Genomic DNA, 112,906 nt, shown 5'->3' with positions numbered 1-112,906 from the left:
GCCTTGGAGGGTATCGTCACCGGATCCGCCGTGCAGATCGTCATGACCATTGTTGCCGGACAGATCGTCGTTGCCGGACCGGCCGTGCAACTCATCAGAGCCATCACCACCGACAAGAATGTCGTTGTCAGACCGTTCGATTTCGGCAACGGGATTGCCAACACCCTCATGGCTTGGGTCCGGATCGGTGCCGCTGTCGTCCTGCTGATAATGCGCATTGAGGACCAGAGCGTTTTGCACCCCGATATCGACGGTGAAGACACTGTCGTCAAAGTCCCGGTCGCCGCCGTTGTAAAGGTCTTCAAACCCGAGCGTGATTGTTCCAGCATCGGCTTTCAGGACGCCAGTGGTGTGCAGTATGCCATCCGGGTTCAGATCAACGGTCTCGCCGAAGGCTGCCGTATGGTAGGGGTTTGTGCGGATCATCGTCTCCGTGCCGTCCGCCGCGATGTGATACAGGCGCGGACCGTCGCTGTGGATGGTGGCCTGGTTGCCGTTGGAGTCTTTGAACATCAGCTGCGGGGCGTTTTCGCCCTCCTGCCGAACGTCAAGATCCAGGCCTTGATAGCCACCGTTGAGGCTGTAGCCATTGGAAATGATGAAGAAGCCAATCGTATCGCCGGCTTCAACATCGAGATATTCCCGGCTCTCGCCCTGAATGAGATTTCCGCCACTCCCTTGCAACGACGCATTTGGCCAGAGAATCTCAACGTCTGTAATCAGCCCGTCGTCCTGGACTTTGTAGTCTCCAAAAGTGTTTCGGTAACCAGCGGTTTCACCTTCAAACACAACTGACACTGGATGATCGTCAACGATCTCTATCCCTGCGACTTCCACGAGGTCAGGGCCGCCAGAGCCGTAGAGAATATCGTTGCCGTTGTTGCCGTAAAGAATATCGTCCCCGGTGCCACCCCAGACTTCGTCATTTCCGTTGTTGCCGGACATCACGTCATCCCCAAAGCGACCGGACATGACGTCCGAATGCCGGGTGCCGACAAGTGTATCGTCTTCATCCGTCCCGATCATGGGACGTGTTGCGGGCAAACTTGCCATTTCCTGTCTCCTTATTTCTTACGAAGGACGCAATCGAAGGAGGCAGTTGCAGGGAATGGGCCACTAACCTTACAGAATGTTCATGTAAGAAATTAGTAATTTCAATGAGATAGCGGAAGTATAGATTTGGATGCGAGCGATGTTACAGTTTTGCATGACCCCGTTTTCGATTTTGAGAAAGCCGCTCCGGAAAATGCAAAACTTGGATTTTGTGCCAATAAGCACTTCAGCTTATGAATAGCGGTGGGGATTATTGACCGCCCTAGAGACCCAGCCGGTCGCGGATCCGGTAGACCATGACCGAGGGTGCCAGAAACCAGGGATTACCGGTGTAGAACGGGCGTGTCGGGTTGGGGATCATCTCAAAGGCCGACGGTGTAGTCTCCCGCCCGGCTGCCTTGCGGCCAATGCGCATGCCCAGATAACTCGCCATGCCGACACCCGACCCACAGTAGCCGTTTGCGTAGAACAGGCCCTTGTCTTCGCCGCAATGGGCGAGCGTGTCGAACGTATAGCCGACAAACCCCATCCAGCCGTGACTGACCTTGAAAGGCCGCAATTCCGGGAAGAGGGCGCACATGTCCTGGTGAAGCTTGATCGCGCTGCTGCGGGGATCGGTCTCGCTCAAGGAGACGCGGCCGCCAAACAGAACGCGCTTCCGGTCCGGCGACAGCCGGTAATAGTAGACCAGCTTCCGCGTATCAGAGAGGATCCTGTCCGTTGGAAACAGACGATTCACGAGCTCTGTTGGCAGCTCTTCGGTCGCAATGACATAAGACCCGATCGGAATGACCCGGCGCTGATGCCATGGCGACAGGGGGCCGGAGTAGCCGTTTGTGGCCAGAATGACCTTCCCGGCGCGGATCTCGCCGCGTTCGGTCAGTATCTTGAAACCAGATCCGGTCCGATCCAAAGACAAAGCCCGGCAATTGCCAATGACATGAGCGCCGGTTTCCAGGACCCGGTTCAGCAGCGCCGGATGATATTTTGAGACATCAACACTGCAGTGATGCGGGAAGACGATGCCGCCGTGATAGGTCTCCGTGCGAAGCTCGGAGGCCATGTCTTCCTTTGAAACCATGAAGGCGTCCGGCTTCCAAACCGGATGCCCCGTTTCAGCTTCCTTTGCGAGCTTGTCATAAAGATGCGGCTTGTGGGCCCCGTGAAACCGGCCGACCTCCTTCAACCCCATGTCCAGACCGTCCGCTGAAAGCTGGTGCATGTAATCGAGAGACGCTTGGCCTTCCTGACAGAGCGCAGTTGCCAGCTCGTCACCATAACGTCTCGCCAAAGCGCCAAACGAGGGCTTCAGGCTGGTTGAAAGCTGGCCGCCGTTTCTGAGGCTACAGCCCCAGCCGGGATGTTCGGCATCGATCACCAGCGTGCCCAACCCCTCGGAGGCGGTCTGAAGTGCTGCATTCAAGCCGGTGTAGCCAGCCCCGATAATCAGGACATCGATTTCATCTGGAAGTTCCAGCTCGGGCAGAGAAACCTTGGGTGCAATGTCTTGCCAATAGGGCGTTGTCTTGTAGTCCGCCACAAACACATCGCTTCCCATGGTAGTCGTTCCTTATGCTGATCTGGCGTCTTCCAGAATAAGATCTGCGCCTCTTTCGCCGACCATAACTGCCGGGGCATTTGTGTTGCCGGATGTAACCGTCGGAAAAATCGAAGCATCGACGACACGCAAGCCCTCGACACCGTAAACCCTCAACCGCGGATCTACGACGTTGTCCGACCTGTCCGGCCCCATCCGGCACGTGCTGACTGGGTGGAAAACTGTCGAGCAGCGGTTGCGGACATCATCCAGCATCTGTTCGTCTGTTTGAACCTCCGGGCCGGGTGTCATTTCCGTCTCGATGACTTCCTGAAGTGCCGGGCTCGCCGCGATCTTCCGCAGCAGCCGGCATCCCTCGATCATCTCCTTGCAATCATGATTTGTGCTCAAGGAGTTCGGATGGATGGCCAATCCCTCGTAAGGGTCTGAAGACTTCAGCTCAACATGCCCGCGGCTGGTTGGCCGGGTCGGCTGCATTCCGAACAGGAAACCAGCGAAAGGATCCGGGTTCATCAGAGGCCGCTGTCCCTTCGGTGCCTTGGTGTAGCTGACCGGTGAGAAGTAGAGCTGCATATTCGGCCGGTCGCACTCCGGGTTGCTCTTCACAAACCCGCCGCCCTGATTGAGGCTGATGGAGAGCGGACCGCCGCGGGTCAGAACATACCGGATGCCCTGGGCCAGCTTTCCCCACCACGGGTAGAGCTGCTGGTTCAGGGTTGGAACCTTGGACTTGTAGAGATAATCAAGGCCGAGGTGGTCCTGCATGTTCTTGCCGACGGCAGCGCTCTGGACTTTGGGCTCTACACCCTTCGCCCGAAGCTCTGCGCCGTCTCCTATACCCGAAAGCATCAGGATCTGCGGTGAGTTGATGGCTCCCGCGCTCAAGATCACCTCACGGCGCGCAGTGACTGTCATCTCGCGGCCATCCTTGTCATAGATGACGCCAGTTGCCCGGTTGCCGTCCAGTATAACGCGTTTGGTGTGGGCTTTTGTCAGGATGGTAACGTTTGGCCGTTTTTTTGCCCGGGACAGATACGCCCGGGCCGTCGACATGCGAAAACCGCCTTTGGTCGTGATCTGGTAGTGACCGACACCGTCCTGGTCCGCGCCATTGAAATCCGGATTGAACTTGAAACCGGCCTGTTCGCTGGCCCGGAAAAAATTCTGACACAGAGGGTGTGCGTGCTTGTCCACGCTGGAAACATGCAGCGGGCCGTCACCGCCGCGGAACTCATCCGCGCCGGCATCGTTGGTTTCGGAACGCTTGAAGTAGGGCAGAACATCGTCCCAACCCCAGCCCGGATTGCCCATGGCTTTCCAGTCTTCGAAATCCGCGTGCTGGCCGCGGATATAGACCATGGCGTTGATCGAGCTGGATCCGCCAAGCACCTTGCCGCGTGGCCAATAGCCTGCGCGGTTGTTCAAGCCCGGATCCGGCTGGGTGTAGTACATCCAGTTGATGTGCTTGTTGTAGAACGCCTTGCCGTAGCCGACTGGCACCCAGATCCAGAAGTTCAGATCCGAGCCGCCAGCCTCCAGCACGCAGACCGAATACTTGCCGCTTTCAGACAAGCGGTCTGCGACGGCGGCACCGGCAGAACCGGCGCCGACGATGACAAAGTCAAACTCAGCCATGGTGTCTCCGCTCTAAGCGTTCTTGTCACGCTGGACGAGGATGGACAGCAATGCCAGCAGGCCGGAGCCCACCATCAGGAAGAACGAGACCGCGTTCAGAACCGGTGTCGAACCAACCTTGGCCATGCGGTCATACATGGTGATGGTGAGCGGAGCCTCGGAGCCGACCAGGAACAGCGTCGTGTTGAAGTTTTCAAACGACACCAGGAAGGCAACGATGCCTGCAGCAATCATTGCCGGCCGCAGAAAGGGCAGGGTGACCGTGCGAAGGACGCGCGCACGGCTGGCACCGAGATTGAATGCAGCCTCTTCCATGGTTTCGTCGAACTTTTTCAAACGTGCGGTGATCACCAGTGAGGTGATGGTCGCAATGAAGGAGAACTGGCCCAAGACCACCAGAAGCATGCCCGGCCGCAGGAACTCCAGTTCCAGGTCGAACTGGTTCTCCATGTAGTTCGCCGTGTCGCTGGCAAGAACCAGGATCGAGATACCGAGGATAACACCCGGGATGACTAGCGGAACGACCATGAGAATGTAAAAGAAGTTTTTGGCTGGAAAATCTCCGCGAACAAAGAGGAAGGCATTGGTCGTGCCGACGAACACCGACAGTGCTGCCACAAAGATCGCTATCACGAACGAATAGTAGAGCCCTTGAAGCAGCCGCCGGTCATGGAACATGCCAAGCTTCGGTTCAGTGTCGGAGAAGAACCAGTCCAGTGTGAAGCCTTGCCACGGCAACGCCGGGAACAAGCTGTCGTTGAAGGCAAAGGCACCGGCTGAAATCAGTGGAGCAGCCAGAAAGATGAAGAAGGCCAGTACATAGAGCCGGTATCCAACGAGGAACGGCGTTGTCTTGTTTGTCGCAAGCATGATCGTCCTCCTCAGCTCTTGGCAACGGTGTTGGCCAGCGTCTGACCACTCAGCTTCAAGCCGAGCCAGATGACGATGGATGTGAACAGCAAAAGCAACATACCGAAGGCCGCGCCGCCTTCCCAGTTAAACCGGGTGATGAACTGGTTGTAGATCTGCTCCGTGAACCAGCTGGAATTCTTGCCGCCAAGCAGGATCGGCGTGAGGTACGACCCGGCTGTCAGCATGAACGTCACGATGCAGCCGGCAACGATGCCTGGCATCGCATAGGGCACAATGATCTTGCGCAGCACGGTGAAGCCGTTGCCACCGAGATTGTAGCCTGCCTCGATCATGGAGTTGTCCATCCCGTCGAGGGTGGAAACGAGCGGTACGATCATGAATAGGATGACGGTGTAGACGAGGCCGATAATCACCGCGACGTCGTTGTAAAGGAACTCAACCGGGCTTCCGATAACGCCGGTCCAGACAAGAAAACTGGAGATCACGCCGGTTTCCCGCAGAAGAAGAATCCAGCCAAACGAGCGGATCAGGTCACTCACCCAAAGCGGGATAAGGCAGAGCAAAAAGAGCCCGCCGCGCGCCCGAGGTCCGGCGATCTTCGCGATGTAGTAGGCGATAGGGAAACCGATCAGCAGCGCCAACGCCGTCACCAGAAGGGACATCGACCCGGTGCGCAAAAGCGTGTTCCAGTAGATCGGTTCGTTGATGAACTCCAGGTAGTTGGCGAAGCTGTACTCGTAGACCCGCGGCGCTACTTTTTCCTTGAGCGACAGTATCACCATGCCGATGTGTGGCAGAATGATCAAAAGAATGATCCAGAGCGCAAAGGGCGCAAACAAGAGGATCAAAGAGAGACGTTTGATGTCCTTTTGCATCAGGCACGCTCCTCGTGTGCAAAGCACATGGCCTGCTTCGACGACCAAACCAGGCGAACCTCTTCACCCGGTTTGATGTCATTGTGGCCGGTCAGCGTGACATCAGATTCAATCAGCTCTCCATTTCCGGAGCGCACAAGAACCCGGCTGTTGGCTCCATTGAAAAGAAGGCTGTCGACGACACCATCCATCTGATTGTCGCCTTCAATGCCACCAGAGCCACTTTCCGATGCCCGGACCGTGTGGATGAATTCCGGCCGCACGAAGATGTCGACCTTGGCCCCTTCCGCGACCGTGTTCTGGCCAGCTGCGGAGAAGCTCATCGGCAAGCCTTGGGAGGTTTCGACCTTTCCGCCGGTGCCGTCGCTCGATTTGACGGTGCCTGACCAGCGGTTGCTGTCGCCGACAAAGCCCGCGACGAAAGCAGTCTTTGGCTTGTGATAAAGCTCTTGCGGTGTGCCGATCTGCTCGAATTCGCCCTGGTTCATAATGGCGACGTTGTCGGACATCACCAGCGCTTCGGATTGGTCGTGCGTGATGTAGATAAACGTGGTGTTGAACTGGTGCTGCAGCAGCTTCAACTCGATTTTCATGGCTTCACGCAGCTTCAGATCCAGCGCGCCGAGCGGTTCATCGAGGAGCAAAACGTCCGGGTCGAGCACCATGCAGCGGGCAATCGCGATCCGCTGCTTCTGACCGCCGGACAGCTGGTGAATTTCACGTTCCGCGACATCGGGAAGAGCAATTCGTTCCAGGACATCGTGTACTTTCTTTTTGATGTCCGCGTTGTTCATGCCGGTACAGCGCAAACCGTAAGCGATGTTTTCGTAGACGTTCATCATCGGGAACAGGGCCAGATGCTGGAACACCATCTTGACGTTCCGCTTGTTTGGCGGCGTTCCGAGCACGGACCTGCCCTTGATCTTGATATCGCCTGATGTTGGCTCCTCAAATCCGGCAATCATGCGCATCAAAGTGGTCTTGCCACAGCCGGATGGACCAAGAATGGAAAAGAACGAACCGCTCGGGATGTCGAAGGAGACGCCTTTGACAGCTTGGAAGGACCCGAAGTTCTTGGTCACACCGGCGCATTCAAGGTCGTATTGGGGAGTATTTGTCATTGTTTTGGACGCTTCTGGAGAAGTGAAGAAAGGTGGGGGGACACCGTGTGGCGGCATCCCCCGAGAATTAGGCCTAGGCTCTACGGCAAATTGGCCAATTGGCGGCAGCTTTTGTTCTGTTGCCGCCAATATTTGGAGTGGCCGGTCGCTTAGCCGCCTGTAGCTGCCTTGATTTTCTCCAAGGTTTTACCTTCCATGTCTTCCACGCCCGGGGGAATGTTGGCGAAGAACTTCAGGTTGTCGATGTCGGCATCACTAAAGGCCGCATTCACAGCTGCTTTCTTGTCTTCCGGCAGGAGGTCCTTGCCGCCCTTCACAGCTGCAATCGCACCGGTGCTAGCAGACATCAGGGTCACGTTTTCCGGACGCAGCACGAAGTTGATCCACTTATAAGCTGCATCATCGGCCTTGCTCTTGCGCGGCAATGCGAACGTGTCGATCCAGGCCAAAGCACCTGTTTCCGGCGGAATGAAGGTGATGTTCGGGTTCTGGTCGAACAGCTTGTAGGCCGTTGAATCCCAGGTTTCTGAGGCCACGATTTCGCCAGACAGCATCATAGCGCTGAGGTCGTCGCCGCCTTTCCAGTAGGCTTTGATGTTGGCCTTGCACTCGATGAGCTTGTCGGCAACCTTGTCGAGAATGCCCTGGTACTTCTCAAGATCGGAGTAAGCGTCGAACGGGTTTTCGCCCATGGAGAACGCGGTACCAAGCAAGATCGTGCGCTTCAGGCGCATGGAAGTCTTACCCTTGTAAGCCGGGTCACAAAGATCGCCCCAGCCCTTGAAATCCGGCGCTTTGGTCTTGTCGGCCATCAGACCGGATGTGCCCCACTGGTGCGGAACAGCATAGACTTCGCCGTCAATAGTCGTGTTTTCCTTCACGCCATCCAGAAGCTTGGCTTCCATCACGTCCGTGTCGATCTTGGAAAGATCAAGCGGCTTGTAGATGTCGTATTCCAGCTGAGCCGCGTAGATGCGGTCATGGCTTGGCTGAGCGAGGTCAAAACCTGCACCGCCCGTGGCACGCAGTTTGGCGATCATTTCCTCGTTGTTGGAGAAAGTCACCTCGACCTTGATATCAGGATACTCGGCTTCGAATTTCTGGATGAGTTCATCCGGAGCATAGGATCCCCAGGTCAGAAGCCGGAGTGTTTCAGCTTGTGCCGCGCCTGCGCTAGCAAGCATTGTTGCCGCCAGCAGGCCGGTTAGAGTTGATTTGAATTTCATTACATCCTCCCTGGATTGGAAATGGTTCCCTATGAGGCATCCGGCCTCTGTGGGATCCTGGAATATGCGGCCAGTGCAAGGGCTTACTGACCAAAACTGCGGCGGAGCATGGATAATACCCGCCACCCTTCATATTGCTAAATATACTTATTCACCAGTGACCCTTCGGGTTTTCTTCAAAGCTTTGGCCCAAGTGTTGTCCAACTGGAAAAGCCTCTGGTGCGGTATATTTCACTATTCAATTCAGCACGAAAATGGTTTGTCCTGGCATGACCTGTTCGCTCATTAAACGCAGGTTCTTGCTGGCTGTCCCCTCTGCGAAGATCCCGCACTCAGGCAGATCAAGACCTGCCGGTAGTGCCGGAACTGCAGATTTCAGCCGCGCCTGACGTCCCTTCACCGCGCTGAAGTTCCTAGGGAGAGACGGTAAGTATCAATTGGACTGCAAAATATATCCATTGCAGATAATTTTTCAGACCAATTGATAAAAGTGGTCTGCTATGTGAGGCGGCATATCGGCAAGACGTCCTTAAGTGCCTGAATACCTTTTCGGATGTCGTCCGGGCTTGCACTGCCAAATCCGAGAACCAGGCCACGCTGTTGAATATCCGCCAGAGCATAGCGGGAGAGCGGGGCCGTTGTGATCCCGCGTGCTGCGGTTTCAGATACGATCCGCTGTTCATCCAGATTGGCGTTGGTCAGGCCAACGGCGTGGAAGCCGCTGCTGGTTGGTTGGAGGTCGATGTCGCCTGCAAGGCTGGAAGCTGCACCCATCAACGTATCATGCCGCTCTTTGTACACCTGGCGCATTGTGCGGATGTGGGTGGCGAACATGCCTTCATCCATGAATTCGGCAACCATGGCCTGCGTCACGGTCGGGACACCGCTGAGCCAGGTAAGAAAGATTCGCTCAAAACTTTCTACAAGCCCTTCAGGCGCCAAGAGGAACCCAAGTCGAAGGGCAGGGAACAACGACTTTGAGAACGTCCCGACGTAGATTACACGATCGTGAGTATCGATGCTTTTCAAGGTGGGTGGCGGCTGGTCGCCGTAATAAAACTCCCCGTCATAATCATCTTCAACGATCATGGCGTCCGCTTCACTTGCGGCTTTCATAAGGGCGAGTCGCCGCGAAAGGCTCATGACGTTGCCGAGCGGCTGCTGATGCGAGGGGGTGACAAAAGCCAAGCGGAAATGCGGGGCTTTTTTCAAGCCGTCCTCAACACACAAGCCTTCTGCGTCCACGTCTACCGGGATGGGTTGAGCGCCGATGGCAACGAAGGCATTGCGCGCTCCAATCGCACCAGGGTTTTCGAACCAGATCGGTTCGCCCGGATTGACGAGCATGCCGCCGATCAGGGAAAACGCGCGTTGTGCGCCGTTTGTTATGAAGATCTGTTCCGGGGCGCATTTGATTCCACGTGAGGCGTTCAGCTGACGTGCAATTGCCTCTCGCAACGGCGTAAATCCGAATGGTTCGCCATAGCCCGCAATATCGTCCCGGTCTTTCCGCCAATGCCGCGCAGACAGCTTCGCCCATTGGGCCATCGGAAAGGCGTCGAGCGCGGGGAGGGCCGTGACAAAGGCTTGGGATTTGTGCGGCAGCCGTGTGCGGACCTTGAAGTCGGGGATCGCATGTTTGGAGGCATGGGACAGACGCGGGATGGCCTTGATGTTGTCGTTCGACGACGGCTTTGGCCTCGGCTCAAGTCGGGCGTGCAAAGCGTCGCTCACGAAAGTGCCGGCGCCTACACGGGCTTCCAGAAGGCCTTCCGAGATCAGCCGGTCGATCGCATCAATTACCGTTGTCCGCGAAACGCCGATCTCCTGGGCAAGGGTTCGTGTCGCTGGCAACCGATCGCCTGGCGTCAATGCGCCGGTCAGCAACAGATCCCGCAAAGCCATGTAGAGTTGGATCGAGATTTTCTTATCAGCGTGCTTGTCAATCTTGATCGATGACAGAACCGCCCCGGCATGCCGTTTCATCGCAATTCTCCAATTGGTCTGGGAGATTGCGCAAAACGGACCTTCTATCAAGTCCAATTCCGAATAACTTGATAGTCCAATTACAAGAAAACTGCGCTCAGGGAGCCTCGTTCAAGGACCGCAAGCCCCATGAAAATACAATCAATCGAGACATTTACCAATGAATTTGTCTGCTTCACCCGTGTCACGACTGACAGCGGTGAAACGGGCTGGGGACAGGTCGCACCTTACTACGCCGACATCACGGCCGAAGTTGTGCACAGGCAAGTGGCGCCTTACGCGCTTGGAGAAGACGCGCTTAAAATCGATCATTTGATGGACATTATCCCGGATCGCGAGCACAAGTTTCCCGGATCCTATCTGCGCCGCGCCATGGGCGGTCTCGACACAGCGCTATTTGACCTGCGCGGCAAGCTTGAGGACAAGCCAGTGTGCGAACTGCTGGGTGGGACGCCAGGCAAGGTTCGCGCCTACGGGTCGTCCATGAAACGGGACATTACGGCTCAGGATGAAGCGGACCGCCTGAAGCGGCATCAGGACGAGCGCGGCTTTACAGCGTTCAAGTTCCGGATTGGCGCCGAGTGCGGCCGGGATCAGGATGAGTGGCCGGGCCGAACGGAAGAAATCGTGCCGCTGATGCGCAAGAGCTTCAGTGACGAGACCGCGCTGCTGGTCGATGCGAATTCCTGTTATTCACCGGCGAAAGCGATCGAGGTTGGCCGGTTCTTGGAGGCCAACGGCATTTCCCACTACGAGGAGCCGTGCCCTTACTGGCATTATGACCAGACAAAGCAGGTCACTGATGCGCTCGACATTGACGTTACCGGCGGTGAGCAGGACTGCTCGCTGGTCGACTGGAAACGCATGATCGATGAAAAAGTCGTCGACATAGTTCAGCCGGACATCTGCTATCTCGGCGGCATGGTGCGCACGATGAAAGTCGCGCAAATGGCTCATGAGGCAGGTATCCCGTGCACTCCGCATGCGGCGAACCTGTCCCTGGTGACGCTGTTCACCATGCACTTGCTGCGTGCCATTCCGAATGCCGGAAAGTATCTGGAATTCTCCATCGAGGAGGAAGACTACTACCCGTGGCAGTATGACCTCTTTGTCAAATCGCCGTTCGATATCATCGAAGGCAACGCGATTGTGACGGACGCACCAGGCTGGGGCGTTGAGGTCAATCCGGATTGGCTCGCCAAATCCACATACAAAATCAGCTCTCTGGAAGGCTAATCATGGCGTCTCAACAAGACCTGATCGCCGAATACGAAACGACCGGCACCCTTTCTGCGTTGCCGCTTGGCCATTTCATCGGCGGCGCGTTTTCGCAGCCCTCGCACAACCGCACCATGGAAAGCTTCGACCCGGGCAGGGGCACAGCTTTTGCGCGGTTCACGGCTGGAACGTCTGAGGATGTTGACGCAGCTGTTGTTTCCTCTCGGGAAGCATTCGAAACGGTCTGGCGCGATATGGCGCCGGTAGAACGGGCGCGTATTCTAACCAAGACGGCCGAGCTGATCCTGGAAAACTTGGATCTGCTAGCGGTGGTCGAAACACTCGACTGCGGAAAACCGCTTCAAGAATCGATCGGCGATGTTCGTGGTGCCGCGCGGACCTTCGAATATTACGCGGGCGCCTGCGACAAACTGCAGGGCGACAGTTTCCCTCTGGCGGGCGATTACATTGGCTATTCGATCCATGAGCCGGTCGGAGTGACAGCTCATATCATCCCGTGGAATTTCCCGATTTCAACCGCCGCACGCGGCTTCGCACCAGCGCTGGCCGCAGGATGCACTGTTGTCGCAAAACCGGCCGAGCAAACGCCGTTCACCGCGTTATTGTTGGCAAAAATCCTCTCTGACGCCGGTTTGCCGGATGGCGTCTGCAATGTGGTGACTGGAACGGGCATTGAGACAGGTGCACCGCTGACCCAGCACCCAGGTGTCGATCACATCACCTTCACCGGATCGGTTCAGACCGGCAAGGCCGTGATGAAGGCGGCAGCCGATGATGTCACCCGCGTCGTTCTGGAGCTGGGCGGCAAATCGCCTGTAGTTGTGCTTGCCGATTGCGACTTGGAACAGGCCTTGAACGGGGTCATGGGTGCGATCTTCGAAAATGCCGGTCAGATTTGCTCCGCGGGGTCGCGCCTTGTGATCGAAAAATCGATCCACGAGGAGTTTGTCTCCGAACTTGTCAATCGCACAAAGGCGCTGAAGATTGGTCATGGTCTTAGCCAGCCGGAGCTTGGACCTGTGAACTCCGCCGAACACCTTGAAAAGATCGCCGGCTTCATTGACCGGGCAAAGGACCGGGGTGCAAAGATCGCTGTTGGCGGTAACGTCACAACGGACCCGGCCACGGGCAAAGGCTGGTTCTTTGAGCCGACCATCGTCGATGCAGTTCCGGCCAAGGATGAGCTTTCCCAGGAGGAGATCTTTGGCCCGGTTCTGACCGTGCAGGTGGCAGACGATGTAGACCATGCGCTGGAACTGGCCAATGATTGCCAATACGGCCTGGTTGCCGGCATCTACACATCGAACTTTGCCAAGGCGCATCAGCTCGCGCGCAAGATCGATGCAGGTCAAATCTACATCAACGAGTATTTCGCGGGCGGTATTGAAGTGCCGTTCGGCGGCAACAAGAAATCCGGTTTTGGCCGGGAGAAGGGCATCGAAGGTCTGAAGAGCTACTGCAAGACCAAGAGCATTGCGGCAAAGATCAGCTAATCCGTCACTTTAGCGATCGCGGTTCCGCGAAGGCCGGTTTTCCGTTCCCCGGATCCGGCCTTTTCTTTTTTTTGAGGTCTCAGTCTTGCGCGACCAGCAGCAGCTCGTTGGTCACCAGGGTCGGACATTTTCCGGGCGTCGCATGCCCCAGAAACAGGCCCTTGTTGAGATCGACCGTCCGCAAGGGCAGGGACAACTTCCCGTTCTGCCGCTTTCCGGCACCGTTCTGCAGCAGGATCTCTGAGATCAGGCCAGTCATCGGTGGACCGTCTTCGAATTGTGCGCCTGCTAGGCTGCCAATACCATGAACGGAGTAGCTGGCCCCGGGAAGCCGACTACCGAGTTCGGTTATGCCTTCATAGAGGTCTGTAAACGGCCCAAGTGTGGTGATAAGCGCGTTGGTGGACGTTCCGGACAACGCTTCAGGCTCGGACTTGACCCGAAAAAGCTTGAATTCGGTCTCCGGGTCTAAAGAGGCTTCGAACCGAGCCCCGACGAGCCCGTAACCAGTGATTCTTGCGCCGTCAGCAATCGTGAGTGTCTCCGGAAGGAGATGTCCCAGGTGCCAGGAGCCATTTTCCTGCCAGTAGGCGTGAATATGTGCAAACCAGTTTCCGTCCCGCCAGCCGAGAACCGCGACAGCCTCTTTCAGAATCGTCCCATTTGAGGAATGCGTATCGCTGTACCAGGCCGCATGGCGGTCATCGACTGCCCGGTCTGGCATGACATAATCAAAGGCAGCCAACTGAACGCCGGAAAGATCGAGGACGGCGGAGGACAACCCGGCGCAATCCGCCCAGCGCCCCAATATTGCGAGCAAAGGCTCGCCAGCTGAAACCTGACATTCAACTTTCACTGCATGGCACGGCGCATATGGCATGCGGTCCTGTGCCTGCGGGCCGGGATGCCGGATATCGCCGAGCGTCTGCGGAGCAGGGCGCCTCATAGCAGACCTTTTTCGGTCAGGAATTCGCGCACGAGCTTCTTTGTGATCTTGCCATAGGCACTCGTCGGCATTTCCTCGATGAACAGATAACGTCCCGGCATCTTGTAGCGGGTAATTTTGTCCTTGAGGAACTCGCTGAGCTCGACGGCGTCCGTTTGTTGGCCAGTCTCCTTTACACAGACGGCGAGGCCAACTTCACCCCATTGCGGATCCGGGATGCCCAAAATCGCGACCTCGGAAACGGCGGGATGGGTCAGCAGGATCTCCTCGACCTCCTTGGGGTAAATATTAGAACCGCCGGAAATATACATGTCTGACGCACGGCCAGTCAGATAGAGATAGCGTTGTTCGTCCATGTGGCCGATGTCGCCGGTCCGGAACCAACCGTTGCGGAAGGATTTGGCGTTGGCGCTATCATCGTCCAGATAGCCGGCGCAGACAGCTGATCCGACGACGCAGACTTCGCCAGTCTCATTCGGCCCGAGGATCTTGCCGGTCTCGTCCTGAATGCTGACTTCGATCCCAGTTCGCTCCACGCCGCAGGTTCCGACCTTTGCGTTGGGTCCATCATCAACGGTGTGCTCGTTCGGCCGCAGCACCGTGATGTTTCCTGTGACTTCTCCGAGGCCGTAGTACTGTACAAGAACCGGTCCAAGTGCCTCCAGCGCTCGCTTTTGGTCTTCGCGGTACATCGGCGCCCCGGCGTAAATGAGGTGACGGAGGCTGGAGTGATCGAATTGGTCAACACATGGGTCTTCAACCAGCCGCTTCACGATGGTCGGCACGGTGAACATGTTGGTCACCTTGTGCCGTTCAATCAGCTGGAACGCGTCATGCGGCCGGAAGCCGCCCTTCGGCATCAGGATGTGCGCCGACCCGCAAGAGAGCTGGGCAATCAATTGAAGGCCTGCCCCGTGGGAAAGAGGTGCAATCACCAGCGAAGCGTCGGATTCGCTGGTTCCGGGCAAAAGATCGGCCATGTAGTTGACGACAACGAAACCGATTTGCCCGTGTGTGAGAACGACCGCTTTTGGCCGTCCCGTCGAACCAGACGTAAAGAAGAACCAGCACGGGTCATTGTGATCGACCTCCGCATTGGCTATCCGCGCGTCAGCGTGCTTTTCAAGCAAGGCCTCATAAGACACGCCGAACGCGCTTTCACCAATCGTGACGATGCCGGAAAGATCCTGACATGCGGCTGCAACCGCCTCAGCTTGGGCCGCATACTCCGCATCACAGAGGAAGACGGTCGCCTTGGATTTTTCGGCCGCATAAGCGGTTTCCCCAGGTGCCTGTCGGAAATTGCAAGGCACCCAAACGGCACCGAGCCGGAAGGCCGCCAGCATAATCTCGATCATCTGATGCGAGTTCTGCGCTTGGACCAGCATCCGGTCACCCTTGGCAATTCCGAAATCCGATGAGAGTGCGCTGCAGAGAGCCGAAACCCGGTGGTCAAGATCCTGCCACGACCAGGTTTGATCTTCCCAGACGATGGCTGGACGGTCCGGCCAACGCTTGGCGTTGCGTGTCAAGAAGTGCGCAAGGTTCGCCACGCGATTGGAACAGCGCTCTATCATCAGATGAGGTCCTCCCTGGACTTTTGTGCTGACAACCTAGGGCGCACGGGTCTGATTTGACAAGCAATATGAAGGATCTATCAGCCATTTCATTTCCCGCCCAAATCATGCAAGGATGCGCGCCGGTTTAATTTCGCATGCAGTTGCAGGACGGTTTTATGACGACTTCGCCCGACTTTGATTGGAATGATGCTTACGAAAACGGCGCCTATATTGAGGACGCTCAAAGCTATCCGGCGCGGTGGGCCGATGAAGCCCTCGAATTCCGGTCGGGCTGGATCAAAAAAGACATCGACATCATCTATGGCGATACGGACCGTCAGCGTCTGGACCTTTTTCACTCTGAAGACAAAAGCAGGGGTCTGGTGGTCTTTGTACATGGTGGCTACTGGCGCCGCTTTGACAAATCCTACTGGTCGCATTTGGCGCGGGGCGCGCTTCGAAGCGGTTGGTCTGTCTGTTTGCCTAGCTATGAATTGGCGCCAGACGTTCGTATCCCGCAGATTACGGCGCAGATCGGCACGGCACTCAACAAGGCCGCGCGGCGGGTCGAAGGACCAATCCGTCTGTCAGGCCACTCTGCTGGCGGCCATCTTGTCAGCCGCATGATCTGTGAAGATACACCGCTCAATCCGGACGTGATGGAGCGGATCGAAAAGGTTGTCTCCATCAGCGGCCTGCATGATCTTCGGCCCTTGATGAAGACGTCGATGAATGATGACTTTTTGCTCACCGAGGCTGACGCGGTGAAAGAAAGCGCTGCCTTGCAGAAACCTGCCAAAGACTGCCCTGTGACGGCCTGGGTTGGTGGTGACGAGCGGCCTGAATTTATTCGCCAGTCACAGCTGCTGGCGGAGGCCTGGGACAACGCCAAGGTGTTTGTAGACGAAGGCAAGCATCATTTCGATGTCATCGAAGGGCTGATCGACCCGGCAAGTCCGCTGACAAGTGAGCTGCTTTCGTAATTGCATCTAGTCTTCAACGGCATAGAACCGTTGTGCGAGGCGTCGGACACCGGTGTTTTCATAGTAGCTGATCGAGGCAGGGGGAACCAGATAGGCAACCCCGGCCTCCAGTCCGTCGCGCCAGCTTAAGCGGACTTCCGCGATCGTCCGCTCGTTCACGTCAAAAACATAGAACTCCTTCGGCAGGGGTATGTCTTCATTCAGCAGGATCCGAAGGCCGCCCGCGGAAATGTCTCGCGTGGTGCAGTCACAGATGTATTCGTTGGTCAAGCTGGCGAGTTTTGCGGGCCGCAGGCGAGTGCGCCGGCGCGGAAACAACCGCTTTTGAACGGCATCCATTGTTGCTTGCCGGTTCAAGCATAATCCTTTGAACATCTGAGACCTCAGCGGCGGGGAGATGCCGCAGGCGGCATGGGCGGGGGCGGTGCGAGTTCAGGCCGTGGCTCCAAAGCCGCCGGCGGTTCCTGGCCCCGGATGAGGGAGCGGCCATAATAGTTGGGATCGCCGAGCGTGGTCGGCCGGTGGGTAACGCCCGACTGTTCGTTGGCGCAGCGTTGATAGGCAAGGTCATAAAGGCTTTGCCAGCCCGCCGGATAACTTCCCAGGTTATTGAGAACGGTCAGCGCTCCGCCAATGGCCGCACCCCGGCGTGCGCCGCTTGGACCATCCCAAATTCCTCCGGCCACGGCTCCGCTTGCTCCGTTCTCATAGATGTTCAGATCAGCCGGATCGGGATTGACGTGGGCATTCGCGTAAGAGCGCGCATAGGCATCACAATTGACCGGTTGGGCATTCGCGGACGACACCACACCTGTGCTGGCAAGTGTTGCCAACCCCACAATAGCTGGTTTCAGGACACGCTTTTGAAGGCGATGACGAAAAGGGCTTGCTGTCAATGAAGTGCCGATCGGGCGCCAGCGTTGGGTCATTGGGATCTCCGGTCATTGCAATCCAGGTGCATGTAAGTGTGCCGGTTTCAAATCTTGAAGCACCATCGGTCACCCATGAAGGTTGTGCGGGCCTTGCGGCGCGGATTGGCAAAGGGCCAGCCTCAGACAAGCTTGGACTTATAGAACTGGCACCAATCCCGGCTGAATGGAGGTATTCGATGGAACCGGTGTTCCTGAACAAACTGGTCTCGCAAAACAACGAATGGCTGTCTGTCCGTCAGGCCGCGATTGCTGAGAACATCGCCAATGCCAACACCCCCGGTTTTGGCGCCAAAGATGTTGAGCCTTTCGTTTCGGTGATTAGCAAAACTCATCTTGCCATGACCGCGACCCATGGAAGCCATCTGGGCCAGACCATGGAGGCAGCCAAAGCCTCAGACATGGAGAAAGCTGACAGCTGGAACGTCACCCACTCCGGCAACTCCGTGAGCCTGGAGCAGGAGTTGATGAAAGCCGGTGAGGTCGCGCGCGACCATTCGCTGAATGCCAGCATCGCCAAGTCGTTTCACAAAATGTACCTCGCAGCCGTTCGTCCCTAAGCCAAAGTGATCTGAACTCATGTCCGACCCCCTTTCTGCCACACTGCAAATTGCCGCCTCCGGCCTGAAGGCTCAGTCCGACCGGATGCGGATTGTTTCCGAAAACCTCGCCAACGCCCGCTCCACCGGTGAGGCTTCCGGCGATGATCCCTATCGGCGCAAGACGATCACCTTTGAAAGCGAATTCAATCGCGCAACCCAGGCCAATCTGGTCGCAGTCAAGGGGATTGGAACTGACAAGGCGCCATTCACCGTTGAATACGATCCGGGCCACCCAGCGGCGGACGTTGATGGCTATGTGAAAATGCCAAACGTCAACACGCTGATGGAGCTCGCGGACATGCGCGAAACCAATCGGTCCTACGAAGCCAATTTGAAAGTCATGACGCAGGCCCGCGAAATGGTCATGCGCCACATTGACCTGTTGAGGAACTGATCATGATCAACGAAATCTCCGCGCTGACATCTGCTGCCTCGAGCGACGGTATTCTCAAATCATCGTCGACCACCCGCTACATGAACTCGACGCCTGAGCTGGGTGGCACGGAAGCTGTCTCCAGCCCGTCCTTTTCGGACGCTATGGCTGAGGTCTCGCAATCAGCCATCGACAAAGTGAAAAACGGTGAAGCAGCCGCAATCGCTGGCGTCGATGGGCAAGCTTCCGTTCAACAAGTTGTTGAGGCTGTCATGCAGGCGGAATCCACGCTGCAAACCGCCATTGCCATTCGCGACAAGGTCGTGAACGCCTATCAGGAAATCAGCCGGATGACGATCTAAGCGACCGCGCTTCTATCGAGTGCGATTTTATCGTCAGTCAGACTTGGCGAATTCAGGAGACATAGAAATGAAAGCCCTTGCCATCGCTGCAACCGGCATGAGCGCACAGCAGCTCAATGTTGAGGTTGTTGCCAACAACATTGCCAATATGAACACGACGTCGTTCAAACGGGCGCAGGCGGAATTCTCAGACCTTCTCTATCAAGCAGAGCGTCTTCAAGGCGTTCCGAACCGCGGCGGCGAAGATCCGGTTCCTGAAGGAGCGCAGCTGGGTCTTGGAGTTAAAACCGCCGGCATCCGGAAACTACACATGCAAGGTCCGCTGACCAACACGGGTAACCAGTTCGATATCGCGCTGGACGGTCGGGGTTGGTTCGAGATCACAGGGCCGGACGATGAAACCCTTTACACCCGGGCTGGATCTTTCAACAAGAACGCGGATGGCCGCCTGGTGACCATCGACGGCTACACAGTTGAACCGGCAATTATCGTTCCGGAAGAAACCATCGAAGTGGTGATCAACGAAACCGGGCAGGTCTATGCCAAGATCGATGGCGAGATCCAGCCGCGTGAAATTGGCCAACTATCTCTAGCCAATTTTGCAAATGATGTTGGCCTTGAGCCGGTCGGCGGCAATCTGTTCCGGGAAACGCCGGCCTCTGGCGCTCCGGTTGCCGGTGTTCCGGGTGACCCTGGTTTTGGCGTTGTCCGCCAAGGGTATCTGGAATCGTCCAATGTCGATCCAGTGAAGGAAATCACGGCGCTCATTTCCGCTCAGCGCGGGTACGAAATGAACTCGAAGGTCATGAAAGCGGCAGATGAAATGGCCAATACCGTGACCAACGGCATCCGCTAGAAAAAGGCGGTTCATCCAATGACCAAAGCCATAAAACTCTTCGCGATTTGTTTGACAATGCTAACCGGAATTCCCGCGGCATATGCAGCAGGCATTGAATTGCCGGTTGCCCGCCAGACGATCCCGGCGGGTACCGAAATCGGCCACCGGGATTTGGTGGAGCGCAAGTTTCCCAGCCGCACAGCAACTCAGTTCGCAGTTGCCTCGCATCGGAGCCAGCTGGTCGGACAGGTAACCCGGCGGACGTTGTTGCCCGGTCAACCGATCCCAATCAACTCGGTCGAAAAGCCGTTGCTCGTCAAACGGGGCGAACCGGCCCGGCTAGTGTTTCAGGAACAAGGACTGGTCATCATCATGCAGGTCGAAGCGCTGCAAAACGGCGGTGCGGGGAGTTTCGTACGTGTTCGAAACGTCGACAGCGGTTTGGTCGTGTCCGGAAGAGTTCAGCAGGACGGCACGATCCGCGTGGAGAATTGATTTATGTTCCGTTTTTTTATTTGCCTTTTGGCGGTTTTGACGGCTTCGCCGGCGGCCGCGATGGTGCGGATCAAGGATATCGCCTCGCTGCAAGGTGTGCGTGATAACCAGTTGGTCGGTTATGGCCTGGTCATAGGCTTGAAGGGCTCGGGCGACACATTGCGCAACTCTCCCTTCACCGAGCAATCTCTTCAGTCCATGCTCGACAGTCTTGGGGTGAATGTTCGCGAAACGCGGCTCAGGACGAGGAATGTCGCCGCTGTCGTTGTGACGGCCGAAATGCCGTCCTTTATCGGCAAGGGATCGACCATCGATATCAGCGTCTCTTCTCTGGGCGATGCAACATCTCTGGCTGGCGGCACGCTGGTTGCCACACCGTTGCTCGGTGCGGATGGTCAGATTTACGCTGTAGCTCAAGGACCGGTTGCAGTGTCCGGGTTCGCAGAACTCGGTGCTGCGGAAAGCTTGACCCAGGGAATTCCAACCGTCGGACGTATCCCGAATGGCGGGCTTATCGAGCGGAACCTGCCGGCGAAGTTCTCGCAAATTCCTGATCTTGTGCTGGAACTGTCCAATCCGGATTTCAAGACGGCTGTCCGCATCACCGACGCAATCAACCGGTACACCCGGGAGCGCTATGGAGCGCGGGTCGCTAAGGAACGCGATTACCGGTCCGTAGATTTGACGCCACCACCGAAGGTGAGCTTAACCCGTTTCATAGCGGAAATTGAATCCATCCGCGTCCGGCCGGATCAGAGCGCCAAGGTGGTGATCGATGAGCGCACGGGAACCGTTGTGATCGGCAAGGACGTTCAGATTTCTACGGTTGCCATCACTCATGGAAATCTGACAGTCCGGATTTCCGAAGCACCGGAAGTTTCCCAGCCGGCACCGTTCTCTCAAGGGGAGACTGTTGTGGTCCCACGGACTTATGTGGATGCGCAGGAAACCGGCGGGCGGCTTGCGGTTGTCGGTGGAACGGATCTTCCGACATTGGTGCGGGGGCTCAACCGGATTGGCCTACGCCCGACCGGGATCATTGCAATCCTGCAGGCGATCAAGACAGCCGGGGCACTTCAGGCAGAACTGGTTGTTCAATAAACCAGCAGGCCACACAGGTCAGCAATCTCGAACAAGGCGCCGCGGTTTTGCGGCGCCTTTTGTTTTCAGAGGCCCAACAGCCTCGCGCAAGCTCGATCAGCGAATGTCCAATCAAACGGGTCACTCGCAAAGGACAAATTGTTCATGTCTAAATTCGTGGATGAATGCCGAAAAGCCGGTGTTCTGACATGCCTGGCTCTTCAATTGATCTGCGCGGGGAGCGCGGCGCAGGCACAAACACCGCCGCAAAAGCCGCAAGAGGCTGCAGCAGCCCCGGCGCAAACTGCCATCCCGTATCGTGACAGCCAGCTTTACTGCAAGAACATCGCCGAAGCGGCGAGTGACGCCCGGATCCAGTGGCAGACTTGGAAGATGATTGCCCTGGAAGGGCGCCTCCAGGCACGGATTGCCGAGTTGCAACGCAAGGAACGCGAGTTCGAGGCCTGGGTTGAACGCCGCGAACAGCTTCTGGAGCAGGTCGAGGACCAGGTCGTCAGCATCATTGGCCGGATGCGTCCTACCGCCGCCGCAGAACAGCTTTCGACTACCGAAGAAGAAGCTGCGGTTGGCGTTCTTTTGAAGCTAAAAGCACGTGTTGCCAGCGCGATCTTGGATGAAATGGAGCCTGCAAGGGCAGCACAGCTGACGCAAACCATGATGGGCTTCACCGACCCCGAAATACAACGGAGATTTTGATGCGCCTGATGCTTGTTTCTTTAGGGGCCGTATTGCTCTCCGGTTGTGCCGGGCAACTGGAAGATATCGGCCGTGCCCCGGAAATGACCCCGGTCGGCTATGGGTTGGCCAACCGGCCCGCAACCGTCTACCCGCTTGGCACGTTCAACAAGGGCGGGATCAAGGACTACAATTCGCTGTGGCGCAATGATCGCGAGAATTTCTTCGCTGATCCAAGGGCAAAGAAAATCGGCGACGTCCTGACTGTTGTCATCCAGATCGACGACCGTGCAGAACTCGACAACACGTCTGAGCGCGGCCGGTCTGCCGACATCGGTATTGGCGGTTCCTATTCAGCAGGCAGCAACAACAGCACATCGGGCGGCCAGGCGGAGCTCAATGGCAACTCCGGGTCTTCGTCCGCAGGATCTGGGTCCATTGACAGATCAGAGGAGATTGAACTCTCTGTTGCGGCAATCGTGATCGACCGTCTTCCAAATGGGAACATGGTGATCTCCGGATCACAGGAAGTCCGTGTGAACTACGAGATGCGGATCCTCAATGTCGGTGGGATTGTCAGACCGCGCGATATCGAGAGCAACAACACCATCCCGTACGACAAGATCGCGGAAGCCCGGATTTCCTACGGTGGCCGCGGGCGGATTTCCGAGGTCCAACAGCCGGGTTGGGGCCAGCAGATCTATGACATCGTCACACCGTTCTAGGCTGGAAGGGATCGAATATGTCGAACAGTCTTGTGCCATTTGAAGGACCAGAAACCGGTGATGCAAAATCCAATTTTCTCGCCGCTCTGATCCTGATCAGTTTGATTGGTGCAGGTGCCGGTGCCGGACTCGCGAAACTCGTTTCCGACATGACCGAAACTGCAGTTCATGGCCGGATCCGGGATGCGCAGAGCTTTAGTCAGACCTTGCCGTTTTCACCTTCCACCCGCCTGCAGCGTCTTGAGCCCCTGGTGACCAACCTGGCAACACCGCCCAGCACATGGATCCGCGTTCAGGCAACGCTTTTGCTGGAAGACGAGCCGGATACGGACGTGTCTGTTCTGCGCAAGCGGATCGAGGACGATTTTCTGAGTTTCCTGCGCACATTGACCCTCGCGCATCTTGAAGGCGGGGTTGGCTTGCAGCACTTGCGGGAAGACCTGAATGAGCGCGCCAAAGTGCGCAGCAAGGGCAAGGTTCGCGAAGTAATCCTGGAGTCTGTGGTTATCCAATGATGAGGTTGTTTTTAACCGTTACCGCTTTGTTTGCTCTGACCGGAGCCGCAGCGGCGCAGGTGCCGGATTTGTCTGCCTTGCTGCCGGAAGGCGAGGGCAGCGCGTCGGGCCGCATCATCCAGATGATCATCTTGCTCACGGTGCTGTCTTTGGCACCGGGCATCTTGATCATGGTCACCAGTTTCATCCGGTTCGTGATTGCCTTTTCGTTTCTCCGGTCCGGTATTGGTCTGCAGACCACTCCCGGCAATCTCATCCTTATTTCGCTTGCACTTTTCATGACGTTTTACGTCATGGCGCCAACCTTCGACCGGGCATGGGAAGATGGTGTCCGGCCATTGATGAACAACGAGATCACCGAGGAAGAGGCCTATGTGAAGATCACCGAGCCGTTTCGCGAGTTCATGCTGAGCCAGGTGCGCGAAAAGGATCTGGTGCTCTTTGACGATCTCGCGGCGGGCCGGGTGACCGACGGATCGGCGGCCTCAGCCGAAGAGGTGGAGCTGCGCGTCCTTATTCCGGCCTTTATGATCTCCGAATTGCGGCGGGGATTTGAGATCGGGTTTTTGATTGCGCTGCCGTTTCTCGTGATCGATATGATCGTGGCCACTATTACCATGTCGATGGGCATGATGATGCTGCCGCCGACCGTGATCTCCCTGCCATTCAAGGCCTTGTTCTTCATCCTGATCGACGGATGGAACCTGCTGGTTGGCAGCCTTGTACGGTCATTTTTCTAAGCGGGAATAAAAGTTAGGAATGAAAACGGGCGGGGCCATCGGCTCCGCCTTTATTGTTTTGGCGATCGATTGAACCACGCAGGAATAACCCTTGGCCGCTCAAGGAACACGACTGTTGAGAGGTGTTCGAAGACCAAAAAACAGATTTTGCGGGTACCAAAACACACGGAAAAATCCGTTTTGTGTCATTCCCCCGTTTGAAATGCGGAAAAGAATCAACTTGAACTGATCCACGCAAGCTTCGCGCAAGGTTTGTGCTCTAGCTTTCAAATCACACGACGGGTTGAGCAAATCCTACCAACGCTCAAAAGCATGATGCTGCCCCGCCGTCCCGGTGTAACTCCGGAATGTCCCATCCTCAAAACTTATGATTTGAAAGGGACATATCATGTCTAGCTTGCTTACTAACAGCTCAGCAATGACCGCTCTGCAAACGCTGAGCATGACCAACAAAAACATGGCGACCACGCAGAATCGTATCTCTACCGGTCTCCGTGTTGGCGGTGCGGAAGACAACGCGGCTTACTGGTCCATTGCAACGACCATGCGTTCCGACAATATGGCTCTGAGTGCCGTTAACGACTCTCTTGGCCTGGGCGCTGCGGTTGTTGACACCATGTATACCAGCATGAACAGCACCGTTGATGTTCTGAACGAAATCAAGTCCAAACTCACCACCGCTTCCGGCGCTGGTGTTGACCGGGCGAAGATTCAGTCAGACATTGACCAGCTGCAGGACCAGCTCGGCACAATCGCATCGTCTGCTGTGTTCAACGGTGAATCCTGGTTGCAGGAAGACTCTGCAACTGCGAACGCCACAAAAAGCGTCATTGCTTCGTTTAGCCGCGATGCAGCTGGCCTGTTCACACTGGACAGCATTGATATTGATGTGACCAACATCCGGCTGTTTGATACCACTGCTGACACCGGTCTCATGGACCGTGATTACACAGCTGGTGGTACCACTGTCGCGATCGAGGACATTGACGTATCAGCTCTGACCGACTCCGTTGCTGACCGTACGACGATCCAGGAAACCATTGCGGTGGTTGACTTGGCCATCGCGGAAGTAACCGATGCGGCGACTGACCTCGGTTCCGTCAAGAAGCGCATCGATCTCCAGCAGACGTTCGTATCCAACCTGACTGATGCTGTTGATCGTGGTATCGGCCAGTTGGTGGACGCCGACATGAACAAAGAGTCGACACGCCTTCAGGCTCTGCAGACACAGCAGCAGCTCGGCATTCAGGCTCTTTCCATCGCCAACCAGGGCGCACAGAATATTCTGTCCCTGTTCCGTTAATCGTCACCGATTTCCGGATGAGAGACCGCGCCCTTTTGGGCGCGGTCTTTTTTGTTTTGGAATCAGCCCCTTCGCCAAAACATGACAGGCTCGCACAAGCTCCGGATCCGATAGTGCGGGGAACTTGAGACGAACGTGCATGAAGGGGTTATGCATGCCGGGCCGTGAACACGCCGAAAAACTTTGGGCCAACTTGATGGAATTGGGCATGCGCCGATTGATTGCGCTTGCTCTGATTGGCCTTGCGACCATCGCCACAGTTGGCGCTGGCGCATTTTATTTAAGCCGACCGGAAACGACGCCGCTTTACACAGGCCTTACCGGCGAAGACGTGTCGCGGATCGGCTCCGCCTTGCGCGACGCCGGTATTCCGTTTGACGTCAACTCTGAAGGTGATGCGGTCATGGTCAGCCACGGCCAGACGGCCAAAGCAAGAATGCTTCTTGCTGAAAAGGGGCTCCCTCGCGGCGCGAACTCCGGCTACGAGCTGTTTGATGATCTAGGATCCCTGGGCCTGACATCCTTTATGCAGGAAGTGACGCGGGTTCGGGCGCTGGAAGGCGAACTCGCCCGCACAATTCAGCTGATGAAAGGCATCCGTGCCGCGCGTGTCCATATTGTCTTGCCCGAAAAAGGCTCTTTCCGGCGCGACCAGCAGCCGCCGTCGGCTTCGGTGGTTATTCGGTCCGACATTCCGGATGACGTGCGCACCGCCGACGCCATCCGGCACCTTGTCGCGGCTGGTGTTCCTGGCATGGAAGCCGCAAAGGTTACGGTGCTGGATACGACCGGCGGCATACTCGCGGCCGGAAAGGACCCGACCAAAGCGTCTGCGGGTCAGATGGCAACTCTTGAAACAGCCGTCAGCAACCGTATCCAGGAAAACGTCCGCAAGACACTGACACCGTATCTTGGTCTCGACAACTTCCAGGTCAGCGTCGCGGCAAAGCTCAATACCGACCGGAAGATGATTGCTGAAACCATCTTTGATCCGGATTCGCGGATCGAACGGTCTGTGCGCACAATTCGTGAAAACGAAAATGCGGAAAACTCCAGCGCGGCAACGCCAGTGACTGCGGAACAAAACCTGCCAGAAGAAAATGTCGAAGCAGATGGCGGTGAACGCTCTCTGGAGGAAGCGGAACGGCGCGAAGAGACCGTCAATTATGAAATCTCGTCCAAACGGATCGAAACATCGCAGGACGGCTACCGTGTTGACCGCTTGTCCATTGCCGTTCTTGTCGACCGTGCGCGCCTGGCGGCTTCTCTAGGCGGATCACCGACCCAATCCCAGATCGCAGAACAGGTTCGCGAGATCGAAGCACTAGTGGCTTCATCTGCAGGCGTTACCGAAGAGCGGGGTGATCTCGTCAAAGTCTCCGTTGTCGACTTCGTCGATGGTGGCCGGGATCTGGAGCCGATCCCGCCGATCGGTGTCACCGAATATTTGCTCCGTCAATCCGGCAACATCATCAACGCACTGGCGATCCTGACGGTGTCCATGCTGGTGATCTGGTTCGGGTTGCGTCCGGCTGTTGCTGCCCTCGTGCCGCAAGTGAGCAGCGAGCAGGCCGAAATGGCAGAAATCGGTCTGTTGCCGGAAGGTGCAGAAGATACCGCAGATCCCATGGATGGCGAGACCGGTTTCCTGATGCCGCCGGACCATTCCGATCTGCTTCAGGACCTCAACAGCAAGCGGAACAAATCCGCCCTGAAGAAGCTGGAATCCCTTCTGGAGTTCAACGAAGAGCAGTCTGCCGCGATCCTGCGCCAGTGGCTCTATGACACGGAGCGCACCTGATGACCGCATCTGCAGCCGCCCATATTCCGGTTTTTTCGGCCCCGACTTTCAAGTCTTTTGATCCTGAAGACGCCCTGATGGTTGACGTGATCATGCCGGATCACGAACCGGAACCCATCTTGAGCGAGGAAGAGCTCCGGCGCGCGGAATATGAGCGTGGATTGAGTGAGGGAGACGAGCGTACCCGTCATCACTACGAGGCCCTCCTTGAACAGGAGCGCGAGAAACATGCAAGGGATCTGGAGGAAGAGCAGATCCGCTTTGAGATGAGGGAATCTGCAAACGTCGCAGCCGCGATCGATGGCTTTCTCGAGATCACGGAAAAACGTCTGTCCTATTCGGTTTCCAAGCTACTGATGCCTTTCCTAAAGCAAAACGTCGTCGACCAGCTGGTCAGGGCCTTCGCCGAGCAACTGACACAACTGGCAGAGGTACCTGGTGGAACATCTATCAGGATGCGTGGACCGGAAACACTTGTCGCTCAGGTGCTCCAGCAACTGCCGGACTTGAAAGACCGGATTCAGGTTCAGCCGGCCGACCAGGTCGAGTTGGAAGCGATTTTCGATGAGACCGTTATCGAAACCAGGCTGGAAGCCTGGCTGGGCCAGCTCGACGCGTTGCAGCTTGAGGAGACGGTCTGATGGACAATATGCCGAATGAAATTGTGATTGTCCGACGCCGCAACAACTGGGACGATGACGAAAAGCCCCATGGCGTTTGGAAAATTGCCTATGCAGACTTCATGACGGCATTGATGGCGTTTTTCCTGGTCATGTGGCTGATCAACGTGACCGACGAAAGCGTCCGCCGCGGGGTCGCACAATACTTCAATCCGGTCAAACTGGCCTCGACAGCTCCCAACCGAAAGGGCCTCAATGACCCGATCGTCAATGGTGATACGAACGAAAACGGTACCAAACTGTTCACCGGGAAGCTCGGTGGGACGGATGAGCAGAAAAGCACCCTGGAACGGTCCGGTGAAGCGGAGGTGGAAACGGAAGGGGTGAATGCATCGGATGCTGATGAGATAAAAGCAACGGCGGGCGCTCAGGCGACCTCTGGGGAATTCACCCAATCTCATCCAGAGTCCATTTTGTTTACTGATCCATACGCAGTGCTCGATACGCTCGCCCAGAAAATCAATGTTGCCCGGACGATGGAATCCAATCCGGAGGGTATTGGTTCAGGCCTGGAAAAAGAACAGGGCGCCCTCGGTGGTGAGGCCTACCGGGATCCGTTCGACCCGCAGTTCTGGCAATTCCGGCCGGGCCGCGGCGTTGACGGCGCAGCTGCCGAAACAGCTGGTTTGCCGACGCGGCCGGGCACCGGAAACGGCGCAGGTCAAAGCGGCGATCAAACAGAAAGTGACAAGTCCTGGAGTGCGCCCTTCGAAACCGATGGCACCACAGAGCTGGCCCAAACTGAAAGCGGAACCGGACCAACCAGCGAAGCCGGAACTGCATCGGGCGATGGTCCTTCCGAACTTAACGGAACTGCACAGAACCAGATCGTTGCGCATGTAAGTCGCAGAGATCAGGAAAACGCTGTACCGGCCGAGACCGAAGGTGGAGCAACTGAAGCCGAGCCTGTACCCGGAGCTCGTTTGGTCGCCGAACTCTTGACAGTCCTGGAGGCTGCGGAAGGTACACTGCTTGAAAACACCGCTGCGCAGATCACAGTCGTCCGGCAAGACGATGGGGCGCTTATCAGTCTAACCGACGATCAGAACTTCGGCATGTTTGCCATAGGCTCGGCTGAGCCGCGTCCGGAGCTGGTGAGCTTGCTTGAACGCCTTGGCAAGGTGATTTCCAAAACCGAAGCGCAGATTGTCATAACCGGCCATACAGATGCTCGTCCGTTCAAAAGCGCGACCTATGACAATTGGCGGCTGTCTTCGGCGCGAGCCCATATGGCGCTGTATATGCTGTCGCGCGGCGGTGTTGGATCGGACCGGTTCGTGCGCATCGAAGGCGCCGCCGATCGGCACTTGAAAAATGCGGAAGATCCGTTTGCCGCGAGCAACCGGCGGGTGGAAATCTACTTGCTGGAGGAGGCGGCGGAATGAACCAGTACAATTGGTCAACTCAGTTTCGGTGGGTGAAGCATACTACTGCCACCGTCGCCGCGATCCTTGGAGCTGTGGTGGTCTTCGCGGGCCAGGCAACAGCAAACTCAACTGTCAAGGAGCCATTTGAGATGGTGCGCGCGCTTCAAAGCGCACAGGAGCAGGTTGCTTCAGGCAGTGATTCAGCTGCGGCCATGCAGCGGGCCTTGCTCGAAAAAATGGATGAGGCATTTCTGCAATTACCGCCGGAAGCCTGGCAGGATCCGCGCAATGCCCGGGCATCGGTCATTCATCTTCTGAGCGGCGGTAATCCGGAGGTTATACGTCATTTGCTGACGTTGACCCCGGCGCCAGTCATCGATTTGAACTTGATGGAAGCGTCCTTGGCCTATGTTGAAGGCCGCGAAGAGGACATGCTGACCCGCCTTGCCGATGTGGACCCGCTGAATCTTCCGCCGAGCCTTGGTGGGCACATAGCTTTGGTAAAAGCGGTTCCCTACATCCAGACCGATCCGGTCCGGGCGATGGAGCTTTTACAGATCGCGAGCCTCTTGATGCCAGGAACGCTGGTTGAGGAAGCTGCGCTTAGGCGCGAGGTCTTGGTCGCCGGTCTGGTCGGGGACATTGAACGCTTCCGGACGCTTTCGATCCGGTATCTGCGCCGGTATCGGGCCTCGGTCTATTCCGGTGATTTCCGGCGCCGGTTTGCCATTGCACTCGACACGCTCGGTTTCGTGGAAGACCAGGACAAATTTGATCTGCTTTACGGCGTGCTTGAAGAGTTCGAAGACGACAGCCGCCGGGGGCTGTACATGCGGCTTGCGCGCTCGGCCTTGTTGGGTGGAAACCTTAAGATCGCTTCGAAGGCGACCGATCAGGCTCAAATGCTGGCCGTTGCAGGAACCGCGGAATACGAACTTTTGAAAATCTACCAGGTTGCGACCCGGCTGAACCGGGAAGCGGTCAAGCCCAACCGGGATCTCTTGTGGACAGTGAACAAGGCTGCTCTAACGCCTGAGGATTTGGATTTTTTGTATGCGGTGAACACCGTTCTGAATTCGATCCGTCATTTCCCGGATCCACCCGACAACTTCATTGGAGCCTTCAATTCCGGCGGAACACTTGGAACGCCCGCGGAACGTGAATGGCTCACGGCCGACATGGAACTAGCGGAGTTGTTGTTGCGCCGCACCGAAACACTGCTGGCTCAGGCTGGAGACGTGAAGAAATGACTGTAACACCGCATGCAATGATCCGCACGCCCTCCAAGGCTCCTGTCGGCGGAGACGGGCACCAGGGCGAGGGCGGCAAGAACACCGGAAAAGATGTCGCGGATCAGTTTCGGGCCATGATGTCAGATTTGAAGGCTGTTGATGGCAACGCAAAGGATGGCGACCGGCAAGCGGCAACCACTCAAGGTCCGGAGCAGACAGACACAGCGACAAGCGAAGAAACTGGAAACACAGTCAAATCAGATGCCGCTGGCAAGCAGGAACCGTCTTCCTTTAGCGTAGCCAATTTGACGGATGCCATCCGAAAGGCGTCCCAGACAGTCTTGGGTGCCCAACCCGCCGGAAAAGAAAGCGCTCAAGGGCAAGACGCTGCTGAAACCCAGTCTACTCAGCACTCCATGCCGGCTGCTGCCGCATTGCCTCTTGGAACCGTAATTGCTGCGCGTGCCGGGCAGGGGATGCCACAACCAGCGCAGGGCAATTTTCCAGGAACGGCATCGCAGAATACGGCTGGTCAGCAAACTATGTTGGCTCAAAAAGCAGCAAACGGCGCACAAGTTGCTGCTGGTGAAGCTGCAAAGACCGGGACATCATCGCTTTTCGCCCAGTTTGGTATCGAACCCGAACGTGTTGGCGAGGGGGCAACAGGTACGGCCGCAGCCCGCAATGCCTTGCCGGAAGAAGCCGCGGGAACGGTCAAGGTCCTGCGCCAGGAAACGCATTTTGCGCCGAATATGCGGCTTTCACCCGCACAACAGGTGGGTGAGCAAATCGCAACAGCCGTCAAGGACATGCCGGTCGATACCGGACGTACTCAAGGTAGGCTGACCCACAAAGCCGAAGGGCCGGTTCTGAAGACTTTAGAAATCCAGCTGACCCCGCATGAACTTGGCACAGTCAAAGTCTCGCTTCGTATGGTCGGCGAGAATGTTGAAGTAACCTTGGCGACCAGCAAAGCACAGACAGCCGAGCTCTTGAAGCAAGATAGGCAACTGTTGGATCAGATGCTTCGGACCACAGGGTTTAAAGCCGATACGATCACGATCCAGGCCGCCGATGACCGTGCCACCGTGACCACCAACGTCTCCAACTCCAGCTCCACACAAGGTCAGCAAGGCACAAACGGCAGTGCGTTTGGGGACCAGCAGAACCAGAACGCATCCGGGAATGGCACCGGCGGCCGCGGCGAACAGACTGGTGGCAATGACGAAAGCAGTGCCTTCCCTGGTTTTGAACCGGCACGGGAGCAAAGCGATGAAGACGGTCCTGGCAACCGCCTCTCTGACGGCATCTATATGTAGTGCAGCAGTCCTCCACCCGATCCCGGCGTTCGCGGAAATTCAAAATGTCTGCGAACGCGAGATGGTGGCTGCATCACGCAAATATCAGGTCCCCCTCGGGATTCTCTACGCTGTGGGGCTGACCGAGACCGGCCGGCGCAACTCCCTTTATCCGCATGCATTGAATATCGAAGGCAAATCGGTGTTTCCGCCGAGCCGGACAGCAGCGCGCCGGGATATTGAGGCGGCACGCAAGAACGGCAAGAAGCTGATCGATATCGGCTGCATGCAGATCAATCATCATTACCATTCGGATCAGTTCCGTTCCGTGGATCACATGCTCGATCCGCGGGCAAACGTGCAATATGCCGCCCGGTTTTTGAAGGAGCTGCGTGGCCGCCAGGGCTCATGGACCATGGCGGTAGCCCGCTATCATGCCGGTCCAAACAACGATCCCGCCCAGAAGCGCTATGTCTGCACTGTGATCCGCAACATGGTTGCATCGGGTTTCGGCAACTGGACCAAAAACTCCAAAGCGTTCTGCGGCGCTTGAACGTCAAAAACCGTCGCCGTGTGCGCCCTGTGGTCCGGTTCGCAATCCCGATATTTAAAGTTTAAGATAAATAAGTTTCTGTAATGATTGATAAAAATGATTTTGGGCTACAGCCTCGCGCAAGCTGGATCGGTTTGACTGTCACCAGTTGAATTGGAAACTGGAGACATTCCATGGGTCTTTCTGGGATTATGCGCACCGGTGTGTCCGGCATGAACGCGCAATCGAGCAAACTTGGCGCGGTCGCCGACAACATAGCAAACTCAAGCACCACCGGATATAAGCGCGCGGAAACCGAATTCGCGTCCCAGGTTCTCGCTCAAGGCGGTGGATCGTACAATTCCGGCGGCGTTCAAGCACATACCAAATACGCCATTTCCGATCAGGGTTCCATGAGCTTCACAACCTCGAAGCTTGATCTGGCAGTTGACGGAAATGGGTTTTTTATTGTGTCCGACAGCACCGGGGCAGGCGCATCTCAAGCCCTGACGCGTGCAGGGTCCTTCGTTCCGGATGGCCAAGGGTATCTCGTCAACACAGCTGGCATGTATCTGCAGGGCTATCCGATTACCAACGGCAATGCACCGTCTGTGGTCGCAAATGGTCTGGGTGGCCTAGAACCGGTCAACATCACTCAAAATCAGCTCGAAGCGACACCAACGAGCGCGGCCACTTTGCATGCCAATGTTGATGAAGATTCTGCAATTGTTGCGGCTGCCAACTTGCCGTCCGCGAACGCTGCGACCGCCGAGTATTCGCACAAGACATCCTTGGTCGTGTACGACAATCTCGGCAATGAAGTAACGTTGGATGTCTATTACACCAAGACGACGGACACGCCGCCGACAACCGATTGGGAAGTGACCGTTTACAACGCTGCTGACAGGGATCCGGCCACGGGTGGTTTCCCTTATGGTGCCGCCAACATCGGGACAAGCACCATTCAGTTTGACACAACGACCGGTCAACGGACCGGCGCGGTGACTGCGGTCAACATCACGGTTCCGAATGGTGGCACCTATGACATTGACCTGACCAACTCCACCTACACCGATGCCGGATTCACTGTGACCAATGTAGATGCTGATGGGAACGCACCGAGCTCCGTTGAGAAGGTGGAATTCGGTGAAGACGGGACCTTGTACTCGATCTACACAAACGGCGACCGCCGGCCGATCTACAAGATCCCGCTCGCAGATGTGCCGAGCCCGGACAAGTTGGATCCGGTGTCCGGCAACATCTACCGCCCGTCGATTGACTCAGGCGATGTCCGGGTGGGTTTCCCGGGTGACGGCGGTCTCGGCGAGTTGGCTGTTGGCGCGCTCGAAGGCTCCAACGTGGATCTCGCCAACGAACTCACATCGATGATCGAATCCCAGCGCACCTACACGGCCAATTCCCAGGTCTTCAAGGCCGGCTCCGATCTGATGCAGGAACTGGTGAACCTGGTCCGTTGATGCCGTTCAGCATTGAAACTTGAAAGTATTAAGTCATGAGTTTGTCCGTCGCCCTGCAGGTGGCCCAGTCAGCGCTGGCTGCCCGTCAGACAGAATCTTCGGTGATCGCCCGTAACATTGCGGGCGCTCAGGAGCCGGGGTTTTCGAAAAAATCCGTGCAATTGAGCACGATGTACACCTCTTCCGGCCAAGCCGGTGGGTTGAAGGTCAACGGAATTGCTCGCCTTTCCGACAGTGCTTTGTATTCGTCACTTCTTTCATCAACGTCGGTTGGAACGTCTCAGCAAACAGTCCTGGACGGAATGACGCGGCTTGCCGAAACAATCGGTGATACCGAGTTGGAAACGTCTCCTGCGGCAAAGCTCGGGCAGTTGAAACTGTCTTTGCAGAACTACGCGTCCGATCCGAACAACGTTGTCATGGCTCAAGATGCGCTGCTGAACGCCAAAAATATGGCTGACAGCCTCCGCTCGAGCACAGAACTGGTTCAAGATGTCCGGGCAACGGCGGACGCTGACATGGCGACGTCCGTCCGTGAAATAAACTCACTGCTCGGAAAGCTTGAAGACCTCAACTCTGTGATCGTGAAGGGCACACAAAGCGGAGCAGATGTTACCGATGCCCTGGACAGCCGGGACCAGGTTCTGTTGTCGTTGTCGGAAGAGATCGGCATCACCACGCTCAGCCGGGCGAACGGGGATGTTGTGGTCTACACAGACAGTGGCGTTACGCTGTTTGAGACGACTGCGCGGTCGGTGACTTTCGCGCCTACCATCACCTATGACCCCAACACATCGGGAAATGCTGTCATCGTTGACGGCGTCCCGGTTGCGGGACCGGGCGCGGTCATGCCGATTTCTTCAGGTCGCCTGCATGGTTTGGCTGAACTTCGAGACGACACAGCTGTAACCTATCAAGATCAACTGGATGAAATCGCCCGAGGGCTGATTGAAGCTTTCCAGGAAGAAGATCAAACAACTCCCGGTGTTTTCCAGCAAGGGCTGTTTCTGGGGACCGGGACACCGATTCCACCAAGCACTGTGCCCAGCGGAATTGCAGCTGATATCAGAGTGAATCCAAACGCAGATCCGGATCAGGGCGGCAGCCTTGATGCCATCCGCGATGGCGGGTTGGCGGGCGCGGCCTTCAACTACAACCCGGCAGGCAATGCTGGGTTCTCCGACCGCCTACAGGAACTTGTAACGGCGTTCGACACACCGCGGACTTTCGCGTCCTCCGTCGAGCTTGATCCGGATGCCAGCCTATCCTCTTTCGCCGCATCGTCAGTGAGTTGGCTGGAGAGTGGCCGCAAGACCATGACCAGCAATGTTGAAATCCAGTCCGTCATTGTCGGGCGGACAGCGGAAAACCTCAACAACACCACAGGTGTCAACATTGATGAAGAGATGACGCTGCTGCTCGAGATCGAGCGGGCTTATTCGGCGGCATCCCGCCTGATCACTGCAGTTGATTCCATGCTCGACGATCTCTTGATGGCCACGAGGTAACAGCCATGAAAACCACCTTTATCTCAACCTTCACACTGGCAGATTCGTCGCGGCGCAACATCCTGAGCCAGTCCAATTTGGTCAACAAGCTTGGGGTCGAATTGTCGTCGGGCCGTAAATTTGATGTGGGCTTGGATCTCGGTACGCGAACGGGTGAGAGCGTCACGCTGCGTTCTCAATTCCAGTTCTTGCACGGGATCATGGATACCAACGCGTTGGCGAAGTCCCGTCTGGACGTCAGTCAAGCGGCCATGGACGATATCCTCACCACAGCGCAAGACTTTCAAGCGACCCTTGTTGCGCTGAAGGAGAACCCGCAAAGCGCGGATATCATCAAGGCCGACGCCGAAGGCAAATTGGGATTGATGGTTTCACGCCTAAACACCCAGCTAAACGGTAGCTTTGTCTTTGCTGGGATCAACGCGGATGAATTGCCGTTTGCAGATTATTCTGATCCCGCTTCTCCGAACAAGATTGCCGCAGATGCCGCCTTTTTGGCCGAGTTCGGTTTCAATCAGGCCGATCCAAATGTCGCGACGATTTCGCCGGCTGCAATGTCCGCATATCTCGGCGGAAACTTCGACACGATGTTCCAGGATCCAGCCTGGGGCACCACTTGGTCGACTGCATCGGATACGCCGCTGGCAAGCCGGATTTCGGCAAGTGAAACGGTAAGTTCCTCCACCAGCGCCAATGAGCTGGCTTTTCGGGATTTAGCCAAGGCCTACACCATGATGTCCGATATCGGCAATAAGACCCTGTCCGATGAAACTTTCAAGGTCGTGGTCGATGTGGCGATCGAAGCACTGAGCAAGGGCATTGGCGGTCTGACAACGGAGATGGGCAAGCTCGGCACCGTTCAGCAGCAGGTCGCTCAGGCAAATGAGCGTCTCACCGTTCAAACGAGCATTTTGAACACTCGCATCAACGACCTGGAGCTCGTTGACAAGGAAGAGACGGCGGTTCGCCTCAACACGGCGCTGACCCAGCTTGAAACGACTTACTCCGTGACCGCGCGGATGCAGGGCTTGAGCCTCCTGAACTACATCTGATCCGGCAAGTGGCGCGCCACCAATTTCAACTGAGCACCAGAGAGGGGCCATGTACAATTTGTCTTACGCTGAGGTGATGGATGACCTTTGCAGTGATGAACGGCTGAACGAACATGAGGCGATGTGCATCATCATCGGAAAGCTGGCAACCGCACAGGAAAAAGGCATCCGTTCCCCGGAAGCCATCGATGCGCTGTTCTACACGCGCAGGGTCTGGGGGTTCTTCATGGAAAACCTCGCGGATGACGCCAATCAGCTGCCGGAAGAAATGCGGGCCAACCTGATATCGGTCGGTATCTGGGTGCTGAAAGAGGCGGAGGCTTTGCGTCAATGGGAGAAGGAAGACTTCTCCGACATCATTGAGATCAATTCCATCATCCGGGACAGTCTGGCGGGGTAAGCTCATGAAGATTGCGCTCAAATCAGGGGAACGCCTCTTTATCAATGGCGCGGTGATCCGCGCTGAACGCAAGACATCAATCGAGTTGATGAACGATGCCGTGTTCTTGCTGGAATCTCATGTGCTTCAGCCAGAAGAGGCCACGACGCCGCTGAAACAACTCTATTTCATCCTGCAGACGATGATCATGGATCCCGCGGCAGCGCCTGCGGCCAAGGATATGTTTCACGTCGTGCTGGCCTCAGTCTCAGGCGCTTTCTCAAGCGCAGAGGTCCTGGATAAGCTGGATGAGGTCGGTCAACTGGCCCGCAAGGACCGTTGGTTTGAAGCCATGAAAACAGTGCGTGCACTGTACCCCTTGGAAGCCCGTCTCATGGCTGCAGACCATAGGGCCAGGCAGGAGGAAGAAAAAGCCTCAGGGTTTTCTGCCAGGCAACCTGCGTACTCTGAACCCCACCTTGAACTGGTATAAGGACACCTGCCATGACAAGCGTAAATCCGGTCGCATCGGCGGCCGCCGCGAACGAAGCCGGCGGCGCTAGAGCTGCTCAGGAGCAGTTGACCGTTGATTACAATGCGTTTCTTCAATTGATGATGACGCAAATGAAGAACCAGGACCCAACCAAGCCGATGGACGCGTCAGAGCAGCTGTCGCAATTGGCGACCTTCTCGCAAGTCGAGCAGGCGATCCAGACCAATTCCAAGCTGGAGACAATGCTGACCAACATGTCCTTCGGCCAGGTTGATGATCTGATCGGCCGGACGGTCACGGACAGCAACGGAACAACCGGAGTGGTTGAGAAAGTCGAAATCTATTCCGACGGAACCATTCTCGGCCTTGATAACGGCAAAGGCGTGCTGCTTGGACCTGGTATTTCCATCTCCTAGAGGCTGTTGGTTGACATGAATGAAGTTGACGCCCTGGATTTGGTCCGGACCGCGATCTGGACGATTCTCATAGGATCAGCACCTGCGATCATTCCTGCGATGATCGTTGGGATCGTAATTGCGCTCTTGCAAGCCCTTACACAAGTTCAGGAAATCACTCTGACCTTCATTCCAAAGATCGTTGCCATTCTGGTGATGATCGTTATTGCAGGGCCGTTCATTGGCGGCCAGATGTATGCCTTGACCACGGTGATTTATAGCCGGATTGAAAACGGTTTCTGATCGCTAGCACCTTCGGAAACCTAGAGACGTCATCAGCGCATCCAAACATGAGGCGGTAGGCAGGTCATTCGACCGGCCGCCGCCTTTTGCTTTTTCGGTGCCTGACCGCGTGATTGCTGGCCGAAAAAAGCCTCGCGCAAGTTTGAGCAGCGATTTTGCCATCAGCTGACACGCGCAAGAGAGCAGGCATGACAGACACATCCATCACTTCCAGCGTCAACGGGGCTCCGGAAAGCCGCCGCGATGTAGGGTTCGCGTTCGGGATCGTGGTGATCCTCGCGGTTCTGTTTCTTCCCATTCCGACCTTTTTGATCGACGTCGGGCTGGCCATGTCGATCGCCTTGTCTGTTTTGATCCTCATGGTTGCCCTGTGGATCCAAAAGCCCCTCGATTTTTCGTCCTTCCCGACGATCCTTCTGATCGCCACGATGCTGCGCCTGTCGTTGAACATCGCGACAACCCGCGTGATTCTCGCAAATGGCCACGAGGGTGTTAACGCGGCTGGCTTTGTTATTAGTGGCTTCTCGCAGTTCGTTATGAGCGGCGACTTTGTGATCGGTCTGATTGTCTTTGCGATCCTGATCACGGTGAACTTCATGGTGATCACCAAAGGCGCAACAAGGATCGCGGAAGTAGGTGCGCGTTTCACCCTGGATGCGATCCCGGGCAAGCAGATGGCGATCGACGCTGATCTGTCCGCAGGTCTCATTGACGACAAAGAAGCCCAGCGCCGCCGGAAGGAGCTGGAGGAGGAAAGCTCCTTCTTCGGATCAATGGATGGTGCTTCGAAGTTCGTCCGCGGCGATGCCATCGCCGGCCTGATCATTACTGCTGTAAACATTCTCGGCGGCATCGTCATCGGTGTCACCCGCTATGACATGTCGGTGTCTGACGCGGCTGATGTCTTCACCAAACTGTCCGTCGGGGATGGTCTTGTCTCCCAAATTCCTGCACTGATTGTCTCGCTCGCTGCCGGTCTTTTGGTGTCCAAGGGCGGTACACGTGGGTCAGCCGACAAGGCGGTCCTTGATCAGTTGAGCGGCTATCCTCGGGCCTTGTTCGTGGCCGCTGTGCTGATGGGTGTTTTCGCACTTATGCCGGGCTTGCCGATGCTGCCGTTTTTCATGCTTGCGGCGATCCTCGGCTTTATTGGCTACTCGATCCCGAAACGCCAAGCCGCGCGCCAGGCAACGGAAGACAAAAAACGTGCAGATGCCGAGCGCCAGGCGAAGGAAGAGGCGAAGGATTCGGTCAAGGAGTCGCTGAAGACCGCCGAGATCGAGCTGGTGCTTGGCAAACAGCTTTCAGCCGAGCTGGTGGTCAATCATGGCGAGTTGTCCCGCCGGGTTGCCAAAATGCGCCGCAAGTTTGCCGAACAGTATGGCTTCGTCGTCCCAGAGATCCGTGTATCGGATAGCCTGACGATCGATCCGAAAAGCTATCAAATCAAGATCCACGGCACGATCGTGGCGTCCCAGCAGATCAAGGTCGGCGAGCTTCTGGTCATCCCTAACGGTGACGAGCGATTGCCGGTGCCGGGCGATGAGACCCGCGAACCCGCATTTGGCATGCCAGCCATCTGGGTGCCAAACGCCTACCGGGATGAAGTGCGGCGTCACGGTCTGGAGCCGGCAGAGAACAACACGGTGGTGCTGACACACCTCAGTGAGGTGATCCGCAACAACCTGCCGCAACTCTTGTCCTACAAGGACATGCGTAATCTGTTCAACCGTCTGGACCCTGAGTACCAGAAACTGCTGGATGACATCTGTCCGGCGCACACGTCCTTCTCCGGCTTGCAAGCCGTGATGAAGCTGCTCCTGGCTGAACGGATTTCAATCCGGAACCTCAACCTCATTCTGGAAGCGGTTGCCGAAATCGTGCCGCATGTCAGACGGTCTGAGCAGGTTGTGGAGCACGTGCGCATGCGCATCGCCCAGCAGATTTGCGGCGATCTCGCTGAAGGCGGCCCTCTGCAAGTGTTGCGGCTCGGCAATCGTTGGGATCTCGCCTTCCACAATGCGCTCAAGCGCGATGCCAAGGGCGAAGTGGTGGAGTTCGATATCGAACCTCAACTGGTGGAAGATTTCGGCACGCAAATGTCCGAAGCCGTGAAGAAACACATGAAGAGCGGTCAGAGGTTTGCCATTGTCGCCGCGCCGGATGCCCGTCCTTACGTGCGCATGATCGTGGAACGCATGTTCCCGACGCTTCCGGTGCTCTCGCATCTCGAGATTGCCCGCGGTGTTGATGTGACCGCGCTAGGGACGGTGTCGTGATCTCCGGAAGTCTGCTGTTCAGCACCTACGGCTCATCGCTGGTCCTGGCAACGTTCCTTCTGTTTTGCCGGATCGGGGCCTGCCTGATGGTCATTCCCGGTTTCGGCAGCAACCGGATCCCGATGCGGGTCCGGCTGTTCATTTCACTTGCCATCTCCCTGGCATTGTCGCCGCTGCTGGTGCCGGACATTCAGCAGGCGTTGCCGGATGAAGCCCTTGGCACTGTCTCCTTCTTCATTGGGGCGGAGCTTCTGACCGGCTTGTTTATCGGGTTTCTCGGGCGGATCTTCATTGCAGCCCTTGAAACACTGACAACATTGGTTTCCATGGCGATCGGCTTGTCCAACATGCCCGGCATGCCGATCGATGGTGTTGATGCGCTTCCGCCGGTCGCAAATCTCTTCACGCTGACCGCAACAGCCACGATTTTCATTGCCGATCAGCATTGGGAAATTCTGCGCGGTCTTGTGCAGTCTTACGAAGTCATCCCGCCAGGGCGGCCCTTGGCGGCGATGGCAAGCCTAGAACAGTTTGCAGAGCAGCTGGCGCGGACTTTTGTCCTGGCGCTTCGGGTGGTTAGCCCATTTGTCGTCTACACGATCGTTGTGAACCTTGCCGTCGGGCTGATCAACAAACTGACACCGCAAATCCCGGTCTATTTCATCTCACTGCCGTTCGTGATCGCGGGCGGTCTCTACTTCCTTTACCTCGTCGCGGCCGAAGCAATCATGATCTTCCTCGACGGGTATTTCACCTGGCTTCAATTGGGTTAGCGCACATGGCACGAAACAGTCGTGAAATCGAACGCATGTTCAAGATGCAAGAGCAGATCTTGAAACTGTCGTCCTGGATCCTTCAGGATCTTGACTCACAGGCCCACAAACTGAACGAAAAGGAACGCCGGATCCTGCTGGCGCTCTCAAACGGTGATCTCGCGCAACATGACAGGTTCATCGCCAATGCCGCAGAGCGCCTACGCCGCATCATTGAGGAAATGGCCCGCATCACTGCCGCCCGGGAAAAGGTGAACGCCGAATTCGAGCGCCAACGTCACATGCTCAAAACCATGTCGGAACGATTGGCTGTCATGCGCGGTGAAGAACAGCGCGCGAACGACGAACGGGAGCTTCAGGAATATCTGGACCGCCGGTATGGCTGACTGGGAGAAAACCGTACAGAGCGCAAGCCTGCCACAAGCTCGGCCAACTAAACCAGACAACACGATTTATAGCGGTGTTGCCGCAAACCAGGGAGATCGGCGATGGCCATTTCGCCTCTTTCAGATCTGATCCTAGACGTCGCCAAAGCAGCAGATCCGACGGATATTCGCGAGGCGTCGAACCGTTTGAAGTCCATCGCGGCTTCCGGCGACGGTTCCGGCTTCAGTCTCGCCTTTGGTAGCGCACGCTCCGGTGCCCCAGCGGGGACAAGCTTCGACATGTTCCGCTCTGGCAGTGCCGACGCCGGTGCATCGCAAAAATCACCGGCGGAAAAATTCGAGGCGATGATCCTTACCCAATTCGTCGAAACCATGTTGCCCAAGGATGCGGAGATGGTTTTCGGCAAAGGCACAACCGGCGAGATCTGGAAGTCGATGCTGGCTGAGCAAGTCGCCGGGCAGCTGGCGGCAAGCGGCGGCATTGGTGTCGCCGATCTGATCTCCGATACATTGAAACAAGGAGCAAAAGTCTGATGGATGCCGGACAGGATCTTGTCGTGCAAAGCCCGGTGGTGAACCCGGCCGTATCCGGACCCCTGGTCATTGCGATTGACCGCGCCATAGAGGTCGTGGAAGCGGAGACCCAGGCGCTGCGCGCCAATCCGACCACCGATCTCAAACCGTTTGAGTATCGCAAGAGCCAGGCACTTCTGGATCTTACCCGCGCGCGGTCCCTTGTTCCGCCGTCAGCTTACACTGAAGACGTCAAGGACCGTCTGGTGGACTTCAAGGACGTGCTCAAGGAAAACGTCGACCTACTGACACTGCACATGAATGCCGTCTCCGAGGTCGTGAAAATGATGTCGCGCACCATGCTCGACCAGGAATCCGACGGGACCTATGCTGCACCGTTTCCGGAGCCCGCGCGATGATCAAGATGCTCGTGGCCGGTGTATGGATGTCAATTGCGATGCTGATCTCGGGGTACGGAACGGCCAAGTTCATCGCGGCCCAAAACCAGACCAGCAATCAGGAAGAAACCGCGTATGTTGGCCTCGACTACGAGACCTTGAAACCGGTCAATGTGCCCATCCTGTTTGAAGGCGCCTTGCAGGGCTATGTGGTTGCCAAATTGGTGTTTACCGCCGACGGTGACACCTTGCGCAAATTGCCAGTTCCGCCGCATCCGTTTCTGGTCGATGAGGCGTTCCGGGCGCTTTATGCCGATGAGACCCTCGATTTCCGGAATCTGGAACGCTACGACCTCGACGGACTGACGGAGCATCTGAAAACGGTGACCAACCAGCGCATTGGCCAAAAGGTCGTGCAGGATGTTCTCGTTGAGGAGTTCAACTATTTCGACAAGGCGGATGTCTTAAGCCACTGATAGCTGAGCGTCCAGCTTTCCGCCCTACCTCTATGCCGCCTCCCTGGCAGTCTCACCGGTGCTTGTTTTCGAACAGGCGCCGGTTTTTTGTCCCTAATCCAATGACTTTCCAAGACGACCGGCGAGATCCTGGATGAACTGGTACGCAACGCGGCCGGAGCGGCTGCCGCGGGTTGTGGACCATTCCAGCGCTTCTGCGCGCAGGGTCTCCTCAATGACATCAAGGCCATAGTGGTCTGCATAGCCGCGGACCATGTCCAAGTAGTCATCCTGGCTGCATTTGTGGAAGCCAAGCCACAGGCCGAAACGGTCGGAGAGCGATACCTTTTCCTCAACCGCCTCAGACGGATTGATGGCGGTCGACCGTTCGTTTTCCATCATGTCGCGCGGAAGGAGATGCCGGCGGTTCGAGGTGGCATAAAAGAGGACGTTCTCAGGCCGTCCTTCAATGCCGCCTTCAAGGACCGCTTTCAGCGATTTGTAGGACGTGTCGTCATGGTCAAAGCTGAGATCATCGCAGAAAACGATGAACCGGTAAGGCGCCAGCCGGATCTGTGCCATCAGCTTGGGCAGCGATTCGATGTCTTCACGGTGGATTTCGATCAGTTTGAGCGTGCTGGAACCAAGTTCTGTGTTCACGGCAGCTTGGGCTGCCTTCACGAGAGACGATTTCCCCATGCCACGTGCGCCCCACAGCAACGCATTGTTTGCCGGCAGACCTTTGGCAAAGCGGCGGGTGTTGTCGAGCAGAAGATCGCGAACATGTGAAACCGCGCAAAGCAAGGCGATATCCACCCGGTTGACCTTGGCGACCGGTATGAGTTCGCCGGGATTGGGCGACCAGACAAAGGCATCGGCTGCTTCAAAATCGGCCGGAACTGGCGCGGCCGGGACAGCCCGGGAAATCAGATCGATCAGGGAATCGAGCTTTTCACTCAATGCGGCAATGTCACTCGGCGCGCTCATGATGTCTTGCAACCCTTACAAAAAAGGCCCACGTGGGGACCGGAAACCATGCGGCGGAGCAGTATCATGACGGGCAGGGAGCGCAAATGGCACTTATTCCCATTCCGGTACGCAGCTATTTGCCGGTTATGCTTGAAAAGAAGCGCGCCAACGTTATAGTCCGCGCCACCAGAATTGAGCGTTTTGCCGAGGGCCGGAAGACTGCCTGCGGCAAAGAAAAAGCGCCCCTTAGGAGAGTTGAATGTTGATCACCCCAGCCTACGCGCAAGGTGCCGGAGCCGCCGGACCTGATTTTCTTATGTCCATGCTGCCGTTTGTGGCAATCTTTGCGATCATGTACTTCCTGATCATCCGCCCGCAGCGCCAGCGCATGAAGCAGCATCAGGAAATGGTATCCAACCTGCGCCGCGGTGACACGGTCGTGACAACCGGCGGTTTGATCGGAAAAGTCTCCAAGGTCGTTGATGATGGGGAAATCCAGGTGGAGCTGTCCGAAGGGGTGAAGGTCCGCGTCGTCCGCTCCATGGTTCAGGAAGTCCGTTCCAAGACCGAACCGGTTAAAGAAGGCGCTTAAGCCTAACACTGCCAAGACCAGTATTGATGGGCCGAAGGTGTTTCGGCCCGTCCGCTTTTAAGGCTAGACCATGCTCTATTTCGCACGCTGGAAAATTGCGCTGATCGTCCTCGTCGTTGCCGCTGGCATCGTGACGACTCTGCCGAATTTCTTTTCTGCAAAAACTCTCGAAAGCTGGCCGGATTTCCTGCCGAAGAACCAGATGGTTCTGGGTCTCGATCTCCAGGGCGGTGCTTATCTGCTCTATGAAATCGATCAGCAGGACTACATCGAAAAGCGCATGAAGGCGCTTGTCGGCGATATCCGTGCGGCGCTCCGTGAAAACCCGCGCATCGGGTACACCGGCCTAGGTGTTCAGGGCGATGCCGCGCAGGTTCGGATTCGCGACTTGACCCGCTTGGCTGAAGCCGAGGAACGCTTGGAGCCGTTGGTCAATCCGCTTGTGTCCAACGTTTTCAGCGGCCAGCAGGTGGATGAATTTGAGTTGTCGGTCAGCGATGACGGTCTGGTGCGCTTTACGTATTCAGAGCAAGGTCTTGCCGACCGGATGACGAACATTGTTCAGCAATCCATCGAGGTTATCCGCCGCCGTGTTGACGAACTCGGCACGACCGAGCCGAACATCCAGCGTCAGGGGACGGACCGTATTCTTGTCGAAGCACCGGGTGAAGACGATCCGGAGCGCCTCAAGGATCTCGTCGGTCAGACGGCCCAGCTGACGTTCCACATGGTCGATACATCCATGACTGGCGATCAGGCCATGCAGAGCCGCCCGCCGGTTGGAACCGTGGTCATGATGTCGGTTGACGATCCGCCACTTCCGTACCTTCTGGAAGAAACGCCGCTTCTTGCCGGTGAAGATCTCGTGGATGCGCAGGTCAGCTTTGATCAGCGGTCCAATGAGCCGGTCGTGAACTTCCGCTTCAACACCTCCGGTGCCCGGAAATTCGCAACCGTAACCCAGCAAAATGTCGGTCGTCCGTTTGCCATCGTGCTCGACGAGGAAGTCATTTCCGCGCCGGTTATCCGCGAGCCGATTACAGGCGGTTCCGGTCAGATTTCGGGCAACTTCACCGTTGAAGGCGCAAACGACCTTGCGGTGCTGCTGCGCGCAGGTGCGCTTCCGGCAAAGCTGACCGTGATCGAAGAGCGGTCCATCGGTCCGGGCCTTGGCGCGGACTCCATTGAAGCCGGTAAAATGGCCTCGATCATCGCAGGCGCGCTTGTGATCATCTTCATGATCCTCGCCTATGGCCGCTTCGGTGTGATCGCGGATGTTGCGCTTGTTGGGAATATGTTCCTAATTTTTGGCGCGCTCACGTTCCTGCAGGCAACGCTGACGTTGCCGGGGATTGCGGGTATCGTGTTGACGATTGGTATGGCGGTCGACGCCAACGTTCTGATCTTTGAGCGCATCCGCGAAGAAGCCCGGGCAGGGCGGTCGGCCATTACGGCAATCGACGCGGGTTACAAGCGGGCGCTTGGAACCATTTTGGATGCCAACATCACGACGCTGATCGCAGCCGTTATCCTGTTCCAGCTTGGCTCTGGGCCGGTACGCGGCTTCGCGGTGACCCTGGCGATCGGGATTTTCACCACGGTCTTCTCCGCCTTCACGTTCAGCCGGTTGATGGTGGCCCTCTGGGTCAGCTACCGCCGTCCGTCCGTCTTGCCGATTTGATCCGGGAGTAAACAAAAATGTTGCTGAGACTCGTTCCGGACAACACGAAATTCAAATTCATGTGGCTGCGGAAGATCAGTTTTCCGCTGTCCATCGTCCTTGTCGTCGCATCGCTTGCCGGTTTCTTCACTGTCGGCATGAACTACGGCATCGACTTCAAGGGCGGTACGATCATCGAGATTAAAACCGATGGCCCTGCCGATATCGGCTTTATCCGGTCTGAGTTGTCTAGCTTGCAGCTGGGTGATGTTCAGGTGCAGGAATTCGGTGCGCCGGATGACATCCTGATCCGGATCGAAGAACAGCCAGGCGGCGAACTGGCGCAGCAGGCCGTTGTTTCAAAAGTGCGCACGATCTTTGCGGACGACAATGTCGACTTCCGCCGGGTGGAAGTGGTTGGACCGCGGGTCTCCAGTGAACTGGCGCGGGCCGGGGCGATCGCGGTGGCAGCATCCCTTCTCGCGATCATGTTCTACATCTGGTTCCGCTTCGAGTGGCACTTTGCCGTCGGCGCGATCCTGACAACTGCCAACGACGTTGTGGTCACCATTGGCTTGTTTGTGCTGCTGCAGCTCGACTTCTCGCTTTCGAGTATTGCAGCGGTCCTGACGATCATCGGTTACTCGCTCAACGATACCGTGGTGGTCTATGACCGCATTCGGGAGAACTTGCGCAAATACAAGAAACGCCCGTTGACCGAGATCCTCGACCAATCGATCAACGAGACTTTGTCGCGGACGACTATGACCTCTGTCACAACATTGTTGGCGCTTCTCGCGCTCTACATCTTCGGCGGGGAAGTGATCCAGTCGTTCACGTTGGCGATGATCTTCGGCATTGTGATCGGGACCTATTCGTCGATCTTCCTGGCCGCGCCGTTCCTGATCCTTTTGAACCTGCGTCCGGACGCCCTGTCGTCCAAGGATGACGACGGCGGGAAAGGTGAAGGCACGGAGGCGACAGCCTGATCGTGAAGGGTCTCGAAATCCGCGATGCCCATTTTCCGGGCCGGGCCCCGCTGGACGCTTATGGCGACGGCGGGTTCCGGTTTGCGGAAATGTCTCATCGCGGCTCTCTCTTGTGCGTGCCGAGCGGGATCTATGGCTGGAACTTGACAACACCGTCTGAGTTCAGCCTCGAGGCTTTCGAGCGGGTCTTGGAAGAACAGCCCGATATCGAGGTTCTGCTGGTCGGGACCGGACCGGATCTGATGCCGCTCACTGCGGATCTCAAGGCCGCGTTCCGCGAAGCAGGCATTCTCGCCGATCCGATGTCGACCGGCGCAGCTGTTCGGACATTCAATGTCCTCCTGTCCGAAGGACGCGCTGTTGCTGCGGCTCTTTTGGCGGTGGACTAAACCCCCTCTCAATTCCATATGAGCCCTTATGGCCGAGGACTTTGAACACGCTGCGGATGTCGTGCGCCAATACGACAAGGACCGCTATCTGAGCGCATTGCTTGCACCGGAAGACCATCGCCCGGGCCTGATGGCGCTCTATGCCTTCAATGCAGAAATTTCCCGGATCCGGGAAATCGTCTCTGAACCTTTGCCGGGGGAAGTTCGGCTGCAATGGTGGCGGGATTTTCTGGAGGGCACATCCCACGGTTCGGTCGGTGCCAATCCGGTTGCCTCCGCGCTCGCTCAGACCATCGATCGCTACAAACTTCCGAAAAACGGCCTGATCGCCATGACCGAGGCGCGGATTTTTGATCTCTACAACGATCCGATGCCGAGCCTCAATGATCTGGAGGGGTATACCGGAGAGACGGTGTCCGGCCTGATCCAACTTGCCTGCTGGGTGCTCAACAACGGCGAAGACCCGGGAACAGCTACAGTGGCGGGCCACGCGGGGGTGGCGTACGGCATGACCGGCCTCATGCGTGCGTTGCCCTGGCACGCCTCCCGCCAACAAATGTACCTGCCGAAAGACGTTTTGGATCGCCACGGCGTTGACCTGCAGACCGTATTCAAAGGCGAGGCAACCCCGGAGTTTGCCGCAGCTCTGTCCGAGATGCGGGCGCATGTGCGCCACCACATGTCCCGGGTCAAAAAAGCTGCGAGCGATGTTCCTGATACCTGCCGGGCGGCGTTCCTCCCGCTGTCGTTGGTTGAACCTTTCTTGAAAAAGATGGAAGCTGCCGACTTCAATCCGTTGAAGGACGTTGCGGAACTCTCGCAGCTGCGCCGTCAGTGGATCTTGTGGCGCGCAATCGGCAAATCGGTCGCCAGCCTTTAGGCACCGAAACGCGCGAGCTTGGTGAGGGACATGGTCGAGCTGACGGAGCATGCGCCGGAATGGGCGGATCAGTTTGAGGACGAAGCTCTTCGGATCTCGCGTGTCTTGGGAGACAATCTCACCAGCATCCATCATATCGGCAGCACAGCTGTGCCGGGATTGATCGCAAAACCCATCATTGACCTGATGGCGGAAGTGGCAAGCCTTGAGGCCTGCGATCAGGCGCAGCCGGCAATGCAATTGCTCGGCTATGAATCCATGGGCGCTTACGGCATTCCGGGACGGCGCTATTTCCGCAAGTTCAACGCGGATAGGCGCCGGACCCATCACCTTCATGTCTTTTTGAATGGGTCGGATCACGCGATCCGCCACCTGGCTTTCCGGGATTATCTGATCGCGCATCCTGAGGCAGCTGTTGAATACGGTAACCTGAAACGAAAGCTCTCAAAGATCGATGACGGAGACTGGGACAGTTATGTCTCCGGCAAGGATCGCTTCGTTCAACGGACCGAGCAATTGGCTCTGGACTGGTATGCGGGAAGGGGCGCCTGAAGCACCCCACACACAGTTATTCAGCCGCTTCGCTGACGGGGCCGATCTGCGCTTGCCAGGCGGCAAAGTCTGATTTGGCCCGCTGTGTCATCGCCAGCTTTTTGGCTTTTGACTTTTCTTTACCCTTGATGCGCTTGCCGTCAGCGTCTTTCGTTGGCGCCTCGACCGGTGGGAACAAGCCGAAGTTGACATTCATTGGCTGGAACGAGCGCGGTTTTCCAGCCCCGTCATCCCGGCTGATATGGCCACCAGTGATGTGACCGAGCAAAGCGCCCATGGCTGTTGTTTGCGGCGGCGTGATGATGTCCTGCCCTTTGGCGTCCATAACCGCAAACAGTCCGGCCATGCAGCCGACGGAGGCGGATTCCACGTAGCCTTCACATCCTGTGATCTGGCCGGCAAAGCGCAGACGAGGATCCGCCTTCAAACGCAGGGTGCCATCCAGAACCTTCGGTGAGTTTAGGAAGGTGTTGCGATGGAGGCCACCGAGACGGGCAAACTGCGCGTTTTCCAGCCCCGGGATCATTTTGAAGATGTCGCCCTGCGCGCCGTATTTCAGCTTCGTTTGAAAGCCGACCATGTTGTAGAGCGTGCCGAGGGCATTGTCCTGCCGCAGCTGGACAACCGCATAGGGTTTGACATCCGGGTTATGGGCGTTGGTGAGGCCCATCGGCTTCATCGGTCCGTGCCGCAAGGTCTCGCGGCCGCGCGCCGCCATCACCTCGATCGGCAGGCAGCCGTCAAAATAGGGAGTGTTCTCTTCCCATTCCTGGAAGTCGGCCGTGTCGCCCTCGATCAGGGCGTCGATAAAGGCCTCGTACTGCTCCTTGTCCATCGGGCAGTTGAGATAGTCCTTGCCGGTGCCGCCCGGGCCAACCTTGTCGTAACGCGACTGGAACCAGGCCTTGTCGAGATCGATGGAATCAAAGTGAACGATCGGCGCAATGGCGTCGAAAAAGGCAAGCGCATCTTCGCCGCTTTTCGCAAGCACGGCTTCCGATAGTGCAGGTGAGGTCAGAGGGCCGGTTGCGATGATGACTTTTTCCCAGTCTTCCGGCGGCAAGCCGGCGACTTCATCGCGTGAGATCGTGATCCGGGGATGCTCTTCCAGCGCCTTTGTAACGGCATCAGAAAAACCATGGCGGTCAACGGCAAGCGCGCTGCCGGCTGGAACCTGATTGGCATCGGCAGAGGCCATGATGAGCGAACCTAGCTGGCGCAGCTCATGGTGGATCAGACCCACAGCGTTTTGTTCAGAATCATCTGAGCGGAAGGAGTTGGAACAGACCAGCTCAGCCAATCCGTCGGTCTGATGGGCTTCTGTTTTGCGAACCGGCCGCATTTCATGCAGCACAACGTCAAATCCGGCTTGGGCGATTTGCCAGGCGGCTTCAGACCCGGCAAGGCCGCCGCCAATCACATGGATGGGGGGCATGGCGATTTCCTTCGGAATTGTGTGCCTTTGAGTGTTCTGCCGAGCCCGATTCGTACTTTCGGATCTCCCAGCTTCTGCAAGGCAACTCTCTTGCGCCTTGATTACAGGCAAAACAAATCCATCGCAACGGTCCGGGTAAAGTGGCTCGCAAACACTGTTGAACAGCCGAATGCGGTCTTGAAGTCGGCAGGTCCTTGATAGGTAACCGCGATTTTCGATAGCTAGCCGGCTGATCTTTTATACGGTGTGACAAGACGGTAAATACTTTTCTGGCAAAGGAAAAATTTACGCAACAATGACGCTTGCAGCCTCCCGGCTAACAATGACAGCTTTGTGAAAAGGCGCAAAAAGTGCGCCTCACCTGTGCGCGGAGGTATCCCTATGTGGAAGGCATCTCGAACCGGAATTGAAACAAATACACCGACAACGTGTCACGCCATAACCAGCCGTATTCCTATGGAACGATGGTCCATGTTTGGGTTTGGACTGATGATGGCGTCGTTGGTCTTCTTTTTCATGCCTGGACAAGCAAAGGCTGTCGAAATTGAACGCTTTGCCAACCATCTTGTTCTGAGTGGCGAGATTGCGGATTACAGTCCGGGTGCCCTGAACCGGAATTTGGTGGAAGCCCTGCTGGATTTGGCATTGGCCGGTGACCGCAAATCGCCAGTGTTTCTGCATCTCAATCTTCCCAAAGGCGGTGATGCTGCGGCCTCTTTTCGTCTGGTGGACATCATAAAATCGGCGCAGGACCAGGGCACCCGCGTTGTCGCACAAGTGTCGGCTGGAGACACCTGCATGTCAGGCTGCACCTTTTTGTTCCTTGCCGCAGACGAACGCTGGATGGCCCCTGAGGGCCGGCTGGTGTTCCATGGATTCACCCAGAGGAACGCTGCGCGGCCAATCCCGGTTCCAGAGCGTTACATTCAGACCTATTACAAGCTTCTTGCCGCCGCCAATCAGACATTCTTCGAGTTCTTCAAAGCCGCAAGAATCATTGAGGATGACCGCAAAGTCGGGTTTACCGGACAGACACTGTTTGAAGAGCGCGCATTTGCTGGTTTGGTCACTCGGCTGCTTATGCATTGATTGCTGCAGAAGAATCACCGCAACATCCAAATGAATCAAGTCGCCAGCGTATCCGGCAAGTGAATCATTCTCGTCCGAGGAACGCTGATGAACACTCCGCTGTCGCCAGCCGGAATCACTGCGATTGCCGCACTGTTTATAGTCACTGCGTGTGCCAGCCAGTCGACCAGCGAGGCGACCAGCTGGTTTGGCACACATGATGGTGTTCCGCCCAAAGCCAGCAAGGTTTACATCTGTCATGGATTTGGTTGCGCCTACAAAACGCCAGTGGAGTATTCCCGGCAGGATCTTGCTCGGCTACGCGCGATTCTGGCGTCCGGCCGGGCGTCGCCAGATGCTGAACGGCAGGCAATTGCAAGGGCGGTTGTTTGGCAAGAGCGCCGCGTTGCCTCAACTGTCGGGTCTCAAGACGATATCGGTGGTTTTGATATCGAGAACGCGGGCGTTTCCGGTCAAATGGACTGCATCGATGAGAGCACGAACACAACGTCTCTTTTGTTGGTTGCCCAAAGACACAAGATGCTGAGGCATCACCGCGTGAGCGCTCCTGTTGCGCGCGGTTTTTTTCTTGATGGCCGCTATCCTCATGCGACTGCGACAATCACCGAAAATAAAACCGGTACGGTCTATGCCGTTGACTCCTGGGTGCATGAAAACGGCAAACGGCCAGATATCATGCCAATCGAGCGTTGGCTGGCCGAGGGTGACCGATGGTTCCAGAGCTCATAAAAAAAAACGCCTGCCGGTGGGAGGAGGATCCGGCAAGCGCTTTTTGAGGTCTGCGGGAAACCCGCAGAGGATCACGGTCATTGGCTGGGAGGAGGATGCCTTTGACCGCGAAACTGAATTACTTGATGGCGGCGCGGGCGTAGCGCGCGATGTCCGCGCGGGCGATGCCCAGGTCGTCCAGCTCACGGTTGGACAGGTTGGACAGTTCGTCGTAGGTCCGGCGGTAGCTTTTCCAGTTGTTGAATTTGCGTACAACGTTATCGATCATGGCTCTGGCCTTTTATATCTAGTGGCCATGACACCGCGGATCGGCGACTGGCCCGTTCATCTCGTTACAGCGGGGAAATAGGTGTTTTGTGCGCTGCGAGGTAGAGGGGCAAACGCGAAGCTGATATGCAAAAAACGCAGGTTTATGAAGGGTTAACACCTTTTGGGGTGGCGTTCAGCGCATAGCGGTGCTGAGTGCTGCGGCACGGCAGTTTCCTGAGCAGCTTTTGGTCATGGCAAGTTGTATCGGGGCTGAGATTCCTGCCGACAAACAAAAGAGCCGGATCTCTTTCGGCTCTCCTCAGCAAGGTCTTATTGAAAACGCGGAAGAGATGGCTCAAGGGCCTGGAATCCACAAAACCAACCAATCAAACGCAGCCAATCGGGCCTGTGCCACGGCGCCTGAGGTTGGGAGAGCGGAATGTGTTTGGAAAAACCGGACGCCAGACAAACAAACACCCGCCAGTGGGAGGAGGTACTGGCGGGCGTTGTTTCGACGTGACAGGGCTGGGAGGAGGATGCCCTGCGTGTCACACGTCCGTTGGCTGGGAGGAGGAGTGCCTCGGGACGCGATCTCTAAATTTTCAATCAGCCTTCCAGGCTGCGGCGGGCAACAAACTTGATGTCGCCCCGGCTGATGCCAAGATCCTGCAGCTCGCGGCTGGACAGGCTGGAAAGTTCGTCAACCGCACGGCGGTAGGATTTCCAGTTGTTGTATTTGCGTACAACGGTATCAAACATTTTGTTTTTCCTTATTGGCAGAGGTGTTGTCGCCAACCCGCTGCGTCGTTGTTGAAACCATATATATTTCACCAGCCAAATTTAAAGAAGTGCCGCGTCTGCATGCCTGACATGCGTTTTGTGCATTGCAAAAAATGTAATCAAACTAATCGATTTAATCTATCGGGATAGTAAGAGAAAACAATCGCTTGAGATTTTATGTTGCGGAGCAATGCAGCTCCGCAACTCAGATTGCTGTTTTATTCAGCAGCATCCGTGGCGCGATGCGGTCTGCGGTGTAATAATTCTGCAAGAAACTGGCCTGTGTAACTCTCTTTGACAGACGCCACATCTTCCGGCCGGCCGGCCGCAACGATCGTACCGCCGCCATCGCCGCCTTCTGGTCCAAGGTCAATGATCCAGTCTGCTGTCTTGATGACTTCCAGATTGTGTTCGATCACCAGAACGGTGTTCCCCTGATCAACCAGTTCGTGAAGCACATCCAGGAGTTTGGCAACGTCATGGAAGTGCAAACCGGTGGTCGGTTCATCCAGAATATAGAGTGTTCTGCCCGTGGAGCGTTTCGACAATTCCTTGGCAAGCTTCACCCGCTGCGCTTCACCGCCGGAGAGCGTTGTAGCCTGTTGACCCACCTTGATATAGCCCAGTCCGACGCGCGCCAGAGTTTCCATCTTGTCGCGCACGGCAGGGACGGCGGAGAAAAAGCTGGCGGCTTCTTCAACGGTCATGTCTAGGACATCGGCAATGGATTTGCCCTTGAATTCCACTTCCAGGGTTTCCCGATTGTAGCGTTTCCCCTTGCAGACGTCGCACGTAACGTAAACGTCCGGCAGGAAGTGCATTTCAATCTTGATGACACCATCGCCCTGGCAGGCCTCGCATCGACCGCCTTTGACGTTGAACGAGAACCGGCCAGGCTGATAACCCCGGGCCTTGGCCTCCGGCATTCCGGCAAACCACTCCCGGATCGGGGTGAAGGCACCGGTATAGGTCGCCGGGTTTGAACGCGGCGTTCGGCCAATCGGCGACTGGTCGATGTCGATCACCTTGTCCAGAACTTCAAGGCCCTCGATGCGGTCATGCGGTGCCGGATTATCGCGCGCGCCATTCAAACGGCGAGCAGCCGACTTATAGAGCGTATCAATCAGGAACGTGGATTTGCCGCCACCGGACACACCGGTGACACATGTAAATGTGCTGAGCGGCACGTCGACATCGACGTCCTTCAGGTTGTTGCCACGCGCGCCTTTTACGGAAATCTTGCGCTTTTTGTTGATCTTGCGGCGTTCCGCAGGCAGCGGAATCATCTTTGCGCCGGACAGATACTGCCCGGTCAGCGAGTTGCCGTTGGCCATCACCTCCTGCGGCGAGCCCTTCGCAACGACCTGGCCGCCATGAACCCCAGCGCCGGGGCCGACATCAACCACATAGTCGGCGGTCAACACGGCATCTTCGTCATGCTCGACCACAATGACCGTATTGCCGAGATCCCGGAGGTGGCGAAGCGTCTCCAGCAAACGGGCGTTGTCGCGCTGATGGAGCCCGATGGAGGGTTCATCGAGAACGTAAAGAACGCCAGTCAGGCCGGAGCCGATCTGCGAGGCGAGACGAATGCGCTGGCTTTCACCGCCCGACAAGGTGCCGGAGGAGCGGGCCATTGAGAGGTATTCCAGGCCGACATCGTTGAGGAATTTCAGCCGTTCGCGGATCTCTTTCAGGATACGCCCGGCAATCTCGGTCTGCTTGTCGTTGAGTTTTTCAGGCAGCGCGTCGAACCACAGCGCGGCTTCACGGATTGAAAGTTCGGTGATGTGCCCGATGTGCCGGTCAGCAATCTTGACGGCCAGAGCCTCCGGTTTCAGACGGAAACCCTGACACGAGGGGCAAGCGTGATCTGATTGGAATCGAGCCAGTTCTTCGCGCACCCAGGTCGATTCCGTCTCCCGCCAGCGGCGTTCAATGTTGCCGATAACGCCCTCGAACGGTTTTTCCGTCCGGTAGCTGCGCACACCATCGTCATAGACGAACTCAATCGCTGTTTTCCCCGTGCCATGCAAAACGGCATCTTGAACCTCAGGGTCAAGATCCTTCCAGGGCGTTGCCATCGACACATCATAGTGCCGGCACAGGGCCTCCAGGGTCTGCGTGTAATAAGGCGAAGTTGATCCGGTCTTCGCCCATGGCAAAACCGCGCCTTCCCGCAAAGACAAGGTGTGATCCGGGACAACGAGGTCTTCTTCAAAGGCAAGCGTTGTGCCGAGGCCGTCGCAGGTGGGGCAGGCACCAAACGGGTTGTTGAACGAAAAGAGGCGCGGCTCGATTTCCGGGATTGTGAAGCCGGAAACCGGGCATGCGAATTTTTCGGAGAAAATGATACGCTTCGGATCACCGTTTTCTTCCGTTTCGCCCGCAAACTCTGCAATGGCAATCCCGTCGGCAAGTTTTAGCGCTGTTTCAAGGGAATCGGCCAAGCGGCCCGCGATATCATCGCGCACGACAATCCGGTCCACGACCACGTCGATGTCGTGCTTGAATTTCTTGTCGAGGGCAGGAGCTTCGGAAATCTCGTAGAAGGTTCCGTCAATCTTGACCCGCTGGAAGCCTTTTTTCATCAGCTCCGCAAGTTCCTTGCGATATTCCCCTTTACGGCCGCGAACCATCGGCGCGAGCAGATAGAGCCGGCTGCCCTCGTCCAGATCCATGATCCGGTCGACCATCTGACTGACGGTCTGGCTCTCGATCGGCAGTCCCGTCGCCGGTGAATAGGGGATCCCCACCCGGGCGAACAGGAGGCGCATGTAGTCGTAGATCTCGGTGACCGTGCCGACTGTAGAGCGCGGGTTGCGGGACGTTGTCTTTTGTTCAATGGAGATTGCCGGTGACAGGCCATCAATCTGGTCGACATCCGGCTTTTGCATCATCTCCAGAAATTGACGCGCATATGCGCTGAGGCTTTCCACATAGCGCCGCTGGCCTTCTGCATAGATGGTATCAAAGGCGAGGGAGGACTTGCCCGAGCCCGACAATCCGGTCATCACGATCAACTTGTTGCGTGGCAGATCGAGATCGACGTTCTTCAGATTGTGTTCACGGGCACCGCGGACGCTGAGCACCTTGGTCGGGTCGTTCTTCCAGCTGTCGGTGTCAGGGGCCTTCGGCGTCGTCATATTACGTGTCTTTCTGGTCTTGTGCAGGCCGCCCAATCTGGGCTCAAGTATGATTACGGTCCGGCTAAACGGGCAGGGCGGGCCACTCGGACCCGATATAGCAGTTTCCTGTTGGGCTTCCAGATGGGCATTTACGGAAAATGCTGTTCAAGGTCACCAGGGAGCCAAAAGGGTCCGCAGAAATTGCGCCCAGGATACAAAACGGATAAGAACAAAACAAGTACATATATCCGGATCGCCCACTATTTTGGGAAATGAAATCAGGTCGGAATTGAGCGCGCAGGATCTATGGCAGTCATCGCAGGCGCAGCGATGCGGCGCATTCGGGAGCCGGTAAGTGCTCAACATTGTGGAAAATGGGGGGCACGCAGAAAAAGTGGCGGCGATCAAGCGATGAGATCGTTAGGGTGTGGCCCAATAAAGCTGCGCCGCGTCAGGGCGTCAGGCCGTGCTGCTGCCAAACAAGCTGGGCCGGAAGCAAAAAGACAAACAGGAGCTGAGTATGGCGGGAAGTGTCAACAAAGTCATTTTGGTTGGGAACCTTGGAGCGGACCCGGAAATCCGGCGCACTCAGGATGGCCGTCCGATTGCCAATCTGCGGATTGCAACGTCCGAGACCTGGCGCGACCGAAATTCCGGCGAGCGCCGCGAAAAAACGGAATGGCACCGTGTGGTGATCTTCAATGAAGGTCTATGCAAGGTGGCGGAAAACTATCTCCGCAAGGGCTCCAAGGTTTACCTGGAAGGCCAGCTGCAGACCCGCAAGTGGCAAGATCAGTCCGGTCAGGACCGGTATTCGACCGAAGTCGTGCTGCAAGGGTTCAACTCCAATCTGACGATGCTTGACGGACGCGGCGAAGGCGGCGGACAGCCAGGCGGCCTGCCAGACTACGGCAATGATCAGGGCGGCGGCGGATTTGGCGGCGGGTCTTCCGGTGGCGGTGGCGGCAGCTTCGGCGGCGGCGGCGGTTACGGCGGTGGATCTTCGGGCGGCGGATTCGGTGGACCGTCCGGCGGTGGCGGCTCCGGCCCGATGGATGACGAAATTCCGTTTTAAGTCTTGAAATTACCCGCCTGGCGTGTGCGGGTGTTCCGGACCGCCAGGCGGTGACATGCAAATACGTCACACTGACGTGATTTGGGAACCTGCATCGTACCTGCGCACTTAACCTTACGTATGGGCTTGGTGTAGTATTCTTCTCTAAAATGACACGAAATCGCGATCCACGCTGGATGCCCGAAGGGTGATGGCTGGGAGATCGTGCGGGTGTTCGAGGGCTGCTCATATTCCAAGAGCAGCGACCGGATGACCATCGAGGCAGGAACAATGACCAGGGTCTTGGGCGCTCCTGGTTTGTGTTGGACAATTTGAAATACAGGTTTTGACAATGCGAACGAGCATGATGGCATACGGCAAACCGGCCTCCGGCTACAAACTGTCTTTCGGACAAAAGATTGGCGCCGGCCTGAAGGCAGGCTTGATGGCGAGCGTTCTGGCAACGGGTTTCACCGCGCTGCCGGTTGCTGATGCCGAAGCCCAAGGCTTCTTCCAGCGCCTATTCAATCCTGAAGCCCAGCAACGCCAGCGTCAGCGGGAACTTCAGGAGCAGCGCCGCAAGAAAGCGACCAAGGTTCGTGTGTCTGCCCCGCGGTACCTGACCTACAAGCCGGACACCTTCAAAGCCGTCTCGCTTGCGCCTTTGTCTGAAAAGAAAACCGCGGAAGTCACGCCGTCCACGGCCGATGGCAACGCAGCGTCCATCAATGATGCTGACATCAGCACGTCCACGCCTGTTGTTTTGACCCCCTTCGATGAAGCCCGTCCGGCACTGAAAGACATCAAGCTGACGGTGTTGACGGAAGTCGGCGATGCGCTGATCGCGTTTTACCGGGAGTACCCTGATTTTCTTTGGGTCAAAGATGGCAAGCCGACGGCCGAGGCTGCGCAAATGCGCCGTGCTTTGAGAAACGCTGCCGCTTATGGCCTCAACCCGGCAGATTATGTCGTGGCTCTGCCGGCAACCGCCTCGCTGGACGGGAACGACCTTGATGGGTCGGTCATGCAGTTTGAAATGGAGCTGAGTGCAGCCGCGCTAACCTATGTCCTTGATGCGACCCGCGGCCGGGTCGACCCGAACCGGATTTCGCAATATCACGATCTGCCACGGCATGATGTTGATCTTGTTGCCGCGCTTGAAGAGTTTACGGTATCTGGCAATGTGGCGACCGCTCTGGAAGCCCATCAGCCGCAAAGTGATCACTTCAAGAAATTGACCGCTGAGCTGGCTCGTCTCAAGGCCGAAGATGAAGAAGCCGACCAGATCGTGATCGCGCCTGGTACGTTCCTCAAGGCGGGCAAATCCAGCCCTGAAACGAAGAATATCGTTGCTGCAATTTCCAAACATGGCTCTGAGACGCTGAAAACGGACCATGCAGCGACGCTTGCAGCCTATGACGGCTCCGATCTCTACACGCCTGAGCTTGTAGCTCTTGTAAAGAGCTTTCAGAAGGAATCGAAGCTCACGGCAGATGGCATTGTCGGCAAGAACACGATCAAGGCCATGGTCGGTGAGACCAATGCGGCCAAGATCGCCAAGGTCGAACTTGCGATGGAACGGAGCCGCTGGCTTCCGGAAGAGCTGGGCGAGCGGAAGGTGTTCATCAACCAGCCGGCGTTCACCGCAACATACTATGAGCCGGGCACTGACCCGATGTCGATGCGCGTTGTCGTCGGCAAGAAGTCCAACCAGACTAACTTCTTCTATGACAAGATCGAGATTGTTGAATACAACCCGTACTGGGGCGTGCCGTATTCGATCATCGTCAATGAGATGATTCCGAAGCTTGCCGCCAATCCATCCTATCTGGATCAGGCGGGCTATGAAGTGACGACACCGGGTGGCCGCAAAGTGTCCTCCGCGTCAGTCGACTGGTATGCGGTTGCCAACAAACAAAAGTCGATCAATGTGCGCCAGTATCCGGGTCGCTCCAACGCGCTTGGTGAGGTGAAAATCCTGTTCCCGAACAGGCATCACATCTACATGCATGACACGCCTTCAAAGAGCCTGTTCAACAAGGATACGCGGGCATTCAGCCACGGCTGTATCCGTTTGCATGATCCAAAGGGCATGGCAGCGGCAGTTCTTGGAAAATCGACGGATTATGTGTCCTCTCGGATTGCTGCGGGTCAGAACGCCCAGGAAAAGGTGACCGGTGATATACCGGTCTACGTGTCTTATTTCACGGCATGGCCGGAAGCTGACGGCTCGATCGGGTTCTACACGGACGTTTATGACCGCGACCGTTACCTGCTGAAGGCGCTGGAGAAAACTGAAGAGGTTCGGGCCAAGGCCCGCGCTTCCTGAGACTGGTTCCCGTAAGAAATGAAAAGCCCGCCGAGTGTATCGGCGGGCTTTTTGCTGGACGAGTGCAGTTGGCTGAGGTCGTCGTTTCAGCTGTGCCACCCGGGCTCTAATCGGGCAAGAAAAAGCGCCCGGTCTTCATAGCCGAACGGCTGCCGGCCTCATTTGTCGATCCAGCTGGCTGAGCCCGCCTGGTGGGCAAAAGCGGGCCCAGAATTGTCAATCAAGACTTGAGGCAATCCGCCAGAGAGTCTGCCAGGCTTGTCAGCAGAGCCGGGTAAAGGTCCGGGCCGTTCGCAAGCTCAGTGCCAAGTGGATCCAAAACGCCGACTTTCGCATCGCTGCCCTCGATCACGACATTGACCAGCTTGGAATCGAATTGCGGTTCCTGGAAAACGCAGACAACGTTCTGGTCACGAACACGGGATTGAATTTCCGCGACTTGTTCTGCGCTTGCCAAAGCCTCTGGCGTCACTGTGATCGCACCGCTAGCTTCGATGCCGTAGTGGTGTTCAAAGTGATGATAGGCGTCATGGAACACGATGAATTTCTGACCTTTCACCGGTTCCAGCTTGGCGGAAATCTCTGCTTCCAGGCCAGAAACCTTCTCAGAAAAAGCCTTGGCGTTTGCCTTGTAGGTATCGGTGTTGGCTGGATCAACTTCTGACAATGTGGTGGCCATCGCATTGGCAATCGCAATGCCGTTTTCCGGGTTCAGCCAGATATGCGGGTCGTTGCCGCCGGCATGATCGTGCCCATGGTCATGCCCGTGATCATCATGTTTGGCATGCTCTTCTTCATGCGCGTGTTCGTCATGATCATGTGCATGTTCTTTGTCGTGATCATGGTCATGCCCATGATCATCGTGCGCAGCATGCTCTTCTTCATGTTCATGCTTGTCATGATCGTGTGCGTGATCTTTGTCATGGTCATGATCATCGTGGCCGTGATCATGCTTTTCAGCCGTCTTGTCATGATCGTGGTCATGATCATCGTGTGCGTGGTCGTCGTGCCCGTGATCGTCATGACGATGATCGTCGTGGTCGCCATGATCATGGCTGTCGAATTGGTCACCCTCACGCCATTTCAGCTGTTCAATACCCTCAAGATCAAGAAGTTCGACGCGGGCAGCTTTGTCCGCCATCGATGAGATGGGCTTTTCCAGCGAAGAAGTTAATTCAGGACCAACCCAGAACACGACATCGGCCCCTTCAAGGAGAAAGGCCTGGGAAGGTTTCAGAGCAAACCCGTGGGGAGAGGCTGCACCGTCAATCAGGATGTGCGGTGTGCCAACACCTTCCATAACAGCGGCTGCGATAGAATGAACCGGCTTGATCGTGGTCACGATATTTGGTCCATCCGCAAACGCAGGAGCCGACAAGGCAGACCCGGCAAGCACGGTCGAGGCAGCAAGAGCAAGGCGAAATTTTCGGGCGTTTTGCATGGCGGTTTATTCGGTCATCCAGAGGAACAGGGAAATTGATCTCATGTTACTTTGTAACATGTAACGGTATAACGTTCATGGATTTGGCGTGCAAGCGATGACTTTCGCTGGTTCAGGCTGATTGCTTGGAATGCTGCGCTGTCAGGTCTATGGTGGCGCCTCTCAGACAAACGACCAATCAATGACTTCACAAGCGCCAAAACTTCTCCCGAAACTCCTAACATCCTATCCGCCCAAAGCCGGGCCTTTGATCGTCACCATCTATGGTGACATCGTGGAACCGCGCGGTGGCACATTGTGGATGGGTGATCTGATCACGCTGTGCGGACAATTTGGCGTCAATGAGTCATTGGTGCGGACGGCCGTATCTCGCCTGGTCGCAAGGGGGCAGCTTGAAGGCGCGCGCAATGGGCGGCGCAGTTACTACCGGCTCACCGATGCCGCGGGAATAGAGTTCCAGTCGGCATCGGAACAGATATTCGGTCCGCCGGACACCGACTGCGGATTGTTGTTCATCGTCCAACCGGATCGGACGGATCACCAATGTCTCACCGGTCAAGGTTTTGGGGCCGTATCCGAAACACTGTTTGTTGGAGCAGATCGACCAAGCAGGGTTCCATCAGGCGCCTGTTTCAAGGCGTTTCCTGATCAGCGAAGCACAAAAGAAGTCGCCGAGATGCTCAACAAAGTTTTCGACTTGGAGCAATTGGCCGGCAGGTACCAATCATTTTTCACGAAAATTGAGGCACTGGATTGCGTTGGCTTGTCGGGTTTGGAGGCCGTTACCATAAGGCTTGCCATGGTCCATGAATTCAGAGCCATTCGGCTGAAAGACCCCAGGCTTCCGCCATCCGTTTTGCCGGATGATTGGGATGGACTTGCGGCGCGCCGATTGTTCGCCAACAGGTATCTTGAACTGTCAGAAACGGCAGATCCTTTCATTGGAGCAAGCCTGACAGGGCAGGGCGGAGCTCTCGAGGGTAAAACCGGGTCAGTGCTCAAACGGATTTCCGGTCTAAAATCTTCTGGCTGAGTGTTTCCGAGCCCAGTCCTAATTCTAAAGAGGGCTATTTGATTGAGTTGACCGTAGAAGTCGCATTTGAATTCAGGGAACTCATTGAAACTGAGAAAAAATCATCAATAGCCCTTTTGATGTCTCCGCGATCCCGCAAGCGCTGTGTTGCCTCCTTCAAGAGCTTGACGTATCCATCCGAAGGAAGGGATTTTGTACACATCAGCTTGAAGGGGTACCGTTGAGTAACCAGTGGCTGGCCAAAGATTTCCGCCATTATGCCAGCTTTTGCGAATGCACTGTAGCGGACACTTTCGATCGCTCCCATAATCGCGTCGATCCGATCAAATGACAGCATCAGCGAGCTTTTTTCGTAATCTGGTGTTTCGATTTTGTTCAAGCTCGTATCGCTGTCGAATGGATCTCCGATGCTCATCCCGGCAGGGACTCCAATCCGCAAACCGGAGAGGTCCTCATAGGAACGCAGGTCAATGCCTTTTTTTGGCAAAATGCCGACTTCAAGCGTGTAGCCGATATCCTCGACCATCGTGAAAGTCTTCTGCGCAAAGGGAGAACTGGCCGCAATAGTGCAGTCCGCATCTCCGTGAGCGACGTCATTGATCATCCGCTTGATCGGAACAACCTGAGCCTTGTGGTCAAATCCGGCCTCGGCCAAAATCATGTTCGCAATTATGAAGTGATAACCGTCGATATCGCCGGTTGTGTTGTAGAAACTGTAAGGCTCCTGCTGCATCGTCTGGATGATCGGCCGCGGGTCCTGCGCCTGAGCCCAAATCGGAAAAAGTGCGACCAAGATTGCGGCTATGAGCGGTCTTGCGGCCAAGTGGCGCCTCAATGGGTTTTTCAATTGCACGTTCACGGCAAGTGTACTCTTTCAAGTATTCGCTTGATAGCTGGCACTTTTCGCCAGAAAGCCACAGAGCCTATCTGCGCTAGATTACTCCCGCAGGCCTGGCTTTGCGGGCACACGGTAGCTCAGTGTTGAACATGCCTGACTTCTGATAGCCGCATTACATTTGAATGACGAGGCGGTCTCGTCCGGCCTGTTTGGCCTTGTAAAGGAGCCGGTCCACACGCTCCAGAGCCGTGTCGAAATCATCGTCCGGCTCCACAAGGGCCAGACCTGCGGACAGAGTCACGGATCCGATCGTTTGACCCTGCTTGCGGTTGACCAGCTTGTGCTTGGTGACGCCCAAGCGGACCCGCTCAACGACATCCGCACATTCTATTTCATCTGCACTGTCGAAGAGGATCGCGAATTCTTCACCGCCATAGCGGCAAAGGACATCCTGGCTTCGGATGAGGCTTTTGATAGCGGTCGCTACCAGTTTCAGCACCTGGTCGCCGATAATGTGTCCGTAGGTGTCGTTGACGTTCTTGAAGTGATCGATGTCAAGCAATGCCAAAAAGTACTTCGGTCCCGTGCGTGCTTGTCTTGCTGCGAACTCGGCCTCCAGATATCGCCGATTATAGATACCAGTTAACGAGTCTGTGAAGATTTCGCTCTGGCTGGCGGCGAGTTCTTGCTCCAGCTTTGCCGTGCGCGTGAGAATCTCGTCCATGTTGTCGGACAAGGCCTTAATGACATCGTCTTTTGTGCTTTTGCGTTTCGCATCCTTGCACAACTCAGCCGATGTTTCGGCGGACGACCGGATCGCATCAAGGTGTCCTTGTGAGCGTTTCATCGACTCGAATTGTTTCTCTGAGCTGACATTTGGCTGCACGAAGTTTTCGTAGACGAAAAGCAACGCTTTGGCCGTCAATCCCTCTTCGCTCGCAATGAGACGTTGAACTTCCCGTGCAACCGGAGAGCCCGGTTCTGTTAGAAAGAGATGCAGGACATGAAAAATACGCGGGTCGCAATTCAGGTCGTGGCGATCAATTTCCGACACTACCTGTTCGCACAAAAACGTCATGAGCACGCACACCAGGACAATGATTCTTTTTCTAAAGCGAGAGTAGTGAGAATAGGGCAGGATCTCTAGGCGAAATCGAATTCGCTGCGGAAATACATGAATAAAAACGTTGTCAAAAACAATTCAAAGACGTGGCGTTGAGGTCTGCATAATTCAGGTTGTTGAGATTGGTTGAAAATTACGGGATCGTTGTCCAATCCCGATCGGGCTTGCGTCCGTATGCAGTCCGAACTGATGATATAGACGGCTAAAATATCGGAGGGGGAAGTGGCCCGTTTCATCTCGTGTCTCCTTGCAGCAATCGCAGCGGCCCTTCTGGCGGGGGCGCCAGCGAAGGCCTCTCCCGCTGTTGCGCTTGAACATGTGGTCTCCGTTCTGCCTGTTTGGCCTGGCCATCAACAAGGTGGTGCGGGAGCCCGGCCGGGACGGGCTCCGGAAGGCAGCGGAGTGGTTATCCGCGAAGGCATAATTGCAACTGCTTGGCACGTTATCGAACCCGCAACGCGCATCGATGTTCGGCTCTCAGATGGCCGTATCCTGCCGGCGCGGTTGCTGGCGCAAGATACGTCCACCGATATCGCACTTTTGAGGATCGATGAGCCGATCAAACCCATCGAGATCGCCGAAACAACAGCGATTGCTCAACCTGTGTGCGCAATCGGAAATGCCTTTGGTCTCGGCTTGTCTGTAACTTGTGGTGTGGTTTCGGCCCTGACTGTTAGCAATGCCGGGTTCAACACTGTTGAAGACTTTGTCCAGACGGATGCCGCAGCAAATCCAGGGTCGTCAGGCGGCGCACTGGTCGATGAAGATGGCCGGTTGGTTGGCATGGTCTCTGCCATTTTTGCCTCCGATGCCGACGCCAACATAGGGGTCAATTTTGCGGTCTCCTCGGCACTTCTACAGCGGGTGGCGGACGCATTGATTACTGACGGGGTCGTGAGCTATCCGGAGCCTGGCTGGAGTCTTCGCCGGGCGAGCCGCGCGCAATTGGCCGTGATTGCAGCGCCGGTCGTCGGTTCTGTTGACAGCGGCAGCCCTGCAGACAGAGCGGGGCTAAAAGTTGGGGATCAAATTGTAACCGTCGGTGCGCGGCGCGTCTTGACCCCTCGAGATGCAACCGCTGCCCTGGCGATCCTGCCGCACACAACAGACCAAATCAGCGTTACGCTACGAAGGTCTGGCGAGACAAAAACTGTTTCATTGTCTTTTGCGAAAGAGACCGAGCAGGTCGCCTCTCAATCGGAAACGGTTCAAGATCCTGACTGCCCGCATCCTGAAGACGTCTGTCAAATGCGTCAGATTGTTTTTCCGGTGTCCAGTTTTGATCCCGTGGGAAGCGCGACACGCATCGCAGACGATTTGCTGGTGACCAACCGGCATGTGGTCGGTAATTCGAAGACCGCGACGGTGCACACCCCCTCTGGGCCAAAGACGGCATCTGTTGTTCCATCCGGTTATCGTGGGGATCTTGTCTTGCTGCAGATGGAGGGGTTGCCCGACGACACCCCGATCCCGGCTCTGAATGCCGCGTCAGAGCGATCTTTTGACGATCGTGTTTCCTTCTATGCGATTGGCGCTGATATCGCGCGCAGGCAGGTCCGGGTTTTTGACCCGGGCGAACTGCTTTCGCCCCCTGCCGAAGACGGAGTTTTTGCCCGTCTGCATGTAACGGCCCAAATGCAACCGGGTGTCAGCGGAGGCGGTCTTGTCGATGCGGCTGGCACCCTTATTGGTATAGCTGTTGGTGGCGGCGACGGCCGGTTTGAAGCCATCCCTTTGGCGGATGTGAAAAAACTTCTTGAACTGCGCGCCGATCCGCAAGCGGAGCAGGTGACAGAAGCACTCGGTAAGGTGTTTGAGGAATGTGCGGTATTGCTTGATGCGCCTGAGGCGGGGAAACCCGGTTTGCCCGACGATCGCAATCTCACAACGATCTGCAGTGAGGCGGCCAACCACGGACAATTGCTCAAAGCAGGGCGCATCTTGGCCCAGGCAGGTCAGTTCGACGACGCAATCAGGATGCATGGGCAGGCTGTGGAGCAGGTTCCGAACTCCATCAACTCCCGCATGTCATTGTTGGTATCACTTCAGCTCGGCGGCCGGTTTGCGGAAATGACCGGACACGCGCGCAAGCTCATGGAGCTTGCGCCAAACGACCCGCAAGCCCTTCGTTTCTCGATCCAGTCCGGTGTCTGGGGCGGAGACCTTAAACTCGCTGAAGACGGCTATGCCGCGCTCCTAAAAGCCGATCCGCGACAGGCGCAAGCCGCCAGACGTTTCATCGACGCTGCCCCACCAGCCCCACCGCGCCGTTGAGAAGGCCAAAACGGGTCGAAGTGCTCTCCTGCTTGCAAGATCAGCAGGACACGAGTGCGGTCTTTTCCGATCCGCCCGCGCCCGACACCCCGGTTCTCTTTGTCAGCGACGCGTTTGAACGCCAAACCGGTCGGGATTGGTTCGCTCAGGCCCGCAAATCGCGGAGGTTCTCCAACTGGGCAAGAAGCACGATCAGGTCTTCGGAAACAGCCATCAGGGCCGTGCGTTCCGCCCACGCATTCGGGTCCTCGATGGACGCGCACTCAAGGCGGGTGTGCACCTCTTCCAAAGCATCTGCGAGCCGTGAAAGGGCCGAATAGCCTTCAAGGCCAAGAGATCGGCATTCGTCGATGAGATCTTCAAGCAGAAAATCGGCCTCCACCTCATAAAGGCTGAGCCCGTCCGGGGCTACGTCCGGCGCAGATTGGCTGTGCTCTTCCATCGACTGTCACTCCAAGTTGACAGTTCAGCTCTACAGTGATCGCTCAAACATGTGTATCCGCCTTTCGCGGTACGCAAAGCTGCCAAGCGGCTGTCCGGTACGACCGTACGGGTCGTTGCTGCGTGTTCCTATCCTAAAGCCGGTCGAAAAGGGGGGGGATCTGCCACGAGGGGCGCAAGGGGACCTACAGTGCGGGTGTCCACGGCTGTGCCATTTGATGGTGTACGCTCTTACCGGTCGGGGGGCATGGCCTATTTATGAAACGCATACAATTTAGGTGCGTAAGAATAATCCCGTAGTGAAGACGTCGGCCGAGGTGCTCAGAATTTGTGCAATTCTTTGACGAGTTTTTCTTCTTTGCCTTATTCTGAGTTGTGATTTGTTAACCGTGATTGCGCACCCTTCTTCCGTAACGTCATATTTTGCGGAGCGGTGGCATGACGCTGTGGGCAGCCCTGAATATAAGTCAGAAACTGAAGATCTGTTTCGGCGCGGCCGTGCTTGCGCTCGCCGGCATTGCCGGGTTCAGCATCTGGTCGTCCGTTGCCGGCGGGTCGGACTTTGCCGAGTATCGTGGGCAAGCCCGGCAAAGCGTCCTTCTGGGGGATATGACAGAAGATATCCTGAGTGCCCGTCTTGAGGTCATGAAATACCGGGCCCTGGACAACGGCGGGGCCGAAGCCGCTGTCAGCGCCGAGATCGCGTCCTTCATTGAAGAAAAGGACATCTTGCGGGATCTCAGCATTGATGGGGCTCTGAAAGCCCAAATCGATGCCATCGCCGGTGACGCGCAGCTTTATGCAGACCGGTTTGCCGACGTTGTCACCCTAGACCAGACCCGGCATGAGATCGTGCGCTCTATCCTCGATGTCAAAGGCCCAGAGATGCGCGGTCAGTTGTCTGATGTCATGGAAACCGCATACGAAGACGGCGATCCAGCCGCCGCGTTTTATGCCGCCCGGGTTCAGCAGCATTTGATGCTGGGTCGCCTTTATGCGCAGAAATTCCTGTTGCGCGGGGCCCCGACAGACAAGGACCGGGCCTTGACGGAAATCGGCGTTGCCCTGACGGACGTGGACACACTGCTGTCAGAGCTTCAGGATCCGGGACGGCGGACGCTGACGCTGGAGGTGCAGGGCGGGTTGACCGCGTACCGGGACGCGTTTTCCAAGGTCGCAACCCTGTTTGAACAGCGCCAGGCCATCTTGATAGAGGACCTGGATGTGGTCGGACCGCGGATCCTGTCGGATGCGGACGCCCTTCTTGAAACGGCTGTGGCTGTCCAAGATACAATCGGCCCTCAGATTGCCCGGTCCTTTTCCAACCAGCCGCTGATTTTGGGTCTCGCGGCTCTTATCAGCATGCTTGCCGCCGCCGGCGCGGCGGTCCTGCTGATCCGGTCGATCGTCGGCCCAATTTCCGAGATCACATCGATCCTGAACCGGCTTAAAGACGGCCAGACCGACATGGAGATTGCCTCCGGCGGGCGCAGCGATGAAATCGGCACCATGCTGGAGGCGGCGGCTGCGCTGCGGCTGAGCGTCCGGGCGGCCTTCACCCGGTCTCAAATGATCGACCAGATGCCAACACCGCTTATGATGGCGGACGCGAGCAATGATTTCAAAATCGACTTCATGAACCCGGTGATGCTGGACACCATGGCGCAGGTCGGCGATGAGTTGCCCGTGGCCGTTTCGGAGCTGATCGGCACCTCGATCGATGTGTTCCACAAACACCCCGAGCATCAGCGCAAGGTGTTGTCGGATCCCAACAACCTGCCCTGGTCGGGCCGTGTGACCTATGGCGGGCGGCGGTATTCCCTGATGGTGTCCGCCATCATGGACAATGAAGGCCGGTACGTCGGGCCGATGGTGGCCTGGGATGATGTGACCGAGCGGGAGCGCCTTGCCGAAACGGTTGGTGATGCGGTCAGGCGGGTGACCGCATCGGTCAGCGATGCGGGGACCTTTACCGAGCGGCTGTCGATGGTTTCGACACAGGCCCAGGAAAAATCAACGTCGGTTTCCGCCGCCGCCGAAGAGGCGACCCAGAACGTGCAGTCGGTTGCCAGCGCCGCAGAACAGCTGGCCACCTCCATCAGCGAGATCACCCATCAGGTGGCCAATTCCAGCGGCATGGCAACGGAAGCCACCAGTATTGCAGAGGATACCAAAACCAGCGCCTCTGCCTTGTCGGAAAGTTCCCAAAAGATCGGCGATATCGTCAAGGTGATCTCCGAAATTGCAGAACAAACCAATCTCCTTGCGCTCAATGCGACCATCGAGGCGGCCCGGGCCGGGGATGCCGGCAAGGGGTTTGCGGTTGTTGCCAATGAGGTGAAGGCCCTCGCCGAACAGACGGCGAAGGCAACGGTGGAGATTGGTCAGCAGATCACGTCAATGCAAAGCATCACGGATCAGTCCGTCCGGCAAATCGACACCGTTACGGCACGCATCAGCGAAATTGCCGAAACCTTGGCAACGGTGGCCGCCGCCGCGGAAGAGCAAGGGTCCGCGACGCAGGAGATCAGCCGCAGCGTTCAGGAGGCGGCCACGGGCACCCAGCAGGTGTCGCATGACATCACCGGTGTGCGGGATGCAAACGCGGAAACGGATGAGGCAGCCGTGCACCTCAAGGACATCACGCACAAACTCTCCGGGATATCCTCGGAGCTGGGCGAGGCGGCCGACCAGTTTCTCTCCGACATGCGGGCGGGGTGAGGCGAGGGGCCTCTCCCTCCGATCCGGCGGGGATATTGGTTCCGGCGCGGGCGGGCGCCCCCTTTGTCTTCTCATAGTTCAGTCTGCGCCATAGCGCGCGTCCCTCAGGCCCCCTGGCACTCACAATCTTCGCGTCAGCAGATCGGGATTCATTTTGCCGCACCCTTAAAACAAAACTGCGACCCGGGGCCAGACGTAGGCTTTCGACTGAACGCACATCTTCCGCACATCCGCGGTTGAGCTGCGGTTGACAAGGGTATATGGGCGATCGGGCATTGGCCGGGAAAACAGGCCTAATAACAGCCGCTTTCTCAGGCCTTCCCGGCGCTGCCTTTGTCCAAATCCATTTGATCGAGGGGCATTCATGGTCTTGGTACTTGGCACTTTTCTGGGGTTCTTTTCAGTTGCATTTGGCGCTTACGCCGAACATGGATTGCGGCCTGTCATCACAGAGGAGCAGTTCCGCTATTTGATGACGGCGATACGCTACAACCAGGTGAACGCAGGTGTGACCACTGCCATCGGATTGACCTTGCTCAGTGGCATGGGCGCCGCAAAACCGCCCGCACTTCAATGGAGTGGCCGGTTGTTCATCCTGGGGACGATGCTCTTCAGCTTCAGCATCTATCTCTCGGTCGTTCTCGGTATTCGCGAGCTGACCTATCTGACGCCGGTGGGCGGGGTCACACTCATGGCCGCCTGGGTAGCCTTGGCCCTCGCGGGAGTTTCGATGATGAAAAACAGACCTGAGCCATAGTTCTAGCCCACCTGGACATCTCGGTTTGGGTGTTCGAGAATGTCATGGCTGCGGTCTAACCCGGCGATTGGTGTAGCCGTCGGCTTTTGAGGTATCACGCGACCGTTTCGTCAGTAGCGGCCGCAAGTCGGCGCTGAAAGTGATGCAGGGCCATGGCACAGGCATCGGCCAACTGGTTGATCCGCCAAGGTCTGCTCAAGTCACTTTCGATTAGAACACAGATCCGGTCTATGCGGTGCTGCGGCGAGACCGCCGTCATGTTTCCTGTCCTTGGAAATCAATATGTCTGTTCAAAGCGTTTTGCGGAAAGATCGCGGTCTGAGTTTGATGGCGGTCTGAGTTGGCCGATCCGCCGAAGCGATTGTCAAAGCTCCACAACAATCACTCTCCTGCCAAACTTAAAGCAATGATCTCGCACGCGGTGGGCTTCTGCTCACCGGGCTGCTTCTTCGGCGAGGTTTTCTAACGTTCCGGTGAGGTGATCACGATACCGAGGCCGCGGTCGATCAACGGTTCGAGCGGCCGTGACCGGCCATTTGACAGGTCGAATTGCAGTCCAACCGTTTCAATGCCGCGTTCCTGAAGCATGTCGCGGACCAGTGGTGCGAAATCTCCCGCATCGGCATAGCGTCCGTGACGGGCAGGGTCATTTGCCGACAACTCCGTCACGTCCACGACGATTGCACCCAGTTCCGACAACTCCTCGTCGTTTTCATAAGCGCCGACCCGGCTGACGCCACCGGCTATCTTGCGGGACAAACGCAACGCAACATCATCCCGCGCGACGAGGATGATGAACGGGCGGTCCGGCTTGCCGATCCGCCGCATCTGCGCCTTGAAAAGATCCACATCTATGTCCGGTGCCGCAATGATGACTTGGGAGAATTTCCGTTTGTCTCCGATAATGTTCTCAAGATGCGCCTGCCTGATGCCTTCCATGAGCAAAAGGCTGCCCATCGAGTGTGACATAAGGACGATCTCGCGCGCCGACGTCTCGTTGAGCGTTGCCAGCGTTTCCACCAAACCATCCCGCGCAATCATGGTGCTGTTCATGTCAAAGAGGTACTCAAGCGTGTTCCCGCTGGAGCCCCAGGTCACCAAGACCGGCACACCCTTGTAGCCGGTATCATGGGCCAGTTGGGTCAGCCTGTAGGTGGCTTCGGCAAAGCTTGTGTTGTAGCCGTGAATGAAAACAAAGACATTGCGTTGATCCGGCGTGCGCCTGCTGAGTTCCTGCTCAATCGCTTGCTTGAATGCGGCGGTGCCGGAAAGCCGGGATGTGCTGCGGACAGTAAAGTGTCGCTCTGGATCGCCCGGAAATGTTCTGGGCCACTCGATTTCTCCGGGCTTGTGGCGCGGCGGCACCGAAAGGGTCACGGATGCGTAGGATATCCGATCGCTGCGGTCTCCTTCAAAGAGAGTGCCGAACGTCTCGGCCTCTGCCCGGGCACTCGCCACAAGGATGGTGTGCGGCGTGCCTGCCGATTGTGCCGTTTCGTTCGTCAAAAACGCATCCTCAGAGTACCTGGCCGCGCAGCCTGACGTTCCGGCGATTAGAAACAGAAAGCCGACTCCCACCAACGCGTGACGGACGAATCGGTGGACGCGACACCAGCTCAGCTGACCTCTTGTTGCACTTCCCGTCGCCATACCAGCCACATACGCCTACCCAACTCTTTGGAGACAAGGATGTCGGTTTAAGGGAAAACTTGCACGACTTTTTTTCAAGTGGATGCCATAGAGGACCGCAGCAGCGTTTGAGACGGCAGCTCGTGAAACCAGCGTTTATAGTCCGTGGCAAATTGCCCGACATGAAGAAATCCCTGTTCGGCCATGACGTCCGCAACGGTGATTTCGTCCGGGTTCGCCTCCAATAGTTGACGGCGCGTCTGGGCGAGCCTCCAGGATTTCATAAAGGCAGCCGGCCCGACCCCAAATCTCTCCTTGAAGGTGATTTCAAGTGCGCGGCGAGACAGGCCGGCTTCGGCGCACAAGTCTGGGAGACGCACGTCTTCGATCTTACCGGCATCAATCAACTCCAAGATCCGGGACAGCACCCTACCAGACGTATGCACGGCGACCGGGCGCGGCTGAAGGCCCGTTTGCGCCAGCCAGCAGCCGATCAGGTCTTCAACCAAAACATCCAGCGTCAGGGGATCGATCCACGGTGCCTGAGACTTCAGGGTGCACAGCACATCCCGCGCCCGCTTCAACAGGGCCTCGGGTGCCTTGAACGTGGTCTGCAGGCGGTTCGGATCCAGGTCCGGCGCGCCGCACCGCGCTGCATAGCTTGCGAAATCGGCAAGGTTGATCGAAATGAGAAACACTTCAAAGTCGCTGCCCGATACCGACCGCCATTCAACACCCGGATAATAGACGAGGATGGAATCGGAGGCTGTTTCTTTGCCGCACCACCACAATTTCGACATCGCCGGGCCGGGGATCGTAAAGGTGAGTTTCCCGGGAGGAGGGGCGCCGCGTTGATCCAGGTTTTGATGGAACCGCGCGTAGCTCAATTCGAACTCTGCGAACGTGCCCTGAATGAGATGTGCAACACGACCGTCCACTGATTGGGCTGTCAGGGGCTGGAACTGAAGATCCCAGTTCTGAACATCATGGCACAATTGATCCACGTGGCCGAAGTCGGCGACCAGCGTGGCCTGAAAATTGGGTTGAAACAGGGGCCGGTTCAAAAGAGCGCCTTTCCGTTTCGCAATTTCGATCATGCCAGACTGCATCATAAACTACGGTTGTTTCAACTCTGTCCAAGAGAACAAAGTCTTAAGCTATTATGTTCTTGTCAAAAATGACGTTTGGGCAGCAGGAGCGCGACACGTATGGCAATCTTTGGAAATCTTGCATTTTACCTTGGTCTTCTCACCAGCCTTGGGATCGGACTCCTCTATTTCCGGGATCTCGGGGATGTCAGTCAGATGGTCCTCAAGGTCAAGCGGGCCAATATGGTCCGTTTCATCCGCAATGAGGGCCGGTTTGTTACCGCAGGTCTGAGCGGGGCGGCGATCATGACCATTGCCCACTTTGCTTTGGGTGGCGGGCCATTTTGGCTATGGCTGATCGCCAGCCTTTTGTGTGCCGTTCTCTATGGGTTTCCAGCCGTTTGGGTTCATGTCGGCCTACGGAACCAGAAAAACAGCGCCAAATACTATTCGATCGCAGACGCTGAGGAGTGGGTTAGCCCGTCCAGTCCAGTCATTGTCATTGAAAACAAGGGAGTGGCCCGTGCGCACCCTGATGCGCAGATCATGCGGCCACATCTTGCGGGCAATGATGAAGGCCTCGCCGGCGAAAACGTCGTCATGACCTATTGTGCCATGGCCAATCTCGGCATTGGCTACACGCCGGAAGTTGAAGGCCAGCCATTGGACCTCAAGGTTCTTGCCCAGCATGGCAACAATCTGATCCTGCGCGATAATACGACGGGTGAACCAATCCAGCAGATCTATGGGTTCCGGGAAAGGGACGTCGACCCATCAGCCGATGGCCCTGTCTGCCCGGCTCGGCCGGGCCTGCGCATGAAATCCTGGCCAACATTCCGCATGACATTCCGAGGATATCAAAAGGCGTATCCGAGCGGGACCGTTTTCATCAACAAACCGCCGTCGAATCCGCTGTTGGCGCTCTTCGACATGGTTCTGGAGACCGTCTTTTCATCAGAAATTGCAAAACAGCATCGCATTGCCAAGCCGGTCATGGACAATATGACCCGGCGCGACACCCGGCTCCACAACAAGACGTATGTCTGGGGTGTCGACATCAACGGTGATGCAGCCTGCTGGACAGACGATTTCGTGGTCGAGAACGGCAATCTCGTCAACGCGGCGGTCGGCGGGCAGGATCTTGTAATCGCCTGGGATCCGAAGTTTGAAAGCCTGGGGGTGTGGATCAACGACACGGGCGGCCCGATCGACGAAATCGACTTCTTCGGCAACACGAACAAAGGGCCGCTCAAACGGGCCCCAATGCTGAAACCCGGCATGTTCTGGCACGTATGGGCCGAATATTACCCGCATACCGATATCAACCGCACCGGACACTCTGCGGAGGCCGCCGCATAAATTTCAAAAGGGCCATAGGGACACCCAGGTCCGTTCGAAAATGGCTGGAGGGGACGAAGGAATGACAAGACGATCACTTGCAACGGTTCTCATCGGACTGATGTCGATTGGGACCGCGTCAGCGCAAGACACAGATATCATTCACGATGCGGAGTATTACATTCTTGAAGCGCAGAACGCCGAGCAATGGGCAGAGGATGATGCGGCGGTTGACCAATTGCTCGAACAGTTCCGTGCCGGCAATGGCGGCAAATCTCCCAACATTGTGTCCATACTGGTCGATGATCTCGGGTTTGGCGATATGGGTATTCCGGAGCTGAATGCCGTCCGTGGAATTGAAACACCAAACATCAACAGGTTTTCGGACGAGGGCATGCGCATGGTTCGCATGTACACCGAACCATCCTGCACTCCGACACGGGTTGCACAAATGACCGGCCGACTGCCGGTCCGTATGGGAATGGGGGATACCACGGTCGACATCGCAGGGTTTGGCCTGCCTGGAAACGAAGTCACGCTCGCCGAGGTTCTCAAGGAGGCGGGCTACGCAACGAGCCATGTCGGGAAATGGCATATGGGGGACATCGCCGAAAGCTGGGCCATGAACCAGGGATTTGATTACGCCCAGCACGCGGTGCACCAGCAGGGACAGCTGACCATCTTCAACGACGATGCCATTCGCGAACAGGTGTCCGTCGGCATCAAGGACTTTGAAGATGACTACATTGTCGACAATTGGTTCCGCCCGGACCCAGCGGCGATGATGACCGTGATCGCCGGTGAAGCCGGCGGTCCGATCCGTGAAATCCGGATGGCCCCGGGCGAGCGGTGGGATGCCGAAAAATATGATGCCATGAACGAAGCGTTTCAGCTGAAAACGATCTCCGAGCTGAAACGGCTCTCTGAGGGAGACGCGCCGTTCTTTCTGCAATACTGGCCCATGATCCCGCTCGATAACACCCGTGCCGGACGGGACGGGCCGGAAAGCGTGAATGGCGGTCTCTACGCCGACAAGCTCCAGCTACTGGACAGCTATCTTGGAGACCTGTTTGCCGAAATGGAAGCGGTCGGCGTGGCAGACAACACGATCGTGGTCCTGATGGGCGACAATGGCCATTTCACGAAGTACTCGCCGCAATCCGGTTTCACACCCATGATCTACCGGGGGGGCAAGGGCGACACGACCGAGGGCGGTGTCCGGGTCGATGCCTTTATCCGTTGGCCGGGCATGATTGAAGCAGATTCCATGGTGAACAACATCATCCATGTATCTGATCTCTATACGACCTTGTCGCGGTTCGCAGGCGCAGACGGCTTTATACCGCGTGACAGGCTTGTTGATGGGGTCGATCAGTCTGCCGCCCTGCTTTTTGCAGATGAATCCAAAACGCGCCGCGATCACGTAATCATCTACTCGGTTGCAACGCCGAAAGCGCTTGTAAAGGACCATTTGCGCCTGAACCTTCCGGGGGCCGGTGAAAGCGCAATCCTTGCCAACTTCTATGACATCTACCGGGATACGCACGAGAAATATCCCGTTTCGACAGAGGTCGGCGCATGGGGCGGGCAGGAATTTGTCCGGATTCTCGGGCGGCATCTGGCGCGCAAGGAGAAATATCCGGACACCGAACCGGCCCGCGGAGTTCCCTATGAAGGGATCGAAAACATCCGCCCTGAAACCCAAGCTGCGGTTGAGGCTTTTCTCGTGAAACAGACTTCTGTTCAAAAGTGAGGAACAGCAGTCCCAAAACCCGGCGTCCGGGATGAAGAAAGATCCAGGAGAAAAACATGCGGATGAAATTTGTATTGGCAACACTCTTGACCGGCTGCGCATTTTGGCTGGCCGACATCCGGCTTGACGAGGACACCGTCGAAAGCGGTTTTGTGGCAGGTATCGCGATTGGCGCGAAGAAAGCCTTGGCGCAGCGCGGTCCCGGTACGGTGCATGGCACGGCGCGGCGAACCTCGCGCAGAACAACGCGGCGCGTGGTTCGCAGAACCTCAGTGGCAGGCTGTACTCCCTACCGTGCCTACTACAATTGCGGCGGCGTTTATTACCAGCCGGTCCAGGAAGGCGGCACCACTGTTTATGTCGTGGTCAATCCGTGAGTGGAGAAGAGACATGTTGAAGCATAAAAAACGCTCCGCTGCAGTTTTTGCCGTCGGACTGATGATCGGGATGGGTGCCGGATCTCCCTCCCATGCTCAAGGGGTGCTTGAGGCTTGTGAGAGCGAAATCGTCGAGTTTTGTTCCACGGTTGAACCAGGCAACGGACGCGTCTTGTCGTGTCTTTATGCACATGAGACCAAGATCAGCACCGAATGCGGCGTTGCATTTGAAGACATTGCCGATGTGATCGATGGCCTGTTCTTCACCATCGGATCGACACTGGCGATTTGCGCGCCAGATCTGGAGAAACACTGCTCGGATACAAAGTTTGGTCAGGGGCGCCTATTGAGTTGCTTGGCGGAAGTCCAGGCAGATCTGGAACCGGCCTGCGGTGGTGTGGTCGCCGAGTTGACCGGCGAGCTGGCCAATTGACGTAACGGTACATAAGCTGAAAGCCACACCAAAGACTTCAACGAGAGACACATGACACTCCAAAAACTGAAACCAAAAGCCGCAAAACTGTGCATTGGAACGCTGGTCTCGTGCGTTCTCCCAATGGCCGCGATTGCAGCGGATCTTCCGCAAGCCCCGGCTCCAGAACCCGTTGCGGTAAATGAGCGCGTCAACAAAACCTGGGAATTTGTGCTGGCACCCTATTTCGTCGGGGCGAATATCGTCGGGACATCCCAGATCGGCCGCTTGCCGTCCACGGATATCGATGTCGGCACCTCAGACATCCTGTCGAACCTTCGTTTCGGCTTCATGGGCCGCGCAGAAGCGGTCTATCAGCAGCGGTTCGGCGCGATGGTGGATGTGGCTTACATGAACCTTGCGAACTCGACCGACGCGCTCTTGCCGGGCGGGCGCATCCGTGTTGGTGGAGATCAGCTGATCGTGGAGGGTATGCTGTTCTACCGGGCCTACTCAACACCACAATCGTATGTCGACCTCATCGCAGGCGCGCGGTACTGGGACATCAATCTCGATTTCAATCGCACGGGTACCGTTGCCGGCAATTTCGACATTTCCCGCGGCGCCGACTGGATCGATCCCGTCATCGGGGTGCGCGGATTTCACAAGTTAAACGAAAAATGGTCCGTGAGCGGCCGCGGGGATATCGGAGGCTTTGGAGCAGCGTCCGACTTCACCTGGAACGTGCAGGCCGGCATCGGGTACCACTTCAACCAGGTCTGGTCGACGCATCTTCAGTACAAGGCACTCGGCGTTGACTACAGCAACGGCAAGTCGGGCATCGACAGCTTTGCCTACGACACCGTTACGCACGGACCACTTCTGGGCGTTGTGGCGCGGTTCTAAGGGTTTTGGGACTTGCCGTCACTGAGCGGTGGTTGATCCAGTTTTTCTAAAGTAACCTTTTGGGAGGGACTATCTATGCAATGGTTACGAAGCTGCCGAAACGGCAGTGCACTTGCGGCGCTTCTTGCAGGATCGGCGTTGATCCTGCCTCAGAGCGCTTCGGCCCAGGATGGGACGGAAATCATCCATGATGCGGAGTTTTATGTGCTTCAAGCCCAGAACGGCGACCGTTGGGCGGAAGAGGATGAAGGGCTTCAGGCAAAGCTTGCTGAACTTGAAGCGCGCTTTGGCACCAAGCCCAACCTCATTCACATCATGTGGGACGATACCGCGTATGGTGACCTGGGCATTCCTGCCATCCAGGCTGTGCGCGGGCTGAACACGCCAAACATCAATAAACTTGCCGAAGACGGCATGATGTTCACGCGCATGTACACCGAAGTCGGCTGTACCCCGAGCCGCGCCGCAGCCGCCACGGGCCGGATGGCGATCCGGTCCGGCATGTACAACATTGGTATGCTGCAGGAAAGCCACGGTCTGCACGCCGATGAGGTGACGCTGGCCGAGGTCCTCGGTGACGCCGGCTACAACACCGCGTTCTATGGCAAGTGGCATCTTGGCGATATCGAGCAAAGCTACCCGCACAATCAGGGCTTCGACGAGGCCCTGTTCACCGGTTACAACCAGATCCTGTCCCTCAACACGCGCGAAGCCGAGCAGGGCAACGCCTCGATCGGCTTGTTCGAGGACATGCTGCCTGACAACCCCTACAAGCTTGATGACACCTTCGTCACCAAAGACTGGGTGATGGTGGCCGAAGGCACAAAGGGTGGTGAAACGCTGCAATGGCGCGACAACACACACGAGTCCTATCAAATGATCGACGATGAAGGTCTGGACCGTATGTTCGCCTTCATGGAACGCAGTGTGGAAGCCGGGGAGCCTTTTTACGTCGCAAATTGGCCGATCATAACAAGCTTCCTACCGACAGAGCCGAAGTGCGCTGCGGCGCGTGCAATCTTGCAGGACGCGCTACAATGCGTCGTTGATCCGATGATCGCCGATATTCGCGCCAAACTGGAAGAATTGGGCGTTTCGGAGAACACGTTGATCGTGGCGATGGCTGACAACGGACCGATGTCGCACAATCCGCCTCCGGGCACAGGTTTTGCCGAGACGATCTTTCGTGGTGGCAAGGGCGACTTCCTGGAAGGCGGCGTCCGTGTTCCGGCTTTCGCTGTCTGGCCAGGCATGATCGAGCCGGGGTCTCTGCCCGGAGACATGATCCACATCACGGATCTCTTCACGACCTTCGCCAGCCTTGGCGGGGCGATGGGCAACATCCCGACTGATCGTGTGATTGATGGTCTGGACCAGACATCGCTGCTGCTCAATGGCGATGGGCACAGCCGGCGCGACTATACCTTTACTTACGCCGGGCCGCAGCTTGGCGCGATCGTGAAGGGGAACTACAAGCGCCACTTCATCTCGCCCGACCCGGTGGGGGATGCGAGCGGCATTCCGGCGGCGTTCTACTTTCTGCCATCGGATCCGCGGGAGGTGCAGCCGATGCTGACCAACCTCATTCACCTGAAGCGGCCGTTCAACCGGATGCGGCTGCGCCACGACCTTTGGAAGGAAAAGTACCCGGATCGTCCGGAAACGCACGGTATCCCGTGGACGGGCATTGCAAACGCTTCCGAGCAGTTGAAGCGCGAGCAGGACCCTCAGCTGGTGCTTGGCGACCTGCCGTTCGATCCGCTCGAGTACATTGAGCACCTGGACGAGTTGCCGTTCGATCCAGCTGCTGATCCAAGCATTGGCCAATAAGACTGGTGCCCGGCCTCAGAACCTTGAGGCCGGGTCCATGCGCTGAGTGTACCGGGATTTGCCGGTCCTCTTGATGTGTCTGATTGTAGCGGAATGATATGCCCCAAAAACACGGGTTTTCTTCATTGGCTGTCTTCGCTTTGGCATGTGGCATCAGCCTGCCAGCTCAGGCCGATACCAACGAGGATCTTGCCAAGCAACTCGCAAATCCGATCGCTTCCCTGATTTCTGTTCCCGTTGAGGTGGCGCACGACCGGGGACTTGGCACAAGCGGAGACGGTCATTCCACAGCCCTTGTCGTGAAACCGGTCATTCCTTTTCGCATCAACGACAGCTGGAACATTATATCCCGTACGATCATTCCATATATCACAACCAGTGACGTCACCCCCGGCGAGTACAAACACGGCTTCGGGGACGTGCAACAAAGCTTCTTTCTGTCGCCGAATGCCGCCGGGCCCGGTGGCGTGACGTGGGGTGTTGGACCTGTTCTTCAGATCCCGCTTTCTGCCAACAACGGGTTGGGCACGAATGAGTGGGGGGCAGGCGTTACCGGGGTGGCGCTGGCGCAACCCGGGCCCTGGACCATCGGTATCTTGGCAAACCATGTCTGGAACGTGGATGCTACCGCTCCCGAGCAAAGCAAGACATTCCTTCAGCCATTCCTGAATTACACCACCGAAACCTCATGGACGTTTACGGTGAACACGGAAAGCACCTATGACTGGGTGAATGACCAATGGACTGTGCCAATGAACTACAAGATCGCCAAGTTGGTGTCCGTCGGTGGGCAGCGGATCAGTCTTTCCGCCAAAGCAACGCATTGGGTGGAAAGCCCTTCGGCAGGTCCGAGCGATTGGGGCGGAACTCTTGGTGCAACATTCCTGTTCCCGAAATGAACTGGGACAGGCAAGTAACTCTTATGATGCGGAATCCATGTGATGTTTAACAGAAGACAGTTCATCCAGGCTGGTGGAATGGCTCTTGCGGCCGGTCAGGGACTGGGGAGCCCAACCGCATTGGCTCAAGGCTCGCTGCTCCCAATCACGGTATCGAGTTATCTCTTGGATCGCACAAAGGCCCTTTTTGATGGCAGCGTTGCAATCGAAGGGACAGACGCTGAATTCGATCAAGGGGCCATCGGGGACATGAACACGGCCGCGTTTACCGGGACCGGCAGCAACGAGATCTCCGAACTTGGCCTCCATCCGTTCATGCTGGCCCATGCCAATGAAGGGTTTCGCGATTACGCCCTTCTCCCGATATTCCTTTTGCGTCAGTTCCGGCACAAAAGCGTTTTCGTTCGCACTGGTGCCGGGATCGAGAAGCCACAAGACCTGGCGGGCAAACGGATTGGAACGGCCGGCTATTCCTCGACATCCTTGACCTGGATCCGCGGCATCTTTGAAGAGGAATATGGCCTCCGTCCGCAGGATGTGGAATGGGTGATTTCGAACGCTGACAGCTCGGCAGCCGTTGCGGGTGCCGTATCAGCACAAGAAAGCCAGATCCCTCCCGGTATTACCGTCACACAGGGAAAACCCGGGCTCGATGAGTCCGAGCTGCTGTTATCCGGAGAGGTGGATGCCCTTTTTCATGCGGCAACACCGGCAGCCTTTGTTGAGGGGGATACCCGCATCGCCCGTTTGTTCCCGGATTTCAGGTCTGTTGAGCAAGCATATTTCGAAAAAACCGGCGTATTTCCGATCATGCATGTCCTGGCGATCCGGCGGGACACGGCAGCCGCGTACCCGTGGCTCGCCAAAGCCGTTTTCGATGCCTATTCAGAGGCCAAGTTCAAAGCGTACAGGACCAAGGACCGCCTGACGTGGGCAACGGACATGCTGCCCTGGTACAGTCAGGAACTCGACAACACCCGCCAGTTGATGGGGCGCAATTTTTACCCCTACGGGATCGAGCCGAACCGGACAACGCTTGAAACCCTGTTCCGCTATTCGCACGAACAAGGCCTTGCGGACCGGCTCCTGACGATTGAGGAGACTTTCCTGCCTGAAAGTCTTGAGTTTACGGAACCAGCATAATGACAACGGATATGAGGCAAAATATGACCGGTTCTCGTGCGGGGCACTCCTATGTCGGACTGAGTGCCTTTCGAACGGCCCTGCTTGCTCTGTCGTTTAATGTCGTATGTCTCCTACCCGGGACCCATCTTGGGCACGCTGGTGAACACGTGTCACTTGACGGAGGAACCTTCGCAATGGGGTCGGGCAAGCACTACCGGGAAGAGGCGCCGGTCCGCCAGGTCACCTTGCGGCCGTATTCCATTCAGAAGACGGAAGTGACAAACGCCGAGTTCGCAGCGTTTGTGGAAGCGACCGGTTATGTAACGACGGCCGAGAAGGATCTGGATCCGGCGGACTACCCGGATCTTCCCCCGGACCTCCTGAAAGCAGGGTCGATGGTGTTTGCCCAGCCAAAAGAAGCTGTTGCGCTGAATGATATCAATTTGTGGTGGCGCTACGTGCCGGGTGCTCAATGGCGGCATCCCCGTGGTCCCGAAAGCTCGATAGAAGGCCTTGAAGACCATCCCGTCGTTCAGGTGTCGATCGAGGATGCAAAGGCTTATGCGGACTGGGCAGGCGGCCGCCTTCCGACAGAAGCCGAGTGGGAGTTCGCAGCACGCGGCGGGCTGGATGGTGCCCAGTTCTCGTGGGGCGAGGATTACGATCCATCAGAAGGCTGGAAGGCAAACACCTGGCAGGGCGTCTTTCCAAGTGTTGATACCGCGGAAGACGGTCATCACGGCAGTGCGCCTGTCGGTTCTTATGCGCCCAACGGGTATGGATTATACGACATGGCCGGAAACGTTTGGGAATACGTGTCCGACTGGTGGATCCCTGGCCATCCGACCAAGGATCAAACCAACCCGGGCGGCCCGTCCAAGACGCTCGCAGAGCAGTTTGCCAATTCAGCTGTTGGCGCCCGGCATGTGGTCAAGGGCGGGTCCTGGCTCTGTGCACCCTCGTATTGTTTTCGGTACCGACCCTCAGCGCGTCAACCGGCGGAGCGGAGCCTTGGCTCCAATCACATCGGCTTTCGGATCGCGCGTGATGGTGTGAACTAACTAACTGGAGGCAGTTTTGGATCCTCTCATGATTTTCGCGCTGATCGTGTTGCTGGTGTTGCTGGCAACACTCATCGGCGGGTGGCTGTTTCTCGCTGTCTGGCCCGGAAAAATCGCAAAACGGCGTGGGCACCGGCGTGCGGAGGCCGTGGCGATGTGCGGCTATTGGGGCGCGCTTACCCTTGGCCTTTTGATGCCAATTGCCTTCATCTGGGCCTACACAGACGGTGAGGAGCCAGTCCGGAACAGCGGTGCGGAGGGTGACGCATGATTGTTTTCCTGACCCTTTGTTATTGTGCTGTTCTGTTCGGTCTCATCAAGGCCGGTGTCATCCGGCTCACCCCCTTCTGGAAGATCTCGCCCGTACTTTGGCTGGTTTTGCTGCTGGTGGTGCTGTTCATTCCCATGCAATGGGGGGCGCCCAGCGGCCCCATCCGGTCCTATACGTCGGTCATTGAAATTGTGCCCAACGTCTCCGGGGAAGTGACCGAGGTGCCAGTTCAGCCGCTGATGCTGGTGGAAAAGGGAACGGTCCTTTTCAAGATCGATCCAGAACCGTTCGAAGCGGCGGTTTCCCGCAGCCGGGCTGCGCTTGCAGAAGCGGAACAAGCGGTTCCGCAACTTGAGGCAAATTTCAGGGCTGCCGAAGCGTCGGTGTCAGAGGCTGCGGCAAATCGGGATCGGGCCAAGGACGAGTTTGATAGGCTGCGCACGGCCAACGAGAATGCGACAGCTTTGGGCCGCCAGAGTACGCCGTTTTCGGAAAGCGACGTGGAACAGGTCCGGCTCACCTATCTTGCGTCCGAAGCCTCGCTGACCCGTGCCGAAGCGACAGCGGAGCAGGCGCGTCTGGCCTTTGCCTCTGAAATCGATGGTGTGAATACAACCGTTGCACGCCTGGAAGCAGATCTGCGCCGGGCGGAATTCGATTTGCGCGAAACTGTGGTCAGAGCGCCGGCAGATGGGTATGTCCTCGCGTTGACCTTGCGTCCGGGTCAAAGGGTCAGCAATCTGCCGCTCCGGTCCTGGATGGCATTTGCACCGGTGGCGACTGGCCGGGTTGTTGCTTCCATTCCGCAGACGCGTGTCCGGTTCATTGAACCGAACCAACCAGCTGAAGTCACGTTTGCCTACCTTCCTGGCAAGGTGTTTACCGCGCAGGTAGAGTCGCTTGTGAGGATCACCGCAGCGGGCCAGTTGCCGCCAAACGGGATCCTGCCATCCCTTGCTCCTCATCACGGACCGAACGAAACAATGGGCGTGGTGCTTCAAATTGACGACAGTGGCGGTGGTTTTGCAGAAATGCCTGGCGGGATTGGTGGGACCGCAGCGATCTATACGCAAACAGCGGGCGCAACACACTTGATCCGCAAGGTAATGATCCGAATGGATGCCTGGCTGAATTATCTGCGTCCGAATTAGATGCCTGCCAATTGCGGGAAAGCACTGGAGAGAAGCGAACTCTCAAATCGAAGACTGATGAGGTAATAACTGGTGACAACGCGGATATTCGCTCATATCGCAGCAAACATCCGTCTCCCGCCCAATTCCGTCTGAAGCTGTTGCATCCACCAACGTCCTGAGGGGGGTCGGCTTTGAACTGCGTCCGCGTTTCAGGCAACGCTTGGTGATCACCCGTCCTCCAGAACCTTTTGCACCCACGCGCGTGCGGCTTCCTTAGCTTCATGCTGTGCGAACTCGGTTTCCAGGCGCATGACGAATGGCAGGATATCGGCACCGAATTTCTGGACGGGGAGGAGTGGCATTCAGGGCGGTCTTCAGCTGTGCCGATCTTTCTGTTCTGGGAATGCTGGTTTGGTATGCCCGGATGCTGGTCGTCGGCATCATAAATTTAATTGGTCAGCCGTACTGAGTAAACAGGCGGATAAATAAGACAGGTTATGGTCTCCGGATCCGGACACGGTTTTTGTTTGTTCGAAAGTCACGAATGGGAGGTTTTCGTCCAAAAAACGATGTTTCAAACATGAGAAAGCAATGACCCAGCAGCTGCCAACCGGTCGCCATTTGGTTCTCGCTGTTGACTTTCAAACAGCTTTTTTGCCCTCGACAAAACGTTGACTTTTTCGTGGGGGGAGGATGCAGTTATCGTTTCTCGATGACGTGTCTGTACCGTTGGCCAAGTTCCTGATCGGGTCTGCAGCGTCTTTGGAGAAGACTGCAGCCTGTGCCTGTCTGCATCAGCTCACCAAAACTCACCGGATCAGTGGGCAATTGCTGGATCGGTCCAGCCAGCAGCTTTCATCCTGGACAGGACGTTTTCCGCGTCGCTTTGGTTGGCGAAAATTCTGCGCAGTACCGAGGACAGCCGACTGTCCGGCCACGAGTTTTCAAAGGCTTTGACAAGTTCTTGTGCCTTCTTCTCGTCTCCACTGGCCTGATAAGAGGCGATGAGATGAGCAGTGTTGATCTCACTGACCGGATCACCGCTCTTTATCGCAGCGTTGAGGTGCTTGATAGACTGGTCGTAGTTGCCAAGATGAAAATAGGTGTTTCCAAGCGCATTCCGCCATGGCAGCCCTGAACCCCGGCGATTTTCATGATGCTGCGGATCCGCACTCGTGATTGCCCTTTCAAAATGTCCCGAAAACAGGGCGATGATGGCATCTATCTCCAGTGTATGCCGGTTGTCTGGTTCCAATTTGATCGCCCTTAGACTGGCCTCGTTCGCCGAGGTGTAGTCGCGTTTGACGAACAGCATAAAGGCCTTTGCAGAATGGGCCCACGCTCTCGTGGGATCCAGATAAATCGCGCGTTCAGCGAACTTTTCGGCATTTTGCATGTGCCGTGCCCGCGTTGCCGGTTCTGGTGACATTCCCGCCAAAACAGCAGATGCTTGGGATGCGCCTGCAAAACTGCCGTAGTAATTTGGGTCCAGTTCCATTGCATCTTCAAAAATGTCCAAGGCAGCGCTGACGCGGATAAGCTGAGCTGCGGGGAACAGCATCTCACGTGCTTCTTCAGACAGGTTTCTGGCAAGCAAGGCGGTTGGGGCCGTCTCGAACAATGCCGTCCTGCGCTCAGACGGTATCGATGAAGCCTCGGCTGATGGGGCGCGTTCGGGCCAGTAGATGTAAAGTATTCCAGTGAGGAGGCCAACAATGGCAACCGCAGCAGACATGCGCCCTCGGGAAACTAGGATTGTCTTCGGTTCATCGATTCGAGTTTGCGTCCCTTCTGACCAAACAAACCGAGGAGTGTATCCTCCTTTGTTGATTTGAATTCGAACGGGGTCACCTTCACCGTCCGTTGAATAATAGACCTCCAATTTTTGCCGCAGCCGTGTTGCATCCACCCGCACCACGGCTTCAGAATTTCGTTCGGCCTCGACATCTTTCGCGTAGACGTCTTTGAGGATCTGTTTTCCTCTTATTGCGGTATCCGAATCGTCGATTTCCTGTTTGACCACATAGGTAAGAAAGGACTTGAGGCGCTCGCTGTTGTCGAAACTGCTGCTGGCCAGCACACGTTCCAAGGCAGCCAGCTTGTCGGTTGTCGATACAGGTTTTTCTGCTGTCATCAGTGCGCCTTATCGCGTTTTGTAACCGTTTATTGCGTTGTTTTACGTTGTTCGTTCGACAAGCGACCAGCAGACATGGTCGGAAACTTCGGTTTGCCACACGCAGTTTCGGGAGAAACTTAGTATGTTCACGTTCGTCAGGCCACTTGAAAGTGTTTTCCTAGGATACGTCTTGGCTGCCATTTTAGGCGCGTCCGCAGTCTTTGCCCAGAACGGAACAGACATCATCCATGACGCCGAATATTACATCCTCGAAGCGCAAAACGGGACTGTCTGGCAGGTTGAAGACGATCAGCTCGACACCAAGCTGGCCGAGCTCAGAGAAAAATACGGAACGCCGCCAAACCTGATCCATTTGATGTGGGATGATCAACCATTTGGTGCTGTCGGCATTCCCGCCCTGCAGCAAATACGAGGCTATGAAACTCCAAACCTCAATCAGATGGCCGCAGAAGGCATGCTCTTCACCAGGATGTACACGGAGCCCGCCTGCACACCGACACGCGCTGCAGCATGGACGGGGCAATACGCCGTTCGCTCGGGCATGTATACGGTCGGTTTCCCTGTTGAATATGAGGGAATTGCAGCCGAGAATGTCACTATTGCAGAGGTGCTCAGCGAAGCCGGATATTCTACGGGCTTTTTCGGCAAGACCCATCTGGGCGATATCGAAGAATCCTATCCCCATAATCAAGGATACGACGAGGCGTTTACGGCGCTCTACAATCAATCCACCAGCTTGTGGAATGTCGAAGCGGAAGCCGCAAATGCGGTGGTTGGGCTGAAGACGGAGTTGCTTCCGAAAAATCCATACAAAAAAGACGCCACGTTTTTGCAGGACGGCTACGTTTTCTATGTCGAGGGGACCAAAGGTGGCCCAACACGCGAATGGTGCGGGACAAGCAATGAGTGCTACAGGTCTTTCGACACGGAAGCGCGCAACAGAACGTTTGATTTCATTCGGCGCAATGCTGAAGCAGGAAAACCGTTTTACGCCGCCTGGTGGCCTATGTGGATCAGCTTCATTCCGGATCCGAAAAAGGAAACCCTACAGCGTGGCCTCGTTGGTGAGGCCTACCACAAGTACCTTGACCCCGATGTGGGCCAATTGATGGACCTGCTAGAAGAGTTGGGTATCTCCGAGAACACACTCGTGATCGCGATGTCGGACAATGGTCCGATGACCCATAACCCGCCTGCCGGTGCGGGCTTGGGTGAAGGCCCGTTCCGTGGAGGAAAGGGTGATTTTCTGGAAGGCGGCGTTCGCGTAGCGGCACAAGCATGGTGGCCCGGAATGATTGAGCAAGGCCAGGTTGTTGGCGACATCATTCATGTCACGGATCTGTTCACCACCTTTGCGCGTCTGGGCGGTGCTTTGGAGTTTGTCCCAACAGACAGGGTCATTGATGGCGTGGACCAGACTTCTCTATTGCTAAACGGCGATAGCTTCAGCCGCCGCGACAGCTTGATGATCTATGCAGGGCCGCAGCTCGCCGCAAGTGTCAAAGATCATTACAAAATGCACTGGGTATCGGCAGATCCGTCACAGGCCGCGGCAGGGATCACGTCCGTTTTTGATCTTCTCAATGATCACCGTGAGACAAATCCGATTGTCGTGGGTGGGTTCCATTTCAAGGAACCGTTTCGGCGCATGCGGGCGCGGCATGAACAGTGGATTGCAAAATACCCGCACCTGGCGCGTGGGTATGGTCCGGCCTATACCTCGATCGAAAATGCGCGCCCCGAAACGGTTGCTTTAAGCGATCCGCCGGAGGCGTTGAAAAACCTGCCATTCGACCTCTTGGACTTCATTCAGCAGTTGCCAAACCTGCCGTTTGATCCGAGTGGCGATGTTGGCTTTGATTTCGACTAGAGGTTCTTGCGCCCACCAAGTGCGCCTACTTCGATGAGTTGCAGGCTTCTGTATTTACGAACAAGGACTTAAAAATGCTTGTCATGACTCCCGCAACTGAGGGACTGTTTGATGCAGAAGAAATCAAGGCCCATTGGGTTTGCGGTGAAGCCATTTTGGTGTTTGATCGCCTTGGCGGCGTGCACATGATTGGAATGAGAACGACCAAATGACACTCAAGAAACTGAAGACCCCCATCGCGAAACTGGGTTGCGGAATATTGGCGGCTGCAATGCTGCCGATGGCCGCGATTGCGGCGGATCTTCCGCAAGCCCCGGCTCCACAACCCGTTCCGGTGAATGAGCGCGTCAACAAAACCTGGGAATTTGTGCTGGCACCCTATTTCGTCGGGGCGAATATCGTCGGGACATCCCAGATTGGCCGCTTGCCGTCCACCGACATCGATGTGGGCACCTCAGACATCCTGTCGAACCTGCGCTTTGGCTTCATGGGCCGGGCAGAAGCGGTCTATCAGCAGCGGTTCGGCGCGATGGTGGATGTGGCCTACATGAACCTTGCGAACTCGACCGACGCGCTCTTGCCGGGCGGGCGGATCCGGGTTGGCGGTGATCAGCTCATCGTGGAGGGCATGCTGTTCTACAGGGCCTACTCAACACCGCAATCCTATGTCGACCTCATTGCGGGCGCGCGGTACTGGGATATCAACCTCGATTTCAATCGCACCGGAACCGTTGCGGGCAATTTCGACATTTCCCGCGGCGCCGACTGGATTGATCCGGTCATCGGCGTGCGCGGATTTCACAAGCTAAATGAAAAATGGTCCGTCAGTGGCCGCGGAGACATTGGCGGTTTCGGAGCTGCGTCCGACTTCACCTGGAACGTTCAGGCCGGCATCGGGTACCACTTCAACCAGGTCTGGTCGACGCATCTTCAGTACAAGGCACTCGGCGTTGACTACAGCAACGGCAAGTCGGGCATCGACAGCTTTGCCTACGACACCGTTACGCACGGACCACTTCTGGGCGTTGTGGCGCGGTTTTGATAAGGCCCGTTGCTAATTCCGCATTTTATCCTGCCGATCCGAAACGGTCTGTCCGGCAAATTATGTGTCAAGTTTGCATTAGAAACGCATCGGTCCGGCTGATCACCTTTCTTTGGTGGTTGCCGGATGGGTCCTGGTAAGGGTTTCGGATGGAAAATCGCCGAATAACCGCCGAAAAAGAGTGTTAAACACAAACTAACCAGACTAAGCCATCACAAACCAAATTGGCCTCAAATTTCTGCGGATTGTGGAGGCAACGCTCGAAAATGACTGAAGTACTCCGGTTATCTCCATTCGGTAAAACGTCCGAAACGTTTGCAGAGCAGATGTTTCCGCCGATCTTATAGTACGACGGCTCTCCGCCAATATTCGTCTCAAACCGCATATACCAGCCTATTAACTTGGGATCGCAGTGTACGAAACACGGCCGTCGGCAATGGAGTGGTCCCATTGTCGGCAGCGTATGCGTTCCGAATTCTCAAGGCTGCTTTTGAGGGATGAGGCGAGGGCGATTTCGGAATAACCGGCAATCACTGAGGCCTTGAAACCGGTGCCATCCGTTCTTGCGTTTTTGGCCAAACGATCCTGCGCGCTACAGCTGCACCAGTCGTGTAACGTGCAGGAACGGGTGGCATTTAGGGCTTATCCGGGATTATCTGCGAATCTGTGGAAATTGGCGGTTTTTTAAGGCTTTGAAGGGTATTTCATGCCGCGTTGAAACATTCCTTCCGCGGATACTATTGGCGCCGAACGTTGGCTTGGACCGCGCAAGTCGAAAAAGCAATTTCAAAGATGCCAGAATACGGCTTCATGCCGGGAACGGGGAAGGGGAGTGAGGCGCTTGGTTCCCGGGGGCAATTTTTCTAAGTATGCTTCGTTTCAAGCGGGACCCACCCAACCAATGGTGGGGACTGACGTTCCCCATTCCAAACTCCATATTATGCGAAACCGCCGCGGGCATGTTCAGAGGTCGGTCGATTCCGGCCCAAAGCTGCCAAACGCCATGGGGCATTGCAACATCGCGCCTACGGATCTTCTTCATTGGCTCACTTGCATCAAGGCATTGGAAGATATGTAGTCCGTAATCTGTTTCGACATGCGCCAGCCCGCCTCAACGTCATGCATGAAGTGTTCGCCATTGTAGATCCGCGATTGGCCCAATTCGGCTTGCATGTCCGACAACCGCTCGAAGTTTCGCGTGCCCGGTTTGTCGAGATACCGATATTCAAAGGTCACGTCATCGGTCCCAATCAGGTGCCCAACCATGTTGGCGAAGTAGCTGCCCAATGTGCCACCGCCAGACGCATAGGAATAACTGAGATCTTCAGGTGGGACATTGTTGCCGAACATAACCCATGACGGATCACCCGCCGTGAGTGGGTTGCCGTCGGTGTCACCTTTATGTATCGCGGCGACGGGCCGGTCGGTTTTGTAAACGCCCTTGCTTGCAGTAACCGAAAGAATGGCATCGTGCTGCCCGCCAGCAAACAAAGCCAAGCTGCGCGCAAACTCGGGGCCTTCAAGCCCAGCCGCCGCGATGATTTTTTCTGCATTGAAGTGCTTTGCCGCCATGGTGCCTGTACGATTATCGCTCCAGAACTTGGCGATCTCGCCCTGCTCGGCCGTACGGACCGTACTTTTCATACCGCCGAAGTCTTTTACCTGATTGTAATCCTGGGCGTATTTTTCGCTGTCAATAGCAGGGGGCGGCGGAGGCATAAACTGATCATCGCCTGTAAGGAAAAAGACTTCGCGGACACCGCTATGCCTTGAGTTGACAGCGTCAAATGCAGCGTTTCCAACTGCCTTGGCCGCGGCGATCTCGCTGTCAGTTGCGGATTTTACAAGTGTCTCGAGACGGGCGTCGAGCGCTTTGGTACTCCCGCCGTATATTGCGCTCAGTGCAGCGTGCGCAGCGTAACTTGCCGCAAGATCTGCCCGCGCGTCGCTGGGCAGGATTGCGCCGCTATAGGTCTCCCACTGTGCGCCGGTGCTGGCGTTTACAGCTTCGAAGACGGACAGGTAAAACACCCCAACTTGACTGTTGTAGGTCGCTGGATGGGGGGTCGGAGCGGCGGCTTCCGCGTTTCGCATTTCCTCGCCCCAAGCGAGGATGGCTTCACTCGTGGCGTCCGCCATTGCGCTATTCGCGAATGACAGCATGCTCAGCCCAAGAACAAAGCGCAGAATTACAGATCTCATCGGGTTTCCTTTTTTGTCTCGTTTTACAAGCTCTGGAGGCGCTCCCCGATTATGATCGAGGAGCGCGTGCGGGTTCTTATTGCCAGCTCATAAAGACATCGCGGGCACGTTCGCTTTCTGGCCGCAAGTTCTCGATACCCCCATAGGGCTCATCTTTGCCTAAAGGCAGATGGGGAAACTCGGTGATCCGCTTTTCATGACGCTTAACCATGTCCTGAAAGGATGCCCCCGACCACAGTGATGTTCCCACGAGAGCCCTCTCTTCGCGTGGGTCATGCAGCAAGTTGAACACAGGAGCCGCCGCGCCCGGGACGCCAGGAGGAGGCAGGTGCATCTTGTGATTGCCCTTCACAACCGAGCGCAACAAGGTGCCTTCGTAGATGTAGACATAGTCACGACGACCATTTCCTTCTCCTTCCAGCAGGAGGGCTGTTTGGTTGAGGCCGTCAATGATGCGATCCCTCGGGATAAACTCAGTTGCGCCTGCGATATTGGCAAGCGTCGTGAAGAAATCGGAGACGTGGAAGATATCTCCCGCATAGCTCCCTGCTTCAATCCCCGAAGGCCACCTTATGAAGGCATCCACGCGCACGCCACCTTCAAGATGGTCAAGTTTGCCGCCACGATAGACCAGTTCCGAGAGGCCGGAGTTTGGCTGATACTGCTTGAACATGCCGTTGTCTGCCATGAACACGACGATGGTATTGTCAGCAATTCCCAGATCTTCAAGCTTTGCAAGCAATTCGCCAAAATAGTCGTCCACGACCTCGACCTTGTCTGCCATGAAACCCCCGTTTCGCGAACGAGACTGTTCAGGGTATACAAAGTTGATCGGGTAGAGCGGCCAGTAGTTTAGGAAGAAAGGCTCGTCTTGTCCGGCAAGACGTTCCAGTTGCTCAAGCGCCTGCCTCTGATACCGTGCATTCATTTCATCATAATGCGCTTGCGTCCATTCTTCTCCGGCTTCGAAATTCACTTCCCGCGCCAGTCCGCCAACCTCAGCCTCGACACCGGTGACCAAACCAAACGGTTTGAACCTGTCATCCATTTGAAACTGATTGGACTGCCCGGTCGAATGCCAGCCAACCATATTGTTGGCCTGAAGGGCCTCCCGGGTCATTAAGGACAGCTGCGCCTGTTGGTGCAGCGGAAAGGCTGCCCAATCAAAGCCCTGATTGTGCGGGTAGGCTTCTTCAATGTCGCCCTGGTGCCATTTACCGACATGCGCCGTGTTGTATCCTGCCTCGCCAAGAATTTCGGCCAATGTGACCTCGTCTCCGCTCAGGCCTTCTCCAATCAGGGCAACTTTGACTTCTTTAAGTCCGGTCCGGACCGGGTGCCGGCCAGTTAGAAATGCGGCCCTTGTCGGCGTGCACGATGGTTCGGTGTACATCCGCATCATCGACATGCCTTCGGCCGCAAAATTGTTGATGTTGGGCGTGTCAAAACCGGTCACGTAATTCAGCGCGCGGTTGCCCATCTGCCCGAAACTTACATCATCAATCAACATGTAAAGAATATTCGGGCGGTCGCCGCCATTGGCATCCCGAATTTCTTTGAGCCTTGCATCTATTTCAGCATCTTGCGCATCCCAAACATCCCCGTATTGGGCGCGCAGGAAGTCATATTCGCCGTCGTGAATGATGGGAGCATTCTGAGACTTTGCCGGTGCGGCGAAAACCGTCAGCAGCGCCAAAGCAACGGCACTGGTGGCTCGCAGGTTCGTCATGATTACCAAGTTTCCTTCCTTTCACCATGCCTGTGCATTGTTTGACCAAGCCGTTCAGACCCCATGGCCGTATCAGACTGGGTGGATTGTTGGCCAAAGTCCGGCAAGAGTTTGTGAGCGGGTGATGGCAGACCAAAAGCATTCCGTTCAGAGCGTGGGTCACCTGACGGGGTGTTTGGCCGGTCCATATGTGTCTCTTAAATTCAGTCATTGTCAGTTGACACATTCGATGTTTTGCTTCGTCAAAACCTTGTGACAGTGGCACGAAGCTTTTTTGAAGCACATCAAAAATTCGCCACATGTCTTCCCTGGAGAGGAAAACTCAGTGCAGACTTTTTCAGCCACCGAACAATTTGAATTGTCTCATCCGAACGAGTTTGGAGCTTTATCGCCATGGGAACTTGACTTTCGCCAGCTCGATGCCGGAGCAATGTCAACTAAAATTGCTGTCCGTGAGGGCCGAAACTCGTCCATTTTAAACATCGCAACGGACCGGCCTGTTCATCAACGCGGCGCGTGTCCGAATGGTGTCGTTACCTTTGGGATTGCAAACGGCGGCACGGTTATGAATTGGCAGGGACAAGAGTTGGACCGTGATGCATTTTTAACTTTTGGAAACAACGACGGTTTTGATGGCGTAACCACAGAAGCGTTTGTCGGCCATGTCGTGTCATTCGATACTGCGGCATTCTCAAGCTTCGCTGGTGCTTGCGGGTACCAAACGTCTGGAGAGGAACCGGCAACACGGGTGTTACAGTCCGAGCAATCATCACGGCGAATGGCCGGGCTTAAACGCCGCCTGGTTGGTGCGTTGTTTGACCCGCATATGCCCTACGACATGGAGTTGGAAGCGTCTCTCATGCTTGATGTCCTGTCGATTCTGACGGACGGAGAACTGCATGAGGACAAAAGCGATGCACAGCTGCGGAACCGAGCGGTCACAAGAGCCATAGACCTCATGCATGCCCACATCAGTGACCCGCTTCCCATCAAAGAACTTTGCAGATCTTCCGAAGCATCATGGCGGACGCTTGACAGGGGGTTCAAGGACCGGTTTGGGTGCGGTCCCAAGGCCTACTATGTCAGACTTCGACTGACTCAGGTCAGACTGGGTCTGCTTGCACGTGCGCCCTCAGAATTGATTGCGGAAATCGCTAATCGGCATGGTTTCTGGCACATGGGTCAGTTTGCGGATGTTTACCGACGCTTCTTTGGCGAGCTTCCTTCCGAGACAAATAGTAAACAAAAATAAAGGGTCCTAATTACGTGAATCGAGGATTTGGCATCGCCACTTTATCGGGCATGCCAGTTTCTTGTTCCGAATTTTATCTACTGATCAATTTTGCCGTTTCTGAAATACATTTGATATGTAAAATTGACATTGCAACAAATGCGAGTTTAAATTTGATGCGACAGCTTCTGGTTTCTTTGTCGCAATCCGAACCACGGTCAAGCCTCGCGTTTCCCGGCGCCGGGCTCATTTATCGCTTGGTTCAATGTTTTTGTCAGGTGGGTCTCCAGCCAGGGCAGGAGGCTCTTGAGTTCAAGTATGTCCGCCGGATCTTCGGCCTTGGCCATCAGAAGATTGTAAGCAATGGCGAGCTCCGAGGCCAAGGCGTCCGCCGGCAGGCGTATTTCGGCTTCGGCATGAACCTGGCTGACGATCCGCGCGTTCAAGGTCGAGGAAGTCGACGTCACTTATTCCGCCAACCGGAGCGGGGCAAAACAAGTCACAGAGCTGTTGATCAGCAATTGAGTACTGTTGCGGCTAATGGGACAGATGGCCTAAAAACCGGTGCCATCCGTTCTTGCGCGTAAGGCCAAACGATCTTGCGCGCTGCAAGAATCGATTGAGAGAACAGATTTTCACGCCTGTTTTCTATATATATATACATCAATGATTTGTTGATTAGTTGGCTGGGGAACCTGGATTCGAACCAGGACTAACAGAGTCAGAGTCTGCGGGTCTACCGTTAACCTATTCCCCAATCCGGGCCGCGCACGGCTGGCGGGCGGAGGCACAACTTGGGCGCCTCGATTGGTGAGGCGCGTATACATCCAACCGTCACCCGAATGCAAGAGCAACTTGCACTTTTTTGGCCATAAAATTCCCAAGGGCTCTTGCGCGTGACAATCCCCTGATCCGCCCTTTGACAATTTGCCAAGCGTGGTTCTTTCCGAGCGGCGGTCAACCTGATACAGTTTTCCCAACTAAAGGACTTGCTCCGGGTAAGTGGTGCGCTGCAACGCACGCTAACCCGGGGCATCGAAAGGCAAAAAAAGTGACTCATTCAGGTCAGGAACCGCCCGAATCCGGGCGAAGTGCCCCTGATGTGTCCGGACAAAACGCAGCGCTCAAGGAGCGCAAGGGACGAAACCGACGGCGCCGGAAAAACCGAGCCGGTCAGGCTTCAGGAGCACCGGGAAGGGAGGCCATCAGGCCGGCCAGCCCAGCTTCTTCAAATGGAGCTGACGCCACAAATGTCTCTTTAGCGGCCGGACAGACCAGACCCGCTGACGCCAAATTGGCGAATGGTTCAGCTGATTCCGGTGTGGCGAATCCGGCGCAGCGGAAAAAGAAACGGCGCGGGCGGCGCCGGTCGACCCAGGCCGGATCCACCAGCGCGGTTGGTTCCGGCAATTCTCAGCTTGAGGCAACTGGTGGCGCCTTGACGGCACCACAGTCTGACGGAGTGCCGTCCGCAAAGGGCAAAAAAGCAGCCAACCGCCGGGGGCGAAAACGGTGGAAGGCGAAAAAGCATGGCAGTCAAGCCGAGCAGATTGTGCAAACCAAGCCCATCGGTGGCACGACGGGAAGTGCAGATACCGACCCAGCTGCGGCTGTGAATGGAGTGTCAAAGCCGGAGGGGACACATCGGCCGCCTGAGGCTCCTGTGAGGGATCCGCAGTTTCAGCGGCGCCCCCGTCAGCGCGGGCCCGAAGGCAATCGGCATGGTCATCGCCGACATTCGCTTCCCACGACCGGCAATGCGCCTCTTTATGCTGCGCTCGATCTTGGAACGAACAATTGCCGTTTGCTGATCGCGCGTCCCGAAGAACGTGGTTTTCGCGTCGTCGATGCCTATTCCCGGATCGTGCGGCTCGGGGAAGGGGTCGGCGCACACCGGCGGCTTGGCGATGCGGCCATGGACCGCGCAATTGATGCGTTGGCCCAGTGCCATCGCAAGCTGGCGGAACGCGGCGTCGAACGGTCCCGTCTGATCGCAACGGAAGCCTGCCGGGCGGCCGAAAACGGGGCAGACTTCATTTCGCGTGTTCAGGCTGAGACCGGCCTCGCCTTGGAAATCGTCAATCGGGAAACCGAAGCACGGCTTGCTGTGGCAGGATGTGCATCCCTGGTTGATCATGATGCCGACGGCGTCATTTTGTTTGATATCGGCGGCGGCTCTTCTGAAATCGTCTGGCTCGACCTGCGCAACAGATGCGGCGCGCGCGGATATGCACTGACGCGGTTCATCCGGTCCTGGATCTCCTTGCCGGTTGGTGTTGTCAATTTGGCCGAGCGGCACGGCGGCGTTCATGTCACACCGGACATCTTTGAAGCCATGGTGGACGATGCGGCCGATCATCTGGCCGAGTTCAACCTTGCAGATGATCTTTCCGAAGCGATCTCCAGCGGCAAGGTTCATATGCTTGGTACCTCGGGCACGGTAACAACTCTGGCCGGGGTTCATCTTGGGCTCCGGCGCTACGATCGCCGGCGCGTCGACGGCACCTGGCTGGAAGACACACAAGTCGGCGGTATGATTGATCAGCTGCGCGACATGCCGTATGAGGCGCGCGTCAGCAATCCTTGCATCGGCGAAGACCGGGCCGACCTGGTGCTGGCCGGCTGTGCGATTTTGGAGGCCATCCGGCGGCGCTGGAGTTGCCCGAGATTGAGGGTTGCGGACCGCGGGTTGCGCGAAGGCATCTTGACCGAGTTGATGGCGGCCGACGGTGTGTGGGCGCGCAGGAAAAACGGGCCGCGGCAAGGACGTGGCCGCCCGAGGAACAGACAATGAGTGGATCGAAAAAACGGGGATCTGGTGACCGCGGTATGCACGTCAAGGTCAAGACGGCGGCCGGGCGGCGGGAATCGTCGACCCGCTGGCTCTCGCGGCAATTGAACGATCCGTATGTCCGGCGCGCCAAAATTGACGGCTACCGGTCACGCGCCGCTTACAAGCTGATCGAGATTGACGACAAGCACAAGCTCTTGAAACCCGGCTACCGGGTGGTGGACTTGGGCTGTGCGCCGGGCGGTTGGTGTCAGATTGCAGTCGACCGGGTCAAGTCGACGGTCGAGTCTCCGAAGGTCGTCGGGATCGACTATCTGGATATGGATCACGTGCGCGGCGCGGTGTTCCTGAAGAAAGACTTTCTGGATGACGACGCCCCGGCAGCATTGATGGAAGCGCTCGGCGGACACAAACCGGATGTTGTCCTGTCGGATATGGCGGCGCCGACAACGGGCCATAAACAGACCGATCACCTGCGCACCACGCATCTCTTTGAAATCGCGATCGACTTTGCACGCCGCAATCTTGTTCCTGGCGGGTCCTTTTTGGCCAAAGTGTTTCGCGGCGGGACGGAGAACGCCATGCTTCAGGAGTTGAAGCGGGAGTTCAAATCCGTTGCGCACCTGAAACCTCCTGCAAGCCGGAAGGAAAGCCCGGAGCTTTATGTGATTGCCAAGGGTTTTCGCGGCAGCGACCTGCCTGAAGACTGAACTCATAGGCAGTGTTTGGAAACAACGGCGATGGAAAGTGCAGGGCCTGTTCGAACAGGCCCTTTTCATTCTGTCACCTGCATGTTATTCACCCGCGCCAACTTCTCCGGCACAGCCGAAGCGACTCGACAAGATGCAGGCTCTCCTAAAAGCGTGCGTCTCAATTTGTATTTATAGGGGAATTGGCAATGGCATCTTTCTTTGTCCCATCGACCGGGCAACAAGCCCTGACCTTCGACGATGTGCTGCTGATCCCCGGTCACTCGGAAGTCATGCCGGGTGATGTTGATCTGCGCACGAAGGTCACCCGCGAACTTGAGCTGAACATTCCGATCCTGTCGTCGGCCATGGATACGGTTACCGAAGGCCGTTTGGCGATTGCCATGGCTCAGGCCGGCGGCATCGGTGTCATTCACCGCAACCTCTCTCTGGACCAGCAGGCTGAAGAGGTCCGCATGGTCAAGAAGTTCGAATCCGGCATGGTTGTGAACCCGCTGGTGATTGGACCGGATGCCAGCCTGCAGGACGCGCTTGATCTGATGAAACGTTTCGGGATCTCGGGCGTTCCGGTTGTTGAGAATGGCGGAACCGGCGGTCAGGTGACGGGCAAGCTTGTTGGCATTTTGACAAACCGCGATGTGCGCTTTGCATCCAATCCGGACCAGAAAATCCGCGAGCTGATGACCAGCTCCAATCTGGTAACGGTCAATGATAACGTCAAACAAGACGAAGCCAAACGCTTGCTCCACCAAAACCGCATTGAAAAATTGCTTGTGGTTGATGACGCCGGCAATTGTACCGGCCTAATCACGGTCAAGGATATGGAAAAGGCGCAGCTCAACCCGAATGCGTCCAAGGATGCCCAAGGACGTTTGCGTGTCGCTGCAGCGACCAGCGTTGGTGAAGAGGGATTTGCCCGCGCCGAGCGTCTGATTGATGCCGGGGTCGACATGGTGGTGGTCGATACGGCCCACGGCCATTCCCAGAAGGTTCTTGACCAGGTCAACCGGGTCAAAAAACTCTCCAACTCGGTGCAGGTTCTGGCCGGTAACGTGGCCACTGCAGAAGCGACAAAAGCGCTCATTGATGCCGGGGCGGATGCCGTAAAGGTCGGAATTGGTCCCGGATCCATCTGCACAACGCGGATCGTGGCGGGTGTCGGCGTCCCGCAGCTGACCGCGATCATTGAATCGGTCAACGAAGCCAACAAACAAGGTGTTCCGGTCGTCGCCGATGGGGGCATCAAGTTTTCGGGAGACCTTGCGAAGGCAATTGCTGCCGGTGCAGCTTCCGTGATGGTTGGCTCACTGCTTGCCGGCACTGAAGAAAGCCCAGGCGAGGTCTATCTGCACCAGGGCCGGTCTTATAAATCTTATCGCGGCATGGGTTCCGTTGGCGCCATGGCGCGCGGTTCGGCCGACCGCTATTTCCAGGCCGAAGTCCGGGACAGTCTAAAGTTGGTCCCAGAAGGTATCGAAGGTCAGGTTCCGTACAAGGGCATGCTCGGCAGTGTACTCCATCAGTTGGCAGGCGGTCTGCGCGCAGCCATGGGTTATGTCGGTGGCAAGACCATTGAGGACTTCCAGGAAAAAGCACGCTTTGTCCAAATTTCCGGCGCGGGTTTGCGGGAAAGTCATGCGCATGACGTGACCATCACCCGCGAGAGCCCGAATTATCCATCAAACGTTTGATCGACTGTACATATCGAAGGAGCCGGTCTGATGTCGGCTCTTTTCAAAGGGTAAGCAATGAAAGACGGCGGACGCCTCGCGGCGGCAATTGAAGTCCTGGACGAAGTGGAACGCCGTCATCGGCCGGTCCAGGTTGCCTTGAAAGAATGGGGATCCGCGCACCGGTTTGCCGGGTCGGGTGATCGCACCGTCATAGGGAATCTCGTCTTTGACGCCCTTCGCAACCGGGCCTCTTTATCAGCTCAAATGCAGGACGACAGACCGCGTGCACTGGCGCTCGCGACCTATGTGCTGACTTGGGACAAAGGTCTTGAGGCGCTGACCACTGTTTTGAACGAAGACCGGCATGCGCCCGAGCCGTTGACCGACGCTGAGGCAGACCGTCTTGCCGCGCCTGTGCCGAACGAATTACAGCCCTGGCAGGCGGCCGATGTGCCGGAATGGCTGTGGCCCAAATTTTCCGTGGTTTTTGGCGAAAATGCTGTCGCCGAGGGCAGGGCCCTCGCACAGCGCGCACCGGTCGACATGCGGGTGAATACCCTGAAGTCGGATCGCGAAAAACTCTTGAAAAAACTCAGCCATGCAGGCGCCCAAGAGACCGGTTTGTCGCCGCTTGGAATGCGCATTGAAGCAAAGCCGGGTCTTGGCCGGATGCCGCATGTTCAGGCTGAAGAGGGCTACCGCAAAGGCTGGTTCGACCTTCAAGATGAGGCCAGTCAGCTGGCAGCCTTGTTGGCGGGGGCTCAGCCCGGACAACAGGTTCTGGATTATTGTGCAGGCGGTGGTGGCAAGACGCTGGCGCTGGCAGCCGCCATGGAGAACAAAGGTCAGCTCTATGCCTATGATGCAGATCGTTTGCGCCTTGCTCCGATCCATGAACGGCTGCAGCGGGCCGGTGTCCGCAACATACAGGTTCGTGATCCCGCGAGCTCCACGCTGGACGACCTGAAGGGGCAGATGGATCTTGTCTTCATTGATGCGCCATGCACGGGCACCGGTGTCTGGCGCCGCCGGCCGGATTCAAAATGGAAATTGACGGAAAAAGCGCTCAACGATCGCATGAACGATCAGGTGCATGTGCTTGATAATGCAAAAGAGTACGTGAAGTTTGGCGGACGTTTGGTGTACGCAACTTGCTCGTTACTCCCAGAAGAAAATGCCAACCAAATCAGCCGGTTTCTCTCCGAAAATCCGGACTTTACATCTGTATCTGCATTAGATGTCTGGACCGCAATGCTGCCGGGCAAGCCAGCTCCAGCCTATGTTACCGAGCGCGGTGACCTGACCTTGACGCCTGCATCCACCAAGACGGATGGCTTCTTCATCGCGATCCTGGAGCGGACTGCGTAAGTCTTTTAGGACATATCTCTTCGGCTGAGCCCGAGCACATTCGGCAAAGGTTCGTCTGGGCTTGCGCCGAATTTCGGTTTTTCACCGTCTCCGGAAAACTGAATTGCTTCGGTCTTATCTCCGGATTCCGTTTGTTTTGCTTCCGTACCATCGACGGAAACGCCGTACGCAGCCGTCTCTGTTGCGTTGTTGATTTCCGCTGTTTCTTTATCTGGTTCCGAGCTCTGCGCTGCTTTGCTGTCGGTATTGCCGACACCGGCCGAAGTGCTCTTGGTTGATTTTGCAGCACCCTCCGATGCCTTGATCAGCTTTTCAACCAGCGTCCGAATTTCGGGATCGAGGTTCTTGCCGCTGCCCGATGTCAAAACCACGCGGGCCTGGTTCGGAAACTTGAGTGCGGCCAAGGCTGCACCAAGGGCATTTGCAGGGCTGCGGCTTTCCGGGTTTGCATCAACCGCCTGCAAGGCGTACCGGAGCGCTGCACCGAATTTGCCGAGCTTGCGGCAAATGACGCTGAGACGGGTCACCAATTCAGTGTTGCCCGGCGCAAGGCGGAGGGCTTCCGTCCCGGTCTCCAGGGCGTCTTCGATATCCCCGCGGCCTTCCAATGCCTGGCTCAGGATGTCAAAGGCGTCCGGATTGTCTGCGTCTTGCTCAGCGGCCTGAACTGCCAACGAGATGACTTCGTCGTAGCGTTTCGATTTGAGGAGGGTCCGGGAAAGACCTAGCAGCGCCGGCACATGGTGCGGAGCGGCTTTTATCAGTTTCCGGTATGCGGCCACAGCCTGCGGTGCCTGTCCATCCTTTTCCAATACCTCAGCCACAACGGTCTGTGCTGCGGGGCTGTTCGGCAATAGAGCTGACAACCGCTGCGCATAAGGTGCCGCGAGCCGTGGCTGCTGGCGTTTCAACAGAAGTTTGGACAGTCCAAACAATGCGTTCTTATGGTCCGGATCCCGATCCAGAACCTCCCGGAAATTGCTCTCAGCCAAGTCCAGGTCATTCATCAGCAGCTGGCAGTTGGCAAGGCTGGCGCGGGCGTCGATATGGGTCGGATCAGCAAAGATGAGCCGGCGCAAACGGGATTGCGCTTCTTCAAGCTCGCCGGTCCGCAGCAACGTAGAGGCAGCCCGATAGGCAATTTCGGTGTCATGCGGAAGCATGTCACTTGCGCGCAGATAGCCGGTCTTGGCTCTCAGGAGGTCTCCGTTGGCTTCAAAGCCAAGGGCCTGGTCGTAAATTTCGCGGGCAGCTGCGGTCATGGTGCTCGGTTGGGCTTGTTATTGATTCATTAACCTAGGGCAGCCGGGGAGTCTGGAGCAAACGCCAAATCCAACCGTACACAGCTTCTCCCGGACTGTTGGACAGAACAGCAACAGGCAAAATCTTGTGCGAGAGCGTTTGCGGCGCAAGAATCGGGTTCAATTTCGGCAAAAAGGCAGGTAGAAGCGCGCCATGACACATCATCACGACCGCCTCCTTATCATCGACTTCGGTTCGCAGGTGACCCAGCTGATCGCCCGTCGTTTGCGCGAGCTGAATGTCTACTGCGAAATCCACCCGTATCAAAACGTCACCGACGCGTTTTTGGCCGAATTCGCGCCAAAGGCAGTGATCTTCTCCGGCGGGCCGGATTCCGTGACGCGGGAAGGCTCACCGCGCCCACCGGAAAGTGTTTACAGCATCGGTGTTCCGATCCTCGGCATCTGCTACGGCCAGCAAGTGATGATGCAGCAGCTGGGCGGTGAAGTGCATGGCGGTAAGATATCCGGCGGTGGCGGCACCGCGGAATTCGGTCGGGCGTTCGTCACGCCTGCCGGCACAGATCTGTCGATCCTGAACGGCTGGTTTGCGGGCGGCAAGGAGCAGGTCTGGATGAGCCATGGCGATCACGTCGCCAAGCTCGCGCCCGGTTTCGAGGTGTTCGGAACCTCGCCGAACGCTCCTTACGCGATCACCGCGGACACGGACCGGAACTTTTACGCCGTTCAGTTCCACCCGGAAGTGCACCACACACCGAACGGCAAGACGCTTTACGAGAATTTCGTCAAGCTGGCCGGTTTCACCGGTGACTGGACGATGGGCGCCTACAAGGACGACGCGATCGAGAAGATCCGTCAGCAGGTCGGTGACAAGAAAGTCATCTGCGGTTTGTCGGGTGGTGTCGACAGCTCCGTGGCCGCTGTCCTGATCCATGAGGCCATCGGCGACCAGCTAACATGTGTTTTCGTCGACCACGGTCTGTTGCGGCTAAACGAGGCGGAAGAAGTCGTCTCTATGTTCCGGGACAACTATAACATTCCTCTGATCCATGCCGACGAGAGCGATCTGTTCCTTGGCGAACTGGATGGTCAATCCGATCCGGAAACCAAGCGCAAGATCATCGGAAAGCTGTTCATCGACGTGTTCCAGAAACACGCCAATGAGATTGAAGGCGCGGAGTTCCTGGCTCAAGGTACGCTTTATCCGGATGTGATTGAAAGCGTCAGCTTCTCAGGCGGGCCTTCGGTAACGATCAAATCGCACCACAACGTGGGCGGCCTGCCGGAAAAGATGGGTTTGAAACTGGTCGAGCCACTGCGCGAATTGTTCAAGGACGAGGTGAGGGCGCTTGGCCGGGAGCTTGGCTTGCCGGAGAGTTTCATCGGTCGTCATCCGTTTCCAGGACCGGGCCTTGCCATCCGCTGCCCGGGTGAAATCACCCGCGATAAGCTGGAAATCCTGCGCAAGGCGGACGCGGTCTATATTGACCAGATCCGCAAGCACGGCCTGTACGATGAAATCTGGCAGGCGTTTGTTGCGATCCTGCCGGTGCGCACGGTCGGTGTGATGGGTGATGGCCGAACTTACGATTACGCCTGTGCGCTCCGTGCCGTAACCTCCGTCGACGGCATGACCGCGGACTATTATCCTTTCACGCATGAATTCCTGGGCGAAACTGCCACCCGGATCATCAACGAGGTCGAAGGCATCAACCGCGTGACCTACGACATCACGTCGAAGCCTCCGGGCACGATTGAGTGGGAATGATGCTCTCATGAGCCGATTTGGCGCTGTCCTTGCCAGTATCGGTCACAAAACATGGATAAGGATTACACAAGTTCTCCATCTGCCAGACGGTCGGCAATTGCCCTATGGGGCTGCGAACGAGGAATTGGCTCAGTTCGCCACAAAATGGTACCATCCGGACTACAGACCAGATCGTGTCACAGCAGACGAGATGGATAAGCTGGAGCGTGAATTCGATATCAGCTTACCCAAAGACTACAGGGCGCAAATCTTAAACACAGGGCTGCCAACTCCGACACTAGCACTGATGAACGCGATTGTTGAAGATAGCATCGACTTGATTGATTTAAATGAGCTTTTTAAGCCGGCTCAAGCAATCGCGACGACAGAACAATGGCGGACTGCGGGTCTTCCCAATGAGTTGCTCGCAATTGGAGCTGATTCAGTAGGTAATCTGTTTTGCTTTAACGTAAATGACTTGAAACACGAATGTGCCGTTGCACGAGTTTATCTTTGGGATCATGATTTCGGTGCCACTGAGAAGATCAGCAGATCGTTTTCGAATTGGATAGGCGAATATACTGGGAAATGGTCGACCGGTTACACATACAAGGACTTTTGAGCTGCCCATCGATCTTGAACCGGATTGCACTAATTGCGCTGCGCTTTGCTGCGTCGTGTTTGCGTTCGACAAGTCCGAGTCATTTGGTCTGGACAAGGCGGCGGGTGAGGAATGCCCGAACCTCAACACCGACAACACTTGCAAGATTTTTGAAGAACGGGTTGAACGTGGATTTCCGGGCTGCGTGAGCTACACGTGTTTCGGAGCCGGCCAACGGGTTACTCAAGAGGTCTTTGGTGGCGCGAGTTGGCGTGGAGAGCCGGCGCTAAAAGCCAGGATGGGCGTGGCCTTGTCAGTCATGCGGCGGATCCACGAACAACTGGTTCTGTTGAACGCTGCGCGGCAATTGCCGCTGACGCCGGAACACAGCGCGCAAATAAAATCCTTCGAGGAAATTTTGTATTCAAATGACCCGTGGACCGAAGAGACACTTTCCCGGTTCTCAATCGATAGAGTTGCCAGCGATATCGGAAACTGGATGAAGCAACTGCGCGGACTGGTCTCCTGACGCCCTATTTCGCGCAGCGGATACAAAAGGCGGCTGCCGGATCGACCTCAAGACGTTTTGCAGCAATGTCTTCGCCGCAGTCGACACAATAGCCGTATTCTCCCTCATCCAGGCGCTTGAGCGCCGCTTCAATCCGTTGAATATCGGCGCGGCGCTGACGCTCGGAGGCTTGTGCCATGGCTTGTCCCTGGAGAGCGTCCATGCGCGAGAGCCGGCCAACGGCCTGTTGGTCCAGCATGACGGTCGCGCGCGCGTCCTCGGAGATCTCGCTGAAGCTCTCAAGCTCTGCCTTCAGCTTGACCAGCGTTTCTCGAACCGCCGCATCGTTCATTGAGGTATCCTCCCGTCCCGCAGGCCAGTTTGCCAGATTGGGACCGGACATCACAAGACGGTGCAGTTCGGAGACTGTTGCCGAGCGGGTTATGTTTTACGGGATCCGCGGATCAGGACGTGTGTGGTTTTTGTGCGACCGCAAAGATGTTTTTGCCCAGCAAGTGCCGCGCCCCAACAGCGTCGATTTTCTTGCTGAGAGGAAAGACGTACTTGTTGTAAAACTCATAGGAAGACGCTGAGCCGAGACCGCCCTCGACGTCATACCCGACAAGCTTCACCACAAGGCTGGCAAAGAACCCCAGGCTATCCACGTAGTGGCAGTCCTTGATATCGAAGCCGCAGGTCTGGAGTTTATGCAAAAGATCTGTTCTGGAATAACGGCGATAATGTCCGACGGACCGGTCCAATCCGGAGAATAGCAACTGAAAGGCTGGAAGGTAGAGGACCAGCTTTCCTCCCGGCCGCAAGGCATCAAAACACGCGCTGATAGACGCCTGATCATCTTCAATATGTTCAAGCACGTTGGAACTGTAAATTCCGTCAACCCGGTCTCGCAGATCAAGAAGGTTAGCGGAAACCTGGTATCCGCGATGGCGCAGAATTGATTGTGCGGTTTGATCGATTTCGATGCACGTGGGCCTCACGGCAGTTTTTTGATGTACGACATTCGCCAGGGTCCCAATCCCGGCGCCGAAGTCCGCGATATCCTTGCAATCTCGAAGCGCAGCGGTAATCAGCTCCACAATGTATTCGTTGTATTCCGGCATCGATTTCTCGACGAACTCAAGTTCCTTGAGGCCAGAATAGGACGTGTTGGCAGCAGACTGCATAGCGGGCTCACATCAATACGATTAGTCGAATTTCAGTAGAAACCAGGAGTTCTAAATAAAAGCTGAAGTTTAGGCAGTTTGGACGAGTTTAAGGTCCTTGCGACCCGATTGTTTGGGTATCATTTTAAGGTCTTGGAGTCCCCTAGATCGCACTTGCCTTAGAGTATTTCTCCAGTGACATAAGTTTGATTTCTTGTCCTCACGTTTTAGCGGCAGCCTAGCCTGCCAGTTGCAGCCATTGGAGCATTCGAATGCAGGGAAAAAGGGTCATCTTCACCGCCGGAATTATCTGCATGATTCTCTCCGGGACAGGAAACGCAGACGACGTAGAGATCGTTGATGCAACGGCGAAAGAGGGTGCCGGCGGGTGGACGTTTTCGGTTACGCTCAAGCATGGCGACACGGGCTGGGACCACTATGCTGATCTTTGGGAGGTCTACACGCCGGAGGGTGAACTCCTTGGCAAAAGGGTCTTGGCGCACCCGCATGTCAACGAACAACCATTTACCCGGTCCTTGTCGGGTGTTCAGATCCCCGAAGGTGTCACGACTGTGATTATCCGCGCAAGGGACAGCGTGCACGGTGTCTCGCCGCAGGAATTCCGTTTGGAGCTTCCGTAACCGGTTACGCGAGGAAAGCCAGGATCCCGTCGGCGACAAATTGCACTGAAAGAGCTGCGAGCAGGACCCCCAGAAGACGCGTGATGACCAGCTGAGCTGTGTCCCCAAGCGCGCGCTCAATGCGTTCTGCCAGCAAGAAAGCTCCGAGGCAGCTGATGAGGATGATCAGGATCACTCCGCCAAGGCCGGCATATGTCAGGGTGTCCGGAGCCTGGCTGGACAGGAGGATGATCGCGGAAATGGCGGCCGGGCCGGAAATCAAGGGAATGGCGAGCGGAAAGATGGCGAGTTCGTTGATGGTTGCATGATGCGCCTCAGCGGATTCCATCGCTTTTTCAGCCGTTTCGCTTTTGCGTTCCTGCCGTTTTCCGAAAATCATCTCAATGGCGATCAGGAACAACAAAATGCCGCCGGCGACCCGGAACGCGGAGACCGAGATGCCCAGCACATTCAGCACCGTCTGTCCGGTGAAGTAGAACAGACCCAAAATGCCCGCTGCAGTGATGGTGGCCCGGATGGCGACCCGGCGCCGGTCAGCGGAGCTCATGCCGGCGGTAATCGCCAGAAACATGGGGGCCAAGCCGACAGGGTCGATGGTCACGAACAGCGTGGCGAAGGCATTGATGTAAAAGTCGATCATCCTGTGTCTCCGACCTACTGCAGGGGGCGTTTGTCCTGCGTTTTACAGGGGTTTTGGTCAATGCGCGACCAAGCCTTGTGAAATGTTTCTGTGTGCCTGTGAATAGTAATTATAAGGCATTGAAATTACGAGATTATTAGCAAGCTTAAAAACGGTCGCAAATTTGGTGCCCCGAATTGAATCGGATATAAAGACACCAGCAATAACAAACAAATGAGTGTCTCCTTGGCTGACCAGGACAACAGCACCCCTTCAGGCGGGCTTCCGTCGGACATCAAGCCGGTCTCCATCGTCGATGAAATGAAGCGCAGCTATCTCGATTATGCCATGAGCGTGATCGTGTCCCGTGCGCTGCCAGACGTCCGTGACGGCTTGAAGCCGGTGCATCGGCGCATCCTCTACTCGATGCATGAAAACGGCTATGAATGGAACAAGCCCTATCGCAAGTCGGCCCGTGTGGTCGGGGATGTCATGGGTAAGTACCACCCGCATGGCGACAGCGCGATCTATGATGCCCTTGTCCGCATGGCGCAGGACTTTTCTCTGCGCCTACCGCTGATCGACGGGCAGGGCAACTTCGGCTCCATCGATGGCGACCCGGCGGCTGCGATGCGGTACACCGAATGCCGTCTGGAAAAGGTTGCGCACCGGCTTCTCGATGACATCGACAAGGAAACGGTCGATTTCCAGGAGAACTACGACAACTCCGAATCCGAGCCGGTCGTTCTGCCTGCTAAGTTCCCGAACCTCCTGGTCAACGGCGCCGGCGGGATTGCGGTCGGCATGGCGACAAACATCCCGCCGCACAATCTGGGCGAAGTGATCGACGCTTCCATCGCGATCATGGAAAACCCGGCGATGACGCTGGAAGAGCTCATGCAGATCGTGCCCGGACCGGACTTCCCGACCGGCGGCATGATCCTCGGCCGCTCCGGCATCCGCAGCGCTTATGAGACGGGCCGCGGGTCCGTGCCGATGCGGGCCAAAGTCGACACCGAAGAAATCCGCAAGGACCGTTGGGCCCTGATCGTTTCCGAAATACCGTATCAGGTCAACAAATCGACGATGATCGAAAAGATCGCCGAGATGGTGCGCGACAAGCGCGTAGAAGGCATCTCCGACATTCGCGATGAAAGTGACCGGTCCGGAATGCGGGTCGTGATTGAGCTCAAGCGCGATGCCGTTCCGGATGTGGTCTTGAACCAACTCTACCGGTTCAGTCAGCTGCAGACCTCCTTTGGGGCGAACATGGTGGCGCTGAACGGCGGCAAGCCGGAACAGATGAACCTGACCGACATGCTGAAGGCTTTCGTCGCCTTCCGCGAAGAGGTTATCCAGCGCCGCACGCGGTATCTGCTGCGAAAATGCCGCGACCGGGCGCATATCTTGGTTGGCCTGGGCATTGCTGTCGCCAACATTGATGAGGTGATCAAACTCATTCGGGCCGCGCCCGATCCGGCGACGGCACGCCGTCAGCTGATGGAACGCGATTGGCCGGCGAGGGATGTCGAAGATCTGATCCGGCTGATCGACGATCCGCGCCACATGGTTCAAGAGGATGGCACCTACAAGCTGTCGGAAGAACAGGCCCGCGCGATCCTCGATCTCCGCCTGCAACGTCTGACGGCCATGGGCCGGGACGAGATCGAGGAAGAACTCAACAAGATCGGTGCTGAAATAAGCGATTACCTTGACATTCTGCGCTCCCGCGCCCGTATCCAGGAAATCGTTCGCAACGAGATGCTGGAGATCAAGGAAGAATTCGCGACCCCGCGCCGGACCGAGATCATCGAGGGCGGTGCGGACTTTGACGAAGAAGACCTGATCCAGCGCGAAGACATGGTCGTGACCGTGTCCCATGGCGGCTACATCAAGCGTGTCCCGCTTGCGACTTACCGGGCGCAGCGCCGCGGCGGCAAGGGCCGGTCGGGAATGGCCACCAAAGAGGAGGATTTCGTCACCCGTCTCTTTGTTGCCAATACCCACACGCCGGTTCTGTTCTTCTCCTCGCGCGGAATTTGCTACAAGATGAAGGTCTGGCGGTTGCCGCTTGGCGGCCCGACCTCGCGTGGCAAGGCTCTTGTCAACATGCTGCCGCTGGAGCAAGGCGAACAGATCACCTCAATCCTGCCGCTGCCAGAAGACGAGGACACTTGGGCAAACCTCGATGTGATGTTTGCAACGGTCCGCGGCACCGTGCGCCGGAACAAACTCTCTGACTTCGTCAACATCAACCGCAACGGCAAGATCGCGATGAAGCTGGAAGATGGCGACGGCATCGTTGGTGTCGACACCTGTTCGGAACACTCTGATGTGATGCTGACGACCAATTCTGGTCAGTGCATCCGCTTCCCGGTGACCGATGTGCGTGTTTTCGCTGGACGGAATTCGGTCGGCGTGCGGGGCATTCGCCTAGCGGACGGCGATCGCATCATCTCCATGCAGATCCTGCACCATATCGACGTGGATGCCGAGGAGCGCGCCGCATATCTGAAGCTCTCCCGTGCCATGCGCGGTGAAGCGGATGAAAACGGCGGCGCTGCTGACGAGGATGGCGTTGTTGCCGGCGAGTTGTCTCAGGAGCGTTATGCGGAAATGAGCGCTGCGGAGCAGATCATCCTGACCATCTCAGAAAACGGTTATGGCAAACGGACATCATCCTTCGAATATCGCGTCACTGGACGTGGCGGCAAAGGCATTACGGCAATGGCGGTGAACAACCGGAATGGTGGGCTGATTGCCTCGTTCCCGGTCGAAGACAGCCACCAGATCATGTTGGTGACGGATGGCGGTCAGTTGATTCGCTGCCCGGTCGATGGCATCCGCATTGCCGGCCGTGCAACACAAGGCGTGATCGTCTTCAAGACGGCCGAGGACGAGAAGGTTGTCGCTGTTGAGGGGATCTCCGAGGTTGATGAAGATGATGACCTCGTCGAAGGCGAACTGCCAGAAGGTGGCGCAGCCGATGGCGACGCTGGATCAGGCGAGGGGGACAAAGGTGACGCACCGGACAGCTCCTCAGGCTCAGATGAGTAAGACTTAGAATTCGGGCGGCATTTCAGGGATTGGGATGCCGCCCTTTTTCTTGTGCGGGTTCAGCTTCGGTTTGCTGCCAGCTCAACTCTCCGCAACACCTGCAAGAATGCCGGACATGTTCGGGGCGCCGTGCCAAGTCGAGACTTGGTGGTTGGCTTGTGCCGGTGAACGAAAATTTTTGCATACCAACGCCGCATGCAACGCGGCGATACCAAGATCCTCATAGTTTTTGATCTGTGTGCTCCGGGCCCATGTAGTGGGACGAGGGCGGCGTGTTGCGTGGGTCTTCGTCATCATTCTGCTCCTTGTGATGGTGCGCCAAAGCGCTGACAGGACTGAAGGAGCAAACTCTTTGCCAAAGCTTCTTGACCTGAAATAAGTCAATAAATACAGACGCTATGATGAATTTGTTGCTGATCCTGGTTGGTCAGGATTTGCCGGATTTGGAGAGTTTCTTCGCAAATTGGGAAGCCCAAAACGACAACAGCGGCCAGGGTGGAACCTGAGCCGCTGTTTGCCGTTGGGGATATTTGATTTTGGAGGTTGTAGATCAGTTGGTCGATGGGTAGCGGGCTAAAATGGTCTGGTTGACGGTGTTCGGTTGTTTTTCGATCGTTACGTAGGAAACTGTGCGCACCTTGGAAGCACCGGTCAGCTCGGCGGCACATTCAGCGCTCCAAGCGCCCCATGTCTGGCTTTCACAGTTGGATGCCTTTGCCGGGATGACAGCACGGTCGGTCTTGGTCGCCATCATGCCCTGCGGTGCTGTCTGACCAACTTCTTGTGCCTGTGAAGCATTGCTTGCGTTCATGCTGATGATGCCTGCGATCAGGACAGTCAGCAGGGCCAGGATGAAGATCGAGGCCAGTTTGAAATTTGCAATCGGGTCCATGGCTTTGGTTTTCGCTGTAAAGGGACGGGCAACCTGGTGATGACCGGTTGTTTTGTAAAAACTGCTGCTCCTCATCGTCTTGGCTCCTGCTCACGCCGTTTGTTGATGAAGCCACCTTGGCCCATGTCCGGCAAGAAACCTGTGACCGCCATCACACAATGTCGCATGGCGGAAATTGTCTTTCACGGGCCAGGATGCCTTGTGATGCGGCGAGCGCCAGAGTAAGGATGAGCCCATGACACGTATCGCGCTTTACCCGGGCTCTTTTGACCCGGTAACAAACGGCCATATGGACATCTTGAGACAGTCGCTTGCACTGGCGGACAAGGTCGTCGTGGCCATCGGTATTCATCCGGGAAAGAAACCGCTGTTTTCGTTCGAAGAACGGGTTGAGCTGATCCACACATCTGCGGTGGCCGAATTCTCCGAGGCTGAAGCGAGCCGGATCGAGGTAATCGCGTTCTCCGATCTCGTGATCAACACAGCACGCACCCAAAAAGCCGATTATCTGGTGCGCGGGCTACGCGATGGGACCGATCTTGATTACGAGATGCAAATGGCTGGAATGAACGGAACATTGGAGCCGGACATAAAAACCGTGTTCCTGCCTGCATCTCCGGCAGTGCGGCACATTACGGCCACTTTGGTGCGCCAAATCGCGCAAATGGGCGGGGAAATCTCCGCTTTTGTCCCGGAGCCTGTTGCAGACCCCTTGCGCCGGCGTGCAAGACCGGACTGACACATTCTAAGTCGATCCCAATTCACCCCATATCAACGACGTGAACTGCGGGAGTAACCAATGTCACGAATTCTCACAGCCCTGGCTGTTCTGGCGTCCCTGATCTTCATGCCGGCTATGGCCGCTGCACAGCAGGATCTGGAAAACACGCTTTATCTGGATTTGAAAGATGGCCGCGTGGTCATCGAGCTGCGTCCGGATCTCGCTCCGAACCATGTTGCACGCATCAAAGAACTCACACGCGACGGGTTTTATGACGGCATCGTCTTTCACCGTGTGATTGATGGGTTCATGGCGCAAACCGGCGATCCGACCGGAACCGGCCGCGGTGGATCTGACAAGCCGGACGTGAACGCCGAGTTTTCGTCCGCGCCGTTTGAACGGGGAACGCTCGGTATGGCGCGGTCATCCAGCCCAAACAGCGCCAATTCCCAGTTTTTCATCATGTTTGCGGACGGTGACTGGCTGAACGGCCAATACACCGTGTTTGGCAAGGTTGTCGAAGGCATGGACCTCGTCGACAACATCACAAAGGGCGAGCCACCAGCAAACCCGGACAAAATCATCAAGATGCAAGTTGCTGCGGACGCCGGCTAACCGGTGCTGCACCAACTGGCCCCTGAATACCCAAGGAGAAAACCATGGCTGACATCAAAGACGCCGAAAACACATTGATCATGGACACCACCCAAGGCGAAGTCGTGATCGAAATGCGCCCGGATCTTGCGCCCAATCACGTTGCGCGCATCAAGGAATTGGTTCGTGAGGGTTTTTATGACGGAATCGTCTTTCACCGTGTAATCGAAGGATTCATGGCCCAGACCGGGTGCCCGAATGGCACAGGCACCGGCGGTTCCGGCACTAAGTTGAAGGCGGAATTCAACGCCGAACCGCATGTGCGCGGCGTTTGTTCCATGGCGCGTGCTCAGGATCCGAATTCCGGTGACAGCCAGTTCTTCATCTGCTTCGACGATGCCACCTTCCTTGACCGCCAATACACGGCCTGGGGCAAGGTGATTGAAGGCATGGAAAATGTCGACAAGATCAAACGCGGTGAGCCTGTCCAAAATCCGGACAAGATCAATTCAATGAAGGTTGCCGCAGACGCTTAAGTCTCGACTTC

The 112,906-nt window shown here is 56.5% G+C and carries 108 protein-coding genes and 1 tRNA gene (1 of these 109 running past the window's edge); 74 read left to right on the top strand and 35 right to left on the bottom strand.

Annotated elements, in window-relative coordinates:
• The 8 genes from ACQY4Z_RS00785 to ACQY4Z_RS00750 form a co-directional block, all read right to left on the bottom strand.
• A protein-coding gene (locus tag ACQY4Z_RS00785) for a DUF4114 domain-containing protein (RefSeq protein ID WP_428525803.1) crosses the window boundary here: on the bottom strand, positions 1-1,053 show its 5' end (the start). It extends 1,173 nt beyond the left edge of the window; only the first 1,053 of its 2,226 coding nucleotides appear in the window; its start codon is at positions 1,051-1,053; its stop codon lies beyond the left edge, outside the window.
• 262 nt (positions 1,054-1,315) lie between these two features.
• Entirely contained in the window at positions 1,316-2,611 is a 1,296-nt protein-coding gene (locus tag ACQY4Z_RS00780; protein WP_428525801.1) for an FAD-dependent oxidoreductase, read from the bottom strand.
• Between the two features lie 12 nt (positions 2,612-2,623).
• On the bottom strand, positions 2,624-4,246 hold the full coding sequence (locus ACQY4Z_RS00775; protein WP_428525799.1) for a GMC family oxidoreductase: 1,623 nt from the start codon (positions 4,244-4,246) through the stop codon (positions 2,624-2,626).
• A 12-nt stretch (positions 4,247-4,258) separates the two neighbouring features.
• Positions 4,259-5,116 (bottom strand): ABC transporter permease, encoded by an 858-nt coding sequence (locus tag ACQY4Z_RS00770; protein ID WP_428525797.1) that lies wholly within the window; start codon positions 5,114-5,116, stop codon positions 4,259-4,261.
• Positions 5,117-5,127: 11 nt separating this feature from the next.
• Positions 5,128-5,994 carry an ABC transporter permease gene (locus ACQY4Z_RS00765; protein WP_209175785.1) on the bottom strand — a complete coding sequence of 289 codons (867 nt, stop codon included), beginning with the start codon at positions 5,992-5,994 and terminating at the stop codon, positions 5,128-5,130.
• Complete coding sequence (locus tag ACQY4Z_RS00760) at positions 5,994-7,115, bottom strand: ABC transporter ATP-binding protein (RefSeq protein WP_428525795.1); 1,122 nt, start codon at positions 7,113-7,115, stop codon at positions 5,994-5,996. Before ACQY4Z_RS00760 ends, ACQY4Z_RS00765 begins: the two co-directional genes overlap by 1 nt.
• Positions 7,116-7,264: 149 nt before the next feature.
• Positions 7,265-8,341 carry an extracellular solute-binding protein gene (locus ACQY4Z_RS00755; protein ID WP_409691898.1) on the bottom strand — a complete coding sequence of 359 codons (1,077 nt, stop codon included), beginning with the start codon at positions 8,339-8,341 and terminating at the stop codon, positions 7,265-7,267.
• A gap of 498 nt (positions 8,342-8,839) precedes the next feature.
• Complete coding sequence (locus ACQY4Z_RS00750) at positions 8,840-10,327, bottom strand: PLP-dependent aminotransferase family protein (protein ID WP_428525792.1); 1,488 nt, start codon at positions 10,325-10,327, stop codon at positions 8,840-8,842.
• Positions 10,328-10,456: 129 nt separating this feature from the next.
• Between ACQY4Z_RS00750 and ACQY4Z_RS00745 the strand changes: the two genes are divergently transcribed.
• Positions 10,457-11,563 (top strand): mandelate racemase/muconate lactonizing enzyme family protein, encoded by a 1,107-nt coding sequence (locus ACQY4Z_RS00745; RefSeq protein WP_428525790.1) that lies wholly within the window; start codon positions 10,457-10,459, stop codon positions 11,561-11,563.
• A gap of 2 nt (positions 11,564-11,565) precedes the next feature.
• The gene (locus tag ACQY4Z_RS00740) at positions 11,566-13,059 is read left to right on the top strand and encodes an aldehyde dehydrogenase family protein (RefSeq protein ID WP_428525788.1); all 1,494 of its coding nucleotides are present in this window, start codon (positions 11,566-11,568) and stop codon (positions 13,057-13,059) included.
• A gap of 79 nt (positions 13,060-13,138) precedes the next feature.
• On the opposite strand, the gene ACQY4Z_RS00735 is transcribed toward ACQY4Z_RS00740, so the two are convergent.
• A complete protein-coding gene (locus ACQY4Z_RS00735) occupies positions 13,139-14,005 on the bottom strand; it encodes a hypothetical protein (protein WP_428525786.1) in 867 nt (288 codons plus the stop codon).
• Positions 14,002-15,582 (bottom strand): acyl-CoA synthetase, encoded by a 1,581-nt coding sequence (locus tag ACQY4Z_RS00730; protein WP_428525784.1) that lies wholly within the window; start codon positions 15,580-15,582, stop codon positions 14,002-14,004. Before ACQY4Z_RS00730 ends, ACQY4Z_RS00735 begins: the two co-directional genes overlap by 4 nt.
• Before the next feature lie 158 nt (positions 15,583-15,740).
• Between ACQY4Z_RS00730 and ACQY4Z_RS00725 the strand changes: the two genes are divergently transcribed.
• Entirely contained in the window at positions 15,741-16,547 is an 807-nt protein-coding gene (locus tag ACQY4Z_RS00725) for an alpha/beta hydrolase (RefSeq protein ID WP_428525782.1), read from the top strand.
• A gap of 6 nt (positions 16,548-16,553) precedes the next feature.
• Here the strand turns inward: ACQY4Z_RS00725 and ACQY4Z_RS00720 are convergent, their stop codons facing one another.
• Both ACQY4Z_RS00720 and ACQY4Z_RS00715 read right to left on the bottom strand, forming a co-directional pair.
• Positions 16,554-16,904 carry a PilZ domain-containing protein gene (locus ACQY4Z_RS00720; protein WP_422023893.1) on the bottom strand — a complete coding sequence of 117 codons (351 nt, stop codon included), beginning with the start codon at positions 16,902-16,904 and terminating at the stop codon, positions 16,554-16,556.
• Positions 16,905-16,930: 26 nt separating this feature from the next.
• The gene (locus tag ACQY4Z_RS00715) at positions 16,931-17,476 is read right to left on the bottom strand and encodes a hypothetical protein (protein WP_428525780.1); all 546 of its coding nucleotides are present in this window, start codon (positions 17,474-17,476) and stop codon (positions 16,931-16,933) included.
• Positions 17,477-17,655: 179 nt separating this feature from the next.
• On the opposite strand from ACQY4Z_RS00715, the gene flgB reads away from it, so the two are divergent.
• The 30 genes from flgB to ACQY4Z_RS00565 all read left to right on the top strand — a co-directional run bounded on the left by flgB (position 17,656) and on the right by ACQY4Z_RS00565 (position 42,548).
• Positions 17,656-18,036, top strand: a complete 381-nt coding sequence (gene flgB / locus ACQY4Z_RS00710; RefSeq protein WP_040451983.1) for a flagellar basal body rod protein FlgB — start codon at positions 17,656-17,658, stop codon at positions 18,034-18,036.
• 19 nt (positions 18,037-18,055) lie between these two features.
• Positions 18,056-18,472, top strand: a complete 417-nt coding sequence (gene flgC, locus ACQY4Z_RS00705; RefSeq protein WP_055673363.1) for a flagellar basal body rod protein FlgC — start codon at positions 18,056-18,058, stop codon at positions 18,470-18,472.
• Positions 18,473-18,474: 2 nt separating this feature from the next.
• The gene (locus tag ACQY4Z_RS00700) at positions 18,475-18,813 is read left to right on the top strand and encodes a flagellar hook-basal body complex protein FliE (RefSeq protein WP_428525777.1); all 339 of its coding nucleotides are present in this window, start codon (positions 18,475-18,477) and stop codon (positions 18,811-18,813) included.
• Positions 18,814-18,880: 67 nt separating this feature from the next.
• Positions 18,881-19,669: a flagellar basal-body rod protein FlgG gene (flgG, locus tag ACQY4Z_RS00695; RefSeq protein WP_133949890.1), complete on the top strand. Its 789-nt coding sequence runs from the start codon at positions 18,881-18,883 to the stop codon at positions 19,667-19,669.
• Between the two features lie 18 nt (positions 19,670-19,687).
• Positions 19,688-20,146 carry a flagellar basal body P-ring formation chaperone FlgA gene (flgA, locus tag ACQY4Z_RS00690; protein WP_428525774.1) on the top strand — a complete coding sequence of 153 codons (459 nt, stop codon included), beginning with the start codon at positions 19,688-19,690 and terminating at the stop codon, positions 20,144-20,146.
• Between the two features lie 3 nt (positions 20,147-20,149).
• Positions 20,150-21,247, top strand: coding sequence for a flagellar basal body P-ring protein FlgI (flgI, locus tag ACQY4Z_RS00685; protein ID WP_428525772.1), 1,098 nt, complete (start codon positions 20,150-20,152; stop codon positions 21,245-21,247).
• Between the two features lie 144 nt (positions 21,248-21,391).
• On the top strand, positions 21,392-21,943 hold the full coding sequence (locus ACQY4Z_RS00680; RefSeq protein WP_428525770.1) for a MotE family protein: 552 nt from the start codon (positions 21,392-21,394) through the stop codon (positions 21,941-21,943).
• An 8-nt stretch (positions 21,944-21,951) separates the two neighbouring features.
• Positions 21,952-22,647, top strand: coding sequence for a flagellar basal body L-ring protein FlgH (flgH, locus tag ACQY4Z_RS00675; RefSeq protein ID WP_133951126.1), 696 nt, complete (start codon positions 21,952-21,954; stop codon positions 22,645-22,647).
• A gap of 17 nt (positions 22,648-22,664) precedes the next feature.
• On the top strand, positions 22,665-23,162 hold the full coding sequence (locus ACQY4Z_RS00670; RefSeq protein ID WP_428525768.1) for a flagellar basal body-associated FliL family protein: 498 nt from the start codon (positions 22,665-22,667) through the stop codon (positions 23,160-23,162).
• Complete coding sequence (gene fliP / locus ACQY4Z_RS00665) at positions 23,162-23,902, top strand: flagellar type III secretion system pore protein FliP (protein ID WP_428529680.1); 741 nt, start codon at positions 23,162-23,164, stop codon at positions 23,900-23,902. The genes ACQY4Z_RS00670 and fliP overlap by 1 nt, the downstream gene beginning before the upstream one ends.
• 388 nt (positions 23,903-24,290) lie before the next feature.
• Positions 24,291-25,205 carry a flagellin gene (locus tag ACQY4Z_RS00660; protein WP_133949884.1) on the top strand — a complete coding sequence of 305 codons (915 nt, stop codon included), beginning with the start codon at positions 24,291-24,293 and terminating at the stop codon, positions 25,203-25,205.
• A 154-nt stretch (positions 25,206-25,359) separates the two neighbouring features.
• Positions 25,360-27,006 carry a flagellar basal-body MS-ring/collar protein FliF gene (gene fliF, locus ACQY4Z_RS00655; RefSeq protein WP_428525766.1) on the top strand — a complete coding sequence of 549 codons (1,647 nt, stop codon included), beginning with the start codon at positions 25,360-25,362 and terminating at the stop codon, positions 27,004-27,006.
• The gene (locus ACQY4Z_RS00650) at positions 27,006-27,647 is read left to right on the top strand and encodes a hypothetical protein (protein WP_428525764.1); all 642 of its coding nucleotides are present in this window, start codon (positions 27,006-27,008) and stop codon (positions 27,645-27,647) included. The genes fliF and ACQY4Z_RS00650 overlap by 1 nt, the downstream gene beginning before the upstream one ends.
• Positions 27,647-29,071, top strand: a complete 1,425-nt coding sequence (locus ACQY4Z_RS00645; protein WP_428525762.1) for a MotB family protein — start codon at positions 27,647-27,649, stop codon at positions 29,069-29,071. Before ACQY4Z_RS00650 ends, ACQY4Z_RS00645 begins: the two co-directional genes overlap by 1 nt.
• A complete protein-coding gene (locus tag ACQY4Z_RS00640) occupies positions 29,068-30,303 on the top strand; it encodes a chemotaxis protein (RefSeq protein WP_428525760.1) in 1,236 nt (411 codons plus the stop codon). The genes ACQY4Z_RS00645 and ACQY4Z_RS00640 overlap by 4 nt, the downstream gene beginning before the upstream one ends.
• On the top strand, positions 30,300-31,604 hold the full coding sequence (locus ACQY4Z_RS00635) for a flagellar hook-length control protein FliK (RefSeq protein ID WP_428525758.1): 1,305 nt from the start codon (positions 30,300-30,302) through the stop codon (positions 31,602-31,604). Before ACQY4Z_RS00640 ends, ACQY4Z_RS00635 begins: the two co-directional genes overlap by 4 nt.
• Before the next feature lie 61 nt (positions 31,605-31,665).
• Positions 31,666-32,136, top strand: coding sequence for a transglycosylase SLT domain-containing protein (locus ACQY4Z_RS00630; RefSeq protein WP_428529678.1), 471 nt, complete (start codon positions 31,666-31,668; stop codon positions 32,134-32,136).
• Positions 32,137-32,309: 173 nt separating this feature from the next.
• Positions 32,310-33,593, top strand: coding sequence for a flagellar hook protein FlgE (locus ACQY4Z_RS00625; RefSeq protein WP_428525756.1), 1,284 nt, complete (start codon positions 32,310-32,312; stop codon positions 33,591-33,593).
• Positions 33,594-33,628: 35 nt separating this feature from the next.
• Positions 33,629-35,101: a flagellar hook-associated protein FlgK gene (gene flgK, locus ACQY4Z_RS00620; protein WP_428525754.1), complete on the top strand. Its 1,473-nt coding sequence runs from the start codon at positions 33,629-33,631 to the stop codon at positions 35,099-35,101.
• Between the two features lie 5 nt (positions 35,102-35,106).
• The gene (locus tag ACQY4Z_RS00615) at positions 35,107-36,153 is read left to right on the top strand and encodes a flagellar hook-associated family protein (RefSeq protein ID WP_428525752.1); all 1,047 of its coding nucleotides are present in this window, start codon (positions 35,107-35,109) and stop codon (positions 36,151-36,153) included.
• Positions 36,154-36,202: 49 nt separating this feature from the next.
• The gene (gene flaF / locus ACQY4Z_RS00610; RefSeq protein ID WP_428525750.1) at positions 36,203-36,553 is read left to right on the top strand and encodes a flagellar biosynthesis regulator FlaF; all 351 of its coding nucleotides are present in this window, start codon (positions 36,203-36,205) and stop codon (positions 36,551-36,553) included.
• A gap of 4 nt (positions 36,554-36,557) precedes the next feature.
• On the top strand, positions 36,558-37,025 hold the full coding sequence (gene flbT / locus ACQY4Z_RS00605) for a flagellar biosynthesis repressor FlbT (RefSeq protein WP_428525748.1): 468 nt from the start codon (positions 36,558-36,560) through the stop codon (positions 37,023-37,025).
• 11 nt (positions 37,026-37,036) lie between these two features.
• Positions 37,037-37,441, top strand: coding sequence for a flagellar hook assembly protein FlgD (flgD, locus tag ACQY4Z_RS00600; protein WP_133949864.1), 405 nt, complete (start codon positions 37,037-37,039; stop codon positions 37,439-37,441).
• A gap of 15 nt (positions 37,442-37,456) precedes the next feature.
• The gene (gene fliQ / locus ACQY4Z_RS00595; RefSeq protein ID WP_133949862.1) at positions 37,457-37,723 is read left to right on the top strand and encodes a flagellar biosynthesis protein FliQ; all 267 of its coding nucleotides are present in this window, start codon (positions 37,457-37,459) and stop codon (positions 37,721-37,723) included.
• Positions 37,724-37,911: 188 nt separating this feature from the next.
• Entirely contained in the window at positions 37,912-40,002 is a 2,091-nt protein-coding gene (gene flhA, locus ACQY4Z_RS00590; RefSeq protein ID WP_133949860.1) for a flagellar biosynthesis protein FlhA, read from the top strand.
• Positions 39,999-40,775 carry a flagellar biosynthesis protein FliR gene (fliR, locus tag ACQY4Z_RS00585; RefSeq protein WP_428525745.1) on the top strand — a complete coding sequence of 259 codons (777 nt, stop codon included), beginning with the start codon at positions 39,999-40,001 and terminating at the stop codon, positions 40,773-40,775. Before flhA ends, fliR begins: the two co-directional genes overlap by 4 nt.
• Positions 40,776-40,780: 5 nt before the next feature.
• Positions 40,781-41,161 (top strand): hypothetical protein, encoded by a 381-nt coding sequence (locus ACQY4Z_RS00580; RefSeq protein ID WP_008196338.1) that lies wholly within the window; start codon positions 40,781-40,783, stop codon positions 41,159-41,161.
• A 102-nt stretch (positions 41,162-41,263) separates the two neighbouring features.
• Positions 41,264-41,695: a rod-binding protein gene (locus tag ACQY4Z_RS00575; protein WP_428525743.1), complete on the top strand. Its 432-nt coding sequence runs from the start codon at positions 41,264-41,266 to the stop codon at positions 41,693-41,695.
• Entirely contained in the window at positions 41,695-42,093 is a 399-nt protein-coding gene (locus ACQY4Z_RS00570; RefSeq protein WP_306147115.1) for a hypothetical protein, read from the top strand. The genes ACQY4Z_RS00575 and ACQY4Z_RS00570 overlap by 1 nt, the downstream gene beginning before the upstream one ends.
• Positions 42,090-42,548, top strand: coding sequence for a hypothetical protein (locus ACQY4Z_RS00565; RefSeq protein WP_133949852.1), 459 nt, complete (start codon positions 42,090-42,092; stop codon positions 42,546-42,548). Before ACQY4Z_RS00570 ends, ACQY4Z_RS00565 begins: the two co-directional genes overlap by 4 nt.
• 93 nt (positions 42,549-42,641) lie before the next feature.
• On the opposite strand, the gene ACQY4Z_RS00560 is transcribed toward ACQY4Z_RS00565, so the two are convergent.
• On the bottom strand, positions 42,642-43,514 hold the full coding sequence (locus tag ACQY4Z_RS00560; protein ID WP_428525740.1) for an ATP-binding protein: 873 nt from the start codon (positions 43,512-43,514) through the stop codon (positions 42,642-42,644).
• 241 nt (positions 43,515-43,755) lie between these two features.
• Here ACQY4Z_RS00560 and yajC point away from each other — a divergent pair, with 241 nt between their 5' ends.
• The 6 genes from yajC to ACQY4Z_RS00530 all read left to right on the top strand — a co-directional run bounded on the left by yajC (position 43,756) and on the right by ACQY4Z_RS00530 (position 48,558).
• Positions 43,756-44,088, top strand: coding sequence for a preprotein translocase subunit YajC (gene yajC, locus ACQY4Z_RS00555; protein WP_133949848.1), 333 nt, complete (start codon positions 43,756-43,758; stop codon positions 44,086-44,088).
• 70 nt (positions 44,089-44,158) lie between these two features.
• Positions 44,159-45,769, top strand: coding sequence for a protein translocase subunit SecD (gene secD / locus ACQY4Z_RS00550; RefSeq protein ID WP_428525738.1), 1,611 nt, complete (start codon positions 44,159-44,161; stop codon positions 45,767-45,769).
• Between the two features lie 17 nt (positions 45,770-45,786).
• Positions 45,787-46,737 carry a protein translocase subunit SecF gene (gene secF / locus ACQY4Z_RS00545; RefSeq protein ID WP_286183653.1) on the top strand — a complete coding sequence of 317 codons (951 nt, stop codon included), beginning with the start codon at positions 45,787-45,789 and terminating at the stop codon, positions 46,735-46,737.
• Positions 46,737-47,126 carry an Mth938-like domain-containing protein gene (locus ACQY4Z_RS00540; RefSeq protein ID WP_428529676.1) on the top strand — a complete coding sequence of 130 codons (390 nt, stop codon included), beginning with the start codon at positions 46,737-46,739 and terminating at the stop codon, positions 47,124-47,126. Before secF ends, ACQY4Z_RS00540 begins: the two co-directional genes overlap by 1 nt.
• A 28-nt stretch (positions 47,127-47,154) precedes the next feature.
• Positions 47,155-48,006, top strand: a complete 852-nt coding sequence (locus ACQY4Z_RS00535) for a phytoene/squalene synthase family protein (protein WP_428525736.1) — start codon at positions 47,155-47,157, stop codon at positions 48,004-48,006.
• A 30-nt stretch (positions 48,007-48,036) separates the two neighbouring features.
• The gene (locus tag ACQY4Z_RS00530) at positions 48,037-48,558 is read left to right on the top strand and encodes a GrpB family protein (protein ID WP_428525734.1); all 522 of its coding nucleotides are present in this window, start codon (positions 48,037-48,039) and stop codon (positions 48,556-48,558) included.
• Between the two features lie 16 nt (positions 48,559-48,574).
• Here the strand turns inward: ACQY4Z_RS00530 and trmFO are convergent, their stop codons facing one another.
• Positions 48,575-49,993 (bottom strand): methylenetetrahydrofolate--tRNA-(uracil(54)-C(5))-methyltransferase (FADH(2)-oxidizing) TrmFO, encoded by a 1,419-nt coding sequence (trmFO, locus tag ACQY4Z_RS00525; protein WP_428525732.1) that lies wholly within the window; start codon positions 49,991-49,993, stop codon positions 48,575-48,577.
• A gap of 471 nt (positions 49,994-50,464) precedes the next feature.
• On the opposite strand from trmFO, the gene ACQY4Z_RS00520 reads away from it, so the two are divergent.
• Positions 50,465-51,082 (top strand): hypothetical protein, encoded by a 618-nt coding sequence (locus tag ACQY4Z_RS00520; RefSeq protein ID WP_428525730.1) that lies wholly within the window; start codon positions 50,465-50,467, stop codon positions 51,080-51,082.
• 87 nt (positions 51,083-51,169) lie between these two features.
• On the top strand, positions 51,170-51,811 hold the full coding sequence (locus tag ACQY4Z_RS00515) for a hypothetical protein (protein WP_428525728.1): 642 nt from the start codon (positions 51,170-51,172) through the stop codon (positions 51,809-51,811).
• 118 nt (positions 51,812-51,929) lie between these two features.
• Here ACQY4Z_RS00515 and ACQY4Z_RS00510 read toward each other — a convergent pair whose 3' ends face one another.
• The 3 genes from ACQY4Z_RS00510 to uvrA form a co-directional block, all read right to left on the bottom strand.
• Positions 51,930-52,079, bottom strand: a complete 150-nt coding sequence (locus ACQY4Z_RS00510; RefSeq protein WP_008194643.1) for a DUF1127 domain-containing protein — start codon at positions 52,077-52,079, stop codon at positions 51,930-51,932.
• A 587-nt stretch (positions 52,080-52,666) separates the two neighbouring features.
• Positions 52,667-52,819: a DUF1127 domain-containing protein gene (locus ACQY4Z_RS00505; protein WP_082429181.1), complete on the bottom strand. Its 153-nt coding sequence runs from the start codon at positions 52,817-52,819 to the stop codon at positions 52,667-52,669.
• A 239-nt stretch (positions 52,820-53,058) separates the two neighbouring features.
• Positions 53,059-55,986 (bottom strand): excinuclease ABC subunit UvrA, encoded by a 2,928-nt coding sequence (uvrA, locus tag ACQY4Z_RS00500; protein ID WP_428525725.1) that lies wholly within the window; start codon positions 55,984-55,986, stop codon positions 53,059-53,061.
• A 502-nt stretch (positions 55,987-56,488) separates the two neighbouring features.
• On the opposite strand from uvrA, the gene ACQY4Z_RS00495 reads away from it, so the two are divergent.
• Both ACQY4Z_RS00495 and ACQY4Z_RS00490 read left to right on the top strand, forming a co-directional pair.
• A complete protein-coding gene (locus ACQY4Z_RS00495; RefSeq protein ID WP_428525723.1) occupies positions 56,489-57,043 on the top strand; it encodes a single-stranded DNA-binding protein in 555 nt (184 codons plus the stop codon).
• Between the two features lie 331 nt (positions 57,044-57,374).
• The gene (locus ACQY4Z_RS00490; protein WP_428525721.1) at positions 57,375-59,351 is read left to right on the top strand and encodes a L,D-transpeptidase family protein; all 1,977 of its coding nucleotides are present in this window, start codon (positions 57,375-57,377) and stop codon (positions 59,349-59,351) included.
• 220 nt (positions 59,352-59,571) lie between these two features.
• Here the strand turns inward: ACQY4Z_RS00490 and ACQY4Z_RS00485 are convergent, their stop codons facing one another.
• Positions 59,572-60,792, bottom strand: coding sequence for a zinc ABC transporter substrate-binding protein (locus tag ACQY4Z_RS00485; RefSeq protein WP_428525719.1), 1,221 nt, complete (start codon positions 60,790-60,792; stop codon positions 59,572-59,574).
• A 181-nt stretch (positions 60,793-60,973) separates the two neighbouring features.
• Between ACQY4Z_RS00485 and ACQY4Z_RS00480 the strand changes: the two genes are divergently transcribed.
• Positions 60,974-61,825, top strand: coding sequence for a PaaX family transcriptional regulator (locus ACQY4Z_RS00480; protein ID WP_428525717.1), 852 nt, complete (start codon positions 60,974-60,976; stop codon positions 61,823-61,825).
• 34 nt (positions 61,826-61,859) lie between these two features.
• On the opposite strand, the gene ACQY4Z_RS00475 is transcribed toward ACQY4Z_RS00480, so the two are convergent.
• On the bottom strand, positions 61,860-62,648 hold the full coding sequence (locus tag ACQY4Z_RS00475; RefSeq protein WP_428525715.1) for a substrate-binding periplasmic protein: 789 nt from the start codon (positions 62,646-62,648) through the stop codon (positions 61,860-61,862).
• A 187-nt stretch (positions 62,649-62,835) separates the two neighbouring features.
• Positions 62,836-63,741: a diguanylate cyclase gene (locus ACQY4Z_RS00470; protein ID WP_428525713.1), complete on the bottom strand. Its 906-nt coding sequence runs from the start codon at positions 63,739-63,741 to the stop codon at positions 62,836-62,838.
• A gap of 267 nt (positions 63,742-64,008) precedes the next feature.
• Between ACQY4Z_RS00470 and ACQY4Z_RS00465 the strand changes: the two genes are divergently transcribed.
• Entirely contained in the window at positions 64,009-66,060 is a 2,052-nt protein-coding gene (locus ACQY4Z_RS00465; RefSeq protein ID WP_428525711.1) for a trypsin-like peptidase domain-containing protein, read from the top strand.
• A 145-nt stretch (positions 66,061-66,205) separates the two neighbouring features.
• Here ACQY4Z_RS00465 and ACQY4Z_RS00460 read toward each other — a convergent pair whose 3' ends face one another.
• Positions 66,206-66,502, bottom strand: a complete 297-nt coding sequence (locus tag ACQY4Z_RS00460) for a hypothetical protein (protein ID WP_428525709.1) — start codon at positions 66,500-66,502, stop codon at positions 66,206-66,208.
• A gap of 437 nt (positions 66,503-66,939) precedes the next feature.
• Here ACQY4Z_RS00460 and ACQY4Z_RS00455 point away from each other — a divergent pair, with 437 nt between their 5' ends.
• Complete coding sequence (locus ACQY4Z_RS00455; RefSeq protein WP_428525707.1) at positions 66,940-69,222, top strand: methyl-accepting chemotaxis protein; 2,283 nt, start codon at positions 66,940-66,942, stop codon at positions 69,220-69,222.
• Between the two features lie 364 nt (positions 69,223-69,586).
• The gene (locus tag ACQY4Z_RS00450; protein WP_428525705.1) at positions 69,587-69,979 is read left to right on the top strand and encodes a DUF423 domain-containing protein; all 393 of its coding nucleotides are present in this window, start codon (positions 69,587-69,589) and stop codon (positions 69,977-69,979) included.
• Positions 69,980-70,073: 94 nt separating this feature from the next.
• Here ACQY4Z_RS00450 and ACQY4Z_RS00445 read toward each other — a convergent pair whose 3' ends face one another.
• The 3 genes from ACQY4Z_RS00445 to ACQY4Z_RS00435 form a co-directional block, all read right to left on the bottom strand.
• Positions 70,074-70,238, bottom strand: a complete 165-nt coding sequence (locus ACQY4Z_RS00445) for a hypothetical protein (RefSeq protein ID WP_428525703.1) — start codon at positions 70,236-70,238, stop codon at positions 70,074-70,076.
• 203 nt (positions 70,239-70,441) lie between these two features.
• Positions 70,442-71,485 carry an alpha/beta hydrolase gene (locus tag ACQY4Z_RS00440; RefSeq protein ID WP_428525701.1) on the bottom strand — a complete coding sequence of 348 codons (1,044 nt, stop codon included), beginning with the start codon at positions 71,483-71,485 and terminating at the stop codon, positions 70,442-70,444.
• 218 nt (positions 71,486-71,703) lie between these two features.
• Positions 71,704-72,705, bottom strand: coding sequence for a helix-turn-helix domain-containing protein (locus ACQY4Z_RS00435; protein WP_428525699.1), 1,002 nt, complete (start codon positions 72,703-72,705; stop codon positions 71,704-71,706).
• A 111-nt stretch (positions 72,706-72,816) separates the two neighbouring features.
• Between ACQY4Z_RS00435 and ACQY4Z_RS00430 the strand changes: the two genes are divergently transcribed.
• From ACQY4Z_RS00430 to ACQY4Z_RS00380, 11 genes are all read left to right on the top strand, one after another.
• On the top strand, positions 72,817-74,055 hold the full coding sequence (locus ACQY4Z_RS00430) for a DUF3179 domain-containing (seleno)protein (protein WP_428525697.1): 1,239 nt from the start codon (positions 72,817-72,819) through the stop codon (positions 74,053-74,055).
• A 61-nt stretch (positions 74,056-74,116) separates the two neighbouring features.
• A complete protein-coding gene (locus ACQY4Z_RS00425; RefSeq protein WP_428525695.1) occupies positions 74,117-75,787 on the top strand; it encodes a sulfatase-like hydrolase/transferase in 1,671 nt (556 codons plus the stop codon).
• A gap of 56 nt (positions 75,788-75,843) precedes the next feature.
• Positions 75,844-76,164, top strand: coding sequence for a hypothetical protein (locus tag ACQY4Z_RS00420; protein WP_428525693.1), 321 nt, complete (start codon positions 75,844-75,846; stop codon positions 76,162-76,164).
• A gap of 13 nt (positions 76,165-76,177) precedes the next feature.
• A complete protein-coding gene (locus tag ACQY4Z_RS00415) occupies positions 76,178-76,597 on the top strand; it encodes a cysteine rich repeat-containing protein (RefSeq protein WP_428525691.1) in 420 nt (139 codons plus the stop codon).
• Positions 76,598-76,648: 51 nt separating this feature from the next.
• Positions 76,649-77,482, top strand: a complete 834-nt coding sequence (locus tag ACQY4Z_RS00410) for a hypothetical protein (RefSeq protein ID WP_428525689.1) — start codon at positions 76,649-76,651, stop codon at positions 77,480-77,482.
• A 75-nt stretch (positions 77,483-77,557) separates the two neighbouring features.
• Positions 77,558-79,312, top strand: a complete 1,755-nt coding sequence (locus tag ACQY4Z_RS00405; RefSeq protein ID WP_428525687.1) for a sulfatase-like hydrolase/transferase — start codon at positions 77,558-77,560, stop codon at positions 79,310-79,312.
• A 98-nt stretch (positions 79,313-79,410) separates the two neighbouring features.
• Positions 79,411-80,211 (top strand): transporter, encoded by an 801-nt coding sequence (locus ACQY4Z_RS00400; RefSeq protein ID WP_428525686.1) that lies wholly within the window; start codon positions 79,411-79,413, stop codon positions 80,209-80,211.
• Between the two features lie 42 nt (positions 80,212-80,253).
• Positions 80,254-81,354 (top strand): ABC transporter substrate-binding protein, encoded by a 1,101-nt coding sequence (locus ACQY4Z_RS00395; protein ID WP_428525684.1) that lies wholly within the window; start codon positions 80,254-80,256, stop codon positions 81,352-81,354.
• Positions 81,355-81,377: 23 nt separating this feature from the next.
• The gene (locus tag ACQY4Z_RS00390; protein ID WP_428525682.1) at positions 81,378-82,397 is read left to right on the top strand and encodes a formylglycine-generating enzyme family protein; all 1,020 of its coding nucleotides are present in this window, start codon (positions 81,378-81,380) and stop codon (positions 82,395-82,397) included.
• 28 nt (positions 82,398-82,425) lie between these two features.
• On the top strand, positions 82,426-82,668 hold the full coding sequence (locus ACQY4Z_RS00385) for a DUF3302 domain-containing protein (protein WP_428525680.1): 243 nt from the start codon (positions 82,426-82,428) through the stop codon (positions 82,666-82,668).
• Positions 82,665-83,819 (top strand): HlyD family secretion protein, encoded by a 1,155-nt coding sequence (locus tag ACQY4Z_RS00380; protein WP_428525678.1) that lies wholly within the window; start codon positions 82,665-82,667, stop codon positions 83,817-83,819. The genes ACQY4Z_RS00385 and ACQY4Z_RS00380 overlap by 4 nt, the downstream gene beginning before the upstream one ends.
• Positions 83,820-84,028: 209 nt before the next feature.
• Here the strand turns inward: ACQY4Z_RS00380 and ACQY4Z_RS00375 are convergent, their stop codons facing one another.
• On the bottom strand, positions 84,029-84,163 hold the full coding sequence (locus ACQY4Z_RS00375) for a hypothetical protein (RefSeq protein WP_428525676.1): 135 nt from the start codon (positions 84,161-84,163) through the stop codon (positions 84,029-84,031).
• Between the two features lie 455 nt (positions 84,164-84,618).
• A complete protein-coding gene (locus ACQY4Z_RS00370) occupies positions 84,619-85,935 on the bottom strand; it encodes a tetratricopeptide repeat protein (RefSeq protein ID WP_428525674.1) in 1,317 nt (438 codons plus the stop codon).
• Between the two features lie 172 nt (positions 85,936-86,107).
• Here ACQY4Z_RS00370 and ACQY4Z_RS00365 point away from each other — a divergent pair, with 172 nt between their 5' ends.
• The 3 genes from ACQY4Z_RS00365 to ACQY4Z_RS00355 all read left to right on the top strand — a co-directional run bounded on the left by ACQY4Z_RS00365 (position 86,108) and on the right by ACQY4Z_RS00355 (position 88,850).
• A complete protein-coding gene (locus tag ACQY4Z_RS00365) occupies positions 86,108-87,808 on the top strand; it encodes a sulfatase-like hydrolase/transferase (protein WP_428525672.1) in 1,701 nt (566 codons plus the stop codon).
• 74 nt (positions 87,809-87,882) lie between these two features.
• Entirely contained in the window at positions 87,883-88,020 is a 138-nt protein-coding gene (locus ACQY4Z_RS00360) for a hypothetical protein (protein WP_428525670.1), read from the top strand.
• Positions 88,017-88,850 (top strand): hypothetical protein, encoded by an 834-nt coding sequence (locus ACQY4Z_RS00355; RefSeq protein ID WP_428525668.1) that lies wholly within the window; start codon positions 88,017-88,019, stop codon positions 88,848-88,850. Before ACQY4Z_RS00360 ends, ACQY4Z_RS00355 begins: the two co-directional genes overlap by 4 nt.
• A 1,038-nt stretch (positions 88,851-89,888) precedes the next feature.
• On the opposite strand, the gene ACQY4Z_RS00350 is transcribed toward ACQY4Z_RS00355, so the two are convergent.
• Together ACQY4Z_RS00350 and ACQY4Z_RS00345 are read right to left on the bottom strand one after the other, a co-directional pair.
• On the bottom strand, positions 89,889-91,052 hold the full coding sequence (locus tag ACQY4Z_RS00350; protein WP_428525666.1) for a vanadium-dependent haloperoxidase: 1,164 nt from the start codon (positions 91,050-91,052) through the stop codon (positions 89,889-89,891).
• A 76-nt stretch (positions 91,053-91,128) separates the two neighbouring features.
• Positions 91,129-92,781 carry a sulfatase-like hydrolase/transferase gene (locus tag ACQY4Z_RS00345; protein ID WP_428525664.1) on the bottom strand — a complete coding sequence of 551 codons (1,653 nt, stop codon included), beginning with the start codon at positions 92,779-92,781 and terminating at the stop codon, positions 91,129-91,131.
• A gap of 274 nt (positions 92,782-93,055) precedes the next feature.
• On the opposite strand from ACQY4Z_RS00345, the gene ACQY4Z_RS00340 reads away from it, so the two are divergent.
• On the top strand, positions 93,056-94,033 hold the full coding sequence (locus ACQY4Z_RS00340) for a helix-turn-helix domain-containing protein (protein ID WP_428525662.1): 978 nt from the start codon (positions 93,056-93,058) through the stop codon (positions 94,031-94,033).
• Between the two features lie 197 nt (positions 94,034-94,230).
• On the opposite strand, the gene ACQY4Z_RS00335 is transcribed toward ACQY4Z_RS00340, so the two are convergent.
• Positions 94,231-94,479 (bottom strand): hypothetical protein, encoded by a 249-nt coding sequence (locus ACQY4Z_RS00335; RefSeq protein ID WP_428525660.1) that lies wholly within the window; start codon positions 94,477-94,479, stop codon positions 94,231-94,233.
• Between the two features lie 216 nt (positions 94,480-94,695).
• Positions 94,696-94,769 (bottom strand) — tRNA-Gln (locus ACQY4Z_RS00330).
• Positions 94,770-95,333: 564 nt separating this feature from the next.
• On the opposite strand from ACQY4Z_RS00330, the gene ACQY4Z_RS00325 reads away from it, so the two are divergent.
• From ACQY4Z_RS00325 to ACQY4Z_RS00310, 4 genes are all read left to right on the top strand, one after another.
• The gene (locus ACQY4Z_RS00325; RefSeq protein WP_428525658.1) at positions 95,334-96,806 is read left to right on the top strand and encodes a Ppx/GppA phosphatase family protein; all 1,473 of its coding nucleotides are present in this window, start codon (positions 95,334-95,336) and stop codon (positions 96,804-96,806) included.
• Positions 96,803-97,513 carry an RlmE family RNA methyltransferase gene (locus ACQY4Z_RS00320; protein ID WP_420337672.1) on the top strand — a complete coding sequence of 237 codons (711 nt, stop codon included), beginning with the start codon at positions 96,803-96,805 and terminating at the stop codon, positions 97,511-97,513. The genes ACQY4Z_RS00325 and ACQY4Z_RS00320 overlap by 4 nt, the downstream gene beginning before the upstream one ends.
• Positions 97,514-97,701: 188 nt before the next feature.
• Positions 97,702-99,204 (top strand): IMP dehydrogenase, encoded by a 1,503-nt coding sequence (guaB, locus tag ACQY4Z_RS00315; RefSeq protein WP_428525655.1) that lies wholly within the window; start codon positions 97,702-97,704, stop codon positions 99,202-99,204.
• A gap of 57 nt (positions 99,205-99,261) precedes the next feature.
• A complete protein-coding gene (locus tag ACQY4Z_RS00310) occupies positions 99,262-100,554 on the top strand; it encodes an RsmB/NOP family class I SAM-dependent RNA methyltransferase (protein ID WP_428525653.1) in 1,293 nt (430 codons plus the stop codon).
• Positions 100,555-100,559: 5 nt separating this feature from the next.
• Here ACQY4Z_RS00310 and ACQY4Z_RS00305 read toward each other — a convergent pair whose 3' ends face one another.
• The gene (locus tag ACQY4Z_RS00305) at positions 100,560-101,816 is read right to left on the bottom strand and encodes a tetratricopeptide repeat protein (protein ID WP_428525651.1); all 1,257 of its coding nucleotides are present in this window, start codon (positions 101,814-101,816) and stop codon (positions 100,560-100,562) included.
• Between the two features lie 193 nt (positions 101,817-102,009).
• Between ACQY4Z_RS00305 and guaA the strand changes: the two genes are divergently transcribed.
• From guaA to ACQY4Z_RS00290, 3 genes are read left to right on the top strand one after another with little or no spacing between them, the layout of a single operon-like run.
• On the top strand, positions 102,010-103,584 hold the full coding sequence (gene guaA / locus ACQY4Z_RS00300; protein WP_428525649.1) for a glutamine-hydrolyzing GMP synthase: 1,575 nt from the start codon (positions 102,010-102,012) through the stop codon (positions 103,582-103,584).
• Between the two features lie 7 nt (positions 103,585-103,591).
• Positions 103,592-104,185: an SMI1/KNR4 family protein gene (locus ACQY4Z_RS00295; RefSeq protein ID WP_428525647.1), complete on the top strand. Its 594-nt coding sequence runs from the start codon at positions 103,592-103,594 to the stop codon at positions 104,183-104,185.
• 55 nt (positions 104,186-104,240) lie between these two features.
• On the top strand, positions 104,241-104,693 hold the full coding sequence (locus ACQY4Z_RS00290) for a hypothetical protein (protein WP_428525645.1): 453 nt from the start codon (positions 104,241-104,243) through the stop codon (positions 104,691-104,693).
• Positions 104,694-104,697: 4 nt separating this feature from the next.
• On the opposite strand, the gene ACQY4Z_RS00285 is transcribed toward ACQY4Z_RS00290, so the two are convergent.
• Positions 104,698-105,024 carry a TraR/DksA family transcriptional regulator gene (locus ACQY4Z_RS00285; protein WP_428525643.1) on the bottom strand — a complete coding sequence of 109 codons (327 nt, stop codon included), beginning with the start codon at positions 105,022-105,024 and terminating at the stop codon, positions 104,698-104,700.
• Positions 105,025-105,136: 112 nt separating this feature from the next.
• Complete coding sequence (locus ACQY4Z_RS00280) at positions 105,137-105,856, bottom strand: class I SAM-dependent methyltransferase (RefSeq protein ID WP_428525641.1); 720 nt, start codon at positions 105,854-105,856, stop codon at positions 105,137-105,139.
• 251 nt (positions 105,857-106,107) lie between these two features.
• Here ACQY4Z_RS00280 and ACQY4Z_RS00275 point away from each other — a divergent pair, with 251 nt between their 5' ends.
• Positions 106,108-106,476: a hypothetical protein gene (locus ACQY4Z_RS00275; RefSeq protein WP_428525639.1), complete on the top strand. Its 369-nt coding sequence runs from the start codon at positions 106,108-106,110 to the stop codon at positions 106,474-106,476.
• A gap of 4 nt (positions 106,477-106,480) precedes the next feature.
• Here ACQY4Z_RS00275 and ACQY4Z_RS00270 read toward each other — a convergent pair whose 3' ends face one another.
• Entirely contained in the window at positions 106,481-107,116 is a 636-nt protein-coding gene (locus ACQY4Z_RS00270; RefSeq protein ID WP_428525637.1) for a MarC family protein, read from the bottom strand.
• Positions 107,117-107,329: 213 nt separating this feature from the next.
• Here ACQY4Z_RS00270 and gyrA point away from each other — a divergent pair, with 213 nt between their 5' ends.
• Positions 107,330-110,152 carry a DNA gyrase subunit A gene (gene gyrA, locus ACQY4Z_RS00265; protein WP_428525635.1) on the top strand — a complete coding sequence of 941 codons (2,823 nt, stop codon included), beginning with the start codon at positions 107,330-107,332 and terminating at the stop codon, positions 110,150-110,152.
• Positions 110,153-110,702: 550 nt separating this feature from the next.
• Here gyrA and ACQY4Z_RS00260 read toward each other — a convergent pair.
• Positions 110,703-111,119 (bottom strand): phosphopantetheine adenylyltransferase, encoded by a 417-nt coding sequence (locus tag ACQY4Z_RS00260; protein ID WP_428525633.1) that lies wholly within the window; start codon positions 111,117-111,119, stop codon positions 110,703-110,705.
• Between the two features lie 160 nt (positions 111,120-111,279).
• Here ACQY4Z_RS00260 and coaD point away from each other — a divergent pair, with 160 nt between their 5' ends.
• From coaD to ACQY4Z_RS00245, 3 genes are read left to right on the top strand one after another with little or no spacing between them, the layout of a single operon-like run.
• Positions 111,280-111,783, top strand: coding sequence for a pantetheine-phosphate adenylyltransferase (gene coaD / locus ACQY4Z_RS00255; RefSeq protein WP_133947491.1), 504 nt, complete (start codon positions 111,280-111,282; stop codon positions 111,781-111,783).
• 60 nt (positions 111,784-111,843) lie between these two features.
• Complete coding sequence (locus ACQY4Z_RS00250; RefSeq protein WP_428525630.1) at positions 111,844-112,380, top strand: peptidylprolyl isomerase; 537 nt, start codon at positions 111,844-111,846, stop codon at positions 112,378-112,380.
• Positions 112,381-112,424: 44 nt separating this feature from the next.
• The gene (locus tag ACQY4Z_RS00245) at positions 112,425-112,895 is read left to right on the top strand and encodes a peptidylprolyl isomerase (protein ID WP_008190151.1); all 471 of its coding nucleotides are present in this window, start codon (positions 112,425-112,427) and stop codon (positions 112,893-112,895) included.
• The last annotated feature ends 11 nt before the right edge of the window (positions 112,896-112,906 follow it).

The sequence above is a fragment of the Roseibium sp. genome (assembly GCF_965276855.1).
Classification (GTDB): Bacteria; Pseudomonadota; Alphaproteobacteria; order Rhizobiales; family Stappiaceae; genus Roseibium.
Note: the sequence above shows the minus strand (reverse complement) of the source record. Positions and strands in the feature narration are given on the sequence as shown.

Excerpts from the sequence above, each read along its gene's own strand:
- ACQY4Z_RS00575 (WP_428525743.1), top strand. The coding sequence starts at position 41,264 with ATGGCCATTTCGCCTCTTTCAGATCTGATCCTAGACGTCGCCAAAGCA.
- ACQY4Z_RS00260 (WP_428525633.1), bottom strand. The coding sequence starts at position 111,119 with ATGAGGAGCAGCAGTTTTTACAAAACAACCGGTCATCACCAGGTTGCC.
- trmFO (WP_428525732.1), bottom strand. The coding sequence starts at position 49,993 with ATGCCCCCCATCCATGTGATTGGCGGCGGCCTTGCCGGGTCTGAAGCC.
- ACQY4Z_RS00305 (WP_428525651.1), bottom strand. The coding sequence starts at position 101,816 with ATGACCGCAGCTGCCCGCGAAATTTACGACCAGGCCCTTGGCTTTGAA.
- ACQY4Z_RS00355 (WP_428525668.1), top strand. The coding sequence starts at position 88,017 with ATGACACTCAAGAAACTGAAGACCCCCATCGCGAAACTGGGTTGCGGA.
- ACQY4Z_RS00680 (WP_428525770.1), top strand. The coding sequence starts at position 21,392 with ATGTCTAAATTCGTGGATGAATGCCGAAAAGCCGGTGTTCTGACATGC.
- ACQY4Z_RS00445 (WP_428525703.1), bottom strand. The coding sequence starts at position 70,238 with ATGACGGCGGTCTCGCCGCAGCACCGCATAGACCGGATCTGTGTTCTA.
- ACQY4Z_RS00420 (WP_428525693.1), top strand. The coding sequence starts at position 75,844 with ATGCGGATGAAATTTGTATTGGCAACACTCTTGACCGGCTGCGCATTT.
- coaD (WP_133947491.1), top strand. The coding sequence starts at position 111,280 with ATGACACGTATCGCGCTTTACCCGGGCTCTTTTGACCCGGTAACAAAC.
- ACQY4Z_RS00320 (WP_420337672.1), top strand. The coding sequence starts at position 96,803 with ATGAGTGGATCGAAAAAACGGGGATCTGGTGACCGCGGTATGCACGTC.
- ACQY4Z_RS00770 (WP_428525797.1), bottom strand. The coding sequence starts at position 5,116 with ATGCTTGCGACAAACAAGACAACGCCGTTCCTCGTTGGATACCGGCTC.
- ACQY4Z_RS00560 (WP_428525740.1), bottom strand. The coding sequence starts at position 43,514 with ATGAGCGCGCCGAGTGACATTGCCGCATTGAGTGAAAAGCTCGATTCC.
- ACQY4Z_RS00515 (WP_428525728.1), top strand. The coding sequence starts at position 51,170 with ATGAACACTCCGCTGTCGCCAGCCGGAATCACTGCGATTGCCGCACTG.
- ACQY4Z_RS00450 (WP_428525705.1), top strand. The coding sequence starts at position 69,587 with ATGGTCTTGGTACTTGGCACTTTTCTGGGGTTCTTTTCAGTTGCATTT.
- guaB (WP_428525655.1), top strand. The coding sequence starts at position 97,702 with ATGGCATCTTTCTTTGTCCCATCGACCGGGCAACAAGCCCTGACCTTC.
- ACQY4Z_RS00615 (WP_428525752.1), top strand. The coding sequence starts at position 35,107 with ATGAAAACCACCTTTATCTCAACCTTCACACTGGCAGATTCGTCGCGG.
- ACQY4Z_RS00425 (WP_428525695.1), top strand. The coding sequence starts at position 74,117 with ATGACAAGACGATCACTTGCAACGGTTCTCATCGGACTGATGTCGATT.
- ACQY4Z_RS00435 (WP_428525699.1), bottom strand. The coding sequence starts at position 72,705 with ATGATCGAAATTGCGAAACGGAAAGGCGCTCTTTTGAACCGGCCCCTG.
- ACQY4Z_RS00745 (WP_428525790.1), top strand. The coding sequence starts at position 10,457 with ATGAAAATACAATCAATCGAGACATTTACCAATGAATTTGTCTGCTTC.
- secF (WP_286183653.1), top strand. The coding sequence starts at position 45,787 with ATGTTGCTGAGACTCGTTCCGGACAACACGAAATTCAAATTCATGTGG.
- ACQY4Z_RS00310 (WP_428525653.1), top strand. The coding sequence starts at position 99,262 with ATGAAAGACGGCGGACGCCTCGCGGCGGCAATTGAAGTCCTGGACGAA.
- guaA (WP_428525649.1), top strand. The coding sequence starts at position 102,010 with ATGACACATCATCACGACCGCCTCCTTATCATCGACTTCGGTTCGCAG.
- ACQY4Z_RS00495 (WP_428525723.1), top strand. The coding sequence starts at position 56,489 with ATGGCGGGAAGTGTCAACAAAGTCATTTTGGTTGGGAACCTTGGAGCG.
- ACQY4Z_RS00370 (WP_428525674.1), bottom strand. The coding sequence starts at position 85,935 with ATGACAGCAGAAAAACCTGTATCGACAACCGACAAGCTGGCTGCCTTG.
- flgC (WP_055673363.1), top strand. The coding sequence starts at position 18,056 with ATGTCCGACCCCCTTTCTGCCACACTGCAAATTGCCGCCTCCGGCCTG.
- fliF (WP_428525766.1), top strand. The coding sequence starts at position 25,360 with ATGCCGGGCCGTGAACACGCCGAAAAACTTTGGGCCAACTTGATGGAA.
- ACQY4Z_RS00700 (WP_428525777.1), top strand. The coding sequence starts at position 18,475 with ATGATCAACGAAATCTCCGCGCTGACATCTGCTGCCTCGAGCGACGGT.
- ACQY4Z_RS00505 (WP_082429181.1), bottom strand. The coding sequence starts at position 52,819 with ATGTTTGATACCGTTGTACGCAAATACAACAACTGGAAATCCTACCGC.
- ACQY4Z_RS00375 (WP_428525676.1), bottom strand. The coding sequence starts at position 84,163 with ATGCCACTCCTCCCCGTCCAGAAATTCGGTGCCGATATCCTGCCATTC.
- flgB (WP_040451983.1), top strand. The coding sequence starts at position 17,656 with ATGGAACCGGTGTTCCTGAACAAACTGGTCTCGCAAAACAACGAATGG.
- ACQY4Z_RS00520 (WP_428525730.1), top strand. The coding sequence starts at position 50,465 with ATGTTTGGGTTTGGACTGATGATGGCGTCGTTGGTCTTCTTTTTCATG.
- ACQY4Z_RS00250 (WP_428525630.1), top strand. The coding sequence starts at position 111,844 with ATGTCACGAATTCTCACAGCCCTGGCTGTTCTGGCGTCCCTGATCTTC.
- ACQY4Z_RS00270 (WP_428525637.1), bottom strand. The coding sequence starts at position 107,116 with ATGATCGACTTTTACATCAATGCCTTCGCCACGCTGTTCGTGACCATC.
- ACQY4Z_RS00640 (WP_428525760.1), top strand. The coding sequence starts at position 29,068 with ATGAACCAGTACAATTGGTCAACTCAGTTTCGGTGGGTGAAGCATACT.
- ACQY4Z_RS00410 (WP_428525689.1), top strand. The coding sequence starts at position 76,649 with ATGACACTCCAAAAACTGAAACCAAAAGCCGCAAAACTGTGCATTGGA.
- ACQY4Z_RS00400 (WP_428525686.1), top strand. The coding sequence starts at position 79,411 with ATGCCCCAAAAACACGGGTTTTCTTCATTGGCTGTCTTCGCTTTGGCA.
- ACQY4Z_RS00460 (WP_428525709.1), bottom strand. The coding sequence starts at position 66,502 with ATGGAAGAGCACAGCCAATCTGCGCCGGACGTAGCCCCGGACGGGCTC.
- ACQY4Z_RS00670 (WP_428525768.1), top strand. The coding sequence starts at position 22,665 with ATGTCGAACAGTCTTGTGCCATTTGAAGGACCAGAAACCGGTGATGCA.
- ACQY4Z_RS00760 (WP_428525795.1), bottom strand. The coding sequence starts at position 7,115 with ATGACAAATACTCCCCAATACGACCTTGAATGCGCCGGTGTGACCAAG.
- ACQY4Z_RS00780 (WP_428525801.1), bottom strand. The coding sequence starts at position 2,611 with ATGGGAAGCGATGTGTTTGTGGCGGACTACAAGACAACGCCCTATTGG.
- ACQY4Z_RS00580 (WP_008196338.1), top strand. The coding sequence starts at position 40,781 with ATGGCACGAAACAGTCGTGAAATCGAACGCATGTTCAAGATGCAAGAG.
- flgG (WP_133949890.1), top strand. The coding sequence starts at position 18,881 with ATGAAAGCCCTTGCCATCGCTGCAACCGGCATGAGCGCACAGCAGCTC.
- fliQ (WP_133949862.1), top strand. The coding sequence starts at position 37,457 with ATGAATGAAGTTGACGCCCTGGATTTGGTCCGGACCGCGATCTGGACG.
- ACQY4Z_RS00280 (WP_428525641.1), bottom strand. The coding sequence starts at position 105,856 with ATGCAGTCTGCTGCCAACACGTCCTATTCTGGCCTCAAGGAACTTGAG.
- ACQY4Z_RS00350 (WP_428525666.1), bottom strand. The coding sequence starts at position 91,052 with ATGAGATCTGTAATTCTGCGCTTTGTTCTTGGGCTGAGCATGCTGTCA.
- ACQY4Z_RS00360 (WP_428525670.1), top strand. The coding sequence starts at position 87,883 with ATGCTTGTCATGACTCCCGCAACTGAGGGACTGTTTGATGCAGAAGAA.
- flaF (WP_428525750.1), top strand. The coding sequence starts at position 36,203 with ATGTACAATTTGTCTTACGCTGAGGTGATGGATGACCTTTGCAGTGAT.
- flgH (WP_133951126.1), top strand. The coding sequence starts at position 21,952 with ATGCTTGTTTCTTTAGGGGCCGTATTGCTCTCCGGTTGTGCCGGGCAA.
- ACQY4Z_RS00650 (WP_428525764.1), top strand. The coding sequence starts at position 27,006 with ATGACCGCATCTGCAGCCGCCCATATTCCGGTTTTTTCGGCCCCGACT.
- ACQY4Z_RS00470 (WP_428525713.1), bottom strand. The coding sequence starts at position 63,741 with ATGACGTTTTTGTGCGAACAGGTAGTGTCGGAAATTGATCGCCACGAC.
- ACQY4Z_RS00730 (WP_428525784.1), bottom strand. The coding sequence starts at position 15,582 with ATGATAGAGCGCTGTTCCAATCGCGTGGCGAACCTTGCGCACTTCTTG.
- ACQY4Z_RS00535 (WP_428525736.1), top strand. The coding sequence starts at position 47,155 with ATGGCCGAGGACTTTGAACACGCTGCGGATGTCGTGCGCCAATACGAC.
- uvrA (WP_428525725.1), bottom strand. The coding sequence starts at position 55,986 with ATGACGACGCCGAAGGCCCCTGACACCGACAGCTGGAAGAACGACCCG.
- ACQY4Z_RS00725 (WP_428525782.1), top strand. The coding sequence starts at position 15,741 with ATGACGACTTCGCCCGACTTTGATTGGAATGATGCTTACGAAAACGGC.
- ACQY4Z_RS00765 (WP_209175785.1), bottom strand. The coding sequence starts at position 5,994 with ATGCAAAAGGACATCAAACGTCTCTCTTTGATCCTCTTGTTTGCGCCC.
- flgK (WP_428525754.1), top strand. The coding sequence starts at position 33,629 with ATGAGTTTGTCCGTCGCCCTGCAGGTGGCCCAGTCAGCGCTGGCTGCC.
- ACQY4Z_RS00630 (WP_428529678.1), top strand. The coding sequence starts at position 31,666 with ATGGTGGCTGCATCACGCAAATATCAGGTCCCCCTCGGGATTCTCTAC.
- ACQY4Z_RS00405 (WP_428525687.1), top strand. The coding sequence starts at position 77,558 with ATGCAATGGTTACGAAGCTGCCGAAACGGCAGTGCACTTGCGGCGCTT.
- flgD (WP_133949864.1), top strand. The coding sequence starts at position 37,037 with ATGACAAGCGTAAATCCGGTCGCATCGGCGGCCGCCGCGAACGAAGCC.
- ACQY4Z_RS00530 (WP_428525734.1), top strand. The coding sequence starts at position 48,037 with ATGGTCGAGCTGACGGAGCATGCGCCGGAATGGGCGGATCAGTTTGAG.
- flhA (WP_133949860.1), top strand. The coding sequence starts at position 37,912 with ATGACAGACACATCCATCACTTCCAGCGTCAACGGGGCTCCGGAAAGC.
- ACQY4Z_RS00660 (WP_133949884.1), top strand. The coding sequence starts at position 24,291 with ATGTCTAGCTTGCTTACTAACAGCTCAGCAATGACCGCTCTGCAAACG.
- ACQY4Z_RS00740 (WP_428525788.1), top strand. The coding sequence starts at position 11,566 with ATGGCGTCTCAACAAGACCTGATCGCCGAATACGAAACGACCGGCACC.
- ACQY4Z_RS00490 (WP_428525721.1), top strand. The coding sequence starts at position 57,375 with ATGCGAACGAGCATGATGGCATACGGCAAACCGGCCTCCGGCTACAAA.
- ACQY4Z_RS00385 (WP_428525680.1), top strand. The coding sequence starts at position 82,426 with ATGATTTTCGCGCTGATCGTGTTGCTGGTGTTGCTGGCAACACTCATC.
- ACQY4Z_RS00750 (WP_428525792.1), bottom strand. The coding sequence starts at position 10,327 with ATGAAACGGCATGCCGGGGCGGTTCTGTCATCGATCAAGATTGACAAG.
- flgA (WP_428525774.1), top strand. The coding sequence starts at position 19,688 with ATGACCAAAGCCATAAAACTCTTCGCGATTTGTTTGACAATGCTAACC.
- ACQY4Z_RS00755 (WP_409691898.1), bottom strand. The coding sequence starts at position 8,341 with ATGAAATTCAAATCAACTCTAACCGGCCTGCTGGCGGCAACAATGCTT.
- ACQY4Z_RS00510 (WP_008194643.1), bottom strand. The coding sequence starts at position 52,079 with ATGATCGATAACGTTGTACGCAAATTCAACAACTGGAAAAGCTACCGC.
- ACQY4Z_RS00295 (WP_428525647.1), top strand. The coding sequence starts at position 103,592 with ATGAGCCGATTTGGCGCTGTCCTTGCCAGTATCGGTCACAAAACATGG.
- gyrA (WP_428525635.1), top strand. The coding sequence starts at position 107,330 with ATGAGTGTCTCCTTGGCTGACCAGGACAACAGCACCCCTTCAGGCGGG.
- ACQY4Z_RS00395 (WP_428525684.1), top strand. The coding sequence starts at position 80,254 with ATGTTTAACAGAAGACAGTTCATCCAGGCTGGTGGAATGGCTCTTGCG.
- ACQY4Z_RS00430 (WP_428525697.1), top strand. The coding sequence starts at position 72,817 with ATGGCAATCTTTGGAAATCTTGCATTTTACCTTGGTCTTCTCACCAGC.
- ACQY4Z_RS00345 (WP_428525664.1), bottom strand. The coding sequence starts at position 92,781 with ATGACGAACCTGCGAGCCACCAGTGCCGTTGCTTTGGCGCTGCTGACG.
- ACQY4Z_RS00715 (WP_428525780.1), bottom strand. The coding sequence starts at position 17,476 with ATGACCCAACGCTGGCGCCCGATCGGCACTTCATTGACAGCAAGCCCT.
- ACQY4Z_RS00415 (WP_428525691.1), top strand. The coding sequence starts at position 76,178 with ATGTTGAAGCATAAAAAACGCTCCGCTGCAGTTTTTGCCGTCGGACTG.
- ACQY4Z_RS00390 (WP_428525682.1), top strand. The coding sequence starts at position 81,378 with ATGACCGGTTCTCGTGCGGGGCACTCCTATGTCGGACTGAGTGCCTTT.
- ACQY4Z_RS00455 (WP_428525707.1), top strand. The coding sequence starts at position 66,940 with ATGACGCTGTGGGCAGCCCTGAATATAAGTCAGAAACTGAAGATCTGT.
- flgI (WP_428525772.1), top strand. The coding sequence starts at position 20,150 with ATGTTCCGTTTTTTTATTTGCCTTTTGGCGGTTTTGACGGCTTCGCCG.
- ACQY4Z_RS00285 (WP_428525643.1), bottom strand. The coding sequence starts at position 105,024 with ATGAACGATGCGGCGGTTCGAGAAACGCTGGTCAAGCTGAAGGCAGAG.
- ACQY4Z_RS00275 (WP_428525639.1), top strand. The coding sequence starts at position 106,108 with ATGCAGGGAAAAAGGGTCATCTTCACCGCCGGAATTATCTGCATGATT.
- ACQY4Z_RS00775 (WP_428525799.1), bottom strand. The coding sequence starts at position 4,246 with ATGGCTGAGTTTGACTTTGTCATCGTCGGCGCCGGTTCTGCCGGTGCC.
- ACQY4Z_RS00480 (WP_428525717.1), top strand. The coding sequence starts at position 60,974 with ATGACTTCACAAGCGCCAAAACTTCTCCCGAAACTCCTAACATCCTAT.
- ACQY4Z_RS00625 (WP_428525756.1), top strand. The coding sequence starts at position 32,310 with ATGGGTCTTTCTGGGATTATGCGCACCGGTGTGTCCGGCATGAACGCG.
- ACQY4Z_RS00565 (WP_133949852.1), top strand. The coding sequence starts at position 42,090 with ATGATCAAGATGCTCGTGGCCGGTGTATGGATGTCAATTGCGATGCTG.
- ACQY4Z_RS00245 (WP_008190151.1), top strand. The coding sequence starts at position 112,425 with ATGGCTGACATCAAAGACGCCGAAAACACATTGATCATGGACACCACC.
- flbT (WP_428525748.1), top strand. The coding sequence starts at position 36,558 with ATGAAGATTGCGCTCAAATCAGGGGAACGCCTCTTTATCAATGGCGCG.
- fliP (WP_428529680.1), top strand. The coding sequence starts at position 23,162 with ATGAGGTTGTTTTTAACCGTTACCGCTTTGTTTGCTCTGACCGGAGCC.
- ACQY4Z_RS00380 (WP_428525678.1), top strand. The coding sequence starts at position 82,665 with ATGATTGTTTTCCTGACCCTTTGTTATTGTGCTGTTCTGTTCGGTCTC.
- secD (WP_428525738.1), top strand. The coding sequence starts at position 44,159 with ATGCTCTATTTCGCACGCTGGAAAATTGCGCTGATCGTCCTCGTCGTT.
- yajC (WP_133949848.1), top strand. The coding sequence starts at position 43,756 with ATGTTGATCACCCCAGCCTACGCGCAAGGTGCCGGAGCCGCCGGACCT.
- ACQY4Z_RS00485 (WP_428525719.1), bottom strand. The coding sequence starts at position 60,792 with ATGCAAAACGCCCGAAAATTTCGCCTTGCTCTTGCTGCCTCGACCGTG.
- ACQY4Z_RS00735 (WP_428525786.1), bottom strand. The coding sequence starts at position 14,005 with ATGAGGCGCCCTGCTCCGCAGACGCTCGGCGATATCCGGCATCCCGGC.
- ACQY4Z_RS00635 (WP_428525758.1), top strand. The coding sequence starts at position 30,300 with ATGACTGTAACACCGCATGCAATGATCCGCACGCCCTCCAAGGCTCCT.
- ACQY4Z_RS00645 (WP_428525762.1), top strand. The coding sequence starts at position 27,647 with ATGGACAATATGCCGAATGAAATTGTGATTGTCCGACGCCGCAACAAC.
- ACQY4Z_RS00570 (WP_306147115.1), top strand. The coding sequence starts at position 41,695 with ATGGATGCCGGACAGGATCTTGTCGTGCAAAGCCCGGTGGTGAACCCG.